This window comes from Mesorhizobium argentiipisi (SeqCode) (genome assembly GCF_037179585.1).
GTDB classification, from domain to species: Bacteria; Pseudomonadota; Alphaproteobacteria; order Rhizobiales; family Rhizobiaceae; genus Mesorhizobium; species Mesorhizobium argentiipisi.
In genome coordinates this window covers 54642-165492 of the sequence record NZ_JAPYKO010000007.1, presented here as the reverse complement: position 1 = coordinate 165492, position 110851 = coordinate 54642, and the positions used below count along the sequence as shown (strand labels likewise).

General features: G+C 63.6%; 108 protein-coding genes, 1 tRNA gene and 2 pseudogenes (2 of these 111 only partly in view). 39 read left to right on the top strand and 72 right to left on the bottom strand.

The genetic code is table 11. The features are described 5' to 3' along the window. The 4 genes from O7A05_RS13145 to O7A05_RS13130 form a co-directional block, all read left to right on the top strand. Positions 1-367, top strand: partial view of a RidA family protein gene (locus tag O7A05_RS13145; protein ID WP_337093519.1) — the 3' portion only. The gene continues 98 nt to the left of window position 1, outside the view; 367 of the gene's 465 nt are visible here — the last part of the coding sequence; its start codon lies beyond the left edge, outside the window; the stop codon is at positions 365-367. Between the two features lie 8 nt (positions 368-375). After that, positions 376-1104, top strand: coding sequence for a glycerophosphodiester phosphodiesterase (locus O7A05_RS13140; RefSeq protein ID WP_337093518.1), 729 nt, complete (start codon positions 376-378; stop codon positions 1102-1104). A 53-nt stretch (positions 1105-1157) separates the two neighbouring features. Next, complete coding sequence (locus tag O7A05_RS13135) at positions 1158-2372, top strand: GNAT family N-acetyltransferase (protein WP_337093517.1); 1215 nt, start codon at positions 1158-1160, stop codon at positions 2370-2372. Positions 2373-2701: 329 nt separating this feature from the next. After that, positions 2702-3130: an HIT family protein gene (locus tag O7A05_RS13130; protein ID WP_337093516.1), complete on the top strand. Its 429-nt coding sequence runs from the start codon at positions 2702-2704 to the stop codon at positions 3128-3130. A 90-nt stretch (positions 3131-3220) separates the two neighbouring features. Here O7A05_RS13130 and clpA read toward each other — a convergent pair whose 3' ends face one another. From clpA to O7A05_RS13115, 3 genes are all read right to left on the bottom strand, one after another. Next, a complete protein-coding gene (clpA, locus tag O7A05_RS13125; protein WP_095765347.1) occupies positions 3221-5686 on the bottom strand; it encodes an ATP-dependent Clp protease ATP-binding subunit ClpA in 2466 nt (821 codons plus the stop codon). Positions 5687-5692: 6 nt separating this feature from the next. Then, on the bottom strand, positions 5693-6019 hold the full coding sequence (gene clpS, locus O7A05_RS13120) for an ATP-dependent Clp protease adapter ClpS (protein WP_036258315.1): 327 nt from the start codon (positions 6017-6019) through the stop codon (positions 5693-5695). Positions 6020-6296: 277 nt separating this feature from the next. Further along, positions 6297-6626 (bottom strand): phasin family protein, encoded by a 330-nt coding sequence (locus O7A05_RS13115; protein ID WP_337093515.1) that lies wholly within the window; start codon positions 6624-6626, stop codon positions 6297-6299. Positions 6627-6914: 288 nt separating this feature from the next. Between O7A05_RS13115 and O7A05_RS13110 the strand changes: the two genes are divergently transcribed. After that, on the top strand, positions 6915-8336 hold the full coding sequence (locus tag O7A05_RS13110; protein ID WP_337093514.1) for a D-alanyl-D-alanine carboxypeptidase family protein: 1422 nt from the start codon (positions 6915-6917) through the stop codon (positions 8334-8336). 43 nt (positions 8337-8379) lie between these two features. Here O7A05_RS13110 and O7A05_RS13105 read toward each other — a convergent pair whose 3' ends face one another. From O7A05_RS13105 to O7A05_RS13095, 3 genes are all read right to left on the bottom strand, one after another. Next, positions 8380-9078 (bottom strand): J domain-containing protein, encoded by a 699-nt coding sequence (locus tag O7A05_RS13105; RefSeq protein ID WP_337093513.1) that lies wholly within the window; start codon positions 9076-9078, stop codon positions 8380-8382. Between the two features lie 122 nt (positions 9079-9200). Next, positions 9201-9638: a DUF1489 family protein gene (locus O7A05_RS13100; protein WP_337093512.1), complete on the bottom strand. Its 438-nt coding sequence runs from the start codon at positions 9636-9638 to the stop codon at positions 9201-9203. 84 nt (positions 9639-9722) lie between these two features. Further along, complete coding sequence (locus O7A05_RS13095; protein ID WP_337093511.1) at positions 9723-11126, bottom strand: L-serine ammonia-lyase; 1404 nt, start codon at positions 11124-11126, stop codon at positions 9723-9725. Between the two features lie 180 nt (positions 11127-11306). Between O7A05_RS13095 and O7A05_RS13090 the strand changes: the two are divergent. Beyond that, positions 11307-12021, top strand: a pseudogene (locus tag O7A05_RS13090) (DUF599 domain-containing protein). On the opposite strand, the gene O7A05_RS13085 reads toward O7A05_RS13090, so the two are convergent. From O7A05_RS13085 to O7A05_RS13065, 5 genes are all read right to left on the bottom strand, one after another. Beyond that, complete coding sequence (locus O7A05_RS13085) at positions 11994-12785, bottom strand: YdcF family protein (protein WP_337093510.1); 792 nt, start codon at positions 12783-12785, stop codon at positions 11994-11996. The pseudogene O7A05_RS13090 and the gene O7A05_RS13085 sit on opposite strands and share 28 nt — an antisense overlap. 43 nt (positions 12786-12828) lie before the next feature. Further along, positions 12829-14394 (bottom strand): amidase, encoded by a 1566-nt coding sequence (locus O7A05_RS13080; RefSeq protein ID WP_337093509.1) that lies wholly within the window; start codon positions 14392-14394, stop codon positions 12829-12831. Then, positions 14394-14852 carry a GNAT family N-acetyltransferase gene (locus O7A05_RS13075; protein ID WP_337093508.1) on the bottom strand — a complete coding sequence of 153 codons (459 nt, stop codon included), beginning with the start codon at positions 14850-14852 and terminating at the stop codon, positions 14394-14396. The genes O7A05_RS13080 and O7A05_RS13075 overlap by 1 nt, the downstream gene beginning before the upstream one ends. A gap of 3 nt (positions 14853-14855) precedes the next feature. Beyond that, positions 14856-15143 (bottom strand): Asp-tRNA(Asn)/Glu-tRNA(Gln) amidotransferase subunit GatC, encoded by a 288-nt coding sequence (gatC, locus tag O7A05_RS13070; protein ID WP_127880038.1) that lies wholly within the window; start codon positions 15141-15143, stop codon positions 14856-14858. A gap of 212 nt (positions 15144-15355) precedes the next feature. Continuing rightward, positions 15356-16063 (bottom strand): metal-dependent hydrolase, encoded by a 708-nt coding sequence (locus O7A05_RS13065; protein ID WP_337093507.1) that lies wholly within the window; start codon positions 16061-16063, stop codon positions 15356-15358. Positions 16064-16178: 115 nt separating this feature from the next. Here O7A05_RS13065 and ruvX point away from each other — a divergent pair, with 115 nt between their 5' ends. Beyond that, positions 16179-16661, top strand: coding sequence for a Holliday junction resolvase RuvX (ruvX, locus tag O7A05_RS13060; RefSeq protein WP_337093506.1), 483 nt, complete (start codon positions 16179-16181; stop codon positions 16659-16661). Here ruvX and O7A05_RS13055 read toward each other — a convergent pair. From O7A05_RS13055 to O7A05_RS13045, 3 genes are all read right to left on the bottom strand, one after another. After that, on the bottom strand, positions 16603-16944 hold the full coding sequence (locus O7A05_RS13055; RefSeq protein WP_337093505.1) for a DUF6105 family protein: 342 nt from the start codon (positions 16942-16944) through the stop codon (positions 16603-16605). The two genes, ruvX and O7A05_RS13055, sit on opposite strands and share 59 nt — an antisense overlap. Continuing rightward, positions 16944-17501, bottom strand: coding sequence for a hypothetical protein (locus tag O7A05_RS13050; protein WP_337093504.1), 558 nt, complete (start codon positions 17499-17501; stop codon positions 16944-16946). Before O7A05_RS13050 ends, O7A05_RS13055 begins: the two co-directional genes overlap by 1 nt. A gap of 211 nt (positions 17502-17712) precedes the next feature. Continuing rightward, positions 17713-19341, bottom strand: coding sequence for a DNA alkylation response protein (locus O7A05_RS13045; protein ID WP_337093503.1), 1629 nt, complete (start codon positions 19339-19341; stop codon positions 17713-17715). 200 nt (positions 19342-19541) lie between these two features. Between O7A05_RS13045 and O7A05_RS13040 the strand changes: the two genes are divergently transcribed. From O7A05_RS13040 to dprA, 4 genes are all read left to right on the top strand, one after another. After that, on the top strand, positions 19542-20507 hold the full coding sequence (locus O7A05_RS13040; protein ID WP_337093502.1) for an aspartate carbamoyltransferase catalytic subunit: 966 nt from the start codon (positions 19542-19544) through the stop codon (positions 20505-20507). Then, positions 20504-21790, top strand: a complete 1287-nt coding sequence (locus O7A05_RS13035) for a dihydroorotase (protein ID WP_337093501.1) — start codon at positions 20504-20506, stop codon at positions 21788-21790. Before O7A05_RS13040 ends, O7A05_RS13035 begins: the two co-directional genes overlap by 4 nt. Before the next feature lie 183 nt (positions 21791-21973). Next, the gene (gene plsY, locus O7A05_RS13030; protein WP_337093500.1) at positions 21974-22555 is read left to right on the top strand and encodes a glycerol-3-phosphate 1-O-acyltransferase PlsY; all 582 of its coding nucleotides are present in this window, start codon (positions 21974-21976) and stop codon (positions 22553-22555) included. Further along, positions 22552-23679 (top strand): DNA-processing protein DprA, encoded by a 1128-nt coding sequence (gene dprA, locus O7A05_RS13025; protein ID WP_337093499.1) that lies wholly within the window; start codon positions 22552-22554, stop codon positions 23677-23679. Before plsY ends, dprA begins: the two co-directional genes overlap by 4 nt. Positions 23680-23710: 31 nt before the next feature. Here the strand turns inward: dprA and O7A05_RS13020 are convergent, their stop codons facing one another. After that, entirely contained in the window at positions 23711-24853 is a 1143-nt protein-coding gene (locus tag O7A05_RS13020) for a hypothetical protein (protein WP_337093498.1), read from the bottom strand. 464 nt (positions 24854-25317) lie between these two features. Continuing rightward, positions 25318-25393 (bottom strand) — tRNA-Lys (locus O7A05_RS13015). Between the two features lie 316 nt (positions 25394-25709). Here O7A05_RS13015 and O7A05_RS13010 point away from each other — a divergent pair. Then, entirely contained in the window at positions 25710-26165 is a 456-nt protein-coding gene (locus tag O7A05_RS13010) for a BA14K family protein (protein ID WP_337093497.1), read from the top strand. Between the two features lie 103 nt (positions 26166-26268). Here the strand turns inward: O7A05_RS13010 and O7A05_RS13005 are convergent. The 16 genes and pseudogenes from O7A05_RS13005 to O7A05_RS12930 all read right to left on the bottom strand — a co-directional run bounded on the left by O7A05_RS13005 (position 26269) and on the right by O7A05_RS12930 (position 42955). After that, positions 26269-26732 (bottom strand): annotated as a pseudogene (locus O7A05_RS13005) (DUF6882 domain-containing protein). A gap of 25 nt (positions 26733-26757) precedes the next feature. Continuing rightward, on the bottom strand, positions 26758-28251 hold the full coding sequence (glpK, locus tag O7A05_RS13000; protein ID WP_337093496.1) for a glycerol kinase GlpK: 1494 nt from the start codon (positions 28249-28251) through the stop codon (positions 26758-26760). Positions 28252-28340: 89 nt separating this feature from the next. Beyond that, positions 28341-30068 carry an ABC transporter substrate-binding protein gene (locus O7A05_RS12995; protein WP_337093495.1) on the bottom strand — a complete coding sequence of 576 codons (1728 nt, stop codon included), beginning with the start codon at positions 30066-30068 and terminating at the stop codon, positions 28341-28343. A 75-nt stretch (positions 30069-30143) separates the two neighbouring features. Beyond that, positions 30144-30431, bottom strand: a complete 288-nt coding sequence (locus tag O7A05_RS12990) for a DUF2160 domain-containing protein (protein WP_337093494.1) — start codon at positions 30429-30431, stop codon at positions 30144-30146. Between the two features lie 3 nt (positions 30432-30434). Then, entirely contained in the window at positions 30435-31343 is a 909-nt protein-coding gene (locus tag O7A05_RS12985) for a carbohydrate ABC transporter permease (RefSeq protein WP_337093493.1), read from the bottom strand. 3 nt (positions 31344-31346) lie between these two features. Next, positions 31347-32213 (bottom strand): carbohydrate ABC transporter permease, encoded by an 867-nt coding sequence (locus tag O7A05_RS12980; protein ID WP_337093492.1) that lies wholly within the window; start codon positions 32211-32213, stop codon positions 31347-31349. Further along, positions 32214-33281 carry an ABC transporter ATP-binding protein gene (locus tag O7A05_RS12975; RefSeq protein WP_337093491.1) on the bottom strand — a complete coding sequence of 356 codons (1068 nt, stop codon included), beginning with the start codon at positions 33279-33281 and terminating at the stop codon, positions 32214-32216. Between the two features lie 10 nt (positions 33282-33291). Continuing rightward, entirely contained in the window at positions 33292-34371 is a 1080-nt protein-coding gene (locus O7A05_RS12970) for an ABC transporter ATP-binding protein (protein ID WP_337093490.1), read from the bottom strand. 39 nt (positions 34372-34410) lie between these two features. Next, positions 34411-35937: a glycerol-3-phosphate dehydrogenase gene (gene glpD, locus O7A05_RS12965; RefSeq protein ID WP_337093489.1), complete on the bottom strand. Its 1527-nt coding sequence runs from the start codon at positions 35935-35937 to the stop codon at positions 34411-34413. A gap of 125 nt (positions 35938-36062) precedes the next feature. After that, on the bottom strand, positions 36063-36830 hold the full coding sequence (locus O7A05_RS12960; RefSeq protein ID WP_337093488.1) for a DeoR/GlpR family DNA-binding transcription regulator: 768 nt from the start codon (positions 36828-36830) through the stop codon (positions 36063-36065). 125 nt (positions 36831-36955) lie between these two features. Next, positions 36956-38368, bottom strand: a complete 1413-nt coding sequence (locus O7A05_RS12955) for a pyridoxal phosphate-dependent decarboxylase family protein (RefSeq protein ID WP_337093487.1) — start codon at positions 38366-38368, stop codon at positions 36956-36958. A 58-nt stretch (positions 38369-38426) separates the two neighbouring features. Further along, on the bottom strand, positions 38427-39158 hold the full coding sequence (locus O7A05_RS12950; protein WP_337093486.1) for a proteasome-type protease: 732 nt from the start codon (positions 39156-39158) through the stop codon (positions 38427-38429). A gap of 133 nt (positions 39159-39291) precedes the next feature. Continuing rightward, positions 39292-40086, bottom strand: coding sequence for a transglutaminase family protein (locus O7A05_RS12945; RefSeq protein ID WP_337093485.1), 795 nt, complete (start codon positions 40084-40086; stop codon positions 39292-39294). A gap of 20 nt (positions 40087-40106) precedes the next feature. Next, on the bottom strand, positions 40107-41048 hold the full coding sequence (locus O7A05_RS12940) for an alpha-E domain-containing protein (RefSeq protein ID WP_337093484.1): 942 nt from the start codon (positions 41046-41048) through the stop codon (positions 40107-40109). Between the two features lie 88 nt (positions 41049-41136). Further along, positions 41137-42549, bottom strand: a complete 1413-nt coding sequence (locus O7A05_RS12935; RefSeq protein WP_337093483.1) for a circularly permuted type 2 ATP-grasp protein — start codon at positions 42547-42549, stop codon at positions 41137-41139. 169 nt (positions 42550-42718) lie between these two features. Next, positions 42719-42955 (bottom strand): Lrp/AsnC ligand binding domain-containing protein, encoded by a 237-nt coding sequence (locus O7A05_RS12930; RefSeq protein ID WP_040995065.1) that lies wholly within the window; start codon positions 42953-42955, stop codon positions 42719-42721. A gap of 213 nt (positions 42956-43168) precedes the next feature. On the opposite strand from O7A05_RS12930, the gene O7A05_RS12925 reads away from it, so the two are divergent. After that, entirely contained in the window at positions 43169-43588 is a 420-nt protein-coding gene (locus tag O7A05_RS12925; RefSeq protein WP_337093482.1) for a DUF4864 domain-containing protein, read from the top strand. A 62-nt stretch (positions 43589-43650) separates the two neighbouring features. Here the strand turns inward: O7A05_RS12925 and tgt are convergent, their stop codons facing one another. Genes tgt through coaD form a run of 7 tightly spaced genes read right to left on the bottom strand, consistent with a single transcriptional unit; the run spans position 43651 to position 48236 of the window. Further along, a complete protein-coding gene (gene tgt, locus O7A05_RS12920; RefSeq protein ID WP_337093481.1) occupies positions 43651-44781 on the bottom strand; it encodes a tRNA guanosine(34) transglycosylase Tgt in 1131 nt (376 codons plus the stop codon). Beyond that, positions 44774-45043, bottom strand: a complete 270-nt coding sequence (locus O7A05_RS12915) for a hypothetical protein (RefSeq protein ID WP_337093480.1) — start codon at positions 45041-45043, stop codon at positions 44774-44776. Before O7A05_RS12915 ends, tgt begins: the two co-directional genes overlap by 8 nt. Continuing rightward, on the bottom strand, positions 45033-46121 hold the full coding sequence (gene queA, locus O7A05_RS12910; protein WP_337093479.1) for a tRNA preQ1(34) S-adenosylmethionine ribosyltransferase-isomerase QueA: 1089 nt from the start codon (positions 46119-46121) through the stop codon (positions 45033-45035). The genes O7A05_RS12915 and queA overlap by 11 nt, the downstream gene beginning before the upstream one ends. Continuing rightward, entirely contained in the window at positions 46121-46570 is a 450-nt protein-coding gene (locus tag O7A05_RS12905) for a DMT family transporter (protein ID WP_040987167.1), read from the bottom strand. Before O7A05_RS12905 ends, queA begins: the two co-directional genes overlap by 1 nt. A gap of 13 nt (positions 46571-46583) precedes the next feature. Beyond that, positions 46584-47096 carry a peptidylprolyl isomerase gene (locus O7A05_RS12900; RefSeq protein ID WP_095765300.1) on the bottom strand — a complete coding sequence of 171 codons (513 nt, stop codon included), beginning with the start codon at positions 47094-47096 and terminating at the stop codon, positions 46584-46586. 30 nt (positions 47097-47126) lie between these two features. Continuing rightward, a complete protein-coding gene (locus tag O7A05_RS12895) occupies positions 47127-47717 on the bottom strand; it encodes a peptidylprolyl isomerase (protein ID WP_415927002.1) in 591 nt (196 codons plus the stop codon). An 18-nt stretch (positions 47718-47735) separates the two neighbouring features. Beyond that, positions 47736-48236 (bottom strand): pantetheine-phosphate adenylyltransferase, encoded by a 501-nt coding sequence (gene coaD / locus O7A05_RS12890; protein WP_337093478.1) that lies wholly within the window; start codon positions 48234-48236, stop codon positions 47736-47738. 290 nt (positions 48237-48526) lie between these two features. Here coaD and O7A05_RS12885 point away from each other — a divergent pair, with 290 nt between their 5' ends. Then, positions 48527-48679 carry a hypothetical protein gene (locus O7A05_RS12885; protein WP_337093477.1) on the top strand — a complete coding sequence of 51 codons (153 nt, stop codon included), beginning with the start codon at positions 48527-48529 and terminating at the stop codon, positions 48677-48679. Positions 48680-48730: 51 nt separating this feature from the next. Here the strand turns inward: O7A05_RS12885 and gyrA are convergent, their stop codons facing one another. After that, positions 48731-51517 carry a DNA gyrase subunit A gene (gene gyrA / locus O7A05_RS12880; RefSeq protein WP_337093476.1) on the bottom strand — a complete coding sequence of 929 codons (2787 nt, stop codon included), beginning with the start codon at positions 51515-51517 and terminating at the stop codon, positions 48731-48733. A gap of 163 nt (positions 51518-51680) precedes the next feature. Continuing rightward, the gene (locus O7A05_RS12875) at positions 51681-52511 is read right to left on the bottom strand and encodes a helix-turn-helix transcriptional regulator (RefSeq protein ID WP_337093475.1); all 831 of its coding nucleotides are present in this window, start codon (positions 52509-52511) and stop codon (positions 51681-51683) included. Between the two features lie 85 nt (positions 52512-52596). On the opposite strand from O7A05_RS12875, the gene O7A05_RS12870 reads away from it, so the two are divergent. The 3 genes from O7A05_RS12870 to O7A05_RS12860 all read left to right on the top strand — a co-directional run bounded on the left by O7A05_RS12870 (position 52597) and on the right by O7A05_RS12860 (position 54259). Continuing rightward, positions 52597-53127 (top strand): hypothetical protein, encoded by a 531-nt coding sequence (locus O7A05_RS12870; RefSeq protein WP_337093474.1) that lies wholly within the window; start codon positions 52597-52599, stop codon positions 53125-53127. A gap of 32 nt (positions 53128-53159) precedes the next feature. Further along, a complete protein-coding gene (locus O7A05_RS12865) occupies positions 53160-53537 on the top strand; it encodes a VOC family protein (RefSeq protein ID WP_337093473.1) in 378 nt (125 codons plus the stop codon). Between the two features lie 92 nt (positions 53538-53629). After that, the gene (locus O7A05_RS12860) at positions 53630-54259 is read left to right on the top strand and encodes a MarC family protein (RefSeq protein WP_337093472.1); all 630 of its coding nucleotides are present in this window, start codon (positions 53630-53632) and stop codon (positions 54257-54259) included. Between the two features lie 20 nt (positions 54260-54279). On the opposite strand, the gene O7A05_RS12855 is transcribed toward O7A05_RS12860, so the two are convergent. The 3 genes from O7A05_RS12855 to O7A05_RS12845 form a co-directional block, all read right to left on the bottom strand. Continuing rightward, a complete protein-coding gene (locus O7A05_RS12855) occupies positions 54280-54711 on the bottom strand; it encodes an OsmC family protein (RefSeq protein WP_337093471.1) in 432 nt (143 codons plus the stop codon). Between the two features lie 29 nt (positions 54712-54740). Continuing rightward, on the bottom strand, positions 54741-54974 hold the full coding sequence (locus tag O7A05_RS12850) for a DUF2306 domain-containing protein (protein ID WP_337093470.1): 234 nt from the start codon (positions 54972-54974) through the stop codon (positions 54741-54743). Between the two features lie 181 nt (positions 54975-55155). After that, positions 55156-55674 (bottom strand): single-stranded DNA-binding protein, encoded by a 519-nt coding sequence (locus O7A05_RS12845; RefSeq protein WP_337093469.1) that lies wholly within the window; start codon positions 55672-55674, stop codon positions 55156-55158. Between the two features lie 226 nt (positions 55675-55900). Between O7A05_RS12845 and O7A05_RS12840 the strand changes: the two genes are divergently transcribed. From O7A05_RS12840 to O7A05_RS12800, 9 genes are all read left to right on the top strand, one after another. Further along, positions 55901-56215 (top strand): ArsR/SmtB family transcription factor, encoded by a 315-nt coding sequence (locus tag O7A05_RS12840; RefSeq protein WP_320245034.1) that lies wholly within the window; start codon positions 55901-55903, stop codon positions 56213-56215. Then, entirely contained in the window at positions 56212-56688 is a 477-nt protein-coding gene (locus O7A05_RS12835; RefSeq protein ID WP_337093468.1) for an SRPBCC family protein, read from the top strand. The genes O7A05_RS12840 and O7A05_RS12835 overlap by 4 nt, the downstream gene beginning before the upstream one ends. 26 nt (positions 56689-56714) lie before the next feature. Continuing rightward, the gene (locus tag O7A05_RS12830; protein ID WP_415927001.1) at positions 56715-57317 is read left to right on the top strand and encodes an ATP-dependent Clp protease proteolytic subunit; all 603 of its coding nucleotides are present in this window, start codon (positions 56715-56717) and stop codon (positions 57315-57317) included. Positions 57318-57393: 76 nt separating this feature from the next. Then, the gene (locus tag O7A05_RS12825) at positions 57394-57675 is read left to right on the top strand and encodes a hypothetical protein (RefSeq protein WP_337093467.1); all 282 of its coding nucleotides are present in this window, start codon (positions 57394-57396) and stop codon (positions 57673-57675) included. A gap of 816 nt (positions 57676-58491) precedes the next feature. Then, positions 58492-61413, top strand: coding sequence for an excinuclease ABC subunit UvrA (gene uvrA / locus O7A05_RS12820; protein ID WP_337093466.1), 2922 nt, complete (start codon positions 58492-58494; stop codon positions 61411-61413). 34 nt (positions 61414-61447) lie between these two features. After that, on the top strand, positions 61448-61912 hold the full coding sequence (locus O7A05_RS12815; RefSeq protein ID WP_337093465.1) for a GNAT family N-acetyltransferase: 465 nt from the start codon (positions 61448-61450) through the stop codon (positions 61910-61912). Positions 61913-61938: 26 nt separating this feature from the next. Beyond that, positions 61939-62742 carry a DUF72 domain-containing protein gene (locus O7A05_RS12810; protein WP_337093464.1) on the top strand — a complete coding sequence of 268 codons (804 nt, stop codon included), beginning with the start codon at positions 61939-61941 and terminating at the stop codon, positions 62740-62742. Between the two features lie 141 nt (positions 62743-62883). After that, a complete protein-coding gene (locus O7A05_RS12805) occupies positions 62884-63141 on the top strand; it encodes a hypothetical protein (RefSeq protein WP_337093463.1) in 258 nt (85 codons plus the stop codon). Positions 63142-63254: 113 nt separating this feature from the next. Beyond that, the gene (locus tag O7A05_RS12800) at positions 63255-64400 is read left to right on the top strand and encodes a GGDEF domain-containing protein (RefSeq protein WP_337093462.1); all 1146 of its coding nucleotides are present in this window, start codon (positions 63255-63257) and stop codon (positions 64398-64400) included. Between the two features lie 17 nt (positions 64401-64417). Here the strand turns inward: O7A05_RS12800 and O7A05_RS12795 are convergent, their stop codons facing one another. From O7A05_RS12795 to urtA, 6 genes are all read right to left on the bottom strand, one after another. Next, positions 64418-64594 carry a hypothetical protein gene (locus O7A05_RS12795; protein WP_224511986.1) on the bottom strand — a complete coding sequence of 59 codons (177 nt, stop codon included), beginning with the start codon at positions 64592-64594 and terminating at the stop codon, positions 64418-64420. 265 nt (positions 64595-64859) lie between these two features. Then, positions 64860-65555 carry an urea ABC transporter ATP-binding subunit UrtE gene (gene urtE, locus O7A05_RS12790; protein WP_140841175.1) on the bottom strand — a complete coding sequence of 232 codons (696 nt, stop codon included), beginning with the start codon at positions 65553-65555 and terminating at the stop codon, positions 64860-64862. 70 nt (positions 65556-65625) lie between these two features. Then, positions 65626-66372 carry an urea ABC transporter ATP-binding protein UrtD gene (gene urtD / locus O7A05_RS12785; protein ID WP_337093461.1) on the bottom strand — a complete coding sequence of 249 codons (747 nt, stop codon included), beginning with the start codon at positions 66370-66372 and terminating at the stop codon, positions 65626-65628. A 6-nt stretch (positions 66373-66378) separates the two neighbouring features. After that, positions 66379-67605 carry an urea ABC transporter permease subunit UrtC gene (gene urtC, locus O7A05_RS12780; protein ID WP_337093460.1) on the bottom strand — a complete coding sequence of 409 codons (1227 nt, stop codon included), beginning with the start codon at positions 67603-67605 and terminating at the stop codon, positions 66379-66381. Then, the gene (urtB, locus tag O7A05_RS12775; protein WP_337093459.1) at positions 67602-69218 is read right to left on the bottom strand and encodes an urea ABC transporter permease subunit UrtB; all 1617 of its coding nucleotides are present in this window, start codon (positions 69216-69218) and stop codon (positions 67602-67604) included. Before urtB ends, urtC begins: the two co-directional genes overlap by 4 nt. A 139-nt stretch (positions 69219-69357) precedes the next feature. Continuing rightward, entirely contained in the window at positions 69358-70668 is a 1311-nt protein-coding gene (gene urtA, locus O7A05_RS12770; protein ID WP_337093458.1) for an urea ABC transporter substrate-binding protein, read from the bottom strand. Positions 70669-70974: 306 nt separating this feature from the next. Here urtA and O7A05_RS12765 point away from each other — a divergent pair, with 306 nt between their 5' ends. Further along, complete coding sequence (locus tag O7A05_RS12765) at positions 70975-71364, top strand: hypothetical protein (RefSeq protein WP_337093457.1); 390 nt, start codon at positions 70975-70977, stop codon at positions 71362-71364. 62 nt (positions 71365-71426) lie between these two features. On the opposite strand, the gene O7A05_RS12760 is transcribed toward O7A05_RS12765, so the two are convergent. The 3 genes from O7A05_RS12760 to O7A05_RS12750 form a co-directional block, all read right to left on the bottom strand. Then, positions 71427-72998: a GMC family oxidoreductase gene (locus tag O7A05_RS12760; protein WP_337093456.1), complete on the bottom strand. Its 1572-nt coding sequence runs from the start codon at positions 72996-72998 to the stop codon at positions 71427-71429. A gap of 48 nt (positions 72999-73046) precedes the next feature. After that, on the bottom strand, positions 73047-73595 hold the full coding sequence (locus O7A05_RS12755; RefSeq protein WP_337093455.1) for a gluconate 2-dehydrogenase subunit 3 family protein: 549 nt from the start codon (positions 73593-73595) through the stop codon (positions 73047-73049). Positions 73596-73670: 75 nt separating this feature from the next. Beyond that, positions 73671-74066, bottom strand: coding sequence for a VOC family protein (locus O7A05_RS12750; RefSeq protein WP_337093454.1), 396 nt, complete (start codon positions 74064-74066; stop codon positions 73671-73673). Positions 74067-74305: 239 nt separating this feature from the next. On the opposite strand from O7A05_RS12750, the gene O7A05_RS12745 reads away from it, so the two are divergent. Continuing rightward, complete coding sequence (locus O7A05_RS12745; protein WP_337093453.1) at positions 74306-74611, top strand: ribbon-helix-helix domain-containing protein; 306 nt, start codon at positions 74306-74308, stop codon at positions 74609-74611. Here O7A05_RS12745 and O7A05_RS12740 read toward each other — a convergent pair. Together O7A05_RS12740 and cckA are read right to left on the bottom strand one after the other, a co-directional pair. Beyond that, positions 74608-75318 (bottom strand): purine-nucleoside phosphorylase, encoded by a 711-nt coding sequence (locus O7A05_RS12740; RefSeq protein WP_337093452.1) that lies wholly within the window; start codon positions 75316-75318, stop codon positions 74608-74610. The two genes, O7A05_RS12745 and O7A05_RS12740, sit on opposite strands and share 4 nt — an antisense overlap. 104 nt (positions 75319-75422) lie before the next feature. Continuing rightward, entirely contained in the window at positions 75423-78008 is a 2586-nt protein-coding gene (gene cckA / locus O7A05_RS12735; protein WP_337093451.1) for a cell cycle histidine kinase CckA, read from the bottom strand. A gap of 208 nt (positions 78009-78216) precedes the next feature. On the opposite strand from cckA, the gene O7A05_RS12730 reads away from it, so the two are divergent. Beyond that, a complete protein-coding gene (locus tag O7A05_RS12730) occupies positions 78217-78939 on the top strand; it encodes a hypothetical protein (protein ID WP_337093450.1) in 723 nt (240 codons plus the stop codon). Between the two features lie 101 nt (positions 78940-79040). Here O7A05_RS12730 and dksA read toward each other — a convergent pair whose 3' ends face one another. Beyond that, positions 79041-79457, bottom strand: coding sequence for an RNA polymerase-binding protein DksA (dksA, locus tag O7A05_RS12725; protein ID WP_224512009.1), 417 nt, complete (start codon positions 79455-79457; stop codon positions 79041-79043). Between the two features lie 248 nt (positions 79458-79705). Here dksA and O7A05_RS12720 point away from each other — a divergent pair, with 248 nt between their 5' ends. From O7A05_RS12720 to O7A05_RS12705, 4 genes are all read left to right on the top strand, one after another. Further along, on the top strand, positions 79706-80209 hold the full coding sequence (locus O7A05_RS12720) for a SixA phosphatase family protein (RefSeq protein ID WP_337093449.1): 504 nt from the start codon (positions 79706-79708) through the stop codon (positions 80207-80209). 62 nt (positions 80210-80271) lie between these two features. Further along, the gene (locus O7A05_RS12715) at positions 80272-81744 is read left to right on the top strand and encodes a YcjX family GTP-binding protein (RefSeq protein WP_337093448.1); all 1473 of its coding nucleotides are present in this window, start codon (positions 80272-80274) and stop codon (positions 81742-81744) included. Further along, positions 81741-82823 (top strand): YcjF family protein, encoded by a 1083-nt coding sequence (locus tag O7A05_RS12710; protein ID WP_337093447.1) that lies wholly within the window; start codon positions 81741-81743, stop codon positions 82821-82823. The genes O7A05_RS12715 and O7A05_RS12710 overlap by 4 nt, the downstream gene beginning before the upstream one ends. A gap of 112 nt (positions 82824-82935) precedes the next feature. Further along, a complete protein-coding gene (locus O7A05_RS12705) occupies positions 82936-83490 on the top strand; it encodes a hypothetical protein (RefSeq protein ID WP_224587622.1) in 555 nt (184 codons plus the stop codon). A gap of 48 nt (positions 83491-83538) precedes the next feature. Here the strand turns inward: O7A05_RS12705 and O7A05_RS12700 are convergent, their stop codons facing one another. The 7 genes from O7A05_RS12700 to O7A05_RS12670 are packed head-to-tail and all read right to left on the bottom strand — an operon-like array spanning position 83539 to position 91641. Beyond that, the gene (locus O7A05_RS12700; RefSeq protein ID WP_337093446.1) at positions 83539-84528 is read right to left on the bottom strand and encodes an ABC transporter ATP-binding protein; all 990 of its coding nucleotides are present in this window, start codon (positions 84526-84528) and stop codon (positions 83539-83541) included. An 8-nt stretch (positions 84529-84536) separates the two neighbouring features. Beyond that, on the bottom strand, positions 84537-85496 hold the full coding sequence (locus O7A05_RS12695; RefSeq protein WP_337093445.1) for an ABC transporter ATP-binding protein: 960 nt from the start codon (positions 85494-85496) through the stop codon (positions 84537-84539). After that, a complete protein-coding gene (locus O7A05_RS12690; RefSeq protein WP_095765266.1) occupies positions 85493-86464 on the bottom strand; it encodes an ABC transporter permease in 972 nt (323 codons plus the stop codon). Before O7A05_RS12690 ends, O7A05_RS12695 begins: the two co-directional genes overlap by 4 nt. Next, the gene (locus O7A05_RS12685) at positions 86464-87459 is read right to left on the bottom strand and encodes an ABC transporter permease (protein ID WP_415927003.1); all 996 of its coding nucleotides are present in this window, start codon (positions 87457-87459) and stop codon (positions 86464-86466) included. The genes O7A05_RS12690 and O7A05_RS12685 overlap by 1 nt, the downstream gene beginning before the upstream one ends. A 42-nt stretch (positions 87460-87501) precedes the next feature. After that, positions 87502-89163, bottom strand: a complete 1662-nt coding sequence (locus O7A05_RS12680) for an ABC transporter substrate-binding protein (protein ID WP_337093443.1) — start codon at positions 89161-89163, stop codon at positions 87502-87504. A gap of 16 nt (positions 89164-89179) precedes the next feature. Further along, complete coding sequence (locus O7A05_RS12675) at positions 89180-90088, bottom strand: proline iminopeptidase-family hydrolase (RefSeq protein WP_337093563.1); 909 nt, start codon at positions 90086-90088, stop codon at positions 89180-89182. Positions 90089-90126: 38 nt separating this feature from the next. After that, complete coding sequence (locus O7A05_RS12670; RefSeq protein WP_337093442.1) at positions 90127-91641, bottom strand: leucyl aminopeptidase; 1515 nt, start codon at positions 91639-91641, stop codon at positions 90127-90129. Between the two features lie 260 nt (positions 91642-91901). On the opposite strand from O7A05_RS12670, the gene O7A05_RS12665 reads away from it, so the two are divergent. Further along, complete coding sequence (locus O7A05_RS12665; RefSeq protein WP_337093441.1) at positions 91902-92798, top strand: LysR substrate-binding domain-containing protein; 897 nt, start codon at positions 91902-91904, stop codon at positions 92796-92798. 92 nt (positions 92799-92890) lie between these two features. On the opposite strand, the gene O7A05_RS12660 is transcribed toward O7A05_RS12665, so the two are convergent. The 3 genes from O7A05_RS12660 to O7A05_RS12650 form a co-directional block, all read right to left on the bottom strand. Beyond that, on the bottom strand, positions 92891-93157 hold the full coding sequence (locus O7A05_RS12660; protein ID WP_337093440.1) for a hypothetical protein: 267 nt from the start codon (positions 93155-93157) through the stop codon (positions 92891-92893). A 279-nt stretch (positions 93158-93436) separates the two neighbouring features. Further along, positions 93437-94645: an MFS transporter gene (locus O7A05_RS12655; protein WP_337093439.1), complete on the bottom strand. Its 1209-nt coding sequence runs from the start codon at positions 94643-94645 to the stop codon at positions 93437-93439. Positions 94646-94705: 60 nt separating this feature from the next. After that, positions 94706-95689, bottom strand: a complete 984-nt coding sequence (locus O7A05_RS12650; RefSeq protein WP_337093438.1) for an AraC family transcriptional regulator — start codon at positions 95687-95689, stop codon at positions 94706-94708. Between the two features lie 139 nt (positions 95690-95828). Between O7A05_RS12650 and O7A05_RS12645 the strand changes: the two genes are divergently transcribed. After that, positions 95829-97664, top strand: coding sequence for a monovalent cation:proton antiporter-2 (CPA2) family protein (locus O7A05_RS12645; RefSeq protein ID WP_337093437.1), 1836 nt, complete (start codon positions 95829-95831; stop codon positions 97662-97664). Between the two features lie 10 nt (positions 97665-97674). Beyond that, positions 97675-98223 (top strand): DUF924 family protein, encoded by a 549-nt coding sequence (locus O7A05_RS12640; protein WP_337093436.1) that lies wholly within the window; start codon positions 97675-97677, stop codon positions 98221-98223. A gap of 70 nt (positions 98224-98293) precedes the next feature. Here O7A05_RS12640 and folK read toward each other — a convergent pair whose 3' ends face one another. Genes folK through folP form a run of 3 tightly spaced genes read right to left on the bottom strand, consistent with a single transcriptional unit; the run spans position 98294 to position 100006 of the window. Next, complete coding sequence (folK, locus tag O7A05_RS12635) at positions 98294-98806, bottom strand: 2-amino-4-hydroxy-6-hydroxymethyldihydropteridine diphosphokinase (RefSeq protein WP_337093435.1); 513 nt, start codon at positions 98804-98806, stop codon at positions 98294-98296. Beyond that, positions 98790-99149, bottom strand: coding sequence for a dihydroneopterin aldolase (folB, locus tag O7A05_RS12630; protein ID WP_337093434.1), 360 nt, complete (start codon positions 99147-99149; stop codon positions 98790-98792). Before folB ends, folK begins: the two co-directional genes overlap by 17 nt. A gap of 2 nt (positions 99150-99151) precedes the next feature. Beyond that, positions 99152-100006, bottom strand: coding sequence for a dihydropteroate synthase (gene folP / locus O7A05_RS12625; protein WP_337093433.1), 855 nt, complete (start codon positions 100004-100006; stop codon positions 99152-99154). Between the two features lie 84 nt (positions 100007-100090). On the opposite strand from folP, the gene O7A05_RS12620 reads away from it, so the two are divergent. Together O7A05_RS12620 and O7A05_RS12615 are read left to right on the top strand one after the other, a co-directional pair. Continuing rightward, positions 100091-100711 carry a DUF922 domain-containing Zn-dependent protease gene (locus O7A05_RS12620; RefSeq protein ID WP_337093432.1) on the top strand — a complete coding sequence of 207 codons (621 nt, stop codon included), beginning with the start codon at positions 100091-100093 and terminating at the stop codon, positions 100709-100711. Between the two features lie 275 nt (positions 100712-100986). Next, complete coding sequence (locus O7A05_RS12615) at positions 100987-102396, top strand: MDR family MFS transporter (protein ID WP_337093562.1); 1410 nt, start codon at positions 100987-100989, stop codon at positions 102394-102396. 213 nt (positions 102397-102609) lie between these two features. On the opposite strand, the gene O7A05_RS12610 is transcribed toward O7A05_RS12615, so the two are convergent. The 3 genes from O7A05_RS12610 to O7A05_RS12600 form a co-directional block, all read right to left on the bottom strand. Then, the gene (locus tag O7A05_RS12610) at positions 102610-103641 is read right to left on the bottom strand and encodes an NAD(P)/FAD-dependent oxidoreductase (protein ID WP_337093561.1); all 1032 of its coding nucleotides are present in this window, start codon (positions 103639-103641) and stop codon (positions 102610-102612) included. Between the two features lie 91 nt (positions 103642-103732). Continuing rightward, complete coding sequence (locus O7A05_RS12605; protein ID WP_337093431.1) at positions 103733-104053, bottom strand: 2Fe-2S iron-sulfur cluster-binding protein; 321 nt, start codon at positions 104051-104053, stop codon at positions 103733-103735. A gap of 98 nt (positions 104054-104151) precedes the next feature. Next, positions 104152-104520 (bottom strand): Hpt domain-containing protein, encoded by a 369-nt coding sequence (locus O7A05_RS12600; RefSeq protein WP_337093430.1) that lies wholly within the window; start codon positions 104518-104520, stop codon positions 104152-104154. Between the two features lie 301 nt (positions 104521-104821). Between O7A05_RS12600 and O7A05_RS12595 the strand changes: the two genes are divergently transcribed. After that, positions 104822-110851 carry the 5' portion of a kinesin gene (locus O7A05_RS12595; RefSeq protein WP_337093429.1) on the top strand. 171 nt of this gene lie beyond the right edge of the window, so only the first 6030 of its 6201 coding nucleotides appear in the window; it begins with the start codon at positions 104822-104824; the stop codon falls past the right edge of the window.

Here is a 110851-nt window from a genome sequence, read left to right as displayed (position 1 = left end):
CAACACGATCTTCACGGCCGGCCAGCTGCCGCTGAAGGACGGCAAGCTGCAGGCAAGCGGGCTGCTCGGCCGCGACATCGACACCGCCGCTGGCAAGGAAGGCGCGAAATTCTGCGCCATCAACATTCTGGCGCAGGCCAAGGCGGCGCTCGGCGATCTCGAAAAGATCCGCCGCCTGGTCAAGATCACCGTCTTCGTCGCCTCCGCGCCTGATTTCGTCGAGCAGCATCTGGTTGCCAACGGCGCCTCCGACTTCCTGGTCGCGGTACTCGGCGAGCGCGGCAAGCACGCCCGCTCCGCCGTTGGCACCGCCTCGCTGCCGCTCAACGCAGCGGTCGAGATCGAAGCGATCTTCGAAGTCGAGTGAGGCTTAACATGACCGATCTGTCCTGGCTGATCGCGCGACCTGTCGCGCATCGCGGCTTCCACGACATGAACAAGACCCGCTGGGAGAACACGCTGTCGGCCTTCGCCGCGGCGGCCGAGCGCGGCTACGCCATCGAATGCGACGTCCATATCTCGTCCGACGGCGTCCCGGTCATCATACATGACGGCGACCTGAAACGCCTCACCGGCCAGGACGGGTTCGTCTGGCAACGCACCGCGGCCGAGCTGGCGACGCTCAGGATCGGCGGCACCAAAGACCACGTCCCGACGCTCAAGGAAGCGCTCGACCTGATCGACGGCCGCGTGCCGCTGGTGGTCGAGCTGAAAGGCGTTCCCGGTCACGACGCGGGGCTGGTGGCAAGCGTCGGCCGGCTGCTCACGCACTACAAGGGCAAGGTGGCGATCATGTCGTTCGACCACTGGCTGATCCGCGACTTCGCCAAGGATGCGCCGGGCATCCCCGGCGGGCTGACCGCCTATGGCCGGGACAACCAGCTGATCGAAGCGCATTTCGCTATGCTCGCGCACGACCTCGCCTTCACCTCCTACGCCGCCGGCGACCTGCCGAACCGCTTCGTCAGCTTCGTGCGCGAAAAGCTCAAAATGCCCGTCATCACCTGGACGGTGCACGACCAGCCGGCGGTCGACCTCACCTTCAAATATGCCGATCAGATGACCTTCGAGGGCTTTGAGCCTGATCTGGTCAAGGTCGCCTGAGGAATGCCTGAAACGTGACTTGTAGACGCCTGGGTGACGCTTAAATAAGCCCCATGGATCAAGGCGACGACGACGATGGACGAGCAGCGAACGCGGACTATGCGATCCGCGTCGCGGCGGGTATCGGCGCGTTCACCTGCGAGGAATGGAATGGCTTTGCCGGCACCACGCGTAGCGACCAAGGAAACGGCTATAACCCGCTTGTTTCATTCGCTTTTCTAAGTGCTTTGGAAGACTCCGGCTGCGCTGTCCGGCGCACCGGCTGGCAGGGTCATCACCTGCGGCTGGAAACGGCGCAGGGCAGGCTTCTCGGCGCCGTCCCTTGTTATCTCAAGTCACACAGCCAGGGCGAATATGTCTTCGACCATGGCTGGTCGGACGCCTTCAAGCGCGCCGGCGGGCGCTACTATCCCAAACTTCAATGCTCGGTGCCCTTCACGCCGGTCACCGGCCCTCGCCTGCTGGTCAGCAAAGGCGAGAATGAAGGCGCCGTGAAGGGCGGATTGGCGGAGGGCCTGAAGCTCGTGACCGACAAGCTCGGCGTCTCTTCCGCGCATGTCACCTTCGCCACCGAATCCGATGTCGCGACGCTGGAGGCGGCCGGCTTCCTGCATCGCACCGACCAGCAGTTCCACTTCTTCAACGACGGCTTTTCGACCTATGACGATTTCCTCGCCACGCTCGCCTCGCGCAAGCGCAAGGCGATGAAGAAGGAGCGCCGCGAAGCGCTTGCCGACGGCATCTCAATCGACTGGCTGACCGGCAAGGACATCACCGAAAGCGCCTGGGACGATTTCTTCGCCTTCTACATGGATACCGGCGGCAAGAAATGGGGGCGGCCCTATCTCAACCGACAGTTCTTCTCGCTGATCGGCGATCGCATGGCCGACGACATTCTCCTGGTGATGGCGAAGCGGAGCGGCCGCTACATTGCCGGTGCCATCAACTTCATCGGTTCCGACGCGCTCTACGGACGCAACTGGGGCTGCATCGAGGATCACCCCTTCCTGCATTTCGAGGTCTGCTACCATCAGGCGATCGATTTCGCCATCGAGCGCAAGCTCAAGGTGGTGGAGGCAGGCGCGCAGGGCGAGCACAAGCTGGCGCGCGGCTACAGGCCGGTGACCATGCATTCGGCGCACTACTTCTCGCATCCCGGCTTGCGCAACGCCGTCGCCGACTATCTCAGGCGCGAGCGCCGCGAGGTCGAGCGCATGGGCGAATATCTCGAAGAGCACACGCCCTTCCGCAAGGATCTTGGGGAATAGCCGGCCTCACCGCGCGCCATGCCGCTGCGATGAAAAACAGCGCCGACACGTTTGCCGCATCAGACGACAAATGTCGGCGTTCATGCAATAGCAGGGCATGCCGTCAAGAACAGCCGATAGCCTTGGCGAAGCGAATGACGCCGGCTTGATGCATGCCGTCCAAACTGCGCAGCGGTTTTGCGAGAACGACATGCATGAAAACAGAGACTTAAGGCGCGTCGCCTGAATCCATTCCGCACGACGCGCCTTAGCGATCTCGCCTGAGCGCCTTGCCGCCCGTCGGCGGCTTCGCTACACCGGACGGTGAACGCAATTGGGAGTGTCACCCCATGGCCGAAGCCTATGATCCCGGCAATATCTTTGCGAAAATCCTGCGCGGCGAGATTCCGTCGCACCGCGTCTACGAGGACGATGCGGTCGTCGCCTTCATGGATGTGATGCCGCAAGGCATAGGCCACACGCTGGTGATGCCCAAGGCGCCGTCCCGCAACATGCTCGACGCCGATCCGGCAACGCTCGGTCCGCTGTTCGCGGTCGTCCAGAAGGTGGCCGTGGCAGTGAAAAAGGCCTTCGACGCCGACGGCGTCACCATCATGCAGTTCAACGAACCGGCCTCCGGGCAGACCGTCTATCATCTCCATGTCCACGTCGTGCCACGCTTCGAAGGCGTGCCGTTGAAGCCGCATTCCGGTCAGATGGAGAAGCCGGAGGTGCTGGCCGAGCACGCCGGCAAGATCCGGGCGGCGCTGGGAAGCTGACCTAGCCTTCGACCCGGTGATTGCGCGCTGACCGCTCAAAAGAAAAGAGCCCCATTGCCGGGGCTCTTTTGCATTTCAAATGAAGGCCGATCAGCCCTTGCGCGGCAGTTGCGGCACAAGGCTGCGTTTGTTGCCGTCCTTGCCCTTCGGCTCCGGCTTCTGTGCCACGGCCTTCTTGGGCGCCGGCTTCTTGGCCACCGCCTTCTTCGGCTTCGGCGAGTCTTCCGGCTCTTCCTTCTTCGGCTGCACGGGCGACTCGTCGGCGAGCGATTCGAGCTTCAGGCCGGACTCGCCGGTTTCCTTCTTCTCGACGGTGACGCGCACCGTGCCGCCCTTCTTGAGCTTGCCAAACAGCACCTCGTCGGCCAGGGGCTTCTTAATGTGCTCCTGGATGACGCGGCCGAGCGGACGCGCGCCCATGCGCTCGTCATAGCCCTTGTCGGCCAGCCAGGCGATCGCATCCGGCGACAGGTCGAAGGTGACGCCACGCTCGGAGAGCTGGGCTTCGAGCTGCATGACGAACTTCTGCACCACCTGATGGATGACAGGCACCGGCAGCGAGCCGAACGGGATGATCGCGTCCAGACGGTTGCGGAACTCCGGCGTGAACAGCCGGTTGATCGCCTCGACATCGTCGCCCTCGCGCTTGGTCGAGCCGAAGCCGATCGCCGCGCGCTGCGCGTCCGAGGCGCCCGCATTGGTGGTCATGATCAGGATCACATTGCGGAAGTCGATCTGCTTGCCGTTGTGGTCGGTCAGCTTGCCGTGGTCCATCACCTGCAACAGGATGTTGAACAGGTCCGGATGCGCCTTCTCGACCTCATCGAGCAGCAGCACGCAATGCGGATGCTGGTCGACGCCGTCGGTCAGCAGACCGCCCTGGTCGAAGCCGACATAGCCGGGAGGCGCGCCGATCAGCCGCGAGACCGTGTGGCGTTCCATATATTCCGACATGTCGAAGCGGATCAGTTCGACGCCGAGCGAGGCGGCAAGCTGCTTGGCGACTTCCGTCTTGCCGACGCCGGTCGGGCCTGAGAACAGGTAGGAGCCGATAGGCTTCTCCGGTTCGCGCAGGCCGGCGCGCGCCAGCTTAATCGCCGAGGTCAGCGCGGTGATGGCCGTATCCTGGCCGTAGACTACGCGCTTCAGCTCGATATCGAGCCCCTGCAGCACCTTCTCGTCATCGGCCGAAACCGTCTTCGGCGGGATGCGCGCCATGGTGGCGATCGTCGCCTCGATCTCCTTGATGCCGATCGTCTTCTTGCGCTTGGCCTCCGGCACCAGCATCTGCGAGGCGCCGGTCTCGTCGATCACGTCGATCGCCTTGTCCGGCAGCTTGCGGTCGTTGATGTAACGGGCCGACAGCTCGACCGAGGCCTTGATCGCCTCGCTGGTGTAGCGGACCTTGTGGAACTCCTCGAAATAGGGCTTCAGGCCCTTCATGATCTCGATGGCGTCCTCGATGGTCGGCTCGTTCACGTCGATCTTCTGGAAGCGCCGCACCAGCGCGCGGTCCTTCTCGAAGAACTGGCGGAACTCCTTGTAGGTGGTCGAGCCGATGCAGCGGATGGCGCCGGACGACAGCGCAGGCTTCAGAAGGTTCGATGCATCCATGGCGCCGCCCGAAGTGGCGCCCGCCCCGATCACGGTGTGGATCTCGTCGATGAACAGCACCGCGCCCGGATAGTCCTCGAGCTCCTTCACGACCTGCTTCAGCCGCTCCTCGAAGTCGCCGCGATAGCGGGTGCCGGCCAACAGCGTGCCCATGTCGAGCGCGAAGATGGTGGCGTCCTGCAGCACTTCCGGCACGTCGCCCTCGACGATGCGCTTGGCCAGTCCCTCGGCGATCGCCGTCTTGCCGACGCCGGGGTCGCCGACATAGAGCGGGTTGTTCTTGGAACGGCGGCACAGCACCTGGATGGTGCGGTTGATCTCGCTGTCGCGGCCGATCAGCGGATCGATCTTGCCGGCCCGCGCCTTGTTGTTGAGGTTGACGCAGTAGGCCGTCAGCGCGTCCTGCTGCTTCTTCTTGCCGCCCTCTTCCTGCGGCTCGGCGCCGTTCTGGCCGCCCTGCTCGTCCTCGGCGCCGCGCGGCGTGCGCGATTCCGAAGCGCCCGGGCGCTTGGCGATGCCATGCGAGATGTAGTTGACCGCGTCGTAGCGGGTCATCTGCTGTTCCTGCAGGAAATAGGCGGCGTGGCTCTCGCGCTCGGCGAAGATGGCGACGAGCACATTGGCGCCGGACACTTCCTCGCGGCCGGACGACTGCACATGGATTACGGCGCGCTGGATGACGCGCTGGAAGCCTGCGGTCGGCTTCGAATCCTCGTCATAACCGGTGACAAGGTTGTCGAGCTCGGTGTCGATATAGGTGAGAACGGTATGCTTGAGCTCGTCGAGATCGACGTTGCAGGCGCGCATGACGGCGGCCGCCTCGGTGTCGTCGATCAACGCGAGCAGCAAATGTTCGAGCGTCGCATACTCATGATGCCGCTCGTTGGCGAATGTCAGCGCCTGATGTAGCGCCTTTTCCAGGCCTTGGGAGAAAGCCGGCATGTTACCTCACTTCTTCTCCATCACGCATTGCAGCGGATGCTGATTTTGTCGGGCGAAATCCATGACCTGGGACACTTTGGTCTCGGCCACCTCGAATGTGTAGATGCCGCACTCGCCCACTCCATGATTGTGAACATGAAGCATGATGCGTGTGGCGGCTTCGCGGTCCTTTTGGAAAAACCGTTCCAGGACGTGAACGACGAACTCCATCGGGGTGTAGTCGTCGTTCAGGATGAGGACCCGGTAGAGACTGGGCTTCTTGGTCTTGGTTTTGGTGCGCGTAATGACAGCGGTGCCGCGACCGGGATCGTTGCGGTCACCGTCACTTTGCATTCGCACCACGTCTGCCGTGGCAGTCAAACCGATCGTCACGTAGTCCAGCCTTTTCGATTCCCCATGCGAGTTCAACATGTAGGTTCTCGATGAACGATTTTAAGCCCTTCTGTTTAGCTGACAATATGGCTAGGTCGGCAAACCTCAGCGAATTTCTCAATCGTGAATGCAGCAAGGCGCATCGGGTTGCGATTGCGCATGAAAAAACCCGGCCGCGTTTCCGCGACCGGGTCCTTTTCGCAGGCCGGCTGGCCGTATCGGCTACGATCGGTCGAAATTACTTCGCCTTGGCGACCACCGATTCGAACGGCTTGTAGGCTTCCTTGGCGAGCTCGGCATAGAGATTGCCGATCTTGCTGGCCTCGGCCACGAAGCTCTCATAGCTCTGCTTGGCGTAATCGGTCTGGATCTCGACGGCCTTTTCGATCGACTTGGCCGAGAACAGCTTCTCGAAGGCGGCGCTGCCGGCCTCGATGCTCTTCTTGGTGTATTCGCCGGCTTCGGTGGCGATCGCCTGCGCGCCCTTGGTGAGCGAGGCAAAGCTCTTCAGCCCGGTGTCGGCAAACTCCTTGCCGTATTTCGTGAAGTCCTCATAGGTCTGGGTCATTTCACGCTTCCCTTGGTTGAAACGCCCTTTTGGCCCCGGGCGCCCTTGTGCAATGCACCTCAATATATTGTGCGATGCACAAAAGTCAAGAATCCCCTTGGTATGCAGGGGCTTCAGCGCCGGCGGCTGGTAAAATTCGATTAAAGAGAAGCTCGATTTGCCGAAAAATGGTGAACGCGGCGGTTACCATAAACGGATTGGTAACGCTGGGCGCGATAGCTTGGCCGGCAGTGAGGCAGGCACTCCCTTTGCCGCCTCCGGGGCAACGAAAATTCAGGGTAAGTAACGGTGCGTCAGGCGTTGTCGGGGCTGGTCTCCAAATCTTTCTCCCTCAAGGCAATCATGATCGCTGCGCTCGCGATGACGGTTGTCGTCGCCGATGTGGCGTCGTCAATGGCAGCAAGATCCTCGGCCATCGTCGTGGACGCCAAGACCGGCAAGGTGCTCTACTCCGCTGACGCCAATGGCCGGCGCTATCCCGCCTCGCTTACCAAGATGATGACGCTCTACCTTACCTTCGAAGCGCTGGCGAAGGGTAGGATCAGCAAGAACACCCCGGTTCCGTTTTCCGCGCATGCCTCCGCCGAGGCGCCGACCAAGCTCGGCGTGCGCGCCGGCGGCTCGGTTCCGGTCGAGACCGCGATTCTGTCGATCGTGACGAAATCTGCCAACGACTCGGCGACCGCGCTTGGCGAGATGCTCGGCGGCAGCGAGGAGAATTTCGCCCGCATGATGACGGCCAAGGCGCGCCAGCTCGGCATGAACGGCACCGTCTTCCGCAACGCCAACGGCCTGCCCGACCCCGGCCAGTTCACCACAGCGCACGACATGGCGATGCTTGGCATCGCTCTCCGCGAGCACTACCCGCAATATTATGGCTATTTCTCTCAGCGCTCGTTCCTGTATGGCCGCCAGCGCATCAACGGCCACAATCGGCTGCTTGGCCGCATCAAGGGCGTCGACGGCATCAAGACCGGCTATACCCGCGCCTCGGGCTACAACCTCGTCTCCTCCGTCGCCGACGGCGACCGCCGCCTCGTCGCCGTGGTGATGGGCGGCGCTTCCGGCCGCAGCCGCGACAACCAGATGGCCGCGCTGATCAACACCTATCTGCCGCGCGCCTCGACGCGCGGCGGCGGCGATCTCATCGCCAAGGGCAATGACAATCCGACCAAGACGTTGGCCAAGGTTTTGTTGCCCAAGCGTGACGCGCCGACGCCGGACGCCAAGCCGGCAGCGGACGACACCGTCGTTGCCTCGGCCGATGATGTCCAGGATGACACGCAACAGGTCGCCGAAGAGACGAAGCCCGTCATCAGGGTCAAGAAGGTGAAGACGGTTGCCGTCGCCGCCATGGTGCCGGCTCCCAAGTCACAGGACACCTCGTCCCAGGTCGTCACCGCCTATGCCGAGCCGGCACCTGCGGCGCCCGCGATCGATCCCGTCAAGACGTCGTCAGTGCCCTCCGGCTGGGTGGTTCAGGTTGCGTCATCGCCGACGAAAACGGGAGCCCAGGCGCTGCTCGACCAGACCGCCAAGCAGGCGCCGAAGATCCTGGCTGACGCTTCGGGCTTCACTGTCGCCTTCGACAAGGATGGCACCACCTACTACCGCGCCCGCTTCGGCGGCTTCGGCTCGAAGGACGCCGCGTGGAAGGCCTGCGATGCGCTGAAGCGCAAGAAAATCTCGTGCTACGCCGTCGAGCAGTAGGCGGCCGTTGAAATCTCCCGGAAGGTACCGGCGTCGAAGGAGACTAATCGTGATTGGAGAGCAAGACGTCCTTGGCTTCATTGATTCGCGCCGCCAGGACAGACGTGCCGCCGACATCGGCGTTCAGGCGCTGCATCAGGCGGCGGTGCGCCTTGCGGATATCCGCCGCGGCAGCCCCCGCTTCAAGACCAAGGATCTTGTAGGCCTCCTCCTTAGTCATGGCGCCCGCACCTGGCGCAACACCCAGCCCTTCGCCACCGTGCGGCTGCGCGTCCTTGCGCCAGACGGGAAAACGGCCGTCAAGATACGTCTCTAGGAGCTGGCGGCTCTCCAGATCGGGGCTGAGCTCGCCATAAAGCTGGCGCAGGTCCGTCAGCCCCATGGCCCCAAGCATCTTGCCTTCATAACGCCCGGCCAGGACAAGCCCTTCGAGCCTGCCGCTGTCATGATCGAGGTCCATTTCGAGCGCGGCGGTGCGCACCGTCGAGTGTTTGGACGCCGCGGCGCGCGCCGGAGGCCGCCTCGTGCGTATCCAGCCGACCCAGGCCAACGCTGCGAGCAGAAGCAGCCCGCCGATAAGGCTGCGGCCGAAGATCAGCATGGGCGCGCCGACCAGTCCCAGGAAGGCGGGTCCAAGCGATCTCAGGCTGTCGGCCATCCTTGCCGCATCCGCGCGCACAAAGAGCAAAGCGGCGCCGAAAAGCACCACGAGCACTGCTGCCAAAGCAAGGATCACGCCCATCGACTAGCACCGCTGTACGGATGACCGAGCATAGAAATAGGATGGGACGAAGGTCCCGCGCTTGCAAGTCCCACGTCGGACGAGCCGAAGGGCCAGCGCCGGGGACGATCCGCAAAGCCGCGCTAGAGCAGACCCAGTTCGGCGAGTTCCAGCCTGAGCTTCGGCGGCATCTCGGCGAGTGCCGCCCTACCCTTGCCGAGATCGGCCGGCGCATCGGCGGGCTTGAGGTAACGCCAGCCCTGGAAGGCGCGGCGCGGCTGCCAGTCGGTGCGCACCACCTCAGGATCGAGCACCAGATGGCAGCGACCGATCCCTTCATCGTCGATGAAGGGCCTGATCTCGGTGATCAGCTGCCGGCACTGCACGCTGCCCTTGATCACCCAATAGAGTGAGCCGCCATCGGTGATCTCGTCGCCGCGCGTCGGCACCATGCGGGTGGTGTGCCAGTGCTCGGCCGGCTCGCCCGCGCGGCGCCGCTCATCGAGACGGAAGGCAATCCACTCTTCGAGATCCTCGACGCTGTCGCAGCCGACGCACAGTTTGATGAGGTTGAGTGACATGCCCCAAGATTTAGCCGCAAGGGTTGACGCGTCAACGCCTTGAGCGACTTCTCCACAGGGCCAGTCTGGGGTCTCGGTAAGACCTCAGCACTCCACCACATTGACCGCCAGGCCGCCGAGGCTGGTTTCCTTGTATTTCTCGTTCATGTCGAGGCCGGTCTGGCGCATGGTCTCGATCGCGGCGTCAAGCGGCACGAAATGCGTGCCGTCGCCCTTGATGGCCAAGGAAGCGGCCGTCACAGCCTTCACCGCGCCAAGCGCATTGCGCTCGATGCATGGCACCTGCACCAGGCCGCCGACCGGATCGCAAGTCATGCCGAGATGATGCTCGAGCGCGATCTCGGCAGCGTTCTCGACCTGCTCGGGCGTGCCGCCCATTACCGCGCAAAGGCCGGCAGCAGCCATCGCCGAAGCGGAACCCACCTCGCCCTGGCAACCGACTTCGGCACCCGAGATCGAGGCGTTGGACTTGATAATGCCGCCGACGGCGGCAGCCGTCAGCAGGAAGTCGCGGATGCTCGACTGATCCGCTTCGGGATGGAAATGCAGCCAATAGCGCAGCACAGCCGGCAACGTGCCGGCTGCGCCATTGGTCGGCGCCGTTACCACGCGACCGCCGGCGGCATTCTCCTCATTGACCGCCATGGCGTAGATCGACAGCCAGTCATTGGCGAGCAAGGGATTGGGCCGGTTCTGCTGCCACTGTTCCTGCAGCTTGTCATGCAGTTGCCGCGCACGGCGGCGCACCTTCAGCCCGCCGGGCATGATGCCGTCCTGCGACAGACCGCGATCGATGCAGCCCTTCATCGCGCCCCAGATCGCGTCGAGGCCTGCGTCGAGCTCCTCGCGCGACATATGCTTCTCCTCGTTGGCGCGCTTCATCTCGGCAATCGAAAGCCCGCTCTTTGCCGCCATCGCCAGCATCTCGACCGCATTCTTGAACGGGTACGGCACCGTCTTGCCCTCGGTCGTCACCGAGCCCTTGGCCTTCATGCGCTGCAGCTCTTCCTCGGAAACGACGAAACCGCCGCCGATCGAATAATAGATGCGCTTGAGCAGCAGCCGGTCGGATGCGTCATAGGCATAGAAGGCCATGCCGTTGGCATGGCCGGTCAACGGCGTCTTGCGGTCGAGCACGAGGTCCTTGGCGGGATCGAAACGGTATGTCGGGTGCCCTGGCGGGGAAATCCGCTTCTCCGCGCCGATGCGGGCGACGATGCCCTCGGCCTCATCCGGATCGACCGTTTGCGGCGTCTGGCCGGCCAGGCCGAGGATGACGGCGCGGTCCGAGCCGTGGCCGATGCCGGTATAGGCAAGCGAGCCATGCAGGCTGACGCCAATACGATCGACTTTCACGCCCGCCGGCCGCGGCCAGTCGCCGGTGAGGATCTCATCGAGGAAACGGCGCGCGGCCGTCATCGGCCCCATCGTGTGCGAACTCGACGGGCCGATGCCGATCTTGAACAGGTCGAAAACCGAAAGGAACACGGGGCCGTTGTCTCCTGGAGGCCGATCAAGACTTACATATAGGAATTCCCGGGATGTTTCCGCTGTTTTGCATGGCGCGGCGCGGCGGCTGCCGACCTTGTTTGCTCCGCCAGCGACATCGTCCTCCCACGAGCTCTCGCGCCCGTCGAAGCGACGGCTCGGCCCGTGTTACAACAAGTCATGGGCGACTCACTCCACCTTTCGATGGCAGATCTGGCGGCGTTGACCTTCTTCCTGGTCGTCTGGGTGCTGCACACGCTCGCTTCCGACGGCCGGCTGATCAGCCGCGTCTCGCTGACGACCGCCATGAACGCGCAGCGTGAGGCCTGGATGCGCAACATGGCCGAGCGCGAGATCCGCATCGTCGACACCGCCATCATGGGCGGCCTGCAGCAAGGCACCGCCTTTTTTGCCTCGTCTTCCCTGATCGCGCTCGGCGGCTGCTTTGCTCGGCGCCTCCGATCGCGTGCTTCAGGTTCTGGCCGACCTGCCCTTCGGCGCGGCTTCGTCGCGCGAAGCCTTCCAGACCAAGGTGTTCGGCCTGGTGCTGATTCTCGCCTTCGCCTTCTTCAAATTCGGCTGGGCCTACCGGCTGTTCAACTATTGCTCGATCCTGATCGGCGCGGTGCCCACCCCGCATGGCCCGGCGTCGCGCAATCCGGTCAGCGAAACTGCGGTGTGGCGGGCGACGCGCATGAACGTGCTCGCCGGCAAGCACTTCAACTCCGGCCTGCGCGCCGTCTTCTTCTCGATCGGCTATCTCGGCTGGTTCGTCGATCCGGTCGTCTTCGTCATGTCGACCCTGGTGCTTCTGGCGGTGCTGGTGCGCCGCCAGTTCTTCTCGGCGGCGCGGCAGGCGGTGCTCGGTCAACCGCCCGGTCCGGGAAAAGGCTGATCGATGCGGCCGGCGATCCAATAAGCGATGAGCCCGGTCCATTCACGCAGCGCCTTGGTGGTGATTTCCAGATTGTCACCGGGGCTTGTGCGGTACAGGCGTTCCCTTCCCGTGGTCCAGTAGTCAACGGGCCAGGGTACTGTGGGAAAGCCGGCCCTGTCGAACAGCGCCTTGGCGCGCGGCATATGAAAAGCCGACGTGACGAGCAGCCAGGTCTCGCCCGGTTTCGGCATCACCAGCCTCTTTGTGAATATGACATTCTCGTACGTGGTGCGCGATTTGTTCTCAAGGACCAGGCGATCGGCGCTTACCCCGAGCGCTGTAAGCAGGCGCGGCGCGGCGTCCGCATCGCCCTCGCCTTCGCCGATCATTTCGAGCGGACCGCCGGTAACGACGACCTTTGCCGTCGGGAACCGCCGGGCCAGGACCGCCGCCTCGACGATGCGGTCGCCGCTGGCATTCAATTCATAGCCGCCGCGCACGATATTGATCGCCCCGTCCATGGCGCCGCCCAGCACGACGATACCGTCTACCTTTGCCGGCAGCGGCGGTTTCGGAAAGCGCTCTTCCAGTGGGTTGAGCATCATGACGCCAATCGACGACCATGTCGAAAGCACAAGGATGAGAAAGGCAAGGGCGCTGCCGGCGGTTGCCAAACGCCGACGTCCCAACATGCCGGCAACCAAGCCTGCCAGCAGCAGGAAGATCGCCAGGTTGAGCGGCCTGGCGACAAACCAAAAGAGCTTCGACAGGATGAAGAACATCACTCACCCCGCTGGGTCGGCACTGACCCCGACGGGATTGAGCCTACCACCATTTTTCCGGCTGGAACCTGCCCGCCGCCTGCTCGATGACGTTGGCCGTCTGGAACAGCGTTTCCTCGTCGAACGGGCGGCCGATCAGCTGCAGGCCGAGGGGCAGGCCCTTGCCGTCGAGGCCGGCCGGCACGGAAATGCCGGGAAGGCCGGCCATGTTCACCGTCACGGTGAAGATGTCGTTGAGATACATCTTGACCGGATCGGAGGCCATGTCCTCGTCGGCGATGCCGAAGGCGGCCGATGGGGTCGCGGGCGTCAGGATGATGTCGACGCCGGCGGCAAAGACGTTCTCGAAGTCGCGCTTGATCAGGGTGCGCACCTTCTGCGCCTGCAGATAGTAGGCGTCGTAATAGCCGGCCGACAGCACATAAGTGCCGATCATGATGCGCCGCTTGACCTCGCGGCCGAAACCGGCGGCGCGCGTCTTCTCATACATGTCGACGATGTCCTTGCCGAGCACGCGCAGGCCATAGCGCACGCCGTCATAACGGGCGAGGTTCGACGAAGCCTCGGCGGGCGCCACGATATAGTAAGCCGGCAAGGCATATTTGGTGTGCGGCAGCGAGATGTCGACGATCTCGGCGCCGGCGTCCTTCAGCCAGGCAATGCCTTTCTGCCAGAGCGCCTCGATGTCTTCCGGCATGCCGTCGACGCGGTACTCCTTCGGAATGCCCACCTTCATGCCCTTGATCGGCTTGCCGATCGCCGCTTCATAGTTCGGCACCGGGCGGTCGACCGAGGTCGTGTCCTTCGGATCGACGGAGGCCATCGACTTCAGCAGGATCGCGGCATCGCGCACGTCGCGCGCGATCGGTCCGGCCTGGTCGAGCGAGGAAGCAAAGGCAACGATGCCCCAGCGCGAGCAGCGCCCATAGGTCGGCTTGATGCCGACCGTGCCGGTCAAAGCGGCGGGCTGGCGGATCGAGCCGCCCGTGTCGGTCGCTGTTGCACCGGCGCAGAGAAACGCGGCCACCGACGATGCCGACCCGCCGGACGAGCCGCCCGGCACCAACTGGGCGTTGTCCAAGGTCCGCGCCGTCTTGGTGCCGCCGGCGGAAACAAAGCCGCCATCGCCCTGATGCGTCGTCGGCATGACGACCGTATCGACACGCGAGCGCCGCCATGGATTGATCACCGGGCCGTAATAGGAGGTCTCGTTCGACGAACCCATGGCGAACTCGTCCATGTTGAGCTTGCCGAGCATCACCGCGCCGTCGGCCCAAAGATTGCTGGTTACGGTCGACTCGTAGCGGGGCTTGAATCCGTCGAGCACGTGGCTGCAGGCCTGGGTGTGGATGCCTTCCGTGGCGAACAGGTCCTTGATGCCGAGCGGAATGCCTTCCAGCGCGCCGCCCTCGCCCTTGGCGAGCCTGGTATCGGAAGTCTTGGCCATGTAGCGCGCCTTCTCGGCGGTGACTGCCACATAGGCATTGAGCACCGGATTGGCGCGATCGATCGCGGTGAGATAGGCCTCGGTGATCTCGGCCGCGGTGATCTCCTTGCCGCGCAGCTTGGCGCGTGCCTCGGAAATGGTGAGATGGGTGAGATCGCTCATCAGGCAAGGCTCTTTTCGTAAAACACCGACCGCTCAGAGTCGGGATAATCCAGCACCGGTCCGCAACGCGAGAATCCGGCACGCTCATAGACGGTCCAAGCGGCGGGGTGGCGATCGCCGGTTTCGAGAACCAAGCGGGTCAGCCCTTCCTGCCGGGCGAGCGCTTCAATCCTCCCGACGATCTCGGCGCCGATCTTGCGGCCGCGATGCGAAGGCCGCGTATACATGCGCTTGACCTCGCCGGTGGCATTGTCATGGCGCTTGAGCGCGCCGCAACTGACGGCAAGGCCGTTGTCGCGGGCGATGAACACCGTCGTATCCTTGTCCGCCATCTGCTCGACGGTCAGGTGATAGCAGTGCTCGGGCGGCGTCAGTTCGAGCAGCGCGGCATTGAGTTCGGCGACCAACGCGCGGACATCGTCCTGCAAAGGCGTCTCGACGGCGATCTCGACAGCCACGGCCTACTCCACCACCTTCGGAACGAGGAAGAAATTCTCTTCCGTTGCCGGTGCGTTGGCGACGATGTCGGTAGGCTTGTTGCCGTCGGTGACGACATCCTGGCGTTTCTTCATTTCCATCGGCGTGACCGAGGTCATCGGCTCGACGCCCGAGACATCGACCTCATTCAATTGCTCGACGAAGCCGAGGATGGCGTTCAATTCGCCGGTCATGCGCTCGGCGTCCTCCTCGCTCACCGCGATACGGGCAAGGTGCGCGACGCGCTTCACGGTCTGAAGATCAACGGACATGTTCTATCGCCTCGGGAAAACCAGTGCGGGCTATAGCGGCGCGGCGCTCAGCACGCAACATGGATCATGTGGGCTGCGGACAGCCCAGCGTCGCCTCAAGCATGTCTCCCGAAGTGCGGACCGCTTTCGAGACAAAGACATGCGCAATGTCTAAAACCTGAGGCGCATGGAGCGGATCCGAACGATCGCAACGCGCTTTCGGAGAGCGCGGCTCAAATCGTGATCGCCTTGCCGATTTCCGGCAGCGCCACGTTTACGCCCGAGCCTTCCATGCCGGCGACGAACTTATCGGCGGTCCGGTCGATCATCGAGAAGGTGCCGAAATGGCAGGGAACGACCGTATCGAAGCCGAAGAAGCGGCGGCAGGCAAGGGCCGCCACCGCGCCGCCCATGGTGAAGCGGTCGCCGATCGGCACGATGCCGATCTTCGGTTCATGCAATTCGTTGATCAGGCCCATATCGGAGAAGATGTCGGTGTCGCCCATGTGGTAGAGCGTCTTTTCCTCGGGGAAATGCAGGACCAGCCCGCCCGGATTGCCGAGATAGGTGTTCGTGCCGCCTTCGCCGCCGAAAGAGGACGAATGCAGCGCCTGGACGAAGGTCGTGGTGAAAGGGCCGCAATCGACGGTGCCGCCAATATTGCCCGGATTGATCTTGTCGCCGCTGACGCCCTGGCCGACGAGATACATGCAGATCTCGAAATTGGCGACCAGCATGGCGCCGCTTTTCTTCAGCACTTCGACCGCGCCGCTGACATGATCGCTATGGCCGTGGGTCAGAAGAACGTGGGTCACGCCTTCGGCCGGTCCTTCCCAGCCGCCCGTCCATGACGGGTTGCCGACCAGATAGGGGTCGATGAGAATCGTGGCGTCCTTGGTTTCGACGCGGAATGCCGAATGTCCGTACCAGGTCAGTTTCATGAATGCTTCCTCGATTTTTCCGTTGCCGGAAGATAGAACGCTGGCGGCAAATTGAAAGTGGCGCCCCACTCCTAAACGTCAAAAGGATGTGACGCCTGGATCTCAGAGAAAGCCGTTGAGCATTATTTCAATCGAGGAACTGCCGGCGCGGCTTGCCGACGGCAAGACGCTCGCCGGGCTCGATCTCGGCGACAAGACGATCGGCGTGGCGGTCTCCGATCGCGGGCTGTCCTTCGCTCATCCGCGCCCGGTGATCCAGCGCAAGAAGTTCTCCCTCGATGCTGCCCAACTGCTCGCTCAGCTTGAGAAGGACAATGTCGGCGCCGTCGTGCTCGGCCTTCCCGTCAACATGGACGGCTCGGAAGGGCCTCGTGCGCAAAAATCCCGCGCCTTCGCCCGCAACATGGCGCCGCTTTCCGACCTGCCCTTCGTGCTGTGGGACGAGCGGCTGTCGACGGTTGCGGCCGAGCGGACACTGATCGAGATGGATTTCTCGCGCAAGAAGCGCGCCGGCAAGATCGATTCGGCGGCCGCCGCCTTTATTCTGCAGGGAGCGTTGGACCGGCTTCAGTCGCTGGGCCGAGCCGATCGGGGCTGATATCGCCCCGCCGGCGCTGCCTTATCCATTCGGCGATGTTGCGACGGCGGCGGAAGGCCCACAGCCCCATGAGCAGGAAAAAGTCGAAAACGCAGGTTCGCGCCACCATGCCCGGGATGATAGCCGGATCGACGCCGAGCATCTGGCCGTAGAGCTGGAAAGCGAAATCGTGCACCTGTCGGCTCAGCATCGCGTAGCCGAAATTCATGTCGTTGGCCGACAGGAAGAACCATCCCCAGAAGATGACCATCGGAGCAGCCCATAATGTGAATATCGTGCGCATCAGCGGCTGCCACCAGGCTTGTTTTCCGGGCGGCCGGATATGCGGGAAAGGAGCGAACTGTGCGCGGCGCCCACCGCCATGCGCGAGGCGGCGCGAACATCGCCCTCGGGCAAATTCATTGCGGCGAAGGTGGAGCGGCGTTCGGCCAGCACGGCGATGTAGGAAGCAAGCAGCGCCGTCATCTGGATGGCGACGATCATGAACAGGCCATTTATGCCCTGCGCCACGCCGCCGATGAGGATCAGCGAAAGCAGAAACGATGCCGAGATGAAGGCTATCCGCGCCACGCTCTCGCCCGCGTCCGGCCTTGCCGCCGCGTTCAGCAGCGTTTCGACGAAGGCCCAGCAGAACAACACCGCGACGGTCAGGAGCGCGATCGACAGCGGCGCCAGCACGGCAACATTTTCAAGCTCGGGAAGCCGGTGGGCCTGGACCGAGAGGCCAAGCACGCCAAACGCCGCCGCCATGCCGCGGCTGCCGTCCATGCAGATGTAGGCAAGCAGGGCGAAAACCACCGCCCAATGCAAGGCCAGAACTGAGCTCAACACGTGCCGCATACGTTTCCCGCTGGCGGAGCTCGGAGAGATCATGGTTAACCGTCCCCTACTCCAGCATGCGGAGATTGGGCTTTGCATCGGCTCGCCGCAACGGAAACCATTTGTTAAGGTTAACGGCTATCCACAGATCGGCAATCCGCCTCGGAGCATGACGCCGAAAAGTGTGAAGCGGTTTTCGGATGATATCCTGTCTCCTTGATACGGAGCAGGATCAGGTCACCGGTGGATAGAGCGTGTCGATGATCATGCGCGCGTCGTGGCGCGAATCGAGCATGCCGTAGGTGGTGCGCCACTGGCCGCCGAGCCGCGTTTCGACGAAAGCGTCGGCAATCCGCCCTGCCCCCAGCCGGCGCAGCTCCGCCGCCGCGGCCGAAAGCGCCAGCTGTTCGGTGAGCAGGCGCGCCGAGCCCTGGTCGGTCGCGGCGACCTGCATGGCCGCCTTCAGCACGCCGATGGTGCCGCGCCCGCCGGTGCCGAGATCGCGGTCGATGCCGGTCAGCACCTCCTCGAACAGGCCCGGCGCACGGCCGAGCACGCGCAACACGTCGAGCGCCATGACATTGCCCGAGCCCTCCCAGATCGCGTTGACCGGCGCCTCGCGATAATAGCGGGCAAGCGGCGCTTCCTCGACATAGCCGTTGCCGCCAAGGGATTCCATCGCCTCGTAAAGCAGCGCCGGCGCGATCTTGCAGACCCAGTATTTGACCACAGGCGTCATGGCGCGGGCAAAGGCCGCCTCGCCACGGTCGCTTGCCGCCTCGTCGAAAGAACGCGCCAGCCGGAACGACAGCGCGGTGGCCGCAGCGACATCGAGCGCCATATCGGCCAGAACCCGCTGCATCAGCGGCTGGTCGATCAGGTTTGAGCCGAACACCTGGCGATGGCGCGTGTGATGGATGGCCTCGGCGAGCCCCGCCCTCATCAACGCCGACGAAGCGACCGCACAGTCGAGCCGGGTCAGCGTCACCATGTCCATGATTGTCTTTACGCCGGCGCCCGGGTCGCCGACCATCTCGCCGATCGCATTGACGAACTCCACCTCCGACGAGGCATTCGAGCGGTTGCCGAGCTTGTCCTTCAGCCGCTGGAAGCGGAAGCCGTTGCCGGAACCGTCGCCCAGGATACGCGGAACGAGAAAGCAGGACAGTCCTTCGGATGCCTGGGCGAGCACCAGGAAGGCATCCGACATCGGCGCCGACATGAACCATTTGTGGCCGGTCAACCGGTAGAAGCCGCTTCCGGTGCGCTCCGCCCTGGTGGTGTTGGCGCGCACATCGGTGCCGCCCTGCTTCTCGGTCATGCCCATGCCGAGCGTCAGCCCGGTCTTCTGCACCGGAGGCTTCTGCGTCTGGTCGTATTTGCGCGTCGTCACGCGCGGCGCCCATTCGCGGAAAAGTTTCGGGCTCGCCATCAGCGCCGCCAGCGAGGCGCTGGTCATGGTGATGGGGCACAGATGCCCAGTCTCGAGCTCGGCGGTCAGATAGAAGCGTGCCGCCCTCACCTGATGGCGGCGGCCGATCTCGGCATCGCCGTTTTCCCACACGGAGGAATGCAGGCCGCCGGCGATCGAGCGGCGCATCAAGGCGTGATAGGCTGGATGGTATTCGACAAGGTCGAGGCGACGGCCCTGGCGGTCATGGGTCCGCAACTTCGGCGTGTCAGTGTTGGCGAGGCGGGCAAGCTCCTGCGCCTCCTGCGTCATCACGAACCGGCCAAGCCCGTCGAGATCCTTGCGCACGGGATCGGAAAAACGCTCGGCAAGCTGGATGAGCAACGGATCGCCACGCCACGCATTGCCACCCGTCAACGGCGGCGGCTGGTTGATCACCTCGTCGGTCACGCCCAATCCTTCAGTTGCCCAATCCTTCAGTTGGCCGAGAGGTTCTTACCATTTCCAAGCCCGCGGTCGCGAATCCGAACCCACTGGGCCTTATAGCCCAAGCCACGGAAGCCGCGCGACGAAAATACCAGGGAGAACGCCCGCAATCCAAAGCTGGCGCTTGCGACAGGCCGGGCCGCACCCTATAGCAGCGCCTTGAGATGACCGACGCTTCGTCCCTGCCGCTCTTCCCCCACCGCCACCTTCTGGGCATCCGCGACCTTTCCCCGGCTGATATCGAGCTGTTGCTCGATCGCGCCGACCGGGCCGTGACGATCTCACGACAATCGGAAAAGAAGACCTCGACGCTGCGCGGCCGCACCCAGATCAACCTGTTCTACGAGGCATCGACCCGCACGCAGTCGTCCTTCGAGCTCGCCGGCAAGCGTCTCGGCGCCGACGTCATGAACATGTCGGTGGCAAGCTCCTCGGTGAAGAAGGGCGAGACGCTGATCGATACGGCGATGACCCTCAACGCCATGCGGCCCGACATCCTGATCATCCGCCACCAATCGGCGGGCGCAGCTGCCCTGCTCGCCCAGAAGGTTGGCTGCTCGGTGGTCAATGCCGGCGACGGCGCGCATGAGCATCCGACGCAGGCGCTGCTTGACGCGCTGACCATCCGCCGCGCCAAGGGGCCGCTGTCGAAGCTGATCGTGGCGATCTGCGGCGACATCCTGCATTCGCGCGTCGCCCGCTCCAACATTATGCTTCTGAACGCGCTTGGCGCGCAGGTGCGCGTCGTCGCTCCCTCGACGCTGTTGCCCTCCGGCATCGACAGGATGGGGGTGATCGTGTCGCGCTCGATGGCCGAAGGCCTCAAGGACGCCGACGTGGTGATGATGCTGCGCCTGCAGCGCGAGCGCATGGAAGGCGCCTTCGTGCCGTCGATCCGCGAATATTTCCACTATTTCGGCCTGGATGCCGAAAAGCTGAAAGCCGCCAAGGACGATGCGCTGGTCATGCATCCCGGCCCGATGAACCGCGGCGTCGAGATCGCCTCCGAAATCGCCGACGGGCCACAGAGCGTCATCCAGGAACAGGTGGAGATGGGTGTCGCCGTGCGCATGGCGGTAATGGAAGCGCTGCTTGACCCGCGCCGCAACCATGAGGGGCGCGGCGCATGAGCGTGACCGTCTTCAGCAAGGCGCACATCGTTGACCCCTCGCGCGGCGTCGACGAGATCGGCAGCGTCATCGTCGACGGCCGCAAGATCGTCGCAGCCGGAAAAGCGGCATTGAACCAGGGCGTGCCGGAAGGCGCCACCGTCGTCGACTGCGCCGGCAAGACGATCATTCCAGGCCTTGTCGACGCGCGCGTCTTCATCGGCGAGCCCGGCGGCGAGCATCGCGAGACCATCGCCTCGGCAAGCGTGGCGGCCGCCGCCGGCGGCGTCACCTCCATCGTCATGATGCCGGACACCGATCCGGTGATCGACAATGTGGCGCTGGTTGAGTTCGTGCTGCGCACGGCACGCGACACCGCAAGCGTCAACATCTTCCCGGCGGCCGCGATCACCAAGGGCCTCGAGGGCCGCGAGATGACCGAATTCGGCCTGCTGCGCGAGGCCGGCGCCGTCGCCTACACTGATGGCCGCCACACGATCGCCAATGCACTAGTGATGCGCCGCGCGCTGACCTACGCCCGCGATTTCGGCGGCGTGATCGCGCATGAAACCCAAGATGCCGACCTCGCCTCGTCCGGCGTGATGAACGAAGGGCTCTATGCGAGCTGGCTCGGCCTGTCGGGCATTCCGCGCGAGGCGGAGCTGATCCCGCTCGAACGCGACCTGGCATTGGCACGGCTGACCGGCGGAGCCTATCACGCGGCAAAAATCTCGTCGGCGATGGCGGCCGGCGCGGTGAACCGGGCAAAGACGGATGGCGCCAATGTCACGGCCGGAGTCGCCATTCACAATCTGTCGCTCAACGAGAACGACGTCGGCGAGTACCGCACCTTCTTCCGGCTGACCCCGCCCTTGCGCGCCGAAGACGACCGGCTGGCGATGATCGAGGCGATCAAGGACGGCACGATCGACATCATCGTCTCCTCGCACGACCCGCAGGACGTCGACACCAAGCGCCTGCCCTTCGCCGATGCCGCCGCCGGCGCTATCGGGCTGGAGACGCTGCTTGGCGCTGCACTTCGGCTCTACCACAATGGCGACGTGCCGCTGTTGAGGCTGATCGAGACGCTGTCCACCGCGCCGGCAAGATTGTTCGGCCTGCCGGGCGGCACGTTGCAGCCCGGCGCGCCGGCCGATCTCGCGGTCCTCGATCTCGACGAGCCGTGGATCGTCAGCGAAAGCGGCCTTCGCTCGCGTTCGAAGAACACCTGCTTCGAAGGCGCGCGCCTGCAGGGCAAGGTCGTGCAAACGGTGGTGGCGGGCCTCACGGTGTTTACTGCATAGACCACCCGTCGCCTTGAACTCTGCCGAGCCTGCCTCACAGAGTTGCTTGGCGAACCCTTCCGACTCTACCATTATGACTAACTGATCCTCGAGCAGGCCATATCTTGCCGACTGTGGTTGCATAGCGCACATTAAATCAACCTTAGGCTGAGCACCCGGAGACAAAGGAATATGGGGGAGACAATGGGTTACGCGATCGCGCTCGTCTTCGGCTATCTGCTCGGCTCGATCCCGTTCGGGCTCTTGATCACCCGCGCCGCCGGCCTCGGAGATGTCCGCAAGATCGGCTCCGGCAATATCGGCGCGACCAATGTTCTGAGGACAGGCAATAAGGGCCTCGCTGCCGCAACGCTGCTGCTCGACGCGCTGAAGGGCACGGCCGCGGCGCTGATCGCTGGGCATTTTTCGCCGGACTTCGGACTGTTGGCCGGCTTCGGCGCCTTCCTCGGCCATCTCTTCCCGGTGTGGCTTGGCTTCAAGGGCGGCAAGGGTGTCGCAACCTATCTCGGCGTGTTGATCGGCCTTGCCTGGCAGGGCATGCTCGTCTTTGCCGTCGTCTGGCTCGCTATGGCGTTCCTGTTCCGCTACTCCTCGCTGGCGGCATTGGCGGCCGCGGTGGTCGTGCCGATCGCGCTCTATTTCATAAGCACGCCGCAGATCGCCGGCTTGTTCGCGGTGATGAGCCTGATCGTCATCATCAAGCATCGCGCGAACATCTCGCGGCTGCTGGCCGGCACCGAGGGCAAGATCGGGGCGAAGGGATGAGCGCCCTGGCCGCCGGCCCGCGTCTCAGTGACCGGCAGCGGCTTGCCTGGCTTCGCCTGATCCGCACGCCCAATGTCGGTCCGGCCTCGTTTCGCGAGCTGATCAACCGCTTCGGCTCGGCCGAAGCCGCGCTTGAAATGCTGCCGGAGCTGATGATCTCCGGCGGTGCCAATCGCATGGTCCGCGTCCCCTCAGTCGCCGAAGCCGAAGCCGAACTGGAAGCCGCCCGGCGCGCCGGCGCCCGCTTCGTCGGCATCGGCGAGGCCGATTATCCGCCCTTGCTGAAGACCCTCGACAACCCGCCGCCGCTGCTGGCGGTGAAAGGCGAAGGCGCGGTCTTCCGCTTGCCGGCGGTGGCGATTGTCGGCGCCCGCAATGCCTCGCTGGCCGGCATCAAGATGGCGCGCATGCTGGCAGCCGATCTCGGCCGCGAAGGCTACGCCATCGTTTCCGGCCTGGCGCGCGGCATCGATACCGCCGCGCATAAGGGCAGCGTCTCGACCGGCACAGTCGGTGTTCTGGCCGGCGGGCTCGATGTTCCCTACCCGCCCGAGAATGCCGGCCTGTGCGACGAGATCGCCGATCGCGGCGGCGCCGTCGTGTCGGAAATGCCGTTCGGCTGGCAGCCGCGCGCGCAGGACTTCCCACGCCGCAATCGCCTGGTCGCCGGAATGGTGCTTGGGCTGGTGGTGGTCGAGGCGGCGCAGCGCTCCGGTTCGCTGATCAGCGCCCGCTTGGCCAACGAAATGGGCCGGCTGGTCTTCGCCGTGCCGGGCTCGCCGCTCGATCCGCGCGCCACCGGCTGCAACGCGCTGCTCAAGGACGGCGTCACACTCGTCACCGAAGCCGCCGACGTGCTCGGCGCGCTGGCGCCGCTTGCCGGCATCCGGCTCCCAAGAAACGCCCCACTTGCCGAGGCGCCCGACATGTCGGCCATGCCGCCGCCCCGCGAAAGCGAACGCGCCGATGTGCTGGAAGCGCTCGGGCCAACGCCGACCGCAGTGGATGATATCATCCGCCACACCGGACTGAGCGCCGCGCAGATTGCGATGGTGCTTCTGGAACTCGACTTCGCCGGGCGGATCGAGCGCCACGCCGGCGGGAATGTGTCGCTGATCGCATGACTTGGCGCGTGCGCCCGCAACGCCGATTTCTTCACCGGAACAAATATTTGGACACTTCCGGATTGCCGCGGCGCCACATCACATTGTCGAGGAAATAATGGTGCACATTGATGAAGATCAGCACGATGAAGAAGAACAGCGACGAACCGAGTACCTGCTTGTCGTAGGGGACCAGGGCGGTCAGCGCGAACGGGATCAGCCAGAAGCCGAGATAGCCGAGTGCGCCACCCCCGATAATGAATCCCAGCATCCGCAGCCTGTAGCGAGGCCCGAGCACGGATAATATCTTCGGCTCCGGATCCCGGGCGGCATCCAAGACGTCACGCTCGACATTGGTTTGATAGCGCCACACCACCGCCAGATATTGCAGCGAGTGCAGCGCCGGTACCACCAGCAGCCAGAGCGGGTTTATTCTGGCAATCAGGATCCAGAGATAGAGGGACGCGACATAGGCAACGATACCGTTATACGGCAGGCCGCCGTTCTTTCGCCAACGGTTGGCCAGCATCAGGAGCGTAGCCGCTGTCGATGCGACGGCAGCCGCCAAGGCAATATCGGTGATCCATGAAGGCGCGGCGAAGGTGTAATACTGAAGCCCGTAATACTGTCCCGCGGTCACCGCCGTGTTGGTCTGCAGCCAGGCCAGGATCCACACCGCGTAGCTGTTGACGAGCAGCACCTTCTTGTCGCGGTCATCGAAGAATTTGCGTTTCAAGACGGCGTCGACCATCAGCATGCCGTAGCCTTGCTTGACGTAATGCCACCCGACGAAGAAGAACATCGCGTTGGCCGCGAAGCCGAGCAACCGCGTGTTCGACGTCGCCGCGCCATAAGCGAAGAACAGGACCATGATCACCGGAACGACGACACCGGCGAAAATGTAGCGGAGCTGCAGGCTTCTGTCGTAGCCGTCGCCACGCGCCTTCCGGCCGAAATTGCGATAGAAAATCTGGTAGGAATGCGCGAAATGCGGATAGTTCACCAGATAGGCCACGACGACCATCGTCGCGGCTAACGGACCTTCGTACTCACGCGGAATAAAGAACAGCACGGGCAGGATCAGAAACGCGCTGCCGCCGAGCATGAGGAAATCGGCGACCGGGCCGAAGAGATATTTGCCGGGCGGCGTCGCCGCTTTACGGGCGGTGGTCTCTACCGAAAGGTCAAGTGCCATCCTGGAGCCTCCCTCGGGAGGCCGAGTTTAACCATGACCCTGCCCATGGGACAAGTTTGCCGCGGGCCGACTCTCATTGGTCTTGGGGAAAGTCACGCCGTTAGGGTAAGGCAGCCCGAGCGATCTTCATCAGCCGCTTTCTGGCTTCTGCCACGCGCTTCTGTTCCAACCTTATGCGGTCGCACAGCGCAAGGTTGATCCCTACGCCGCAGTCCTCGTCCAGCATTTCCTTTGCGTGATTGAGAGAAGTCTCTGCGCGCTTTACGTTTTGCCTGGCCCTGGCCAGTTCCAAGTTCAGTACGTCCACTGTCTCCGCATCCCAGATTGCGGTCCCTTCAACAGGGAAACAGCCGCGCGCAAGTTTTTGTTCCGATTGCCGGGGACGCAGACGACAGGTCCTGCTTCGATCGCCCGTATGGAAGCGTCGGCAGGTTTGCTCTGGCATCTATTTGGTGTTGAAAATTTGGTGAGCGCGATGGGATTCGAACCCATGACCTACTGATTAAAAGTCAGTTGCTCTACCGGCTGAGCTACGCGCTCCCGCGGGCTCGAAACGCCGCCCTCGAAATTGCGCGGAACATAGGGAGAGTGCCGCGGCCGGTCAACCGGAAAAAGACGGGCTTCCAAGGCGGATTTTTTGAACGGATTCGAAGGGGCGCCGAGGGTGTTTGCGAACGGCTTTCGATGCCTGCGCCAATGGCCCGGCTCCGGGCTCCTTCAGAAAATCCCCACAATAACAAATCCCTACAATAACAATGGGCTGAAACAATGGGCTGATGGTGGAATGAGGAACCATTGCAACCGAGGCCCGTTTCGCAAAACAGGGACGTCCCATCAACCATCGAGGAGAAGATCAATGAACAAGATCGCATCGGGCCTGTTGGCAACCGCTCTCTCGGCGTCGTTCGTCGCGGCGGAGATGGTGCCGGTCAACGCTCAGCCAGCTTATGTGCCACAACCCCAGGGCCTGTCGTCAGATATCCAGACCGTACAGTATGAGGATTGGAGAAGGCACCGTACCTTCAACCGGGATTTCTCGCGTCGTGGTGACGCCGTCTACTGGAACGGCCATCGCGGCTATCGTGAATATCGCCACGGCTATCGTCGGCATGGCGACTATTGGTTCCCGCTGGCAGCCTTCGCCACCGGTGCGCTGATCACCGGCGCGATCGTCAACAGCGAGAACAACCGCGTCTATCGCGGCAATTCCCATGTCCAATGGTGCTATGACCGCTACCGCTCCTATCGCGCCTCGGACAACACCTTCCAGCCTAACAGCGGTCCGCGTCGGCAGTGCGTGTCGCCCTATTGACGACTCCAGTCAGTACCCAGGGCCTGACCGAGCCCGCACCGCAAGGCGCGGGCTCTCTCGTTTTGATTTGCTTTTGCAACAAAGGACTTGGTCAGTTCGCCCATCATATAGTCTTGAAAACCAAATATAGAGCGCCGCCTTCACCGCTCGGGGAGCGGTAAGCTCCAAGCGCATTGCAAACCCGAACCATCGCTGCCGTCAGTTCCCAGCCGAGTGCTTCCAGGTCACCGCCCGTGTCGTCCACATAGGCTCGGGCCAGGTCGTCCACGCCCTTTTCTTCGCCGAAGGACCGCACCAGTTTCGCGTCGCCGAGAAGTTCGCCAGGCAAGTTCGAATTGGCCCACGCCCAGAGCCAATTGCCGGCCTTGGCGCTGGTGGAGCCCGCAATCTGGATTTCCGAAACGACTTGACGCCACTCTGGTCGGAAAACACCAGCTTCCCTGCCGTCAAGTCGTAGTTATAACGTGACCAGCTGCCGAGGCGGAAATCCTTCGCCAGGCGCGCATTCTTGGCCGTGAGCTGTTGGAGGGCCTCATCGCGCCAAGCAGGATACCAATCCGGCTGCATTCCCCTCGCCCAATCCCGTATATCGCTATCGCACGCTTAGCGTCCTGCGCACCGCATCGCGCCATCCGGCCAGTTTCGCCCCGCGCATTGCGGCGTCCATCTCCGGCTTGAAGCGCCACTCCAAAGCCCAGCTCTTCGCGAATTCCTTCGCTTTCGGCCACACGCCGGCCTTCGAGCCGGCAAGCCACGCCGCGCCCAGCGCCGTCGTCTCCAGGATCGTCGGACGGTCGACCGGTGCGTCGAGAATGTCGGCGAGCCGCTGCATGGTCCAATCGGATGCCACCATGCCGCCGTCGACGCGAAGCACTGTCTTGGCTGACGCGCCTTTCCAGTCCTTGCGCATCGCGTCGAGCAGGTCTCGCGTCTGGAAGGCGACCGATTCAAGTGCCGCGCGCGCGAACTCGGCCGGGCCCGAATTGCGCGTCAGGCCGAAGATCGCGCCGCGCGCATCCGCGTCCCAATGCGGCGCGCCCAGGCCGACAAAGGCCGGCACCAGGTAAACCTGCTGCGCCGGATCGGCGCTCGCCGCGAGCACACCACTTTGCTCCGCCTTGCCGATCACCTTAATGCCGTCGCGCAGCCACTGCACGGCGGCGCCCGCGATGAAGATCGAACCTTCCAGCGCATAAGTGGTCTTGCCGTTCAATCGGTAGGCGATCGTGGTCAGAAGCCGGTTCCTCGAGCGCACCAGGTCAGCACCGGTGTTGAGCATCGCGAAACAGCCGGTGCCGTAGGTCGACTTCATCATGCCGGGTTCGAAACAGGCCTGGCCGATGGTCGCTGCGTGCTGGTCGCCGGCGACGCCGAGGATTCGCATCTCGGCCCCGAAAAGGCTTTTCTCGGTGACGCCGAAGTCATCGGCGCAATCCTTTATCTCCGGAAGGATCGCGGCCGGTATGTTCAGGATCGAGAGCAGCTCTTCGTCCCAAGCATTCTTCTCGATGTTGTAGACCAGCGTGCGCGAAGCATTGGTCGCGTCGGTGGCGTGCACTTGGCCGCCGGTCAGCCGCCAGATCAGGAAACTGTCGATAGTGCCGGCAAGCAGTTCGCCCTTCTCGGCGCGCTTCCTGGCACCCTTCACCTTGTCCAGCATCCAGGCGATCTTGGTGCCGGAGAAATAGGGATCGAGCAGCAGACCGGTCTTCTTCGTGAATTTTTTCTCCAGCCCCTGCTTCTTCAGCTTATGGCAGAGCGGCGCGGTACGCCTGTCCTGCCAGACGATCGCATTATGGATCGGCTTCCCGGTCGCCTTGTCCCAGATGACGACCGTCTCGCGCTGGTTGGTGATGCCGATCGCGGCGACATCCGATGCCGCGCGCCCGGCCGCCTTCAGCGCCAATTTCACCGTGGCGAGAACGCTGGCCCAGATGTCTTCCGGGTCATGTTCGACCCAGCCGGAAGCCGGATAATGCTGCGTGAATTCCTGCTGGCCGGTGCCGGCAACCTTCATCTTGTCGTCGAACAGGATCGCCCGGGTCGAGGTCGTTCCCTGGTCGATCGCCAGCACAAAACCGCTCATTCATCCCTCCACTTCTCATGCAACAGGGGAGACGGCCAAGCCGCCTCCCCTGCACTTCCTACGTGGGCAAGCACGCCCGCGTCATGCAGTTACTGCTGCTGCCAGCTCTTCACCAGTTCGTCGTAGTTGATGGTGATCGGCTTTTCCTTTTCGTTCTCGATCTTCAGCTGAGGAGCGAGATTGCCTTTCTTGACCGCGTCGGCGTTCCAGTAGGCAAGATCGTGCTCTTCGGCCATCTTCGGGCCGATGTCGCCCTGGACGCCCGACTTCTCGATGCGGCTCATGACCTTTTCCTGCTCGGCGCAGAGCGAGTCCATCGCTTCCTGGGCCGACTTGGCGCCGGACGAGGCATCGCCGATCGCTTGCCACCAGAGCTGCGCCAGCTTCGGATAGTCAGGCACGTTGGTGCCGGTCGGCGACCACTGGACGCGGGCCGGCGAGCGATAGAACTCGATCAGGCCGCCGAGCTTCGGAGCGCGCTCGGTGAAGCTCTTGTCGTGGATCGTGCTCTCGCGGATGAAGGTCAAGCCGACATGGCTCTTTTTCACGTCGACCGTCTTCGAGGTGACGAACTGCGCGTAGAGCCAGGCGGCCTTGGCGCGATCGTCAGGCGTCGACTTCATCAGCGTCCAGGAACCCACGTCCTGATAGCCGAGCTTCATGCCGTCCTTCCAATAGACGCCGTGCGGCGACGGCGCCATGCGCCATTTCGGCGTGCCGTCGTCGTTCAGCACCGCCTTGGCGCTTGCGTCGACCATCGAAGCGGTGAAGGCGGTGTACCAGAAGATCTGCTGGGCGATGTTGCCCTGCGCCGGGACCGGGCCGGATTCGGAGAAGGTCATGCCCTGCGCTTCGGCAGGAGCATAGGCCTTCAGCCAGTCGAGATATTTCTGGATCGAGTAGACCGCGGCCGGGCCGTTGGTGTCGCCGCCGCGTGCAACGCAGGAGCCCACGGGTCGCGACTTCTCGTCGACCTTGATGCCCCATTCGTCGACCGGCAGGCCGTTCGGGATGCCCTTGTCGCCATTGCCGGCCATGGAAAGCCAGGCATCGGTGAACCGCCAGCCGAGCGACGGGTCCTTCTTGCCGTAGTCCATGTGGCCGTAGACTTTCTTGCCGTCGATCTCGCGGCCGGTGAAGAACTGGGCGATGTCCTCATAAGCCGACCAGTTGACGGGGACGCCGAGATCGTAGCCGTACTTGGCTTTGAAGTCGGCCTTGTTCTTCTCGTCGTTGAACCAGTCGTAGCGGAACCAGTAGAGGTTGGCGAACTGCTGGTCGGGGAGCTGATAGAGCTTCTTGTCGGGCGCCGTCGTGAACGAGGTGCCGATGAAGTCCTTCAGGTCGAGGTTCGGATTGGTGACGTCCTTGCCTTCATTCGCCATCCAGTCGGTCAGGTTGCGCACCTGCTGGTAGCGCCAGTGCGTGCCGATCAGGTCGGAGTCGTTGACCCAGCCGTCATAGAGGTTCTGGCCGGTCTGCATCTGGGTCTGGATCTTTTCGACGACGTCGCCTTCCTGGATGACGTCATGTGTGACCTTGATGCCGGTGATGGCGGAGAAGGCCGGTGCCAGCACCTGTGACTCGTATTGGTGCGTGGCGATGGTTTCCGAAACGACCTTGATGTCCATGCCGGCGAACGGCTTGGCTGCGTCGATGAACCACTGCATTTCCTTTTCCTGATCGGCGCGTGAAAGCGTCGATAGGTCGCCTATCTCCTTGTCGAGAAAGGCTTTTGCTTCATCCATTCCGGCATAGGCATGGCCTGCCCCCAGCAATAGGACAAGGGCTGTCGATGTTAGAAATTGCCGTCGCATGTGTCTCCTCCAGTCTTAAGTTGCAAGTGCGATCCGGGCGGCCGCCAGCACGCGGCCGCTCCGGCTATTCCCCCTCTATACGTATCGGAACACGCCAACGGCGTAGACCACGGAGAGAGCGAGAGCCCACCACAGGTTGGGTCCAACCAGACCCAGCCAAGCGAGATGGATGAATGCGCTGCCAAGCAGCGACAGGAACAAACGATCGCCGCGCGTCGTCTCGAAGCGCAGCACGCCGACGCGCGGATTGCCGCCGGGCGAGGCATATTCCCAGACGCCCATGCCAAAGAGCATCAGTGCGATGACGATGAAGAAGGCGGCCGTCGGCCACGTCCACGCCATCCAGGAGAAGTCGAGGTTCATGGCTTAGACCCTCCCCAGCGCAAAGCCCTTGGCAATATAGTTTCGCACGAACCAGATGACCAAGGCGCCGGGGATCAGCGTCAGCACGCCGGCGGCGGCGAGCAGGCCCCAATCCATGCCGGCGGCAGAGACCGTGCGGGTCATGGTGGCGGCGATCGGCTTGGCGTCCGTCGTGGTCAGCGTGCGGGCGATCAAGAGCTCCACCCACGAGAACATGAAGCAGAAGAAGCAGGCGACGCCGATGCCGCTCGCGATCAGCGGCATGAAAATCTTCAGAAAGAAGCGCGGGAAGGAATAGCCGTCGATATAGGCGGTCTCGTCGATCTCCTTCGGAACGCCGGACATGAAGCCTTCGAGTATCCACACCGCCAGCGGCACGTTGAACAGGCAGTGCGCCAGCGCCACGGCGATATGGGTGTCGATCAGGCCGAACGCCGAATAGAGCTGGAAGAACGGCAGCGCGAACACCGCCGGCGGCGCCATGCGGTTGGTCAAAAGCCAGAAGAACAAATGCTTGTCGCCGAGGAAGCGGTAACGCGAGAAGGCGTAGGCCGCCGGCAGCGCCACCGCCACCGATATCACCATGTTCATCACCACATAGGTGATTGAATTGATGTAGCCCGAATACCAGGACGGGTCGGTGAAGATGGTGCGATAGTTCGCCAGTGTCGGATTATGCGGGAACAGCGTCAGCGACGACACGATCTCCGCATTGGTCTTGAAGCTCATGTTGATGAGCCAGTAGATCGGCAGCAGGATAACGATGATGTAGACCGTCGGCACGATCCACCACCAGCGCGACTCCTCGCCGCGGCGGCGCATCAGCTTCGCCACCTGGTCCTGCGATAGCGTGCTGCCCACTTCGGTGACCGCCGTCTCGCTCACGCGTGTCGTCTCGTTGGCGCCCGCCATCTGTCAGCGCTCCGCGTCGTAGTTGGTCATCACGGTGTAGAACACCCACGACAACAACAGGATGATCAGGAAGTAGACCAGCGACATTGCCGCCGCCGGACCGAGGTCGAACTGGCCGAGCGCCGTCTTGACGAGGTCGATCGACAGGAAGGTGGTCGAATTGCCAGGGCCGCCGCCGGTAACGACGAAGGGCTCGGTATAGATCATGAAACTGTCCATGAAGCGCAACAGCACGGCGATCAGCAACACGCGCTGCATCTTGGGCAGTTGGATATAGCGGAACACCGCCCAGCGCGAGGCGCCGTCGATCTTGGCCGCCTGGTAGAAGGCATCGGGAATCGAGACCAGCCCAGCATAGCAAAGCAGCACGACCAGGCTGGTCCAGTGCCAGACATCCATGATGATCACGGTGACCCAGGCGTCGATCGGATCCTGGACGTAGTTGTAGTCGATGCCGAGCGCATTGACGTAATAGCCGAGCAGGCCGATGTCGTTGCGGCCGAAGACCTGCCAGATCGTGCCGACGACATTCCAGGGAATGAGCAGCGGCAGCGCCATCAGCACCAGGCAGACCGGCACGCCCCAGCCCTTCTTCGGCATATTGAGCGCGATGAAGATGCCGAGCGGCACCTCGATCGCCAGGATGATGAAAGAGAAGATCAGGTTGCGCACCATCGCTTCCCAGAAGCGGTCGGAATGCAGCAATTCCTCGAACCATTCGGTGCCGGCCCAGAAGAAGACGTTGTTGCCGAACGTGTCCTGCACCGAATAGTTGACGACCGTCATCAGCGGGATGACGGCCGAGAACGCCACCAGCGCCAGCATCGGCAGGACAAGGAACCAGGCCTTGTTGTTCCAGGTCTTGTCCATCTATGCCCCCATCTCGACGCGCCAGGAATCGGCATAGATGTTGATGCCAGCCGGATCGAAGCGGACTCTTGGTTCGGCCGGCACCTCGTCGTCCTCGCCGATTACAGCGGCAATCTCCCTGCCCTCGAGGTTGGCGCGAACGACCTTATGGCGGCCGACATCCTCGACCTTGCTGACCTGCACCGCCATGCCCTCGCGGCCGAGCCGCACATATTCGGGGCGAATGCCGAGCTCGACGGCGCCGGCCTCAGCCTTCGGCACGCCCGGAAGCTCGATGCGCTGCGCACCGAGCTTCGCCGTCCTGCCTTCCAGCGCAACCGGCAGCACGTTCATGCCCGGCGAGCCGATGAAATAGCCGACGAAAGTGTGGCGCGGGCGCTCGAAGAGTTCGGCCGGCGTGCCGATCTGGACGATCTCGCCGTCATACATGACCACAACGCGGTCGGCGAAAGTCAGCGCTTCGGTCTGGTCATGCGTGACATAGACCATGGTGTAGCCGAAGCGCCGATGCAGCTGCTTCAACTGCGAGCGCAGCACCCATTTCATATGCGGGTCGATCACGGTGAGCGGTTCGTCGAACAGGATGGCGTTGACGTCGGAACGCACCAGGCCGCGTCCAAGCGAGATCTTCTGCTTCTGGTCTGCAGTGAGCCGCCGCGCCTTCCTGTTCGCCATCGAAGCGAGATCGATCATGTCGAGCGTCTCGCGCACCTTGCGATCGACATCGGCTTCGGGCACGCGCCGGTTGCGCAGCGGGAAGGCCAAGTTGTCGTAGACGGTCATGGTGTCGTAGATGACCGGGAACTGGAACACCTGCGCGATGTTGCGCTCCTGCGTCGACAGATTGGTCACGTCGCGGCCGTTGAACAGCAACCGGCCATGCGAGGGGTGCAGCAGTCCCGAAATGATGTTGAGCAAGGTGGTCTTGCCGCAGCCCGACGGCCCAAGCAGCGCGTAGGCGCCGCCATCCTCGAAGGTGTGATGCACTTCCTTCAGCGCGAAATCCGAATCCTTCTGTGGGTTGGGCAGGTAGGAATGGCGAATGTGGTTGACCTCGATGCGGGCCATCGTTTTCTCCTCAGGCCGCCAGCTTTGCCGCCGTCACGGCGCGGCCGTTCTGGTCGAACACCATGATGTGGCGGGGATCGATGAACACCTCGACCTCGTCGTCCGTCTCGAAATCGAGAATGCCATGCGCCAGCATCACCCAGCGCGCATCGGCGAAATCGAGATGGACGAAGCTCTCCGAGCCGGTGATCTCGGTGATGGTGACCTTGGCCCGCACCGGCACGGCGCCGGCGTTCGGCCGCTCCAGCGACAAATGATGCGGCTGGAAGCCGATCGTGTAGCTTGCGTCCGAGATGCCGTTGAGCTCCGGCGGCACCGGCAATTTGACACCGCCTTCGAGCAGGAAGTCCGATCCCTTCTTGGAGAGCACGATGGTGTTGAGCGGCGGATCGGCGAAGGTCCTTGCCGTTACCAGGTCGGCCGGCTTGCGGAAGACTTCGACGGTTGGACCGAATTGCGTGACGCGGCCTTCCGAAAGCGTGGCCGTATTGCCGCCGAGAAGCAGCGCTTCGTGCGGCTCGGTCGTCGCATAGACGAAGATGGTGCCGGCGGCGGCGAAGATCTTCGGCAATTCGGCGCGCAACTCCTCGCGCAGCTTGTAATCGAGATTGGCCAAAGGCTCGTCGAGCAGCACCAGGCTGGCATTCTTGACGATGGCGCGAGCAAGCGCGGTGCGCTGCTGCTGGCCCCCGGACAGGCTGAGCGGCGTGCGGTCGAGATAGGGCGTGAGCTTCAAGAGCGCCGCCGCGTGGCGCACCTCCTTGTCGATTTTCGCCTGCTCGACGCCGGCCACCCGCAGCGGCGAGGCGATGTTCTCGTAGACGGTCATCGCCGGGTAGTTGATGAACTGCTGGTAGACCATGGCGACGTTGCGCTTCTGCACCTTCTGTCCGGTGACGTCCTTGCCGTCGAACCAGACCGAGCCGGAAGTCGGCGCGTCGAGGCCCGCCATCAGCCGCATCAGGCTGGTCTTGCCGGAAAGCGTCGGGCCAAGCAGGACATTCAGCGAGCCGTGCTGAAGCGTCAGCGACACGTCGCGGATATGCTCCTGCGCGCCGACCGTCTTCGTCACGTTCCTCAGTTCCAGCATCACGCCTCCTCCCAGGCCTTACGCATCAACGGACGATCCTCATTCCGCCGCCGCGACGTGGCGGCTGCTCAATCCGCGCATGAATTCTTCCAATGCCGCCGTCTGCTCGCGGCTGAAATGCAGGCCGCGTTTGGTGCGGCGCCACAGCACGTCCTCGGCGGTGACCGCCCATTCGTTTTCGGCCAGATAGCGAACCTCCGCCTCGAAAAGGTCGGCGCCGAAATTGCGGCCGAGATCGGCATTCGACTTGGCGAGCCCAAGCAGCTTCTCAGCGCGCGTGCCGTAAAGCCGGGTGAAGCGGCGCGCCAGCCGCTGGTCGAGGAACGGATAGATGCTCTTCAGCCTGGCGACCTGGGCATCGAAGCCGGTCGCGGGAAAATCGCCGCCGGGCAGCGGCGCGTCATGCGTCCACGGCTTGCCGCGCTTGCCGAGAAACCCTTCGATCTTCTCCAGCATCGATTCCGCCAGCCGGCGGAAGGTCGTGATCTTGCCGCCGAAAGCGTTGAGCAAGGGGGCTGCGCCCTCCGCGCCATCGGCCTTCAGCACATAGTCGCGCGTCGCTTCCTGCGCCTTCGAGGCGCCGTCGTCATAGAGCGGGCGCACCGCCGAATAGGTCCAGACGATGTCGGCGCGCTTCACCGGTTGCGCGAAATACTCGCTCGCCGCGGCGCACAGATAGTCGATCTCGGCGTCGGAGATCTTCACGTCATGCGGATCGCCCGGATAATCTCGGTCGGTGGTCCCAATCAGCGTGAATTCTTCCTCATAGGGAATGGCGAAGATGATGCGGCCATCCTTGTTCTGGAAGAAATAGGCGCGCGGATCGTCGAACTTCTTGCCGACCACGATATGGCTGCCCTGTACGAGGCGGACATTGTGGACCTCGTTCTGACCGACGGCGGCCGAGAGCACGTGATCGACCCACGGACCGGCGGCGTTGACCAGAAGCCGCGCGCGCACCTCCTCGGCTTCACCGGTAAGCACGTTCTGCACCTTGACGGTCCAGGTCGCACCGTCGCGCCGCGCGCTGACAACTTTGGTGCGGGTACGAATAATGGCGCCCCGGTCGGCGGCGTCACGTGCATTCAGCGCCACCAGGCGCGCGTCATTGACCCAACCATCCGAATATTCGAACGCCTTGCGGAACAATGGCTTGAGCGGCTTGCCGGCCGGATCGCTCGCCATGTCCAGCGTCTTCGTCGCCGGCAAGAGCTTGCGCCCGCCCATATGATCGTAAAGAAACAGCCCGAGCCGGATCAGCCAGGCGGGCCTGAGGCCCTTGGCGTAGGGCAGCACGAAGCGCATCGGCCAGATGATGTGCGGCGCGTTCTTCCATAGAACCTCGCGCTCCATCAGCGCTTCGCGCACCAGCCGAAACTCGTAGAATTCAAGATAGCGAAGGCCGCCATGGATGAGCTTGGTCGAGCCGGAGGAAGTCCCGCTCGCCAGATCGTTCATTTCGGCGAGGTAAACTGAAAATCCGCGGCCAACGGCGTCGCGGGCGATACCGCAGCCATTGATGCCGCCGCCAATGACGAAAATGTCATGGATCGGGAACGCGTCCAAAGGGTCCTCCAACGATTTCGCATTGCACCATTTTTGTGTTTTACGAAACCGTGGCGGGATTATTTCGAACTCAAACCGAATGTCAAACGAAATATAACAGCCGCGTGAGGAACGGCGATGGGCGCCTACTCAAGCGCCGTCTCGATCAGCCGGACCTCGGTCTCCTCGCAAATCCGGCGGATCGAGGGAATGTCGCAGCGGTCGGTGATGAAGGTGTTCACCTGCGAAAGATGGCCGATCCGAACCGGCGCCGTGCGCTCGAATTTGGTCCGGTCGGAGACCAGGATGACGTGGCGGGCATTGGCGATGATGGCCTGCGCCACCTTCACCTCGCGAAAATCGAAGTCGAGCAGCGCGCCGTCATGGTCGATCGCCGAGGCGCCGATAACGGCGTAATCGACCTTGAACTGACGGATGAAATCGACGGCCGCTTCGCCGACAACGCCGCCGTCGGAACCGCGCACCACGCCGCCGGCGATCACCACCTCGATCGTAGGATAGATGCGCATCCTATTGGCAACATTGATGTTATTGGTGATGACCATAAGCCCGTTATGGTCGAGCAACGCCTTGCTGACGGCCTCAGTAGTGGTGCCGATATTGATGAACAGCGAGGCATTGTCCGGGATCAGCCGCGCCGCCGCGCTGCCGATCGCCTCCTTCTCGTCAGCGGCGATCTTGCGGCGCGCCTCGTATTCCATGTTCTCGATGCCGGACGGGAACAGCGCGCCGCCATGGATGCGGGTGAGCAGGCGCTGATCGCAGAGGTCGTTGAGATCCTTGCGGATGGTTTGCGGCGTCACGTTGAAATGTGTCGCTAGGTCATCGACCAGCACCCGGCCATGGTCTTTCGCCATCTGGATGATTTCGGCATGGCGTGGCGAAAGAAACATCGCGCGTCCTCCATTTTCGTTTTTTCCGTCTATATCGGAAAACGAAAGCGAAGAAAAGGCATAAGCCGGCTAACGAAAATCATCTGATTGCAAAAGGCAAACCAGTGCGGAACACGTCTGCTGCCTCAGGATGAGCGCCGCGCAATCTCGGTTATGACGTCGAAAGCCGCGTCGACATCGGCCGCCGTCGAGTCGAACTGCCCCGCCTGAAAGCGGATCGCCACGCGTCCATCGACCCGTGTTTGCGTCAGGTAAATGCGGCCATCGGTGTTGATGGCGTCGACCAAGCGCAGATTGTGCTCGTCCGGATCGGCACCTGAAGGCGCTTGGTGCCGGAACGAGAACAGCGAAAGCATGGGTTCCGAGGTGAGCTCGAAATCCAGTTCCTTGGCGAGCCGCGCGGCAAGCCCTGCGCTCCAGGTGACGTGGTTGCGGATCATGGTGCGCAGGCCCTCAAGACCATGGGCACGCAGTAGAAACCAAAGTTTCAGGGCGCGGAAGCGGCGGCCGAGCGGCACCGACCATTCCGAATAGTTGATGATGCCGTCATGTCCCAGCGTCTTCAGAAACTCCGGCTTGATGGCCAGCGTGCGCACGAGGTCTTCCGGTTGGCGGACGAACTGGATCGAGCAATCGAACTGCGCGCCGAGCCATTTGTGCGGATTGAAGACGATGGAATCGGCGCCTTCGACGCCGGCCCAGAAATGCCGGTATTCCGGGCAGATCATCGCCGACCCGGCCCAGGCCGCGTCGACATGCAGATAAAGCCCGTGCCGCTTCGCGACCGCGGACACTGCCGCGATGTCATCGGTTCCGCCCGTGCTGGTGCCGCCGACGCAGGCGATGACGCCGGCCGGCAGCAGACCGGCTTCGCGATCGGCGACGGTCGCGGCCTCGAGTGCGTGCGTATCCATCGCACGAAAACGTCCGGAGACCGGGATGCGGACAAGGTTATCCTCGCCGATGCCGGAGGCCCAGATGGCGCGGTCGATCGAGGTATGGACCTGGTCGGAGGAATAGACGCGTAGCTTCGCCTGCCCGGCCAGCCCCTTTTTGTTGCCCTGCCAGTCGAGCGCCCGCTCGCGCATGGTGAGCACCGCCGCAAGCGTCGCCGACGAGGCCGAATCCTGGATGACGCCCGAAAAGCCCTCGGGCAGGCCGAGCGCTTGGCGCATCCAGTCGACGATGCGCGTCTCAAGCTCGGTCGCCGCCGGCGAGGTCTGCCACAGCATGCATTGCGCGGCCATCGCCGAGACCAGATACTCCGCCACGACCGAAACCGGCGCCGCATTGGCCGGGAAATAGGCGAAGAAGCGCGGATGCTGCCAATGCGTCATGCCCGGCACGATCTTCGCTTCGAAATCGGCGAAGATCTTTTCTATCGGCTCGGGCAATTCGGGTGGCGAGGTCTCGATGCTCCTGAAAATCTCGCCCGGCGCGATTGCCGGCCGCACCGGGCGGTCGCGCAAGCCGGCACGGTAATCGACGCCCCAATCGGCCGCCCGCCTCGACCAATCACGGAATTCCTCATTGTCCATATTTTCCCTCCCAGCGGCCGGCGAAGATAGCTGGCCGACCAAACCGCTTCGGAAAGTCCTACCCCGGAAAATCCGGCAGATTTGAAAAAGCGATTTTCAGCGCCTTGGACCAGCCGTCGGAAATGGTGCGGTAGTAAGGATCATCATGGCCGATCCGTCGGTTCAGCCCCACCCTGAGCGCATCCTGTTCCAGGAAAAGCAGGTCGAGCGGCAGCCCGACCGAGAGGTTGGATTTCAGCGTCGAGTCGAACGACACCAGAAGCAGCTTCACCGTTTCGGCCAGGCTCATTGTCCGGTCATAGGCGCGGATGATGATCGGCTTGCCGTATTTCGTCTCGCCGATCTGGAAGAAAGGCGTGTCGTCGGTCGACTCGATGAAATTGCCTTCCGGATAGATCATGAACAGCCTGGGCGGGCTGCCCATGATCTGGCCGCCGAGGATGAAGGAGGCGTTGAAGTAGGAATCCGCCTTGTCGCCGTTCGGCGAGGCATGCTCTATCACTTCCTTCACCGTATCGCCGACCAGCCGCACCGTCTGGTACATGGACGGGGTTTCGAGCAATTTCGGATGACGGTCGCTAGCGGCCTTGTTGCGTTCGTCGAGAAGGCTGACTACCGCTTGCGTCGTGGCAAGATTGCCCGCTGACATCAGCACGATGACGCGCTCACCGGGCTGTTCCCACACATGCATCTTCTTGAAGGTCGAGATCGAATCCATGCCGGCATTGGTGCGCGTGTCGGACATGAACACGAGCCCGCGATCGATCTTGAGGCCGACGCAATAGGTCATGGTCGCTCTTCTGCTAAAGCAATTCCAGGAAAGTGCGCAGCGGTTTTCCGCCCTGAATTGCGTGAAAACAAAGAGATAGAGCGTTTCGGGGATTCTATCAAACGCTGAACCGCTCCAGCGATTTCGGCGCAGATTACTGCTCTACCGTGACGCTGACGGCAAGCTTCTCTTGCGCCTGCCCGAGCAGTATCCCCGACACCGGCGAGGCATCGCGATAGTCGCGCCCCGTCGCCACCCGCACATAGCGTTCGTCGGGAGAGATACCGTTCGCCGGGTCGAAGGCAACCCATCCGAGCCCCACGACATAGGCCTCGGCCCAGGCATGGCTTGCCGCCTGCTCGATGGCCGCATCCATCATCAGGTAGCCGCTGACATAGCGGGCGGGAAAGCCGAGGGCGACCGCCGCGGCGATGAAGATGTGGCTGTGGTCCTGGCAGACGCCGGACTTCAACGCGAGCGCCTCCTCCGCCGGCGTCACGACGCTGGTCGTGCCCGGCCTGTAGGCGACGCGTTCGCCGATAGCGCCCATCAGCCGGTGCAGTCGCTCGATCTCGGTGCCCTGGCCCAGCGTGCCGGCCAGTTCGCGTATGCCCTCGCCGGCAGCGGTGAGCTGCGTCTGCTGTGCGAACAGCCAGAGCGGCGCAAAGCCCTGATGCGGACCCGTCACGCCCGCCGTGTCATGCGTGGTCACGTCTCCGGCTGCCTCGACGGTGATCGAATTCTTGCCGCTCTCGGCGCTCACCAGCCGCGTCTCGTTGCCGAAATGATCGGTGAAGCGCACCTCCTCGCGCGCGCCTTCGACCTTGATCGCCCAGGAGCCGATGGTCTGCGTGCGTCCGCTGGAAGGCAGCAGACGCAGCCGCTGCAGCAGATATTGCACCGGCTGATCGTAGCAGTACTCGGTGCGATGGGTGATCTTGAGCCGCATAACGCTCGCCTCGGCTGTGCTCAATAGAACCGGTAGTCCTGGGCGATCTCGTCGCCCAGCCTGGTGTTGTCGCGAATGAACTCTGCCAGGAACTCGTGCAGGCCGTGATCGAATATGTCCTTGATCGAGCCCTTCCTGAGCATCGCCTGGATCTTCTCGGCCGTAGCATGGCAGGCATGGCGCTCGCCGTAATCGTCGGCGAGGAATTTCAAATGCTCGCCGAGGAAGCGGTAGCAGAAGGTCAGCGAGCGCGGCATGCGCACATTGAGGATCAGATAATCGGCGATATTGGTCGGCTTGTAGTCGGCTTCATAAACCCAGCGGTAGGAGCGGTGCGCCGACACCGAGCGCAGGATGGACTCCCACTGGTAGTTGTCGAGCGTCGAGCCGACCCAGGACAGCGAAGGTAAGAGCACATAATATTTCACGTCGAGGATGCGCGCCGTGTTGTCGGCGCGTTCGACATAGGTGCCGAGCTGCGAGAAATCGAAAATCTCATTGCGCAGCATGGTGCCGTAGAAGGAACCGCGGATCAGCGCCGTCTCGCGCTTGATGGCATCGAGCACCGTCGGCAGGTCGCGTTCGTCGATCGGCCTTGCCAGCATGCGCTTCAGTGACATCCAGGCTTCGTTGATGCTTTCCCAGGTCTCGCGCGTCAGTGCCGTGCGCACCATTCGGGCATTGTTGCGCGCCGTCTCGATCGACGACATCGTGCTCGACGGGTTCGAGGTGTCGCGCAGCAGGAAGTCCGAGACGTTGGCGGCGGTATAGTCCTGGTACTTCTGGCTGAAGGCGATGTCCGAGCCGGCGCTGAGCAGGACCGAGTTCCATTCCTCCGAAGCGCTCTGTGTGCGCGTCAACGCCATGCGCAGGCCGGCATCGACCAGGCGCGCCATGTTTTCGGCCCGCTCGATATAGCGGTTCATCCAGTAGAGACCGTTGGCGGTGCGGCCAAGAAGCATGTCAGGCCCCTAGGGCTAGCGAATAGGGAGTAGCGAATAGCGAATAGGGAAGAATGCGTTTCATGATTGTTGCGTCCCCCTGCTCGCCTCAGTCATCCAACACCCAGGTGTCTTTCGTCCCGCCGCCTTGTGAGGAATTGACTACCAGGGACCCCTCCTTGAGCGCGACGCGTGTCAAACCGCCCGGCACAATCTGGATACGATCCGAAACCAGCACATAAGGCCGAAGGTCGACATGGCGCGGCGACAGGCCCTTTTCGGTCAGGATCGGGCAGGTCGACAGCGCCAGCGTCGGCTGGGCGATATAGTTCGAGGGCTTCGCCTGCAGCTTCTTGGCGAACGCCTCACATTCCTTCCTGGTCGCCGCCGGGCCGACCAGCATCCCGTAGCCGCCCGAGCCATGCACTTCCTTGATCACCAGCTCGCCGATGTGATCGAGCACATATTTGAGACTGTCCGGCTCCGAGCAGCGCCAGGTCGGGATGTTGCCGAGGATCGCCTTGCGACCGGTGTAGAACTCGACGATCTCCGGCATGTAGGAATAGATCGCCTTGTCGTCGGCGATGCCGGTGCCAGGCGCATTGGCGATCGTGATGTTGCCGGCGCGGTAGACATCCATGATGCCCGGCACGCCAAGTGCGGAATCCGGCCGGAAGGTCAGCGGATCGAGGAAGTTGTCGTCGACGCGCCGGTAGAGCACGTCGATCTGCTTGTAGCCTTCCGTGGTTCGCATTGCGACATGGCCGTCGACGACGCGCAGATCCTGCCCTTCGACGAGTTGCACGCCCATCTGGTCGGCAAGGAAGGCATGTTCGAAATAGGCCGAGTTGTAGGAACCCGGCGTCAACACCGCGATGGTCGGCATGCCCTTTGCGCTTTGCGGCCTAACCGCTGCCAGCGACTGGCGCAGGAGTTGCGGGTAGTTCTCAACCGGCCGAACCTTGATCTTCTGGAACAGCTCCGGAAAGAGCTGCATCATCGTCTCGCGGTTCTCCAGCATGTAGGAGACGCCCGACGGCGTGCGGGCATTGTCCTCCAACACATAGAACTCGTTCTCCGAGATGCGGACGATATCGACGCCGATAATGTGGGTGTAGACGCCGGCCGGCGGCCTGACCCCGATCATCTCGGGTAGGAAGGCCTCGTTCCTGGCGATCAGATCCTTGGGCACGCGTCCGGCGCGCAGGATCTCCTGGCGGTGGTAGATGTCATCGAGGAAGGCGTTCAGCGCCTGCACGCGCTGCTCGATGCCTTGCGTCAGCCGGCGCCATTCCTGGCCAGAGAGGATGCGCGGGACAATGTCGAAAGGGATCAGCCGCTCGGACGCTTCCTGCTCGCCATAGACGGCAAAGGTGATGCCGGTCTTGCGGAAGACGCGCTCGGCATCCTGCATCTTCTGGGTAAGCCTGGCCGGGTCCTGCTCCTTCAGCCAGCGATCGTAAGCCTCATATGGCCTTCTCAATCCGGAGACTTCCGGAAGCATTTCGTCGAACGCTGCCAATCGCGTACTCCCCTCTGAGGACATTTCACTGGCCCCGCCGGAGAAAATCAAGCGCAATCGGTGATTTAGCAAGCCGTGACGGCCACTCTATGCAAATTGCCTAAAATCAAGGCATGGATAGCAAGGCCGGGTCAGCTCCTGCTTGCCGGCGGGGCACAGACAGGCCCGGTCAGAACGCCCGGAAAGTCACGATGGTGAAGGTGTCCTTGATTCCAGGCAGAATCTGCACCCGCTCGTTGACGAAATGGCCGACGTCTTCCTCGTCGTCGATATAGAATTTGGCGAGCAGGTCGTAATTGCCCGCGGTCGAGTAGATCTCGGAGGCGATCTCGGCATCGGCGAGCGCGCTGGCGACCTCATAGGACTTGCCCAGGTCGCACTTGATCTGCACAAAAAATGCCTTCATTGCCCGGGTCCTGCCAGCCTGCTTCATGAATAAGCGGCCCTTGTGGCAGACTGCTGCCCGGCTTTCAAGCTTCACGCGCCGCGCACCTCGAAGAGTACCTGATCCCACCTCCCGACACTGAAATGGCGAAATCTTCGCAGCCCGGCGAAACCACGTCACGCCGCGGCGCGTATGTTAGACTCGTTCGCCAAGCGAATTCCTGGGAGGCAGGCCATGCGCCGCGCATTGTTCGCACTAGCTCTTGTTCCGCTGCTAATAGCCCCGCTTGCTTTCGCCGGCGACGCCGAGATCAAGGCCGCGCAGACAGTCATCGACAGCCAGTTGAAAGCCTTCATCGCCGATGACGGCGCCACCGCCTACAGTTTCGCCGCGCCGAACGTGAAGCAGATCTTTCCGACCGTCGATACCTTCATGAACATGGTGACGAACGGCTACGCACCGGTGCGCAAGCCCCGGTCCTACTCCTTCGGCAAGGTCGAGGAGACCGGACCCGGTTCGATCGTCCAGCAGGTGCTGATCGTCGGGCCTGACGGCAAGGACTATGAGGCGGTCTATACGCTGCAGCAGCAGGCGGACGGCAGTTTCAAGATCACCGGCTGCAGCCTGCGCGCCTCAACCGCGGTCAGCACCTGAGCAATATCAAGAAAGTGCGAAGCGATTTTCCGTCCGGAATTGCGTCAAAACAAATGGCGGCGTCAAAACGCCGGAATATCGCCCCGCACCCAGCCTTCGGTGATCTCGGCGGCGCGAGCTTCGAAGGCCTGCGCCTCGATAGCCGCCCGGATGTCCTGCATCAGCTTCTGATAGTAGGACAGATTGTTCCAGGTCAGCAGCATGGCGCCGAGCGCTTCCTGCGAGCGCACGAGGTGATGCAGGTAGGCGCGCGAATAATCGCGCGCGGCCGGGCAGTCGCTCTCCTCGTCGAGCGGCCGCGGATCGTCGGCATGACGGGCGTTCCTGAGATTGACCTTGCCGCGGCGCGTGTAGGCAAGGCCGTGGCGGCCGGCACGCGTCGGCATCACGCAGTCGAACATGTCGATGCCGCGCGCCACCGATTTCAATATATCGTCCGGCGTGCCGACACCCATCAGGTAGCGCGGTCTGTCGGACGGCAGTTCCGGGCAGGTGATATCGAGCATCTCCAGCATGACCGACTGTGGCTCGCCGACCGCCAGCCCACCGACGGCATAGCCCTTCAGATCCATCGCCTTCAGCGCCCGCGCCGAACGCACGCGCATCGGCGCGCTGTCGCCGCCCTGGACGATGCCGAACATCGCTTTGCCCGGCTGGTCCCCGAACGCCGTCTTGCAGCGCTCGGCCCAGCGCAGCGACAATTCCATGGCGCGCTCGATCTCCTTGGGCTTTGCCGGAAGTGCTGTGCATTCGTCGAGCTGCATCTGGATATCGGAATCGAGCAGTCCCTGGATCTCGATCGACCGTTCCGGCGACATTTCGTAAGCCGCGCCGTCGATATGCGAGCGGAAGGTGACGCCCTGTTCGGTCAGCTTCCTGAGCTTCGACAGCGACATGACCTGGAAGCCGCCGCTGTCGGTCAGGATCGGATATGGCCAGCGCGCGAACTCATGCAGGCCGCCGAGCCTGGCCACGCGCTCGGCGCCCGGCCGCAGCATCAGATGGTAAGTGTTGCCAAGGATGATGTCGGCGCCGACGCCGCGCACCTGATCCATATACATGGTCTTGACGGTGCCGCCGGTACCGACCGGCATGAAGGCCGGCGTGCGGATCTCGCCGCGTGGCATCGAGACGAGGCCACGCCGCGCCTTACCGTCGGTGGCAAGCACGTGGAAGGAAAAAGTCTCAGCCATTGAATTCCTTGTCGTGCACCGGCGCCCCGGGCGCCTGCTCATCCAGCGACTGCCGGTAGCGGATGCAGCCGCGCATGAATTTCGGCCATGGCGGCACGGCGATCGACGGCTCGGTCTTTTCCGGCAAAAGGTCCCAGAGATCGGGGTGATGCCAGCACAGATCATGCCCGGTCGTGTCGCGATGCGCGCGGATGCCGGCGCGCAGCTTCTTCACCTCCGCGATCAGCACATCGCGGTCCATGCTGTCTAGATCATCGTCCATCGCTCGTCTCCGCCCGGTAAAGCAGGCTGGCGTCGCCATAGGAATAGAACCTGTAGCGGTTCTCGATGGCATGCGCATAGGCCGAACGCATCGTCTCGAGCCCGCTGAAGGCCGAGACCAGCATGAACAGCGTCGAGCGCGGCAGGTGGAAATTGGTCATCAGCATATCGGCCGTGCGAAAGCGATAGCCGGGCGTGATGAAGATATCGGTCGGCCCGGACCAGGGCTCGATCCTGCCATCCGCGCGCACCGCACTCTCGAGCAGGCGCAGCGACGTCGTGCCGACGCAGATGATCCGCCCTCCCCGCGCCTTCGCCGCGTTGAGCGCCGCCGCCGTTTCCGGACTCACCGAACCGGTCTCGGCATGCATCTTATGATCGGCCGTGTCGTCCGCTTTCACCGGCAGGAAGGTGCCGGCGCCGACATGCAGCGTGACGAAGCGGCGCTCGATGCCGTTGGCGTCGAGCGCCGCAAACAGCTCCGGCGTGAAATGCAGGCCGGCGGTGGGGGCAGCGACCGCGCCCTCTTCCCTGGCATAGATGGTCTGGTAATCGGCGCGATCACGCTCGTCGTCATCGCGCTTCGAGGCGATATAGGGAGGCAGCGGAATATGGCCGACGGCGTGTAGCGCCTCGTCGAGGAACGGCCCGGAAAGGTCGAAGCCGAGCAGCGCCTCGCCCGCCTCGCCCTTTTCGAGCACCGTGGCGTCGAGCTGACCGAGGAAGCAGGAATTCTGATCATGGCCGAAATGGATGCGATCGCCGGCGGCGATGCGTTTTCCCGGCCGCATGAAGGCCTGCCAGCGGTCCGGCGCCACGCGCATATGCAGCGTCGCCTCGACCTGCGCCACCGCCTCGCCGCGCTTCCGCATGCCCTTCAGTTGCGCCGGAATGACCTTGGTGTCGTTGAACACCAGCACGTCGCCTTCGCGCAGCAGCGACGGCAGATCGGAGACGATGCGATCCTGTAGCGTTTCGCCCGGTTTGACGACCAGCAGCCTGGCGCTGTCGCGCGGCTCTGCCGGGCGAAGCGCGATGCGCTCTTCCGGTAGGTCGAAGTCGAACAGGTCGACGCGCATCAGTAGAGCCGGATAAGCAGCGCCCCGGCAAGCAAGAGCACGGCGCCGGCGACGCGGCCAAGCGAGATTTCGCGCACCGCCACGCCAAGGAAGCCGGCGCGGTCGATCAGCATGCCGGCGATCAGCTGGCCGGCGACCAGGAAGGCCATGAGCGCCGCCGCGCCGATGCGCGGTGTCAGGATCGTCGACAGCGTCACATAGAAGCCGCCGAGCATACCGCCGGCAATGAACAGCCAGGGCGCCGGCGCCTTCCAGTCGAGCGAGATGCCCTGCAGCTTCACCACCGAGACGGCGATGATGCCGAGCACGATGGCGCCGGACAGGAAGGAGAACGCGGCGGCCGCGACCGGAAGGCCGAGGCCCTTTGCCAATTGCGAATTGATCGGCGCCTGGATGGCGATGAAGGCGCCGGACAGGATTCCGAGCAGGGACCAGACAGCGCCCATCATCGTTGTTCCGCCCTTACTTGACGTCGGCCGCGACCTTCAGCGACACGATCTTGTCGGGATCCTGCACCGGCTCGCCGCGCTTGATCTTGTCGACATTCTCCATGCCTTCGATGACCTGGCCCCACACCGTGTACTGGCGGTTGAGGAAGGCGGCGTCGTCGAAGCAGATGAAGAACTGCGAGTTCGCCGAGTTCGGGTTCTGGGCTCTAGCCATCGAGCAGGCGCCGCGGCCGTGATTGGCATTGGAGAACTCGGCCTTGAGGTCCGGCTTGTCGGAGCCGCCCATGCCAGCGCGTGACGGCGCATAGGTGGGCTTCGAGGAATTGCCGAACTTGACGTCGCCGGTCTGCGCCATGAAGCCGTCGATGACGCGATGGAACACCACGCCGTCATAGGCGCCTTCACGCGCTAGTTCCTTGATGCGGGCGACGTGCCCGGGCGCCAATTCAGGGTACATCTCGATGACGACCGGGCCCTTGGTCGTTTCCATGATGAGCGCGTTCTCGCGGTCCTTGATCTCAGCCATGTCGGAAAATCCTTTTGAAAATTGAGGGAGTTACTTGCTGTCGGCGGCGATGCGGACCTTGATCATGCGGTCGGGGTCGGTGACGGTGCCGTTGTCGGCCTCGTCGCCCTTCTTGATCTTGTCGACGAGATCCATGCCGCCGACCACTTTGCCGACGATGGTGTACTGCCCGTCGAGGTTCGGCGCCGGCGCGAACATGATGAAGAATTGCGAGTTCGCCGAATTCGGGTCTTGCGAGCGGGCCATGCCGACCACGCCGCGCGTGAACTGCTCGCTCTGCGAGAACTCGGCCGGCAGGTCGGGAAGATCGGAACCGCCGGTGCCGACGGCTTGGGGGTTAAAACCCTTCTTCATGTTGCCGAACTTGACGTCGCCGGTCTGCGCCATGAAACCGTCGATGACGCGGTGGAACGCGACATTGTCATAGGCGCCGTCACGCACCAGCTTCTTGATCTGCGCGACATGCTTGGGCGCCAGATCGGGGCGCAGCGCGATGGTCACGTCGCCGTCCTTCAGCGTGATGATCATGGTGTTTTCCTTGTCGGCGGCCACGGCCGGCACGGATGCCGCGAAAAGGCCGGCAAGCACGACAAGGAACGAAGCGAGCTTCTTCAGCTGCATAGGGATCTCCGGGAAAGCCTATCTGGTGAACTTGGCGTTGAGCGCGCCGGCGACGGCCGCTGGCACGAATGGGCGGATGTCGCCGCCCATCGACGCAATCTGGCGCACGAGTGTGGCAGTAATGGTGCGCACCGAGGGGCTCGCCGGCAGAAAAACCGTCTGCAATTCCGGCGCCATCGTCTCGTTCATGCCGGCCATCTGCATTTCATAGTCGAGGTCGGTGCCGTCGCGCAGACCCCGGATCATGATCGAGGCGCCGTGCTTGCGGGCCGCATCGATGACCAGCCCATCGAAGGAAACGACTTTGATGCGACCACCGTCGCGGCCGAACTCGTTCTTGGTTGCCGCCTCGATCAGCTCCACGCGTTCCTCGAAGGAAAACAACGGCTTCTTGCCCGGATGGATGCCGATGGCGGCATAGACGGTGTCGGCCACCGCCAGCGAGGCTTTCAGCACGTCGAGATGGCCGTTGGTCAGCGGGTCGAAGGAGCCGGCGTAAAGGGCGGTGCGTTCGGTCATGCCAGGCTTCTAGAGCAATTCCGGGAAAAGTGTGAGCGGTTTTCCGTCCGGATTGCGCAAAACGAAAACATGGAGCGGTTCGCCGTTTCCTTGAAACCGTGAAACGCTTTAACGAGCCTCTCCAACAAAGGCAAATCCCATCGATTGCGCGACCGTGAACCTTCTCGCGCCGATGAACGACAGATGAACCCGGCAATCACGAACGTTTCACTCAGCGTTCACTAGGTTGCCGCTTCAAGCGATGAAACCAAATCCCCATGTCATCGTTGTAAGCCCAGGAGAAAACGCAAATGCTGATCTACATGCTTGCCACTGCAATGACCATCGTGATGCTGATCGCGACTGCATTCGGGTTGCATCAGGAAGCAGCGCGAGTGCGCATCAAGGCCAATACCAAGCGGCTCGATGGGTTCGCTCATCGCAACGTCTACCGTCGCCATTAATCCCCGCTATCTTCGCACCGGCTTTGATGGCCGGTGAAGCCTGGACGGAACCTACTCGCCTTCGCCCACCTCGTCGGTGCCAGTCTCGTTCGAAGCCACGTCTTCGACCTCCTCATCCGACTGCGGCTCCGAAATCCGCTCCACCGACACAACCTTCTCGCCTTCGGCCGTGTTGAAGATCGTCACGCCCTTGGTGGCCCGGCTGGCGAAGCGTATGCCGTTGACCGGCACCCGGATGACCGTGCCGCCGTCCGAAACGAGCATGATCTGATCGTCATTGCCGACCGGAAAGGTCGCGACCAGGCGGCCGATCTCGGCCGTTTTCGACACGTCGGTGGCGCGGATGCCCTTGCCGCCGCGCCCCGTCAGGCGGAAATCGTAGGACGACGAGCGCTTGCCGTAGCCATATTCGGTCACCGTCAGCACAAGCCTTTCATGCGCCTTGAGGAACTCGTAGCGCTCCTCGGAAAGCTCGGCCTCCTCGCCGACCTCCTCGTTGGTGAGCGCAATCTCCTCTTCCTCGCCGGCTCCGCCGGCCGCAACCCTGCGCTCCGCCGCGGCACGCTTCAGGTAGGCTGCGCGCTCGGCGGGCGATGCATCGACATTCTCGATGATCGACATCGAGATGATGCGGTCTGTCTCGGCCATGGTTATGCCGCGCACGCCGACGGAATTGCGGCTCTGGAAGACGCGCACGTCGGAGACCCGAAAGCGGATGCACTGGCCGGAATTCGCCGTCAGGAGCACGTCGTCATTGTCGGTGCAGGTCTCGACGCCGAGGATCTCGTCGCCCTCTTCCTCCAGCTTCATGGCGATCTTGCCGTTGCGGTTGACCTGGACGAAGTCGGATAGCTTGTTGCGGCGAACCGTGCCGCGCGTCGTCGCGAACATCACGTCGAGCTCGCCCCAGCTGGTCTCGTCCTCGGGCAGCGGCATGATGGTGGTGATGCGCTCGCCCTGCTCGAGCGGCAGCATGTTGATCAACGCCTTGCCGCGCGATTGCGGGTTGCCGATCGGCAGCCGCCAGACCTTCTCCTTGTAGACGATGCCGCGCGAGGAGAAGAACAGCACCGGCGTGTGCGTGTTGGCCACGAACAGCCGGGTGACGAAATCCTCTTCCTTGGTCGACATGCCGGAGCGGCCCTTGCCGCCGCGGCGCTGCGCCCGGTAGAGCGAGAGCGGCACGCGCTTGATGTAGCCGGAATGGCTGACGGTGACGACCATGTCCTCCCGCTGGATCAGGTCCTCGTCTTCCATGTCCGCCCCGCCGTCTGAGAGCTCGGTGCGGCGCGGCGTGCCGAATTCGTCGCGGACCGCGATCAGCTCGTCCTTGACGATCTGCTGGATCCGCGCACGCGACGACAAAATATCAAGGAAATCAACGATCTCGGCGCCGATCTTGTTCAACTCGTCGGCGATCTCGTCGCGGCCGAGCGCGGTCAGGCGCTGCAGGCGCAGGTCGAGGATGGCACGGGCCTGTTCCTCGGAGAGATTGTAGGTGCCGTCCTCGTTGATGCGGTGGCGCGGATCGTCGATCAACTTGATCAGCGGCGCGACGTCGTGTGACGGCCAGCGCCGCTCCATCAACTGCTCGCGCGCCGTCTGCGGATCGGGCGCGGTGCGGATCAGCTTGATCACCTCGTCGATGTTGGCGACCGCAATCGCAAGGCCGACAAGGACATGGGCCCGCTCGCGCGCCTTGCGCAGCAGGTATTTCGTGCGGCGGCTGATGACCTCCTCGCGAAAACCGACGAAGGCTTTCAGCATGTCGATCAGCGTCATCACTTCCGGCTTGCCGCCGTTGAGCGCCACCATGTTGGCGCCGAACGAGGTCTGCAGCGGCGTGAAGCGGTAAAGCTGGTTGAGGATGACGTCGGCGACGGCCTCGCGCTTTAGTTCGATGACGACGCGATAGCCCTGACGGTCGCTCTCGTCGCGGATGTCGGAAATGCCCTCGATGCGCTTTTCGCGCACCAGTTCGGCCATCTTCTCGATCATCGCCGCCTTGTTCACCTGATAGGGTATTTCGGTGACGACGATGGATTCACGGTCGTTTCCGCGCTTTTCGATCTCGACGCGACCGCGCATGACGATCGAGCCGCGGCCGGTAGAATAAGCGCTGTATATGCCGGACCGGCCAAGGACGATGCCGCCCGTCGGGAAATCCGGGCCGGGCACGATCTCCATCAGCGCCGGCAGGTCGATGGCTGGATTGTCGATGATCGCCATCGCTCCGTTGCACACTTCGGCCAGGTTGTGCGGCGGGATGTTGGTGGCCATGCCGACGGCGATGCCACCCGAACCGTTGACTAGAAGGTTCGGGAATCGCGCAGGCAGTACCTTGGGCTCTTGTTCAGCGCCGTCATAATTGTCCTGAAAATCGACCGTTTCCTTGTCGATATCCCCCAGAAGCTCGTGCGCGACCTTGGTGAGCCGCGACTCGGTGTAGCGCATGGCCGCGGGCGGGTCGGCGTCGATCGAGCCGAAATTGCCCTGCCCGTCGATCAGCGGCACGCGCAGCGACCAGTCCTGCGCCATGCGAACCAGTGCGTCATAGATCGAGGCGTCACCGTGCGGATGGTATTTACCCATCACGTCGCCGACGATGCGCGACGATTTCACATGCTTGCGGTTCCAGTGGTAACCGCCTTCCTGCATGGCATAGAGGATGCGCCGATGCACCGGCTTCAGGCCGTCACGCACGTCGGGCAGCGCGCGGCTGACGATCACGCTCATGGCGTAATCGAGATAGGAGCGCTGCATCTCCTCGATGATCGAAATCGGCTCGATGCCGGTGGGGCCGCCGTCCGGCCCGCGCGGTGTCTTCTGGTCGGTCAAATCAGGTCACAGTCCAGTCGGGAATCACTCACCGCTTATATAGGATGCCAGATTGAAACTCCAATGGAGGAGGCACTTTTCCAAAGACGATTTCGGCGGCAATTTCAAATGGATATCGCTGATTGCGACGATATGGCCAAGGGCGATTTCGCTTCGGCCGGCCTCAGCGCCCTCTGGTCCGTCTGACGCGATACGCACCGGGAGCCTCCCCCATCTCGCGCCGGAACCGGCGGTTGAAAGCCGACAGGTCGTTGAAGCCGGCATCGAAGGCGATCGTCGAGATCGTCGCGTCCGAGCTGCGCAGGCGCACCGCGGCGCGGTGCAGCCTGGTCCTGAGCAGAAATTGATAGGGCGTCATGCCGGCCACGTGCCGGAAAATACGCAGGAAATGAAACGGGCTGGTCGCCGTGCTATCGGCAAGCTCGTTCAGCGAAAGTGGCCGTTCGGCATTGAGCTCGATCAGCCGCACCGCTTCGGCAACCCGTTTTTGGTCGCGGCGGCTGGGCGTTCGGGTCGCGGCGACAGATCCGGCCGCAGCCGCGGTGACCGCGCCGGCGATGCGCAGGCCGAGTTCCTCGAACGCGTCGCTGTCGCCTGTCTCCCGCGCCGCCTCCGCCTCGGCGAGCAAAGGCGTCAGCGCCGGCAAGGGCGGCAGGCGCGGATCGGCAAAGCCGAGCCGTTTCGCGTCCGGCACATCGGCCACGACCCGCTCCATATAGGCCGGGGTAAAATGAAACGAGAGGCAGCGGTCGCCGGCGCCATGCTCATGCCCGCATTCATAGCAGGCGCCGGGATTGCCGAGCAGGACGGCGCCCGGCGCCAGCATCGCCGTGCCTTGGCGCGTGCGATAGCGGAACGTGCCCCTGGTCACTGCGGCAACGCAAAAGCTGCGATGCTCTTCCTCGAATGGCTTGTCGCCGGCGACGGCCGTGCACACTACGTCAGACACCTGCCAGTCATGCCCGGAAGCTAGAGTTTTCTGCGCTGTCGTCATGCCCGAAAAATAGCAATTTTTCCCAAGCGACGAACCCTGCCATGCCCTTATTGCTTGTCCTCTCCTGACAAACGAGGCAGCAACAATGACCGATCCCTTTGCCAAAGCCCTGCACAGCGACGGCCCAAAACCGGACCTTGCCGAAAAGCTGAAACTCTATGGCCGCTTCATCGGCGCCTGGACATTCGACGCCACGCGCATTCTCGAGGATGGGACCAGGCTCACAGGTCGCGGCGAGGTGCATTTCGGCTGGGTTTTGGAAGGCAGGGCCGTACAGGACGTCTGGATCTTGCCCGCCCGCGACGCAGGTCCCTCCCCGTCGCTCGGGCAATGGACCTTCTACGGCACGACATTGCGCGTTTACGATCCCGGTGCCGACGCCTGGCACATCTTCTGGAACGACCCGCGCAACCAGTATTACAGCCGGCAACTCGGCCGCGCCGAGGATGACACCATCGTCCAGGTCGGCGCCGACGGCACCGGCGCGTCTGTACGCTGGAGCTTCTCGCAGATCACCGAAAACTCGTTCCGCTGGCTCGGCGAGCGCTCGCATGACGGCGGCGCGACCTGGCGCATGGAGGTCGAGTTTCTGGCTCGCCGCGTGACTCCAGCCTGAGCAACCAACCAATTGCAATCATGGAGGAAACAATGCTCGATCATGTCTCGATCGGCGTCCGCGACGCCAGCGTTTCGAAACGCTTCTTCGACGCAGCGCTGAAGCCGCTCGGCTATTCCTGTCTCAGCCAGTCGCCCGGCTCACTCGGTTACGGTGGCGAGGCAGTCCAGCTTTGGGTGAACGATGCCGGGCGGCCGGTACCGGCTGACATGGACTCCGGCCTGCACTTCTGCTTCTCGGCGCCGACGCGCGCCAGCGTCGACGCCTTCCATGCGGCCGCATTGCGTGAGGGCGGCACGGACAACGGCCAACCCGGACTGCGCGCGGCCTATGGCGACAATTACTATGCCGCCTTCGTTGTCGATCCGGACGGCTACCGGCTGGAAGCCTATTGCAGCCATGCCGAATAGCCGGCTGATTTACCTCCCGCCTGTTCCCACCGTCCGGGCTTTGCTCTACCAATTGCGGGGCCTGGGCCTCGCCCGGCGGGAGGGGACCAGCGATGCCGAGTTTCGACAGCCTGTTCAACGCCTTCGTCACCATCCTGGTGACCATCGACCCGCCGGGACTGGCGCCGCTGTTCCTTGCCGTGACGCGCGGCATGAACCGTGACGAGCGCCAGCAGGTTTCGATCCGCGCCTCGGTGATCGGCTTCCTGGTCATGGCGCTGTTTGCCGTCGCCGGCGCCGCGATCCTGTCGGTGTTCGGCATCACGCTGCCGGCCTTTCGGGTGGCCGGCGGCTTCCTACTCTTCTTCATCGCCTTCGAAATGGTGTTCGAGCGCCGCCAGGACCGCAAGGAGAAGATCGGCGACGTCGCCATCACCAAGGACATGATCCACAACATCGCCGCCTTCCCGCTGGCGATCCCGCTGATCGCCGGTCCCGGCGCGATTTCGGCGACTGTGCTCTTATCGGGACATTTTGAAGGCTTTGCCGCACAGGCAGCGCTGGTCGGCATCATCTTTCTCTGCCTCGTCATCACCTATCTGGTGTTCGTGCTGTCGGAACGCATCGACCGCATCCTCGGCCAGACCGGCCGCTCGATCCTGACCAGGCTGCTGGGCGTGATCCTCGCGGCGTTAGCGGTGCAGTTCGTGGCTGATGGCGTCAAGGCGTTGATGGCAGCCTGACCGGCTGCAAGGCAGCCCACCTACCGCCCTACTGCCGCCGTCTCGACCACCTCAAAATCATGCGTGATCGTCGCGGTCTTCGCCATCATCGCGCTTGCCGAGCAATATTTCTCGATCGACAGATCGATCGCCCTTTTCACCTTGTCGTGCGACAGCGCGCGGCCCTTGACGATGAAATGCATGTGGATGCGGGTAAAAACTTTCGGGTCGGTCCCGGCCCGGTCGGCGTCGAGCTCGACCACGCAATCCTCGACCGCCTCCCGGCCCTTCTCGAGGATGTGCACGACGTCATAGGCCGAGCAGCCGCCGGTGCCGATCAGCACCAGTTCCATCGGGCTCGGTCCAGGCGTCTTGCCGTCCGGCCTGTGCGCCGTGCCCAGCACGACCTTGTGGCCGCTGCCGGACTCGCCGACGAAGGTGCGTTCCTCAACCCATTTGATGCGTGCTTTCACGTTGATTTTCCTTACGAGGTTTCCGTCGCCTACTGATCGAACACGACCGCATGCATGATCTGGTAGATGCCGGCGCCGACCAGCGCGAACAGATAGAGCTTGACCATGGCGCCGCGATGCGCAGCGACCTTATGCGTATGCCCATACCATGTCGCCAGCGGCACGGTGACCAGTACGAGGATCGACAAAAGATGGATCGGGCTGAACGGACCAATGAGGCGGATCTGCTGGACCCAGAAGCTCGATATGGCGATGACCAGCATCAGCGCCGCCCAGGCATAACCTAGCGCTGTGACGCGCGGTACCTTTCGGCAACGACAGCTGGGCGCCGCCGATAGCGAGGGCGGCGAAGGCCGCGAAGGCATGCCATGGAATGGGAGGCGGCGCCCACAGAAGCGGTCCGAGCGACATTGCGCCTTCCCTCAAACGTCCGCTTCGAAACGCTTAGAACGGGATCTCGTCGTCCAGCTCGCGCGACGAGCCGCCACCGCCGCCGCTCCTGGGGCCGCCGCCACCACCGCGGCTGAGACCTTCATTCGGACCGGATTGGCCGAAATCCGAACCGCGGCTGCCGCCGCCGGAATAATTGCCGACCTGGCCGCCGCCCTCGCCGCGTGCGTCGAGCATCTGCAATTCGCCACGGAATTTCTGCAGGACGATTTCGGTCGTATAGCGGTCGTTGCCGGTCTGGTCCTGCCATTTGCGGGTCTGCAACTGGCCCTCGACATAGACCTTCATGCCCTTCTTCAGATACTGCTCGGCCACCTTGGCGAGCTGATCGTTGAAGATGACGACATTGTGCCACTCGGTCTTGTCCTTGCGCTCGCCGGTGTTCTTGTCGCGCCAGCTTTCCGACGTGGCGATGCGGATGTTGACGACCGGATCGCCGGAATTCAGGCGGCGGATTTCAGGGTCCGCCCCGAGATTGCCCACCAGAATGACCTTGTTGACGCTACCCGCCATCTTACTTCTCCGCGCTCATCCGAAACAAATTTCAAGTCGCTCACCTTACAGCCTGCGGGCCGCCGCCGCCCGCAAAGGCTGGCTTTTCCCACAAGGTTTTTCGTTCTCTTTTCGTTCTATTCTTCACCACCCTTTCTGTCAAGGAATGTCAGCAAAGGCAGGGTTTGAACGTGCACCTCCATATGGAGACTTGCCAAATCAATAAGTATCGACTTATGCTTCAACCATGATCGAAGCAGAGATTTTTCGTGCGCTTGCCGACCCTACTCGTCGCGCCGTCTACGAGCGCCTGACCGCCAGCGAGATGAGCGTGACCGAGCTGCGCGCCGGTATGAGCGTGTCGCAGCCGGCGGTCTCGCAGCATCTCGCCGTGCTGCGTAGCGCCGGCCTGGTGGTCGAGCGGCGCGCCGGCCGCAATGCCTATTACCGGGCCGATCCGCAGGGGCTCGACCCGCTGCTCGGCTGGATCGAACGCTACCGCGCCTTCTGGCCGGAACGCATCGAGAAGTTGAAAACGGTTCTGAAAGGAATGGACCAATGAGGGCAACCGAAAACCGGGCGTTCAACGAAGCGCCGCTCAGCTTCGAATGCGACCTTCCAGATCCGCCGGAAAAAGTCTGGCGGGCGCTGACCGAGCCGGAGTTGCTCGCCGCCTGGATGATGCCGAACGACATCGAGGCGCAAGCCGGCGCGCGCTTCGCCTTTGCCGGACCGGATGCGCCGATCGAATGCGAGGTGCTCGAGGCAGAGCCTGGCAGGCTGCTGCGCTATTCCTGGCGCGAGCGGCCCGGCGCGAAGGATGCGGACCAGCTTCCCGCCTTTGACAGCATCGTCACTTTCACGCTTGCCGGCACAGCCTCGGGCGGCACGCATCTGCGCATCGTCCATGACGGCTTCGTGCCGGCCGCGCAGCCTCTCGTCGCTGTTTCCGGCGCCGGTTGCGGGCTTTCGCTCGACGCGCGCAGGAACCCGACCGCCGCCAACGCGCCCTGCATGATGCTGCGCGCAGCCTGATCAAAAGAGGACCGAGGAAAACCATCATGAGCATTGCCAATCTGGTGCCTATGGTCATCGAGCAGTCGAGCCGCGGCGAACGCGCTTTCGACATCTTTTCGCGGCTGCTGCGCGAGCGTATCGTCTTCATCAATGGCGAGATCAACGACAGCGTCTCGGCGCTGGTGTGCGCACAGCTCCTGTCGCTGGAATCGGACAATCCGGACAAGGAGATCTCGCTCTACATCAACTCGCCGGGCGGCATGGTGACCAGCGGCTTCGCCATCTACGACACGATGCAATACATCTCCTGTCCGGTGTCGACGGTCTGCATGGGCTTTGCCGCCTCGATGGGCTCCTTCCTGTTGATGGCCGGGGAACCGGGACGTCGCATCGCCCTGCCCAACACCAGGATCGTGCTGCACCAGCCGCTCGGCGGCTTCCAGGGCCAGGCCTCCGACATCCAGCGCCACGCCGAGGATATTGTGCGCACCAAGCAGCACATGACAGAGCTCTACGCGAAGCATTGCGGCCGGACCTATGAGGAAGTCGAGCGCACGCTCGACCGCGACTATTTCATGAGCGCCGCGGAAGCCAAGACCTGGGGCCTCGTCGACCACGTCTACGACACGCGCAAAAAAGCGGCCTGACATCTCGAGCCAGACGCGCGGCAATTTGATCGCCGCGCGTCTGGCATCGCTCCAGTTGCATCCCTATAGTCCGCGCATGATCAGGTCCGTTCAGCCCAGACATCTATGCGCCGCCCTCACCGCGCTTGCCGGCATGCTGATGGCCGGCGCCGCGCTTGCCGACGACAGCTCGTCGCAGAAATTGCCTGGGGTCAGCGGCGACTATCGGATCGCCAAGCCGGCGCCGCAGCCGGAACCGGACGACGCGCTGCCGGCCGGCAGCGACGGTTCCTTCAAGATCGGCAACACCGATGTCAGGATCGGCGGCAGCATAACGATCGACATGGCAACGGGCGGCGCTCGGATCCCGAACCACTGATCGCGAGCGGGTCACACGCGAACACCACAAAATGTAAGCCCCATCCCTGCTGTGCAGACGGATGGGGCTTCATGGATCTGAAATCCAATTTTAGCCGGGAGTGGACTGCCGGCGTTCTGTTTCGGATGCGACGCGGCGTTCAGCCGACGATCCGACTATCGTCTCTGATTGTAGGGAATCGGCGAGTCACGGTTTGTCGGGCTGGCGTTTCAAGTCTGCCCTGGCACTTATGCCCGCCGCGGCTCCATCTCGGTGTGGAGCCTCAAGGGACTGTCCGGTGGCGTCATGCTCCGCTCCTTATGCCCATTGCGACAATGTCGTTCGAAGCACTAATCGCTACGCCTGCGGCGTCTCGCAGGCCGCCTGTTGGGCGGCGAGGCCATCGAAAGACGGCCGGCTTCGTTGACGCTTTTGAGACTGCTCCCGTGAGTCACTGGCGTCAACCGTTGAATAGCCGGTTACCGAAAAATGTGATCGCCTGGAGGTTACGTGCGGGTAAGTCGGGTGGCTCTGCGGAACGAGGCGGCATCGGCGGCACGTATCTCCACAAAGTTTCGGGCGACCGTTTCCACAACGCTAAACGCGCTTGTTTCCACAACGCTTGTGCGACTGTTTCCACAGCGCTTTGTCAGGAGCGTGTTCGGCCTTTGTTCTTTCCGCTTGCCGGCTCGCGCGAAAGGCGGTTAAACCCATGATCGGCTTCTTCCGTCGAGACTGTGGCGTCTCTCGACGTGGCGGCGAAAATACCTACATAGGGGATGGCCGGGAAGAACCCGCCCAATCCAGTAAATTCCAGATCTGAGGCGGCGACCGGCGATGGCCGACCAAAAATACCTTTCCATTCGCGGGGCGCGCGAACACAATCTCAAGAACGTGGATCTCGACCTGCCGCGCGACAGCCTGATCGTCATGACTGGACTGTCGGGCTCCGGCAAATCGTCGCTTGCCTTCGACACCATCTATGCCGAGGGCCAGCGCCGCTACGTCGAAAGCCTGTCGGCCTATGCCCGCCAGTTCCTGGAGATGATGCAGAAGCCGGACGTCGACCAGATCGACGGCCTGTCGCCCGCCATCTCGATCGAGCAGAAGACCACCTCGCGCAACCCGCGCTCGACGGTCGGCACCGTCACCGAGATCTACGATTATATGCGCCTTCTGTTCGCGCGTGTCGGCATCCCCTATTCGCCGGCCACCGGCCTGCCGATCGAGAGCCAGACGGTCAGCCAGATGGTCGATCGCGTGCTGGCGCTGGAAGAAGGCACGCGCCTGTTCCTGCTGGCGCCGATCGTGCGCGGCCGCAAGGGTGAGTACCGCAAGGAACTCCTGGAGCTGCAGAAGAAGGGATTCCAGCGCGTCAAGGTCGACGGCGTCTTCTACGAGATCGCCGATGTCCCAGCGCTGGACAAGAAGTACAAGCACGACATAGACGTGGTCGTCGACCGCATCGTCGTGCGCAGCGATCTGGCGACCCGGCTGGCGGATTCGATGGAGACCGCGCTGAAGCTCGCCGAAGGCCTGGCTGTGGCCGAGTTCGCCGACAAGCCGCTCGATGCCAGCCTGACCGGCGAGGACTCGGTCAACAAGTCGAAGAACGAGACGCATGAGCGCATCCTGTTCTCGGAGAAATTCGCCTGCCCGGTGTCCGGCTTCACCATTCCCGAGATCGAGCCCAGGCTGTTCTCCTTCAACAATCCGTTCGGCGCCTGCCCGACCTGCGATGGCCTCGGCAGCCAGCGCGCCATCGATCCCAACCTCGTCGTGCCAGACGAGAACGTCTCGCTGCGCGACGGCGCCATCAGCCCGTGGGCGAAGTCGACCTCGCCTTATTACGCGCAGACGTTGGAAGCGCTCGGCAAGGCCTATGGCTTCAAGCTCGGCGACAAGTTCAAGGATCTGAGCGCCGAGGCGCAGAAAGCTGTGCTGCACGGCACCGGCGAGCGCGAGATCACCTTCCAGTATGATGACGGCCTGCGCTCCTATAAGACCACCAAAACCTTCGAGGGCGTCATCCCCAATCTCGACCGGCGCTGGAAGGAAACGGAATCGGCCTGGATGCGCGAGGAGATCGAGCGCTTCATGTCGGCCACTCCCTGCCCCGCCTGCAACGGCTACAGGCTGAAGCCGGAAGCGCTGGCAGTGAAGATCGCTGGCAAGCATATCGGCGAAGTCACCCAGATGTCGATCCGCAAGGCCGACCAATGGTTCACCGACCTGCCGGGAGAGCTCAACGAGAAGCAGAACGAGATTGCGGTGCGCGTGCTCAAGGAAATCCGCGAGCGGCTGCGTTTCCTCAACGATGTCGGCCTCGACTATCTGACGCTGTCGCGCAACTCCGGCACGCTGTCGGGCGGCGAGAGCCAGCGCATCCGGCTCGCTTCGCAGATCGGCTCGGGTCTCACCGGCGTGCTCTATGTGCTCGACGAGCCGTCGATCGGCCTGCACCAGCGCGACAATGCGCGCCTGCTCGATACGCTCAAGCACCTGCGCGACATCGGCAACACGGTGATCGTCGTCGAGCATGACGAGGACGCCATCCTGCATGCCGACTATGTCGTGGACATCGGCCCCGCCGCCGGCATCCATGGCGGCCAGATTATCGCGCAGGGCACGCCGCAGCAGATCATGGCCACACCCGCCTCGATCACCGGCAAATATTTGTCGGGCGAACTCGAAGTGGCGACGCCCGCGGTGCGCCGCGAGGCGAAGAAGAACCGGCGCATCAAGGTGGTCGGCGCGCGCGGCAACAACCTGAAGAACGTGACGGCCGAAATCCCGCTCGGCACGTTCACGGCTGTCACCGGCGTGTCCGGCGGCGGCAAGTCGACCTTCCTGATCGAGACGCTGTTCAAGGCCGCCTCGCGCCGCATCATGGGCTCGCGCGAGCATCCGGCCGAGCATGACCGCATCGAGGGGCTGGAATTCCTCGACAAGGTCATCGACATCGACCAGTCGCCGATCGGCCGCACGCCGCGCTCGAACCCGGCGACCTACACGGGCGCCTTCACGCCGATCCGCGACTGGTTCGCGGGGCTCCCCGAGGCCAAAGCGCGCGGCTACCAGCCGGGCCGCTTTTCCTTCAACGTCAAGGGCGGCCGCTGCGAGGCCTGCCAGGGCGATGGCGTGATCAAGATCGAGATGCACTTCCTGCCCGACGTCTACGTCACCTGCGACGTCTGCCACGGCAAGCGCTACAACCGCGAGACGCTCGACGTGCAGTTCAAGGGCAAGTCGATCGCCGACGTGCTCGACATGACGGTCGAGGAAGGCGTCGAGTTCTTCTCGGCGGTGCCGGGCGTGCGCGACAAGCTGGAGACGCTGAAGCAGGTCGGCTTGGGTTACATCCATATCGGCCAGCAGGCGACGACACTCTCCGGCGGCGAGGCGCAGCGGATAAAACTCGCCAAGGAACTGTCGCGCAAAGCGACCGGCAAGACGCTCTACATCCTCGACGAGCCGACCACCGGCCTGCACTTCCATGACGTCGCCAAGCTGCTCGAAGTGCTGCACGAGTTGGTCGACCAGGGCAACACGGTGGTGGTGATCGAGCACAATCTCGAGGTGATCAAAACTGCCGACTGGGTACTGGACCTCGGCCCCGAAGGCGGCGACGGCGGCGGCGAGTTGGTGGCGTCGGGCACGCCGGAAGCGATCGTGCGCGAGAGGCGCAGCTACACCGGCCAGTTCCTGAAGGAGCTCCTGGAACGGCGCCCCGGAGGCAAACGCGAAGCGGCTGAGTGAGCGCGCCTGTCGTCGGTGTCTGGAGGGCGTTTGAATGACAATTAGAAGCGCGCTTTCCGGTGATCTCCCTGCCGTTGTCGCGCTAACCACGGCCGCCTATGCGCCCTACACTACTCTGTTCGGCGCCCCGCCGATCCCGGTGACGGAAGACTACGCGCCGCGCATCGAGCGCGGCGAAATCTGGCTGCTGGAGAGCGGCGGCGAACTGGCCGGGCTGATCGTCCTCGAGCGTCATCCCGACCACGCCATGATTTTCAGCGTCGCCGTCGCGCCGGCCTTTCAGGGTAAAAAACTCGGCATCAAACTGCTCAACTTCGCCGACCAGCAGGCGCGGTCGTGGGGCGTGCCGGAGGTGCGGCTTTACACCAATTCGCGGATGGAGCGGAACATCGCGCTCTATTCCGCCTACGGCTATCGCGAAACGGGTCGCCGCGCCAACCGACACCGGCCAGGATGGACCCTGGTCGGCATGGTGAAGCCGGTCGACCGAGCCGCCTGATCACAGTTGAACGGAGGAGGACGACAATGAGCCAAGGAAAAATCCGCTCCGGCATGGGCGGCTGGACTTTCGAGCCCTGGGACACCTCCTTCTATCCGGAGAAGCTCGCCAAGGCCAAGCAACTCCACTATGCCAGCCGGCAGGTGCCAACCATCGAGGTCAACGGCACCTATTATTCCAGCTTCAAGGAACCGACTTTCGCCAAATGGGCCAACGAAGCGCCGGAGGGTTTCGTCTTCTCGCTCAAAGGCAACCGCTTCGTCACCAACCGGAGGGTGCTCGGCGAAGCCGGCGAATCGATGATGCGCTTCCTCGGCTCCGGCGTCGCCGCGCTCGGCGAGAAGCTCGGCCCGATCCTGTGGCAGTTCGCGCCGACCAAGAAGTTCGACGCCGACGATTTCGAAGCTTTCCTGAAACTTCTGCCCGAGAAGCAGGACGGCGTGGCTCTGCGCCACGCGCTGGAAGTGCGGCATGACAGCTTCATCGTGCCGGAGTTCCCGGCGCTCGCCCGAAAATACAACGCGGCGATCGTCTATGCCGACCACGCAAAATATCCGGCGATCGCCGATGTAACCGGCGACTTCGTCTATGCGCGGCTGCAGACCGGCAGCGACGACAACCCCGACTGCTACACCCCGAAAGGCCTCGACGAATGGGCGGGACGCGTGAGGACATGGGCGGAGGGCAAGCAACCCGCCGACCTGCCGCGCGCCGATCCCAAGACCGATGCGCCGGACAAGCCGCGCGACGTGTTCGCCTACTTCATCACCGAAGGCAAGGTGCGCGCACCTTTCGGCGCGATGGCGCTGATGAAGCGAGTGACTGATTGAAGGGGCGAGCTCCGTCGGAACTTACGAGGCATCTTGACCGTTTTGCCTTTCTCGCCGGGAGCCGGTTTTCACAGCGGTGAGCTTTCGCGGAACAATGGCCCAGGCTCCGGCATCGGAGGAGCCCGAAGAAAGCGAGGTGATATGGCTGTCATCCTCATCGGGGCATTGCTCATTGTCGCCGGCATTGTGTACATGGCGGGTGCGGTCCTCAGGCGCGGGAAACTTAGCGATCCGGCACCTGCCGCCTCGGATCGCCCGATACCAAACCTCACAACGCCTGGCCCGACGCTCGAGCCACGCCGGCGCGGCCTCGGTTTCCTCGGCCTTTCGCAGAACTGGCCGGGTCTGCTGATGATGGGGGTCGGTATCATCCTGTTATTGTTGGTGGCGGTCCTCTGACGCCGCGGAATTAATGGCATCTTCACCGCTATCGTAACGCAATCGATACTTCCTTGCCGCACTAATGCACGCACGACAGGTTGCAGAGACCCGGCGGCGGCAAGGGCGAGTGCATGCTTCTCGACTACAATTCATTGCTGCTGGCCGTCGGTTTCTCCGCAGCCTGCCTCAGCCTCACCCTGTTCGGAACCTGGCTGACCGCCCGTTCCGACAGGTTCCTGCTGACATGGGCGACCAGCGTGCTGGTGGTAGTGGCGGAGGTTTTTGTCTATAACGCCTATATCGATGCGCCTGGAACAGCCCTCGGCATCCTGGCGCTGGCGCTGCTGCTGTTCGGCTTCTCGGTGATGTTGGGCGCCGCCCACCAGTTCCGGACCGGCCGCTCGCCGCTGCCGCGCATCACGCTTGGCACTGCCATCTCCTTTGCGCTGGCGTTACCGCCAATGGCGCTCGGCTATGACGGTCTCGGCTTCATGATTGAGAATTTCCTTGCCGCGCTGCTCCTATTCGGCACCGCGCATGAATATTGGAAGGGTCGCGAGGAGGCACCGGCGCAACTCGTGGGCGTGGCGTTGCTATATTCGTTGACCGCTGTTTCCTTCGTGCTTTGCGCGGCCGTGCTGGCTTGGGACCGGAAACTCATCCTCGGCCACGCGCCGAGCAACTGGGCGGAAGATCTGAGCTTGGTCATCGTCATCGCCTCGATGACCGGCATCGGCGCGCTGTCGCTGGCGCTCAACCAGGGGCGGCTCGCGCGCCATCACAAGCATGAGGCCGAGACCGACGTGCTGACCGGACTGCTCAACCGCCGCGCGTTGTTCGACCTGCACGGCAAGACGCCGGTCAGCGCTTTCACGGCGGTGGTGGTGTTCGACCTCGACGGCTTCAAGGCGATCAACGACCAGTTCGGCCATGCCGCCGGCGACGAGGTGCTGAAGGTTTTTGCCCAAGTGCTCTCCGCCGACCTGCGTCCGAGCGACTCAGTCGCCCGCATGGGTGGCGAGGAATTCGCGATGGTGTTGAGGCGCACCTTGCCAGAGACGGCCGAGGCGACGGCCGAACGTGTCAGGGCCGCGTTCGCCGCGCGCATTGTTGAGACGGAAACCGGGCCGTTGCGCTGCACGGTCAGCGCCGGCTTCGCCTTCGGCAACAGCGATGGCATGAGCTTCGACAAGGTGCTCAGCGCCGCCGACAAGGCGCTCTATGCCGCCAAGCGCGGCGGCCGCAACCGCGTCCTGGATTTTCGCCGCGCCGGTTGAGGCTTGGGGCATCGCCCTCAGTGGTGGGCGATCACTTCGTTGAATGCGTCGAGGTCGACGTAGAAGACCTTGGTCATTTCACCCAGCAGATCATCCTCCTCATAGCCCTGCGACATCAGGATGTTAATCGCAGTCATGATATCGACGCGATCGGTAAGCCGCCGCTTCTGATAGTCCTCGACAAAACGTTCCATCGCCGTCCCCTGGCACGAATCTTTTTGGACGCGTTGACCGACAATCACTGGGGAGAAAACTAGGCAGGCTTGCTTGCGTGGAACTTGCGCGCGGCGTCCACGCGCCTTCCCCTCATTCGCAACTGATACGGAAAGCGGCCGACTCACCAAGGCCAAGAAAAGACTAGCATGCGGTATTCAACGCACCAGAGCTGGGCTGGGCCAGCGGAGAGAAATACTGGGCTTGCTGCCGCCTGCTATGTCAAGCGAAGTCGAGAAAACGATTTTAGACTGTCAGAAACTTCCGCACATCCGCCCGGTCGAGGTCTTCGGCGGGGCCGGTATGCACGATCTGGCCGCGATCCATGATGTTGACCTCGTCGGCAAGTTCCCGGCAGAAGTCGAGATATTGCTCGACCAGAAGCACGGCGATCCCCGCCTGGTCGCGGAGATACCGGATGGCGCGGCCGATATCCTTGATGATGGACGGCTGGATACCTTCGGTCGGCTCGTCGAGCACCAGGAGCTTGGGTCGCATCACCAGCGCTCGGCCGATGGCAAGTTGCTGCTGCTGGCCGCCGGAGAGATCGCCGCCGCGGCGGCCGAGCATCTGCTTCAAGACCGGAAACAGCTCGAAGACATAGGCCGGAATGTTGCGGTCGGCGCGCCTCAACGGTGCGAAGCCGGACTCCAGGTTTTCGCGCACCGTGAGCAGCGGAAAGACTTCCCTGCCCTGCGGCACGAATGCGATGCCCGACCGGGCGCGATCATACGCCGCGCTCCGGTCGAGCGCCTTCCCCTCGAAGGCAACGCTTCCGCTCGTCAGCCTGTGATGGCCGACGATCGATCTCATCAAACTGGTTTTGCCGACGCCGTTTCGGCCGAGCACGCAAGTGATCTTGCCGGCACCCGCCTTCAGCGAAACGCCGCGCAGCGCCTGGGCGGCGCCGTAATGCAGCGTGGCATTGGAGACTTCAAGCATGGTCAGCCCCTTCTCCAGCGCTTCAGGAAAGCGAGATCGAAACGGCAAAATGGAACCCGCCAGACCATGCTCACCGCCCCAGATAGACTTCGACGACACGCTCGTCCGCCGAGACGAAATCGAGCGTGCCTTCCGACAGCACAGAGCCCTCGTGCAGGCAGGTGACCTTGACGCCGAGCTCGCGCACGAAATGCATGTCGTGCTCGACGACCACCACCGAATGGTCGCGGGCGATGTCCTTGAGCAGCCGCGCGGTCTCCTCCGTCTCCGCATCGGTCATGCCGGCGACCGGCTCGTCGACGAGCAAAAGTTTTGGGTCCTGCGCCAAGAGCATGCCGATCTCCAGCCATTGCTTCTGGCCGTGGCTGAGGTTGGCGGCCAGCTCGCTGCGCTTGTCGCCGAGACGGATGATGCCGAGGATGTCGTTGATGCGCCGCGTCTCGGCCGCCGAGCGGCGATGGAAAAGCGCCGGGAAGATCGAACGCGGCCCCTTCAGCGCCAGCATCAGATTGTCCTCGACGCTGTGGCTCTCGAAGACCGTCGGCTTCTGGAACTTGCGGCCGATGCCCATCATGGCGATTTCGGCCTCGTCATGCCGGCTGAGATCGACCTCGCCGTCGAAGAACACCTCGCCCTCGTCCGGCCGCGTCTTCCCGGTGACGATATCCATCATCGTCGTCTTGCCGGCGCCGTTGGGGCCGATGATGGCGCGCATCTCGCCCTTGTCGAGCACCAGCGACAGGTTGTTGATGGCACGAAAGCCGTCAAAGGAAACCGAGACGCCGTCGAGATAAAGGATGGTGTTCGACTTGCTCATGATCGCTCACTCCGCCGGCTGCGGTTCGGCGCCGGAAGCCGACCAGGCGCCCGGCGTCCGCGCAGCCGAGCGCACGATCTTCGGCTCCGGCGGCTCCTCGAGATCGGCGCCGGCTTCCGCCGCAAGTGAAGCTGAGCGCAGCGCCTTGGCCTGGCTGCGCCAGGCATCCCACATGCCGACGATGCCCTTTGGCAAAAGCAGCGTGACGGCGACGAACAGGCCGCCCAGCGCGAACAGCCAGAATTCCGGCAGCACGCCGGTGAACCAGGATTTGCCGGCGTTGACGAGCAACGCGCCGAGGATCGGGCCGACAAGGGTGCCGCGCCCGCCGACCGCGGTCCAGATCACCACCTCGATCGAGTTGGCCGGGTCGAATTCGCCGGGATTGATGATGCCGACTTGCGGCACGTAAAGCGCGCCGGCAATGCCGGCCATGATTGCGGAAACGACGAAGGCGAACAGCTTGACGTTCTCGGCCCGCCAGCCGAGGAAGCGGGTACGGCTTTCGGCGTCGCGCACCGCCATCAGGAGCTTGCCGTATTTGGAGCGCACGATCGCCGCGGTAACGAAGACAGCGAGCGCCAGCATAACGGCGCTGGCCGCAAACAGCGCCGAACGCGTCGCGTCCGCCTGCACGTTGAAGCCCAGAATATCCTTGAAATCGGTCAGGCCGTTGTTGCCGCCGAATCCCATGTCGTTGCGGAAGAAGGCGAGCAGCAGCGCATAGGTCATCGCCTGGGTGATGATCGACAGATAGACGCCGGTGACGCGGCTGCGGAAGGCGAACCAGCCGAAGACGAAGGCGAGCAGGCCGGGCACGGCCAGCACCATCAGCGCCGCAAACCAGAAATGATCGAAGCCGTGCCAGAACCAGGGCAGTTCCTTGTAGTTCAGGAACACCATGAAGTCCGGCAGGATCGGATTGCCGTAAACGCCGCGCGAGCCGATCTGCCGCATCAGATACATGCCCATCGCATAGCCGCCGAGCGCGAAAAAGGCGCCATGGCCGAGCGAAAGGATGCCGCAATAGCCCCAGACGAGATCGAGCGCGAGCGCCAGCAGCGCGTAGCAGAGATATTTGCCGACCAGCGCCACGATGTAAGGCGGGATGTAGAAGGCGCTTTGCGGCGAGACCGCCAGGTTGAGCAGCGGCACGGTAATGGCCGCCGCGAGCAGCGCGAGGATCGTGGCGGCGATCCGACGGTCGGCGCCGAAGAAGCGTTGCGTGATCATGCTTCCACCGCCCTGCCCTTCAGCGCGAACAGGCCGCGCGGACGCTTCTGGATGAAGAGGATGATCAGCACCAGAACGACGATCTTGCCGAGCACCGCGCCGGCATAGGGTTCGAGGAATTTGTTGACGATGCCGAGCGAAAAGGCGCCGACCAGCGTCCCCCACAGATTGCCGACGCCGCCGAAGACCACGACCATGAAACTGTCGATGATGTAGCCGCGGCCGAGATTGGGCGAGACATTGTCGATCTGGCTGAGCGCCACGCCCGCGATCCCGGCGATGCCCGAGCCCAACGCAAAGGTCAGCGCGTCGACCCATGGCGTCCTGATGCCCATCGAGGCGGCCATGCGGCGGTTGGCGGTGACGGCACGCATCTGCAGCCCCCAGGGCGTGCGCTTCATGACGTAGAGCAGCACACCGAACACGGCGAGCGCGAACGCCAGGATCCACAGCCGGTTCCAGGTGATGGCCAGCTGGCCGACATCGAACGAACCCGACATCCAGGACGGATTGCCGACCTCCTGGTTGGTCGGCCCGAAGATGGTGCGCACCGCCTGCTGCAGGACCAGCGAGACGCCCCAGGTGGCCAGAAGCGTTTCCAGCGGGCGGCCATAGAGGAAGCGGATGATGCCGCGTTCGATTGCAAGGCCGACCAGCCCCGCGACAAGGAAGGCGAGCGGCAGCGCGATCACCAGCGACCAGTCGAACAGGCCCGGAAACGAGGTACGGATGACTTGCTGGACGATAAAGGTGGTATAGGCGCCGAGCATCACCATCTCGCCATGCGCCATGTTGATGACGCCCATGACGCCGAAGGTGATGGCAAGCCCGATCGCCGCAAGCAGCAGCACCGATCCCAGCGAAATGCCGTACCAGATGTTCTGACCGGCGTCCCACACGGCCAGCGTCGCGTCGATCTTGCCGATCGCCGCGGTCGCCGCCTCCTTGACCGCGCCCTGGGCATTCGCCTCAACTGAGGTGAGCAGCGAGAGCGCGTCGCGATCACCACGCGCGGCGACGACCGAGATCGCCGCGAGCTTGTCGCCTTCGGGCTTGTCGGAAACCAGAACCGACGCCGCGCGCGCCTGCTCGAACAGGGTTTTGACGCCCGGTTCGGTCTCGGCCGCTAAGGCGGCATCGAGCGGCTCGATGTTCGCCGCATCGGGCGTCTTGAACATGGTCGCCGCGGCGGCGAGGCGCACGCTGGCGTCCTTGGCGCGCAAGGTCAGCGTGCCCAGGGCATCGCGGATAACGCGGCGGAGCCCATTGTTGACCTTGATCTTGGTGAGGTCGGCCTTGGCGGCGTCGGCAGTCTTTTCGCCGCTCAATGGATCGAGCAACTCGATGCCGTCTCCCGCTTCCTTGCCAACGAAGGCCTGGGAGTCGCTCTTGCGAATGTAGAGATTGCCGTCGGCCAGCGCCGAGAGAGGCCGCTCGACGGCCGGATCGCCGCTCGCGGCCAGCTCGCGCACGACGGCCTCGGTGGTCGAGAAGCCGGTTGCAGCCGCGAATTTGGCGATCGTCGCGCGAAGGTCGGCCTCGGCTGCCTTCGACGGCAGCAGTCCAGCCATCGTCAGCAGCAACATCAGACCAATTGCGCGCAGCAGCAGCATTGTCGTCTTCAAGCAGCTTTCTTGGTTTCGGGATCTTGCCCGGGCGGTCAGGAACCTGCCCGGGCTGCGGTCTCGGATCGTGGGGCCACTCCGCGATCCGCCAGACCTGGGAGAACACGGACCTGGATCCGGACCGGGGTCAGTTGGTGCCCTTGCCGCCGCACTTGCCGGTGGCGACGTTGAAGTTGCCGCAGGACAGAGGCGCGCGCCAATCCGAGATCAGGTCTTTGGAATCCGGCAGGTAGTCGGACCATTCGTCGCCCATGACGAGGCCGGGCGTCTGTGAGACGGTCTCGAACTGGCCGTCGGCCTGGATCTCGCCGATCAGTACCGGCTTGGTGATGTGGTGGTTTGGCATCATCGTCGAATAGCCGCCGGTCAGGTTCGGCACCGAAACGCCGACCATGGCGTCGATGACCTTGTCCGGATCGGTGGTGCCGGCCTTCTCGACAGCCTTCACCCACATGTTGAAGCCGATATAATGGGCTTCCATCGGGTCGTTGGTGGTGCGCTTGTCGTTCTTGATGAACTTGTGCCAGTTGTCGATGAACTTCTTGTTCTCCGGCGTGTCGACGCTTTCAAAGTAGTTCCAGGCGGCGAGGTGGCCGACCAGAGGTCCGGTATCGAGGCCGGCCAGCTCTTCCTCGCCGACCGAGAAGGCCATGACCGGAATGTCTTCGGCCTTGACGCCCTGGTTGCCGAGTTCCTTGTAGAACGGCACGTTGGCATCGCCGTTGACGGTCGAGACCACGGCCGTCTTCTTGCCGGCCGAGCCGAATTTCTTGATCGCCGAAACCTCGGTCTGCCAGTCCGAGAAGCCGAACGGCGTGTAGTTGACCATGATGTCCTCCGCCGGCACGCCCTTCGACTTGAGATAGGCTTCGAGGATCTTGTTGGTGGTGCGCGGATAGACATAGTCGGTGCCTTCGAGGACCCAGCGCTTCACCGAGCCGCCATCGGCGCTCATCAGGTAATCAACCGCCGGAATAGCCTGCTGGTTCGGCGCCGCACCGGTGTAGAAGACGTTGCGCTCGCTCTCCTCGCCCTCATACTGGACGGGATAGAACAGGATGTTGTCGAGTTCCGAGAACACCGGCAGCACCGATTTGCGCGACACTGAGGTCCAGCAGCCGAACACGGCCGCGACCTTGTCCTTGGAAATCAGCTCGCGCGCTTTTTCGGCGAAGAGCGGCCAGTTGGACGCCGGGTCGACGACCACGGCTTCCAGTTTCTTGCCGAGCAGGCCGCCCTTGGCGTTTTGCTCGTCGATAAGCATCAGCATGACGTCTTTCAGCGTCGTCTCCGAAATCGCCATGGTCCCCGACAGCGAATGGAGGATACCGACCTTGATCGTATCTTCAGCCGCCTTGGCGGAAGCTGAAGCCAGCAGACCGGCCGCGACGACGCCGGCGGACAGGATTTTTGTTATTCTCGCGAAGTTACCCCTCATATGACACACTCCCAAGCTGGTTGTTTTGCATCGCAATATTAGCGGTGCAAGCGACGTGCCAGATAGGAATGCGCTGAACTGATTTCGCTATAACGCAGTGATTACAGCTGGTTATATGATAGCCGCCCAACTGTCGCCTCTGCTGCGATGCGGCAGGATTGAGAAAAGTTTACGCACCGCTGCCTAGATTTTGTACAAATAGTAAAAATGCCTATGATTTCACCATATCGACAAGGATAGCTTTGTCGGCCCTGTTGCGGGCTCATGGCGAAATGGGGCAAGGTCGCCGTGCAAACGAGCGACGTCATGGCCCTGCGAACAATCCTGACTTTCCTGCTTCTTATGTCCGCCTCCGGCGGCGCCCTCGCCGATTTTGCCGACGGCAAGCTCCCCGACGGCGTCTATCATTGCGAGGTCTACCTGCTCGGCCTGTTCCTCAACCTCGGCGACATCACCATCAAGGGCAGCCTCTACAGCGGCCCGGTGTCCTTCGGCGCCGCGCCGCCGCCTTACAATTACCAGATGAACCCCAATGGCGAGATCACCTGGCTCGGTCCGCTCGGTGGCTACACCGCCGGCGGCAATTCGATCTCGATGACCCAAGCGACGCTGGACGACCCAAGCGCTCCCTCCTTCGACATCATCATGAAGCAGCAGGACGGCGCCTTCACAGCTTCGACCTGCACCAGAAGATAGCCCCGGATAAAAAAAGGCGCGGAACCCGTTTTTGGGTCCCGCGCCAGCAGGCAGTCGGGAGGTCAGATCGTTTTCGCCGACATCTGGGCGGCGATGTAGTCGGCCTGGCGGATCGCCAGCGTCACGATGGTCAGCGTCGGGTTCTCCGCGGCACCCGTGGTGAACTGGCTGCCGTCTGAGACGAACAGGTTCTTGATATCGTGCGACTGGCCGTGCTTGTTGACGACACCGTCCTCCGGCTTTTCGCTCATCCGGTTGGTGCCGAGATTGTGGGTCGAAGGATAAGGCGGCGTCGGGAAGGTCCTGGTCGCGCCGACTGCGGCATAGAGCGCCTGACCCTGGCTGTAGGCATGGTTGCGCATGGCCTCGTCGTTTGGATGATCGTCGAAATGGACGTCAGCGATCGGCATGCCGTGCTCGTCCTTCTCGTCCTTGTGCAGCGTGATGCGGTTCTCTTCGCGCGGCATGTCCTCGCCGACGATCCACAGGCCCGCCATATGGTCGTAATGGTCGAGCGCCGTGGTGAAGGAGCGGCCCCAGCCGCCGGGATTGAGGAAGGCCGCCATGAATGGCAGGCCGAGCGACAGGGTCTCCATCTCATAGCCGCCGACGAAGCCGCGCGATGGATCGTGGCGTGCCTCGTCGCGGATGATGCCGGCCATGGTGGTGCCGCGATACATGTGCACCGGCTTGTCGAAGAGGGCATAGACCGAGCCGGTGGTGTGGCGCATGTAGTTCTTGCCCACCTGTCCCGACGAGTTGGCGAGCCCGCGCGGGAATTTCGATGATTCCGAGTTGAGCAGCAGGCGCGGGCTCTCGATCGAATTGCCGGCGACGGCGACGATGCGGGCTTTCTGCTCCTGCAGCTTGCCGTCCTTGTCGGCATAGACGACGCCGGTCACCTTGCCTGAAGCGTCATGATTGATCTTGATCGCCATCGAGTTCGGCCGCACCTCCAGATGCCCGGTCGCCTCGCCCTTCGGGATCTCGGTGTAGAGCGTCGACCATTTGGCGCCCCATTTGCAGCCCTGGAAGCAGAAGCCGGTCTGCTGGCAGGAATTGCGGTCGTCGCGCTCCACCGAATTGATGGCCATGTTGCCGGTATGACATTCCTTGTAGCCGAGCTTGTCGGCGCCGGCCTTGAGCACCTTGAAATTGTTGTTGCCCGGCAGCCGCGGCCAATTGTTGGTGCCGGTGACACCCATCTTGGCTTCGGCCTTGGCGTAATACTGCTCCATCTCGGCCAGCGTCACGGGCCAGTCGAGGAGGTTGGCGCCCTTGACCTTGCCGTAGGTCGTGGCCGCCTTGAACTCATGCTCCTGAAAGCGCAGCGAAGCGCCGGCCCAGTGCGTGGTCGAGCCCCCGACCGACTTGACAATCCAGGCCGGCAAGTTCGGGAAATCCTTGGCCACGCGCCAGTCGCCTGAAGTGGTGCGCTTGTCCTTCCAGGCGAGTTGGGCAAAGGACTCCCACTCGTCGTTGATGAAGTCCTCATATTCGTGGCGGGCGCCTGCCTCGAGGATGACGACGTCGATGCCTTTCTGGGCGAGTTCGTTGCCGAGCGTGCCGCCGCCCGCGCCGGAGCCGATGATGACGACAACGCCGTCGTTGTTTAGATCAAATTGCGCTGCCATGGTTTCCTCCCATGAAATCTGTCGAAAAGCGGTTCGTGGCAGAGCGGCTCAGAGCCACTCGATGTCGTTGAAGCCGCGCGCGATGTAGCCGCCCTTGGAGTAGGACTCGCCCTCGTAGCCGAAGATCGGCCACACCTCCTTCTGGTTGTAGAGGCTGACGACAAGGCCGCCGCGCACCGCCTGGAAGAACGGCGTCTTCTCGATACCGGTGAGCAGCGCCACCCTCTGCTCTTCCCAGCCAAGCCCGCGATAGCCGCCCTTGCCGGCCTTCTTGTCGAGTTCGGCGATACCCTTCTCGATCAGCTCCTTGTGGGCCGGGTCCTTGGCTGCCGTCTCGTCATGACCCTTGACGGCAATGGCGTAATATTTGTCCGGCACCTGGTCATGCGGATAGATGTCGCGCGCCACCTGGATCAGCGTTGCCATCGTCTCGGGCTTCAGCGCCGAGGGTTCGAGACCCCAGGCGTGTTCGGGGCTGATGACGGCGCTGCCGGAGATGATGAGCAGCGCGCCGGCGCCTCCGCGCTTCAGAAGCTCGCGCCGTGAAAGCCCGGCTTTCTTCTCGTAGCCCGGCTTCTTCTCATAGACTGTAACCATGATTTCCTCCCTGCTTGCTGTTCGCACCCTTGAGAGTGCCGTTGCTGGCGCCGCGCCTCTCCGCGGCGATATCTCCTATTTGAAACGCCCTCCCCGCTGCAGGACCTCGATCTTGTAGCCGTCAGGGTCCTCGATGAAGAAAAAGCGGGCGATCTGCACCCCGTCGCGGTTGAACTCGACGATCTTCTTCGGGTTGAGACCGAGCGCGCCGATCCGGTCGTGCTCGCTGTCGAGATCGGCGACCGAGACGGCAAGATGGCCGTAGCCGTCGCCAAGCGCGTAGGGCTCGGTGCGTCCCTTGTTCACGGTCAGCTCCACCTCGAAAGGCGAACTCTCATTGCTGAGATAGATCAGCGTGAAGGTCTCGAAATCGAGCCGCTGGGCGACCTCGAGGCCGAAGGCCTTGTTGTAGAAGTCGACGGAGCGCGCTTCGTCGAGAACCCTGATCATGGAATGGATCGTCTTCGCCAAATCGGACTCCGTGAGCTCTCATGCTTTCGAAGCCGATTATGCGCGCCGGCGAAAAATGGTGGTGGCAGCCGATTACCACGCGAGGAGCTGGAAAACGGCTAGTGTTGCTCCAATCCCAAGGACGAAAGTCTGATTGCCATCGGCGGCTATCGGATCGAAAATGACCAACGCAGGCAGTGTTCAAGAAGGCGCCAGCCAACCCAATCGGCGCCCAAGACAAACAACAACGGGAGGTACCGATGTGCAGAGTCTTCGCCGGGCAGGACCCGGAAGGCTACCGGCAGATCAACAGGTCGATCCGCATCGACGGCCATTCGACCAGCATCCAGCTCGAATCGACATTCTGGGGTCTGCTTGACGAGATCGCCGACAGCCAGGGACTGACGACGCCGAAATTCATCTCGAAGCTCTATGACGAGGCGATCGAGATCAACGGCGAGATCCCGAACTTCGCTTCCATGCTGCGCACGACCTGCGCGCTCTATTTGCGCGGCCATCGGCCCAGCGCCGAAGACCAGGCCGCATTGAAGCAGGAAGCCGCCTAACTGCTCTCGACTGCGACTTCGAGCGCCAGCCGGGTCATGTCGGTGAAAAGCGCCTGGCGCTCCGAATCGTCGATCAGCTCGCCGGTGGCGACATGGTCGACGACGGTCAGCAGCGACAGCGCTCGAGCGCCGAACTGTGCCGCAATGCGATAGAGGGCGCTGGTTTCCATATCGACGGCCAACGCCCCCAGCGCCATCGGCTCGTCAAACCGAGCGCGGCCATCGGGATGGTGGAAGACGTCGCTGCAGATCGTCAGTCCGGCGCTGCAGGCGATACCGAGATCGGCGGCGCATTGCAGCGCCCGCGCATGCAGCGCCGGGTCCGGCCCCGCCGGCTGGTAAAGCCCGAACACTTGCCCGCTGATTGCACTCTCGGCCCGGACCTCGCTGGAGACGACGACGCCGCGCAAAGGCACGTCTTCCGACAAGCCGCCGCATGTGCCGGTGCGGATCAGCGTTTTGACGCCGTAATACTCCATCAGCTCAAAGGCATAAATCAGGAAAGACGGCGCCCCTATCCCAGTCGCCTGGATGCTGACCGGCTTGCCGCGGAACCGGCCGGTGAAGCCCAGCGCGCCCCTTCGGCGGTTCACGCAGCGCGGCGCCTCGAGAAACATCTCCGCCATCCATTGCGCGCGCTCGGGATCGCCCGGCAACAGCACCGTTTCGGCATAGTCCCCCCGGCCCGCCTCGATATGCGGCGTCACGCGCTACCACCCCTGATAGACCCATCCGGCGACCATCATGGCAGGACTGCCGCAATGCGCAAGCTCTGGCTTATTTAGAGCAATCCAAGGAAGCGCTGAACGCCCTAGGATTCCAGCACGTCCTTGACGATCGTCGCCAGTTGCTTGAGCGAGAACGGCTTCGGCAGGAAGCCGAAATGCGCGTCGGCCGGCAGGTTCTTGGCGAAGGCGTCCTCGGCATAGCCCGAGACGAACACGAACTTGATGTCCGGCTGACGCTTGCGCAACTCGCCGAGCAATGTCGGCCCGTCCATCTCCGGCATCACCACGTCGGACACGATGATATCGACCTTGCCGCCAAGCGCCTCGAACACTTCCAGCGCCTCGACGCCGGACGATGCCTCGTGGACGGTATAGCCGCGCGAGGTGAGCGCCCTGACGCCGCCCATGCGCACGGCGTCTTCGTCCTCGACCAGAAGCACGGTGGCCGAACCGGAGAGGTCTTTCGCGGCATCGGCCGGCTTGGCCGGGGCCGCCGCCGCGATCGCCGGCACTTCGCCGGGTTCGGCCTGCTTCTTCACCTCGGCGATGTGGCGCGGCAGGAAGATGCGGAACACCGTGCCCTTGCCGACTTCGGAATCGCAGAAGATGAAACCGCCGGTCTGCTTGATGATGCCATAGACCATGGAAAGGCCGAGGCCGGTGCCCTTGCCCACTTCCTTGGTCGTGAAGAACGGCTCGAAGATCTTCTTCAGCACGTCGGGCGCGATGCCGCTGCCGGTGTCCTCCACGTCGACGAGCACATAGTCGGCCGGCGCCAATTCGCGATAGGCGAAGGATTTGCACTCGTCTGCGGTGACGTTGCGGGTGCGCACGGTGAGGTCGCCGCCGCTCGGCATGGCGTCGCGCGCATTGACGGCGAGGTTGACCACCACCTGCTCGAACTGGCCGATATCGACCTTGACCGGCCACAGGTCTCGGCCATGGTCGATCTTAAGCTTGATGTCGTTGCCGACGAGGCGCGCGAGCAGCATCCTGAGATCGGCCAGAACATCGGTCAGGTTGAGCACCTCCGGCCGCAGCGTCTGCTTGCGCGAGAAAGCCAGCAATTGCCGCACGAGCGAGGCCGCCCGGTTGGCGTTCTGCTTGATGTTCATGATGTCGGGGAAGGACGGGTCCGACGGCCTGTGGTTGGTCAACAGAAGATCGGACGCCATGATGATGGCGGTCAGCACGTTGTTGAAGTCGTGCGCGATACCGCCGGCAAGCTGGCCGACCGCCTGCATCTTCTGGCTCTGCGCCATCTGGCCCTCGAGCGCCTTCTGCTCGGTGGTCTCGACCGCATAGACGATCGCCGCCTCCTCGGCGCCTTCGCTGCCCGCGCTGTCGGCGACGGCATTGACGTAGAAGCGGATATGGCGCTCCTCATTGCCGGGCAGCACGGAGTCGATCGGCTCGATATTGGCCTGCCGCTGCCTGGCCTTCTCGAAGGCCGCGGCGAAAGCCGGCCGGTCGCGCTCATGGACGATGGTCTCGAACCGCACCCGCCGGTCTACGGCGTCGCGGTCGACCACGGACGAAAACAGCTGCAGGAACGGCGCATTGGTGCGCAGGATGCGCCCGTTCGCATCGACGCCGGCAATGGCCATCGGCGTCGAATTGAAGAAGCGGGTGAAGCGAACCTCGGAGGCCCTGAGCTCCGCGGAAGCGTCCTCGCCCTGGGTGCGGTTGAGCACGATCGTGCGGGTCGGGCCGTTGACGCCTTCGCGGCTGGCCGAAACCCGGTGCATGAAGCGCACCGGCAGCGCCTGGCCGCTCATGGTGGTGAGATCGAGGTCGATGACGGCGTTGCGGGTGGTGCCTGGATCGGCCTTGACGGAACGGACTAGCGCCATGCCGTCGCCAGCGATGATTTCCGGCAGCGTGATGGCGCCCGGCGTGAAGGAGGCAAGGTCGATGCCAAGCCACTCGGCCAGCGTGGCGTTGATATAGGTGACGCGGCCTTCCTGATCGGCCGAGAAGAACCCGGCAGGCGCATGGTCGAGATGGTCGATGGCCTTTTGCAGGTCCAGGAAGAAACGTTCCTGCTCCGCCCGTTCCTGCGAAATGTCGGCGAGCTGCCAGGCCAGCATCGGCAGCCTTTGCCCGGGCATGCTGAAGGCGCGGGCGCGGGTGCGGTACCAGCGCGCGCCGGGCTCGGCGCCGGGCTTGATCGACTGCGCCAGCCGGAACTCGCCGTCGCCCGCCTGGCCGTCGCGCAGGCCGGACGCCAGCCGGTAGATCGTCATCGAGGCTTCGGGAACATCCGACAACAGCCCCTCGACCGTCTTGAGATCGGCGGCCGAGGCGGCACCCGTCATGTCGGCATAGGCGCGGTTGGCGTAGACGACGCGGCCCTTGGTGTCGGTGACCAGCAGGCCCTGCGACATCGAGTCGACGAAGGCTTTCGACAATTCGTCGCCGGTCGACCGCGGCGCGATCTGCACGAAACCGATCGCGGTCGCGAACAGGAAGCCGACGCCGATCATGGCGAGCACGCCGAGCATGCCGAGCAGGAAAGGATCGCCGAGGCGCTCGCGGAAAAGTCCGAAGACGATCGCGGCGCCGGTCAGCACGACGATGAAGACGATGAGCCTGGTGACGGCGCCCGGACGCGTGTTCTGGTCGACGATCGGTACCGGATAGAAATCGCCGCGCGCTTCCTTGGCCATGTTCCCCCTGCTCGTGATTCCGGTGTCCGATGGGCGCGGACGGTCGGTTGAATCACATTCTCCTGTAACGGAAAAGGCCCCGGCCGCAAATGTCCGATAAAATCAACGATTCATGTTTCAAACTGTTCACGATGGGTGATGTGAACTTGCGGCGGGCCGCCGCGGCGGTCTAGTGTCGCCTCACTCGAAAAGGCGATTGGGTGCACCGATGCTGCAGTGGCTGGATAGCGTGGCGGGTCCGGGTTATGTCGCTGCAATCCTGTGGACGTTCGCGGCGCTCATTTTACTTGTCGTCGTCCTGCTCGTCATCAAGGTGGTTCGCAACCTGACCTTCGGCACCTTCGTGGCCGGCGGCAGGAACCGCAAGACGCGCCTTGCCGTGATGGACGCCACCGCCGTCGACAGCCATCGCAGGCTGGTGCTGGTGCGCCGTGACGACATCGAGCACCTGATCCTGATCGGCGGGCCGACCGATGTCGTGGTCGAGCGCGATATCCGGCTCGCAGCACCCCGCCGGCCGGCGCTGACCGGCGATAGCGGCCAGCAGCAGCCAACCGCTGCCGCGCGCCCGCGCGCGCCGCAGCCAGCACCTCCGCCCGCACCCGCGCCCGTCAGGCAACCGCCGCCTGCCGCCCAGCCGGCTACCGCGCGCACGCACGCCCCAGCGCCCGCTCCCGCGCCAAAACCGGCTGCGCCGAGCCAGCCGACGGCGAAGGTCATGCCGCTGCCGGGCTACGGGACGGCCAACGGCAGCACCAGATACGCGCCGCCGCCCTCAAACGATTCCATCGATGACACATTGATGCACGAACTCGAGACATCTCTCGACGAGACGCACGCGCAGCCGCCACCCAGCAAGCCCGCTGCCAAACCTTCGCTCGATGACGAGATGACCAAGCTGCTTGGCGAACTGGGCAGCCACAAGCGCTGACCTTCCCGGTACAAGCGGGCCTTTCCGCGCCTTGAGCACCGGAAACGAAAATGGCCGGAAAACCGGCCATTTTCTATGTTTTCTTGGCTATTCGATTCGCGTCAGTCGTCGCGATAGACCTTCTCGCGGCGTTCGTGACGCTCCTGCGCCTCGATCGACAACGTCGCGATCGGACGTGCGTCGAGCCGCTTCAACGCGATTGGCTCCCCGGTTTCCTCGCAATAGCCATAGGTGCCTTCGTCGAGGCGCTGGAGCGCGGAGTCGATTTTCGAGATGAGCTTGCGCTGGCGGTCGCGGGCGCGCAATTCGATGGCGCGGTCGGTTTCGGAGGAGGCGCGATCGGCCAGGTCGGGGTGGTTGGCGTTTTCCTGCTGCAGGATTTCTAGGGTTTCGCGCGCTTCGCGCAGAATGTCGTTTTTCCAAGTGATAAGCTTTTGGCGGAAGTACGATTTTTGCCGTTCGTTCATGAACGGCTCGTCTTCGGAGGGTACGTAATCGGCGGTAACGATGTCGTTCATTCGACTCACCCAACAACCCCAAAATTTGGCGCCTATATATTCGGGGACAAGAGCCTGCACAAGCGCTATCGACGAGAGTTTCACGCAATTGTTAGTCTCGCATCGGCAACTCCGGCGACGACGTTGTTTCAACGGCACAAAACGAACTCGCACATGATTCGTTGCAGTTGCCGGCCGACCATTGTGCATGACGTCGTTCTGGTGACTAATCGCGCTTTGCCACGAAGGCAGCGCCATGGAGGTTCCGGTTGAGCAGGCTTTATCTGTTGCGGCATGCCAAAGCCGGCTGGGCGCTGCCCGGCATGCGCGATTTCGACCGCCCGCTCGACGAATCGGGCATGGCCGATGCCGAAGCGATTGGAGAAGCCATGCGGGCCCGCAACTATGTGCCGGACGTCACCCTTTGCTCAAACGCCAAGCGGGCGAGGCAGACGCTTGAAGGGTTGGCGGGGCGCACCGACACCGGCCGGATCCTGTTCTTCGACACCCTCTACAGCGAGGATGCGGCCGGCTATCTCGACATCATCCGCAAGAATGGCGGCGCCAACTCGCTTCTGGTGATCGGCCACAATCCCATGACCGAAGATCTGGCCATTGCGGTGTCGGGCGACGGCGATGAGGCGGCGCGCGGCATGATGAATCACGGTTTTCCGACCTCCGGCCTTGCCGTGGTGCGCTTTCCCGGCAAGCTTGCCGAAGCGGCGCAGGGCAACGGCTATCTCGAAGCCTTTCTCACGCCGGCCGACCTCTGAGGCCATTTCAAACGCACGGTCCAAGGCCTATATCGGGCGCTGACGCGCAACCAGAGGCTGATTTGGCATCATCGCTGACCAATTTCACCGACGAGGCAAGGATTGCGCTCGACACGCTGTCTGGCCGCGCCGCCGGGCTCTTCTCTCCGTCATTGCGTCTTGGCGTCACCGGGCTCTCCCGCGCCGGCAAGACGGTGTTCATCTCCGCCCTCGTCCACAACCTCATCCATGGCGGACGCCTGCCCCTCTTCGAGGCGCAGAAATCCGGCCGCATCGCCCGCGCCTTCCTCGAGGAGCAGCCTGACGACGCCGTTCCGCGTTTCCAGTATGAGGACCATGTCGCGGTTCTGGTGAACGACCGCGCATGGCCGGACTCGACCCGCGCCATCTCCGAGCTTCGGCTCACCATCGAATATGAGTCGGCTTCGGGCTGGAACCGCTTGTTTTCAGCCGGAAAACTTTCCGTCGACATTGTCGATTATCCCGGCGAGTGGCTGCTCGACCTGCCGCTGCTGGGCAAGTCCTTCGCCGACTTTTCACGCGAGGCAGTCGAACTGGCCGCCCTGCCCGTCCGGTGCGACCTGTCGCAGGCCTGGCGCGAGCTGGCTTCCACGGTCAGCCCCGATGCCGACGCAGACGAGATGACGGCGCGCCGATTGGCCGAAAGCTTTGGCGCCTATCTCAAGGCCTGCAAGCTCGACGACCGCGCGCTGTCGACGCTGCCGCCCGGCCGTTTCCTGATGCCGGGCGATCTCGAAGGGTCTCCGGCGCTCACCTTCGCGCCGCTGATGACGCTGGCGCAGGGCCGGCCGCGCTCCGGATCGCTGCAGGCGATGATGGAGCGCCGCTTCGAGGCCTATAAGACGCATGTCGTCAAACCATTCTTTCGCGAGCACATCACCCGCCTCGATCGGCAGATCGTGCTGATCGATGCCATGCAGGCGCTCAATGCCGGCCCGGCCGCCATGGCAGATCTGGAGCGCGCGGTGACCGAGATCCTGTCCTGCTTCCGGCCCGGACGCGGCAATTTCCTCACGGACTTCTTCTCGCGCCGCATCGACCGCATCCTGGTCGCGGCGACCAAGGCGGACCATCTGCACCACGAAAGCCATGACCGGCTGCAGGCGATCGTACGCAGGCTGACCGACCGGGCCGTGGCGCGAGCGAATTTCAGCGGTGCCGCCGTCGATGTCGTCGCCATGGCCGCCGTTCGCTCGACCCGCGAGGGCACGGTAAAGCAGGACCGCGAGACGCTCCCGGTCATCATCGGCACACCGCTCAAGGACGAGAAGATCAACGGCGAGACATTCGACGGCAAGACCGAAACCGCCATATTCCCGGGCGATTTGCCGGAAAAGGTGGATGCCGTGTTCGACGTTTCCGGATCACCGCCCGACAGCAGCGAATCGCCGATCCGGTTCGTGCGTTTCCGCCCGCCGAAACTCGAACGCACCGCCGAAGGCGTCACGCTGTCCTTGCCGCATATCCGGCTCGACCGCGCGCTGCAGTTCCTGATCGGAGATCATCTGGCATGACCGCGCCCCGCAAACCGGCGGCCTTCCGCATCGAACCTGAGGCCGAGGCGCCGCCGCAACCACCGCGAAATCGCCCCGCCGAGGAGCAGCCGGCGCGCCGGCCACGTGCCGCGAGGGCCGACGTAGCGGTCGTGATCCCCTCGGAAGTCGACGTCTTCGACGAGCCGGATATCGAGGCCGCGGTTCCGCCGCCGGCGACAGCGCCGAGAAAGCGTTCGCTGTTTTCCCGGCTGTTCTTCGGCGCTTTCGGCATCCTTGTCTCGCTGGCGGTCGGCCTGTGGGCCGACCAGTTGATCCGCGACCTGTTTGCGCGCGCCGAATGGCTCGGCTGGCTGGCGGCCGGCATGGCGGCGATCGCGCTGCTTTCGCTGTTCGTCATCCTGATCCGTGAATTCCTTGCCGTAGCCCGCCTTGCCGAAGTCGAAAAGATGCAGAAACGGGCGCTGGATGCCGTGGCGCGTGACGACCCCAAGGCGGCGCGCGCCTTGGTCGACGAACTCTCGGCCTTCGTCGCGGCGAAACCCGAGACCGCCGCAGGGCGCCGTTCGCTCGCCGAATTGCGTGGCGAAATCATCGACGGTGCCAATCTGGTGCGGCTGGCCGAGACCGAAATCCTGTCCCCTCTCGATGCGCGCGCCAAAATCCTGATTTTGGAGGCGGCGAAGCGCGTGTCGCTCATAACGGCGGTTAGCCCCCGCGCGCTGGTCGACATCGCTTATGTCGTGTTCGAGGCCGGGCGGCTGATCCGGCGGCTCTCCGAGCTTTACGGCGGCCGCCCAGGCACGCTCGGCTTCTTCCGGCTGGCGCGCGGGGTGCTCGCGCATCTGGCGGTGACCGGCTCGATCGCGGTGGGCGACAGTTTCGTGCAGCAGATCGTCGGCCACGGGCTTGCCGCGAAACTCTCGGCAAAACTCGGCGAAGGCGTCGTCAACGGCATGATGACGGCGCGCATCGGCATCGCGGCGATGGAAACCGCCCGCCCCTTGCCGTTCATCGCCGTGAAGCGCCCGGGCCTCGGCGATTTCCTCTCGGCGCTGACCTCGTTCGCGGCACGAAAGAACAGCCAGGACGACCGATAAGATAACCGATAAAGGTAAACGCGCGATCCAGCGCGGGTGACGAAGCATTAACCAATCTTCTGCATGGTCGGCCTGGTCCCAAGAATAGACTCTTTCGTCCCGGGTGTCGTCGATGAGAAGCGTTATCCTGTCCTGCGTCCTGCCTGCCGCCATTGCGATTGCCGCGCCGCTCGGCCTCGTCGAAAAGGCCCTTGGCGCAGAGCCGGACAAGCAGTTTTTCCGCTCCGTCGAAGGCAGATGGGTCGGCCCTGGCGAAATCATCGCCGGCAAGTACAAAGGCACCAAATTCACCTGCGATTTCAATGGCTCGACGCCCGCCAGCAAGCTCGGCATGACGCTTGACGGCGGCTGCAGGGTCGGCGTGTTCACGCAAAAGATGTCGGCCAGCGTCGAGCGCAAGGGCCGCGACGGTTACAGGGGCACCTTCATGGGCGGCTCGACTGAAAGCGGCATGGACATTGTCGGCGGCAATGTCGTCGACGCCCAGAAGGTCGTTTTCACCATCAACCGCAAGCAGTTGAATGGCGTCATGCAGGCGCGTGTCCCCGACGGCAATTCGATGACCGTGACGGTGGCCGTGCGCGTCAACAATCAGCTGGTGCCGGTGATCGGCATGAGCCTGAAGCGGGTCGACTCGGTCGAAGTCGGCGCCATCGCCAAGAACTGATCCGGCGCGGTTTCGGCAGCCCGCGTCCGCCACTCCCAAGAAGACGGTTCAGATTAAAGTCGGGAAGTGGCAAGCCACGTTGCGACCTGGACTATATTCCGTCAGTTCCGGCCGCTCAGAACGGCAGCGATCCGCCGCGATCGGGCATCGCGGATGGAAGCGGCATCCGGACGGAGGCTTCAGCGGGCTCGGCACGTCGCCGGTGAGGATGATGCGCTTGCGCGCGCCCGCAGGCGTCGTCTCGACGACCGGAACCGCCGAGATCAGCGCCTGGCTGTAGGGATGGGCGGGTGCCGCGAACACCTCTTCGGCCGGCCCTTCCTCGACGATCGAGCCCAGATACATGACCGCGATGCGTGTCGAGACCTGGCGGACCACGGAGAGATCGTGGGCGATGAAAATATAGGTGAGCTTCAGCTTCTCCTGCAGGTCGGCGAGCAGGTTGACGATCTGGGCCTGCACCGATACGTCGAGCGCGGAGACGGGCTCGTCCAGCACGACAAGGTCGGGGTTCAATGCGATCGCCCGCGCGATGCCGACGCGCTGGCGCTGGCCGCCGGAGAATTCGTGCGGATAGCGCATCATATGATCCGGCAACAGCCCGACCAGCTCGAACAGCTCCGCCACCCGCGCGGTGATCTCTTTGGCCGAAACCTTGCCGTGGATACGCAGCGGCTCGGCGACGAGATCGCCGACGCGCCGGCGCGGATTGAGCGAGGCCGAGGGATCCTGGAAGACCATTTGCAAGCGCCGCCGCAGCGGCCTGAGCTCGGACAGCGATTTCGAGGTGATGTCGTCGCCTTCGAACAGAAGCTTGCCGTCGGTGATGTCGTAGAGCCGAACCAGGCAGCGCGCCAGCGTGGACTTGCCGCATCCGGATTCGCCGACAAGGCCGACAGTCTCGCCGCGCCGCACGCTCAGCGAGACGTTGTCCACCGCGTGGACGGTCCGCCTGCCTTCGGCGGAAAAGCGGGTGCCGATCGAAAAGCGTTTTGCCAGCGAACGCGTCTCGAGGACCGGGCGATCTTTGTCTGTCATCGGCTCGCTCATGCCTGCGCCACCCGAAAGCAGGCGGCGGCATGTGCGCTCGCGCCGAGACCCGGCTTGCCGGCCTCGCAAGGCTCGTAGCGGATCGGGCAGCGCGGGCCGAAGGCGCAGCCTTGCGGCAGCCGCAGCAAGGAAGGCGGCGACCCTGGGATCGCCGGCAGACGGCGCGGTTTCTGGCCGGTCAGCGGCGGGATCGACCCGAGCAGCGCGCGCGTATAAGGGTGTCGCGGATCGGAGAACAGCTCCGCGCGGGTGCCGCGCTCCACCACGCGGCCGGCATACATGACCATGACCCGGTCGGCGAGCTCGGAGACGACACCCATGTCATGCGTGATGAACACCACGGCCGATTTATGTTTGGCGCGCAGCTTGCGCACAAGATCGAGGATGCCGGCCTGCACGGTGACGTCGAGCGCGGTGGTCGGTTCGTCGGCCACCAGCAGCGCCGGATCGCAGGACAAGGCCATCGCGATCACCGCGCGTTGCCGCATGCCGCCGGAAAGCTGGTGCGGATAGCGCGACATCGCCTCGTGCGGGTTGGGGAAATTCACCTCCGCCAGCAGCTGCTCGACTCGCTCCATCGCCTTGGCTTTGCTCAATCTCCGATGCGCCCGGATCTGCTCCGCGATCTGCCAGCCGATCGTGTAGACCGGCGTCAGCGCCGTCATCGGGTCCTGGAAGATCATCGCGATCTCGTTGCCGCGCAGACGACGAAGCTCGCGCGGCGGCAGGCCCACCAATTCGCGGCCTTTGTAGCGGATCGAGCCTTCGATGGTGGCATTCGGGTCGGTGATAAGCCCCATCACGGCAAGCAGCGACACCGTCTTGCCGGAGCCGGATTCGCCGACGACGCCGAGGATCTCGCTTTCCTCGAGATCGAACGAAACGCCGTCGATGGCCCGTACCGGCCCGTCATGCGTGCGGAAGGACACTTTGAGATCGCGCACCGACAATATCATGATGCCCTCAGGCGCGGATCGAGAAGGATGTAGACGAAATCGACGACCGCGTTGGCGATCACCACGAACATGGACGCATACATGACCGTCGCCATGATCATCGGCAGATCGAGATTCTGCAGCGCGTCATAGGTGAGCTTGCCGATGCCGTGCAGGCCGAACACGACCTCGGTCAGCAGGGCCGAGCCGCCCACCAGCGCGCCGAAGTCGAGGCCGAACAGGGTGACGAAGGCGATGAGCGAGGTGCGCAGCGCATGGCGAAACAGGATGCGGGTCTCCGACAGGCCCTTGGCGCGGGCCGTGCGGATATAATCTTCCTGCATGGATTCGATGATGGCCGCGCGCAGCACGCGCCCGTAAATGCCGATATAGAGGATGGCCAGTGTGATCCATGGGATGACCAGCGTCAGGAACCAGCCCTTGGGATCGTCGGAAAAGTTCTTGTAGCCGAGCGGCGGCACCCAGGAGAACGCCCAGCTGTCGTGATAGCGGCTCTGGGTCATCAGGTTCATCACCTCGCCCAGCCAGTAGACCGGCATGGAAATGCCGAGCAGACCCAGCGCCATCAGAAGCTTGTCCAGCCAGCTGTCGCGGGTGGCCGCGGCGACGATGCCGATGATGATGGAGACGACCACCCACAGGACCGCGGCGCCGAACACCAGCGAGAGCGTGACGGGGATGGAATCCATGACGGCCGGCACCACCTTCCAGCCGCGGTTGACAAAGGAGGTCAGATCGCCGGTGACGAAGATCTTCTCCATCATGCGCGTGTATTGCACGTAGAGCGGCTGGTCGAAGCCGAAGCTGTGGCGCACCGCCGCCAGCACTTCCGGAGAAGCGTTGCGGCCGGCGATGCGTGCGGCGGGATCGGCGCCGGGCGTGGCGAAGAAGATCAGGAAGACGATGACCGAGATGCCGAACATCACGAACAGCATCTGGCCGAAACGGCGAAGGATCGCATAAAACATCAGTCGCGCCCCAGCCGGACCTTGGAACGCGGGTCGAGCGCATCGCGCAGGCCGTCGCCGAAGACGTTGAGCGCCATGACGGAAACGGCGATCGCCAGCCCGGGCACCAGCGCCACCATCGGTCTTGTATAGAGCAGCGCCTGCCCGTCCTGGATGATGGTGCCCCAGCTCGCGGCCGGCGGCTGCACGCCGATCGACAGGAACGAAAGCGCCGATTCCGTCAGCATGTTCAGCGCCATCATCAGCGGCACGAACACGATGAGGGTGGTGGTGATGTTGGGCAGGATGTCGCGCCACAGGATGCGCCAGCCCGGCACGCCCAGATTGATCGCGGCGAACACGAACTCGCTGTGGCGCAGCGCCAGGACTTGCCCGCGGATCGGGCGCGCGACATAGGGTATATAGACAATTCCTATGATGATGACCGGCAACCATAGGCTGCCCGATTGGATCTCGATCGGTCCGATCGCGATGCCTTGCGCGATGGTGACGATGGAAAGCGAGATCGCCAGCAGGTAGATCGGAAACGCCCAGAGCACGTCGAGCAAGCGCGACAGCACCGTGTCGGTGATACCGCCGAAATAACCCGCGATCAGGCCCGCCATTGTGCCGACGATCAGCGTGAAGATGGTGGCCGCGCCGGAGATCAGCAGCGAGTTGAGCCCGCCATAGAGCAACCTCGCCATGACGTCCCGCCCCTGGCTGTCGGCGCCGAGGAAATAATTGCCGAGCCGCCAGGTCGGGCCGATCGGCGTGTAGCCAAGCCCCAGTCCCTCGGTCGACTGTTCCATCACCGGAACGTCGGCCCCGTCGATCTGGATGACGGCGTCGAGCGTCGAGGCGAACGGATCCGTGCCCGCCCATTTTGCGTAAAGCGGCGCGCTGAAACAGGCGAGAACGATGATGAGGAACACGGCCAGAGACGCCATGGCGGCCCTGTCCGTTGCCAGCTTCGCAAACGCGACGGCCCAGGGGCCTCGCGTCTTGCGCGGCATGGCGGCGACTTGGCTGGACACGATATGTGATTCCGCGGTTCGTTACTGGACCCAGGATTGGGTGATAATCCAGTTGAACTGCGGGTTGAACTTGAAATTGCCGATGCGCTTGCTGACGAAATCAAGCCGCTTCGGCGTGAACAGCCCGACCGCCGGTGCCTTGTCCGTGACCTGCTTGTCGATTGCCGCCCACAATTTGTCGGCCGCCTTCTGGTCGGTCACGCCGAGGTCCAGCGCCTTCTGCATCTGGGCGTCGATATCCTTGTCGCAGAAGCCGGAAATGTTGATCGAGGCGTCCGAGCCTTCGCGATAGGAGGCGCAGCTGAACAGGATGTTCAGGAAGTCCGACGCTGCCGGATAATCCTTGTACCACTGGGTGACGGACATCTGCACTTTGTTGTTGGTGTTCTGGATATAGGTGAACTGCAGGTTGGATGAGATCGGCTTGACGTCGGCGACGTAGCCGATGTTGGTCAGCACGCTCTGCAGATAGACGCCGATCGACCGCGAGATGGCGGTATCCTCGACGATGATGGTCACCTTCTGGCCCTTGGTGCCCGATTGCTCGACGAGCTGCTTGGCCTTCTCGACATCCGGAGCCGACCATTTGGCGCCCGGGTTCTTGGTGAAGGGGCAATAGTCCTCGTGCCCGGGAAAATCCGGCGGCAGGACCTGGCAGACCGGCGAAGCCAGCACCTTGCCGCCGAACAGTTTGACCAGCGTGTTGCGGTCGACCGCATAGGCGACGGCCTGGCGCGCCTTTTCATTGTCGAACGGAGCCATGCGCGTGTTCAGCGGCGCGTACCACCAGGCCGAAAGCGGCGAAATGTGCAGCTGGTCCATGGACTTGCTGCCGAGTTCGCCGAGGCGGTCGCTGGGCAGCGCGTCGAACATCCAGTCCGCTTCGCCGTTCTGGATCGCCGTCACGGCGGCCTCTTCCGAGAGGCCGAAATCATACTGCACGACATCCGGATAGCCGTCCGGCTGGGCTTCCTCGCTCCACTGCTTGAAATTGGGGTTGCGGGAAACCGTCATGCCCTTGTTGGGATCGAAGGCCGAGATCATGTAGGGGCCGGTGCTGGGGATCGGCTTGGAGCCCATGTCCTCCGCCGGCGTGTCCGCCGGCAGGATCACGGCATGCGGCAAGGCGAGCTTGTAGAGCAGCTCGGCGTCCGGCTTGGTGAGATTGAGGGTGATCGTCCCGGCCGCCTCGTCGGCGACGACGCCGCCTTCCAGCGTGCAGCTCTTGGTGTCGGCCAGGCATTTGTCGGCGCCGACAATGCCGGCATAGAAGGTGCCCGACGTCGGCCCGGAAATCTTGAAGATGCGCTGGAAGGAGGCGACGACGTCCTTCACGCCGAGATCCTGGCCGTTGGAGAACTTGATGCCCTTGCGCAGCTTGAAGGTGAAGGTCTTGCCGTCATCGCTGACAGTGGGCAGCGCCTCGGCCAGGTCGGGAACGATGGAAAAGCCGTCGACGCCCTCAGCTTTGCGGAAGGCGACCAAGCCGTCATAGATCGGCTGGTACATCTGCCAGCCCTGGTCCGTGTAGTTGATATGCGGATCGAGGGTTCCTGCCGCCGATCGGGCGAGAAGGCGAATGGTGCCGCCGCGGTGCTCCTTGAGATATTCGGCATGCGCCGGAGCGAGCCACGAGCCGGCCAATAACGCCGCGGCCGACGCCGCCAAAAGCAGTTTCTTCATGTCGTCATTCCCCTTTTCAGTTGTCGTTGTCGTCCAGGAAGTCTCCCACCACCCGCATGCAGAGATCCTGCTCCTCGACATGCGGCATGTGGCTGGAATGCTCGAATATCTCCCAGCGCGATCCCTTGATGCCGTCCTTGAAGGGCTGCACGGTCGCGGGCGTGGCTTCGTCGTAACGGCCGGAGATGAGGAGTGTCGGAACTTCGATGGCCGGCAGGCGGTCGATGACGCTCCAGCTCTTCAGCGTTCCGATGACGTGGAATTCGTTCGGGCCGTTCATCACATTGTAGACGGTCGGATTGCGCACGATCTGGGCGAAAGTCTCCGTCACCTCGGGCGGGAACGGCACGACGCGGCAGACATGCCGTTCGTAGAACCGCACCGTCGCTTCCTGGTAGGCCGGATCGTCCGTCGTGCCGGCCTGTTCGTGCTTCGTCAGCGTCTCCTGCACGTCCCTAGGCAGATCGGCGCGTAACCGGTTGGCCTCCTCGACCCAAAGCTTCATGGAAGCAGGCGAGTTGGCGATGGTCAGCGACTTCAAGCCCTTCGGCCGGGTCACGCCATATTCGGCGCCCAGCATGCCGCCCCAGCTCTGCCCCAGCACATGGAAGCCGCCGCGGATGCCGAGATGATCCACGAGGTTCTCAAGCTCATCGATGAAGAGTTGGGGAGTCCAGAAATCGGCGCCCTTTTCCGGCAGCAAAGTGGAATTGCCGCAGCCCAACTGGTCGTAGTGGATGACGGCGCGGCCGCCGCGGGCAAGAAGCTTGTAGGCGTCGACGTAATTATGCGCGGCGCCCGGGCCGCCATGCAGGATCACGACCGGAGCCTTGCCGGCATCGAACTCGCCGCTGATCCGATACCAGGTTTCATAGGCGCCGAAGCCGGCCCGCCCTTCCTTGCTGACGATCATCTCGGACGACATCCCGGTTCCCTTAGTGGTTGAAGACATCTCGCCGTCGCCTAGTTCGCCGTCCGGCCGGACTGCACCCATTCTTCCAGCATCTGCACACCGAAAGCCGTGGCGCCTTCCCGGCCCAGCGGCCGGTCCCTGTCGGCCAGTTCCTTGCCGGCAATGTCGAGATGCACCCAGGGGCGGTCTTCGGTGAAATTGCGCAGGAAGGCCGCGGCATAGGGCGCGTCGCCGTCTTCCATGTCCTTGGCGTGATGGCGGATATCGGCGAAGGGCGATTGCAGCCCATCGTCATAGGCCCGGTCGAGCGGCAGCTGCCAGAACCGCTCGCCGACCTTTTCCCCGGCCGCGATCATGCGCGAGGCGATGGTGTCGTCGGTGCTGAAAAGGCCGGCGAAGACCGAGCCGAGGCCCCGCATCACCGAATAGGTCAGCGTCGCCAAATCAACGATCACCGAGGGGTTGAAGCGCGAGGCGGCATAATAGAGGCAGTCAGCCAGGATCAGTCGGCCTTCCGCATCCGTGTCGAACACTTCCACGGTCTGCCCCGACGCCGTCGCAACGATATCGCGCGGCTTGAGCGCGGTGCCGGACGGCATGTTCTCGGCAATGCCGAGTACGCCGACGGCATGCACCGGGCTGGCTTGCCGGGCGAGCGCAATCAACAGGCCGACCACCGCGGCCGCGCCGCCCATGTCGGCCTTCATGTCGAACATCTGCTCGCCGCGCTTGATGCACAGGCCGCCGGAATCGAAGCAGACGCCCTTGCCGACGAAAGCCAGTGGCTGCGCAGGAGCGCCCTTGCCGCGATAGCGCAGGACGGCGACACGCGGCGGTCGCGCCGAGCCGGAACCGACAGCCAGGATCGCATTCATGCCGAGCTCCTTCAGCCGCGCCGCATCGAGGATCTCGACATCGATGCCGGCCTCGCGCAGCGGCTCCAGATGGTCATGGAAATTGTCGGGGTGGAGATGGCTCGGCGGCAGGTTGACCAGCGTGCGCGCATATTCGACGCCATCCGCGATGGCATTGACCCGCGCCAGCGCCGCCTTTAGCTCCGGGCCGGCGGCGCCGATCAATTGTACTCGCAGGGTGCGGTCGGCGCCTGCCCCCTGACGCCGGTTGCGTATGTCGAAACGATAGCGTCGCAGCCGCATGCCGAGCGCGACCCGCGCCAGCACTTCCGCTGCGGGCAGGTCGACACCGTCGAGCGGGTCCAACACGAGGGTGGCCGCGCATTCGCCCTTGCCTTCCAGATGCGCTGCAAGCAAACCGCCGGCGCGCGCCAGGGAAAGCGGGGTTACGGCCTCGCCGCTGCCCAAAGCCAGCACCACCACGCGGCGGGCGGATACCGCCTTGGGAGCAATGACGTCAACACAGGTGCCGGATTGCGAGAGGGCGGCCGGGTCGGAGCAAGCGCGGGACAAGATCCCATTCATTTCAGCATCGAGCGCCGCTGCCCGGGGGCCAAAACCGGTTTGGGCGGTTTGCAGGATCACGACTACCGAGGCTTCCGCGGACATCTCGTCCGCCGCTTCAAAGACCGGCACCGGCGACTGAGGCATAAAAGCTCGTTCTCCCATTTGCGGAGGCGGCTCCGGCCAAGTCGGCTGCGTCACACGCAAAACCTCTCCTGCCACCGGTGGAAACCGGTCAGGCCGGTTCGCGCCGTTGGGGAATGGTATCGGAGTACCCAAATAATTGTTTTCTGACGGCGACTTAGTCGCTCTTGCCTTTTGGGTATCCCCGAACCGGCCAGGCGATCAAACGCCAATTTTGCCCAAGTCGATTGACAAAAACTCAACTGACATTTCATGATTGGCCAATGGCCCTGCCCTCACTCAATGGCATGCGCGCTTTCGAGGCCGCCGCGCGTCTCGGCAGCATCAAGGATGCGGCGGAAGAGCTGCATTTGACGCCCTCAGCCGTCAGCCGCCACATCCGCGCGCTCGAGAAGAACCTTGGCCAGGATCTGTTCGAGCGCGGCTTTCGCCAGATCACACCGACCATCAGGGGCTCATATTATGCGCGCAGCCTCTCCGAAGCATTCGAGGCCATCTGGCGCGCCACCGACGATGTCAGCTTCGTCCATGGTCACGGCAGGACCCAGCGGGTCAGGGTTCTCTGCGTGCCGGTGGTCCTGAACCTTTGGCTGGCGGACCGGCTGCCGAACTTCCGCAAGCTGCACCCTTCCGTGGATCTGGAGATCTCGACGTCGGGCAAGCGGGCCAACTTCGATTTGGCCATTATCGACGAGTTCGTCTACAAGGCCGGCCCGGCGCTGACGCTGCTGATCCCGCTGGTCCTGACACCGGTCTGCGCGCCGTCGCTGCTTGAGGGACCGGTGCCGCTCAGAACGCCCGCCGATCTGGTCAATCATCACCTGATCCACGAATGCGAGAGCATGCGCTGGCGGCGCTGGCTGGAGCAGGAGGGCGTTCTGGACACCACGCCGAAATCCAGCACGACGCTCGATGACTGCACCTTGATCATGCGCGAGGTGATAAACGGCGCAGGGATCGCTCTGGCCGATACCATGATGGCGCAGGACCTTCTGCAGCAAGGCAGGCTTGTCGCTCCGTTCAACACCCGCCACACTTATCCCGCCGGCATCTATCTACATCAGCGCCGCAGCATCGGGAACAAGCCCGGAACCGGTCTGTTCCAGGATTGGCTGCTCGCCGAGATCGCCGACCATAAGCGCGCGATGGGTATCGCTTAGCGTACCCCGGAAAGCGGTGCCGATCGAAGCGCTGCGCAAGAAAAAGGCGGCGGCCAAATGGCCGCCGCCCTCGCATTCGCCGACGGTTTGGCTCAACCCTTGATGGTAGCGGTCAGCTCGTCATAGGCCTTGCAGGCTTCGTCGAGCGTCGTCGCGCCCTGATACTTCGTCGTCACGGCCTGCACCTTGGCGGTCAGATCGGCCGCCTTGCCCGGATCCTTGGTGATCGCTTCCTCGAGGGCGGCAGCCATGTCCTGCGCCTTCTTGGCAGCGATTTCCTGCGTGCATTCCGGCCCCTTGGAGCAAGCCGAACCGGCCAACGCCGCAACACCCACGGCAACGAGCAAAAACTTCTTCATGTCAATCATCTCCTCAAAAAAGGCAGCCGCCCATCGCCGCTGCCTCCCAATGGCCGAAGCCCAATAGCCAAAGCCCAATGGCCAAAGCCGGCTGTGCCTTAACCTCTGATTGTGGCGGCACGCAACGACCGGGCCGCATAAACTTGTGTAAACAGGCTGCAATACCGCGGCGGCCCGGATTCAGCCCAAAATTGCGCAGCGGTGGGCGACATGCATTAGAGCAACAACCTAAAGTGCGTCGCATGAGGCCGTTCGGACGCGACGCGCTTGGAGCAAAGTTCACCCGCGAGACTGTAGCAGAGCCAGCATGACTGTCGACGCGGCAAGAACCACGGTAAGGGTTAAGGGCCCCGAGGCACCATAGGTGTCCACGACATAGCCGCCGACAACCGCGCCGATGGTGATGGCAACCTGGAAGGAGACGACCATCAGGCTACCCGCTGCTTCCAGCGCATCAGGCGCCGCGCGGGACAGATTGGTCGGCAGCACGACCGGCGCCATGCCGAAGGCCAAGCCCCAAAGCGTGACGAATCCGAAGGCGACGGCGATGTGCACGCCCCAAAGCACCAATGCCAGCGCCGCAAACGCCATCAATGCGGCGTTGCCTGCGAGCGCCATGCGGATATTGGCATCGGCCATGCGGCCGCCGGCAATATTGCCGATCACGGCGGCGATGCCAAATCCGAGCAAGGCCAGGGCAATTGGCGCGGTCGCCAGGAGCGTCACATGTTCGAGGAAGGGGCGTACATAGACCGAGCCGGCAAAATGCCCTGTCATCAGCAAAAGAATGGCCAGCATGCCGAGTTGAATGCCACGCCGCCGTGTCAGCCGAAATACATCCGCAAGACTATTGCTCGCCGTGGCAGGCAGGGTCGGCAGGCTAACCAACTGCAGCAGCATGGCAATCACGGCCAGCCCCGCTGTCAAGGCCATGGCGCTGCGCCATCCCAGCCAGTCGCTGATCAACGCACCGACCGATGGCGCGGCAATGGTGGCGAGCGAGACGCCGAGGGTGACGATAGCCATGCCCCGACCTGTCGCATTGGCGCCAACCAGCCTGGCCACGACGGCAACCGAGAGTGCCCAGAATGCGCTGAGAGCGATTCCGAGCCCGGCCCGGCCCAGCAGCAACAGCCAGAAATTGGGCGCCACCGCGGCAAGGAGGTTAGAACCGACCGCCAAGGCGCTGAGGCCAACCAGCACCGTCTTGCGGTTCAATCGGCCGATGAGAACATTGCTCAACATGGCCGTCACGGCGCCGACTGAAGCCGTGGCGGTGACGACCTGTCCGGCGGTCCCTTCGCTGATGCCGAGGTCCCGCGCCATCGGCGTCAGCAGGCCTGCCGGCAAGAATTCGGCTGACACCAGGGCAAAGCTGGTGGCCGCCAATGAAATGATCGCAAACCAGGTGGCTGCGTTCCACCGGGCTGGCGCGGCCTCATCGAGGTCTATCGCCGCGTCTTCAAGCTGTAATGTTGTGTCTGTCACTGAAAGATCTCCAAGGTCTGGAGGTCTTCAATAGACGAGTCCCCTCGGATGAGATGTATCCTAAAATCCGAAATTCATGTCCGTTCGTCCGGGAATTGTGCGGCGCACAACGCCTGGCGAGACATTGGTGATGCGTTTGAACGCGCGCGCGAAGGATGCTTCGCTATCATAGCCCAAACGGGTAGCGACCTCGGCAACCGATAGGCCGTTTTGCCCGAGCAACTCGCGGGCAAGCTGCATCCGCAGACGGGCGAGATAGTGGGCAGCGCCCTCCCCTAACACAGCGCTGAAGCGCTCGGCGAAAATCGAGCGCGATTGGCCTGCCAGGCCGGCAAGGCTTTCCAGGGTCCAGTTATGGCCGGGGTCTCGGTGCATGGCTGCCAGAGCGCGGCCGATATGAGGGTCGCGGATAGCGGCGAGCCAACCGGTGGTCGAGGCGCCGGTGCAATTGACCCAGCAGCGGATGAGCCGGGCCGTCAGCAAGTCGGCCATACGCGACAGAATCGTGGCGCTGCCCATCTGCGGTTGCGCGGCCTCGGCCGTCATAGCCGCCAGCAAAGGACCGACGATCGGATCGTTGCCGGCCACGTCGCATCCTTTGATGATCGGCGGCATCAATGTGATCAATGGGTTAAGCGCACAAACGCCCAAGGCCATGGAGCCGCAGAAAAGGGTGCTCGCCGCGCCCGTTCCTTCCCGTACCACCTCACAAACATTGCTCCCCAACTTGGTGACCTGGCAACTCTCGAGCGAGTCGCCTGCAACGTCCGGCGCGCTGGCCAGCCGGTGGGCGATGCCTTGCGGCAACAGCACCAGATCGCCATCGCGCAACTCCTGCCAGCCTTCCGCTTCGGTATAAATCCAGCATGGACCCTGGCCGACAAAGTGAAAGCGAAGCAGCTTCTGTTGCGGAAAGGCGATGCTCCATGGATGCCGGAGCTCGCAGCGGCCATAGTTGACCCCACTCAAGCGAAAGTCCTGTAGGACTTCGCTGAGCGCATCCATCGGGATATGCAGAGGCGGGCGGGACGAATAGTCAGCCATTCCGCTACTGTATATGCCGAACGTCCGGCAGGCAAGCGGAGGCCGCTTCAACGGCACCCTACCCTTCAAGTCAGTCCGCCCGCCCTTGCCTCTCCCTCGCTGTGCATGCAAGGAGTGCTTGAGCAACTGGATGACAGGCATGGCAGCTGAAGCGTCGAACAGCGATCTGGTGCAAGTGGTGGCGCTGCTCGCCGCGGGCGTCGTCGCCGTGCCGATCTTCAAGCGCATGGGGCTTGGGTCGATCCTCGGCTATCTCGCCGCCGGCGTGGTCATCGGCCCGTTCGGCCTGCGCATCTTTTCCGAACCGGAAGCGATCCTCCATGTCGCCGAGCTCGGCGTGGTCATGTTCCTGTTCATCATCGGCCTGGAGATGCAGCCGTCGCGACTCTGGGGGCTGCGCCGCGAGATCTTTGGACTTGGCGCGCTGCAGGTCGGCGTCTGCGCGGTGCTTTTGACCCTCGTCGGATTGGCCGGAGGCTTTCCGATCGCGCAGTCCTTCGTCGCCGGCGCCGGCTTCGTCCTGACCTCGACGGCGATCGTCATGCAGCTGTTGGAGGAGCGCGGCGAGATCGCCACGTCGAAAGGCCAGCGCATCGTCTCCATCCTGCTGCTCGAAGACCTGATGATCGTGCCGCTGCTCGCGCTGGTGGCGTTCCTTGCGCCCGGCGGCGCCGAGACCAGTTTTTCGGAGCGGCTGACCGAAGTCGGCATCGGCATCGCTGCGATCGTCGGGCTGGTCGTGGCCGGCCGTTACCTGCTCAATCCGCTCTTCCGCATCCTGGCCGACGCCCGCGCCCGCGAAGTCATGACCGCCGCGGCACTGTTGGTGGTGCTGGGTTCGGCCCTGGCCATGCAGCTCTCCGGCCTGTCGATGGCGATGGGCGCCTTCCTCGCCGGCGTGCTGTTGTCGGAATCGACCTTCCGCCACCAGCTCGAAGCCGACATCGAGCCGTTCCGCGGCATCCTGCTCGGCCTGTTCTTCCTCGCCGTCGGCATGTCGCTCGACCTTGGCGTCGTCGCCCACAACTGGCGGCTCATCGCCATCTATGTCGTCGCCTACATGGTCATGAAGGCATTCGGCATCTACATTGTCGCGCGCATTCTGAAGAGTGGCCATCGAGAGGCGCTGGAACGCGCCGTCTTCATGGCGCAGGGCGGCGAGTTCGCCTTCGTGCTCTACTCGTCCGCCGCCGCGGTCGGCATCATCGACGGCCAGGCCAACGCCACGCTGACCGCCATCGTCATCATCTCGATGGTGCTGACGCCGCTCGCAATCGTGGCGCTGCGTTACCTCACCCCGCGCGACGAGCAGTCGCTCGACGGCGTCGACATCGCCGACGGCCTCACCGGCAGCGTGCTGATCATCGGCTTCGGCCGCTTCGGCCAGATCGCCAGCCAGCCGCTGCTGCTGCGCGGGATGGACGTGTCGATCATCGACAACGAGGTGGAGATGATCCAGGCGGCGGCCGATTTCGGTTTCAAGGTCTATTACGGCGACGGCACGAGGCTGGACATCCTGCATGCGGCCGGCGCCGGGCGCGCCCGCGCGGTGCTGATCTGCGTCGATAAGCCGGACGCCGCGGTGCGCATCGCGCAACTGATCAAGGCCGAATTCCCGCTGGTCACCATCCTGGCGCGCGCCTTCGACCGCGGCACCGCGCTGCAACTCGTGCGCGCCGGCGTCGACTATCAGCTGCGCGAGACCTTCGAATCGGCGCTCGTCTTCGGCGGCTCCGCGCTGGAAGCGCTGGGCGTCGATCCCGAGGAGGTCGCCGAAGTCATGGAGGATGTACGGCGCCGCGACGAAGCGCGCTTCGAGACGCAACTTGCCGAGGGCGTGCGCGCCGGCCAGCGTTTCCTCAAGGGCAATATCGGCACGCCGATTCCGACGCCGCTGACGCAACCGCGCCGCGCCGGCCGGGCACTGAACCAGGAAACCGCCGTCGTGCTGAACCAGGCAGAGACGAAGAACTGAGGGGCAAGACATGGCAGAGCTCGATCCGCGAGCGCTTTCGGTCACCACATTCTGGCGCCATGCCGGCGAGGATGCCTGGTTCGAGAAGAACGACCCGTTCGACACGGATTTCCGCAACCGCTTCCTGGAGTTGCATTACGCGGCGGCGCGGCGCGAATGCGATGACTGGAGCGCGCATGCCGAAGGATCGCTGGCGTTGATGATCCTGCTCGACCAGTTCCCGCGCAACTGCTTCCGCGGCACCGGCCACATGTACGCGACCGATCCGCTCGCCAGATACTTCGCCGACAGGGCAATCGCCGCCGGTCAGGACCTCGAGCTGGAAGAACTGTTTCGCGTCTTCCTTTATCTGCCCTTCGAGCATTCCGAAGTGCTGGCGGACCAGGAACGGTCAGTGGAACTCACCGCCGCGCGAGCGCCGGAATACCTCAAATACGCCAATGAGCATCTGGAGATCATCCAGCGCTTCGGTCGCTTTCCGCACCGAAACCGGATGCTCGGCCGCGCGACGACAGCCGAGGAGCAGGCATTCTTGGACGGCGGCGGTTTTTCCGGCTGACCGGCCGGCTTTGGAGCAATTCCAGGAAAAGTGTGAGCGGTTTTCCGTCCGGAATTGCGACAATTCAAAATCAGGCCAGCCACCATTCGCGGCCCGACGGCAGCCGCTCGATGCCGGACGTGTCGACGGCTTTGAGCCGTTCCGACACGCTCCTGCCGCTGACGACAAGGTCGGGCGCGATTTCGGCCAGGGGCGCCAGCACGAAGGCGCGCTCCAGCATGCGCGGATGCGGCACTTCGAGCCCGGTCTCGTGGATCACCCGGTCGCCGAACACCAGGATGTCGATGTCGATAAGGCGTGGCCCCCAGCGCTCCTCGCGCACGCGCTTCAACCGCCTCTCGACATCGAGGCAAAGCTCGAGCAGCGCGCGTGGCGACAGCGCCGTCTCGATCGCGGCGGCGGCGTTGAGGAAATCGGGCTGGTCAAGCTTGCCCCAGGGCGGCGTGCGGTAGAGCGAGGAGACGGCGGTGACGCGCGTTTGATCATCGCCGTCCAGCATGCGCAACGCCGCGCCCATGGACTTCGCCGGATCGCCGAGATTGCCGCCGAGACTGAGGTAGACGGCGCTATTCTGGCCAGACAACGGTCACCTCGACATGATCGAGCACGCCCGGCACCGGGGCGTTCGGTTTGCGCACGGTGATCGCGGCTTTCCTGATCTGGGAGAACCGCGTCGTCAGCGCCTTCGCCACCTCCAGCGCCAGCGCCTCGATCAGGAAGCGGCGATGTCCGGTCACGATCTTCTCGATGACCGAGAAGGCGACGCCGTAATTGACAGTGTCCTCGATGGAATCCTCGGTCAGCGGCCGGCTGGGCTCGACCGTCAGCTCGGCATCGACATAGAAACGCTGGCCAAGCGTCTCCTCCTCGTCCAGCACGCCGTGGCGGGCGAAGAAGGCGCAGTTCTTCATGCGGATGACGTACATGATCAGTGTCCGGGAGGAAGCTCGGTTTCGCGTTGAAGCATAGCATCGGTCACCGCCAGCGCATCCACGTTGATTGCGACATCGTGGACGCGAAACAGGTCGGCTCCTTTCAAGCGCAGGATCACGCTGGTGGCCGCCGTGCCGGCTGCCCGCTCGCCCGGCTCGCGCCCGGTGACGGTACCGATGAAGCGCTTGCGCGAGGTCCCCGCCATCAGCGGATAGCCGAGCGCCTGAAGCTCGGAAAACCGCGCCATCAGGTCGAGATTTTCCTCCGCCGTCTCCTTGGCGAAGCCGAAGCCGGCATCGAGCACGATCTGGCTGTCGGCGACCTTGCCGGCGCGCGCGATCTCCAGCGATTTGCGCAGGAACAGGAACTGGTCCTCGATCACGTCGGCCAGCTTCTGCCGTTCGCGTCCGGTATGCATGATGATGAGCCCGGCGCCGGTCTCGGCGGCGACGCGCGCGATGCCCGGCTCACGCTGCAGCCCCCAGACGTCGTTGACGATATGGGCGCCGGCGGCGACCGCCCGCCGCGCCGTATCCTCGCGATAGGTGTCGACCGAAATCAGCGCCTCGCCGGAAGCGGCGAGCGCCGCGATGACCGGCAGCACGCGCCCCTGCTCCTCTTCGACGGTAATCGGGGCAAAACCCGGCCGGGTCGATTCCCCGCCGACATCGATGATCGCCGCGCCCTCCTTCACCATGCGGCGCGCCTGCTCCAGCGCCTTCTCGGGCGCGATGAACAGGCCGCCGTCCGAAAAGCTGTCGGGCGTCACGTTGAGGATGCCGGCGACGACCGCCTTCGGGCCGAGGTCGAGATAGCGTCCATGCGCCAACTGCCATCGCCTTGTCGTCATTGTCCATCAACCATGCGTGATCCGCGCGAAATCAATTCCGTTGCGCTGGCGACGGCCCTAAAGCAAGGTGCGTGAAGAGGCAATATGATGAACCGTTCCCTGCTCTGCGCCCTGATGCTCTCGATCACCGCCCTGCCGGCGGGCGCGGCCAATCTGGTGAAGACCTACAGCTATTTCAGCGTCGGCGGCCGCACGCTCGACGACATCCAGAACCAGCTCTCGAAAAACGGGCCCGAAGTGAAGAGCACCGGCTCGCGGCACCCGGGCGCCACGCAGATGGCCTTCTCGACCCGCATCAGCTACGCGCAGAGCGCCGGGTCCTGCCGCATCGCCGACGCGGCCGTCACCGTGAAGGTCAAGGTGATCCTCCCCGAATGGCGGCGCCCGCGCAAATCCGATCCCGGCGTCAGGCTGGTCTGGGACACGCTCTCGGCCGACATCAAGCGGCATGAGGAGCGCCATGTCGAGATCGCCAAGAACCATGCGCGCCTGCTCGAGGATGCGCTGAAGGCACTCCCGCCGCAAAAGACCTGCGAGCAGGCGAAGCTCGAGGCCGCCGCGGTCCAGGCAGCCGAGCTCGCCAGGCACGATCAGGACCAGGTCCGCTTCGACCGCGTCGAGAGCGTCAATTTCGAAAGCCGTATCCTCCGACTGATGCGCTACCGGATGCAGCGCGTCGAAGCCGGGCAACTGCCGCCGCCTTGACCTGAGGCAAGCCTTATCCGAGGCCAATTTCGCCGAAGCATGGTGCCAGACCGGGAAAACTTTCGAAGGACGGTCGAAATCGGTCTATATCGCACGACATATAGCGGGTTCCAAACGCTCGAGCCGCTATCCACGATGAGAAATGACAGGCGCGACCGGCCAGAGCCGTTTGGCGCGCCAAGCATCAGCCTTTGAAAGAACGACGTATGGATCAGACCGTCGAGACGTTGGCACCGAAAGCCGCGCCGCTGATGAGCTAGAGCGAGAAGAATACCATCATCGGCGGCGTGCTGTTGTCGATGCTGCTGGCGGCTCTTGACCAGACCATCGTGGCCCCCGCCCTGCCGACGATCGCGGGCGCGCTCGGCCACGCCGAGTACCTGCCATGGATCGTCACCGGCTATCTTTTGACCGCAACCGCCGTGGCGCCGCTCTACGGCAAGATCTCCGATGTCTATGGACGCCGGCCGGTCATCCACGCCGGCATCCTCATTTTTCTGCTCGGCTCGCTGGTCAGCGCGCTCGCGCCCAACATGCTGGTGCTGATCATCGGCCGCGCCATCCAGGGCGCCGGCGGCGGCGGTCTCTTCGCGCTGGCCCAGACGGTCATCGGCGATCTCGTGCCGCCGCGCGAGCGCGCCCGCTACGCGGCCTGGATCTCCGGCACCTGGGCGGTGGCCAGTGTCGCCGGCCCGCTGCTCGGCGGTGTCTTTGCCGAACACCTGCACTGGTCGTTGATCTTCTGGATCAACCTGCCGATCGGCTTCCTGGCCATGGCCATCGTCAACAACCCGCTGAAGAAGCTGCCGATCGCAGCCAAACATCACAGCATCGACGGTTTGGGGGCGGTGCTCCTGGTCATCGCGACCACGCTGCTGCTCCTGGCGCTCAGCTGGGGCGGCAGCACCTATCCCTGGTTCTCACCGGAGATTCTCGGGCTCGTGGCCTGCTCTGCCGTGTTCTGGTTCTTCTTCGCGCTGAGGCTGCTGAGGGCGGCCGAGCCTTTGGTCTCGCTCGAAGTGTTGGGCAACCCGATCGTGCTCGCCGGCACGCTGTCGATGTTCCTGCTGCAGGCCGCCAACATCGGCGCGTCGGTCTACCTGCCGGTCTATTTGCAATCGGTCGTCGGGCTTTCCGTGAGCGAATCCGGCACGGCGATGCTTGGCCTCCTGCTCGGCACCGTTGCCGGCGCCACTTTCAGTGGCCGCATGATACCACGCTTCGTCCACTACAAGCGCATCGCCATGATCGGGATCTGCCTGGCAATCCTGTGCATAGGCTTGCTCAGTGCCATTGCGGGACACGCCTCGCTGCTCGAAGTCGAAATCCTTACCACGCTGATCGGCCTGGGCAGCGGCACGACCTTTCCCGTCAGCACCGTTTCGGTTCAGAACGCGGTCGACCGCGCGCATCTCGGTGTCGCGACGGGCGTCCTGACCTTCCTGCGCACGCTGGGCGGCGCGCTCGGCGTCGCCATGCTCGGCGCCGTCGCGCTCGGCTATGGCCTGCCACTGTCCTCAGAAGGCTCGCAGACGCATATCCAATCGGCATCGGCGTTGCCGTTCGTGATGATATTCGTCGCCGCCGGAGCAACGCTCGTTCTGGCGCTGATCACGCTGGCCCTGATGCCCGAAAAGGAACTGCGCGGCCACGACAAGCACGCCGCGCCAGTGCTTGCCGAGTAGATCGCTTGAAGGTGTGTTGAGATTCAGGTCAGGCCGAGTCGAGAAGGGCAGTTTCCGAGAACCGGCCTACGCCGGACGTAGCCTTCGTAGGACGGAACACTTAGGAGGGCTTTGGCCGGCGAAGGGCGGAGCGGAGCGTACCTGAAGTACGTGAGCACCGGAAGAGCAGGAAGCTGCCGTTCGCAGGCCAGCATCACCTGAATTCAATACGCCTTAGTCGTGGACGCCGAGCTTCTTCTGCAGGCTGGTCGATGACGTCGTGTACTGGAAGACGATACGCTCGCCCGGGCTGACGATGCGCTTGGCGGCCTGCGCCATCAACGCCACCTCGTGGAAGCCTGACAGGATCAGCTTGAGCTTGCCGGGATACCAGTTGATGTCGCCCACCGCAAAGATGCCCGGGACGGACGTCTGGAACTTCTCGGTATCCACCGGAATCAGGTTTTCGTGAAGGTTGAGGCCCCATTCGGCGATTGGCCCGAGCTTCATAGTGAGGCCGAAGAATGGCAGCATGCGAGTGCACGGCACCTCGACGTCGCCATCCGGGCCGCCCTTGATGGTCGCCGTCGATAGTTGGCCGTCCGCGCCGGCAAGGGCGCTGACCTGACCGACCAGGAACTCGAGCTGCTTCATCTCCTGCATGGCATACATCTTGTTGACGCTGTCGGGCGCGGCCCGGAATTCCGGGCGGCGATGGACCAGCGTCACGCTTTTGGCGATCGGCTGCAGGTTGAGCGTCCAGTCGAGCGCCGAATCGCCGCCGCCGACGATGACGAGATCGTGGCCGCGAAATTCCTCCATGCGCCGGACGGAATAGAAGACGCTCTTGCCTTCATACTCCTCGATGCCGGGAATAGGCGGGCGCTTGGGCTGGAACGAGCCGCCGCCGGCCGCGATCACCACCACCTTGGCCTCGAACAGCTCGCCTTCGTCGGTGGCGACGCGGAAACTGCCGTCCTCCAGCTTTTCAAGGCTCGAGACCATGCGGTTGAAGGTGAACTCCGGCTTGAACGGGTGGATCTGCTCTATCAGCTTGTCGACGAGACCCTGGGCCGAGATCTTGGGCCAGCCCGGAATGTCGTAGATCGGCTTTTCCGGATAGAGCTCCGCGCATTGCCCGCCGGGGCGATCGAGAATGTCGATGAGGTGGCATTTCATGTCGAGCAGCCCGAGCTCGAACACGGCGAACAGGCCGACCGGCCCTGCCCCGACAATGAGAACGTCCGTCTTGATGGTCTCGGTCATGCGCTGCGCCCCGTTGGCAAAAACGGTGCGAGACTGCATGAGCTATCGCCTGCTGCCAAGCAGCCAGCGCGAAGAAAACTGGAAGTCGGCTTTAGCCCTGTCGCTCGGGGACCCGAACGACCAGCCCGTCCAGCGCGTCGCGCACCTTGATCTGGCAGGAGAGGCGCGAATTCGGCCGGACTTCGTAAGCGAAGTCCAGCATATCCTCTTCCATCGCCTCCGGCTCGCCGACCTCGGCCGTCCAGGCCTCGTCGACATAGACATGACAGGTCGCGCAGGCGCAGGCGCCGCCGCATTCGGCTTCGATGCCGGGCACCGCGTTGCGGATCGCGTTTTCCATCACCGTCGAGCCGTTTTCGGCGTCCACGTCAAATTGGGTCCCGTCATGGGCGATGTAAGTCAGCTTGGTCATTAAGTCACCTGAGGAGTCGCAGCCGAGATAATCACTCCACCGGACAAGTCAACTGCGGCGCGAAAGCGCCACGAAATGACGTTTTCGAAAAGATAATGCTAGCGGCTGATGCCGGCGATGAAATCGCGCACTTCCTCGATCAGTGTGCCGAGCCGCTTGAGCGCCCGCACGTCCTCGGGCTGCATTTCGATGATCGCCGCGCACTCGGCGACCGCAAAGGCGCCGATGCCGCGCGCCGAGCCTTTCAAGCCGTGCGCCAGAAGCACCCTTTGCCCGGCGTCCGCATCCGCGATCTGATCGCGGACCGACAACGACTGGTGCACGAACAGGGCCAGCACCTCCCGTTCGAGGTCGCGGTCGCCCATTGTCTGACGTGCCAGATGGCCGAGGTCCACAGGCCGGGCTCCGGCCGTTCCGGAGACATCTCCCCCCGGCATGGAAAACGCAATACCAGTTTCGCCACGCATACGCACTGCAACTCCCTCAAGCGGGCAGACGGGCCCAGGAAAATAGCCGACTCCGGTCGCCAACGGGTTAACGATTGCAGGGGAAAAATGTTGTCACGGAGGCGGCCGGATCACGCTTCCGTTAACCTTATATTTAAAGTTTTACGTATCGCCCGGAATGCATGTTTTCTTTACCCCTGTGTGTCATTACGATACGAAGGTCCATTTTTCAGCCTCCTGCTCGGGATAGACAAGCCAGAATCGGGCCAGAATCAGGCCAAAATCATAAGTCCCGCGGCAGCTAGTACAGGGTAGCGAAGGCATGGCTAAGAAACCAACGACGACCAAGTCTCTCGAGAATGACGTAGCCGCGGAATTGGAAAAGGCGCTCGACCTTGACCTTGCCGGCGACGAAGGCGGGCTCGATATGGCGGCGTCGATGGAGGACCTCGAAGCGCAGATCTCGGCGGCAGCCGACGAGCTGGCGCGCGAGGGCCGCAGCCAGAGAGCGGAGCCGGCAAACAATCCCCTGCCCCCCAAGGCGCCCGCTGCCAAGCCGGCCGACCTGCGCCCCGTCGAGCCGCGCAACGGGCAGCCATCCGGCTTTACGCCTCCCGCCGGTTTCACACCCGCCAATGACGACCGCCAGAAGGATTACAAGACGCTGCTGCACAGCCTCAACCGGCGCGCGTCGAGCACCGTCTACTGGGTGATCGCCTTTATCTCGCTGGCCTGGATCGCCGGCGCCGGCGGCCTGGCCAATCTCCTGTTCGGCCCTGGCATCTGGAAGATCCGCACTTTCGACCAGTTCTTCGCCCGGCCCGAATTGATCGGACTGGCGGTTGCCGCGATCGTTCCGGTCATCCTGTTCTGGGCGTTCGCCGCCATGATTCGGCGCGCCCAGGAAATGCGCATCGCCGCGCAATCCATGACTGAGGTCGCCTTCCGCCTGGCGGAGCCGGAAAACCTAGCCCAGGACCGCGTCATGATGATCGGCCAGGCCGTTCGCCGCGAGGTCGCGGCCATGGGCGAAGGCATCGAGCGCACCCTGGCCCGCGCGGTCGAGCTCGAAACGCTTGTCCATGGCGAAGTCAGCCAGCTCGAACGCTCCTATTCCGAGAATGAGGCCCGCATTCGTTCGCTGGTTGACGGTCTAGGCAGCGAGCGCGAGGCGGTCGTCACCCATGCCGAGCGCGTGCGCGCCTCGATTGCCAGCGCTCACGAGACGCTGCGCGACGAGATCGGCTCGGCCAGCGACATCATCCGCGACTCGATCCTCAACGCCTCGACCAAGCTGTCGATGACGATCAACAATTCCGGCGACACGCTGATCGATCGTATCAATGAAAGCTCGACGTCGATCTTCGATTCCGTCGAATCGCGCCTGGACAGCATCACCGACCGTCTCTCGACCTCCGGCGAGGCTTTCGCCAGTCTTCTCGATACCCGTATCGCCAAGCTGACCGACACCACGGACGGCCTGACCCGCTCGCTGACCGACCTGCTCGACGACCGCACCAATGGCATGGTCTCGCTGCTCGGCGGCGCGGCGCGCACGCTGAATTCAGAATTCGAGGCGAGCCTCAGCGGCATCGAGCGGACGCTGGCCGAACGCGGCCAGGCGCTGATCAGCGAATTCCAGACCCGCGCCGAGGCGCTCGACACCGGCACGCAGAAGCTCAACGCCGCCCTCGAGGCGCGCGCCCGTCAGATCAACGAGACGATGGTGGAGCGCGCGAAGGAAATCGCCCACGCCTTCGCCGAGAGCAAGGACACGCTGTCGGCGATGATCGATCAGGGCAAGACCCAGATCGGCGCCGATATGGCCGACATCATCTCGTCGACCTCCTCAATGCTCGAAGCCCGGGCCACCGACTTCGCCGGCCGCATGGAAGCGGCCCGGCATGTGGTGTCGCGCTCCTTCGATTCCGACATCGAGCGGCTGGCCAATGCCCGTGTCGGCATCGAGGAAGCGGTCGAGAACCACAGCCGCGCCCTTTCCGAAAGCCGCGAACGCATGGCCGCCGCCATGCAGGAGGACCTGGCGAAATTCGCCGAAGGCCGCGCGGCGATCGATGCCGCCGTCACCAACCAGGTGCAGAAGCTTGCCGAAGGCCGCGGCCTGATCTCGCGCGCGCTGGAAGAAGATCTGCGTAAGGTCAACGAGTCGCGCGCCGCCATCGACGCTTCGCTGGGCAGCCATCTGGAGCAGCTCGAACAAGGCCGTAATCGCCTGTCTCAGGCCTTGAACGAAGACTCCGGCAGACTCGTCGAAGCCCGTACAATGATTGACGAAATGGTCGCCGGCCATGTCGGGAAACTGGCCGAGGGCCGCAACATCCTGGCGCGCGCCCTGGAAGCCGATCTCAACAAGCTGCAGGACAGCCGCGCCTCCATCGACGGCCTTGTCGCCGGTCAGGTCGAGAAGATCGCCGAGGGCCGCGCGGTGCTCGCCAAGGCGCTCGAAACCGACATCGTCGGCATCAGGAGCCTCATCGAGACCCATTCGACCAAGCTCGCCGAGGACCGCGGCGAGCTCAGCCGCGCCCTTGAAAGCGATCTGAGCGGCATCCGCGGCCTGATCGACAGCCACGCCGGCAAGCTCGCCGAGGACCGCAGCCTGCTGTCGCAGACGCTGGAAGCTGACCTCGCCAAGCTGGCCGAAAGCCGCGCCTCGATCGACGGCCTTGTCGCCGGCCAGGTCGAGAAGCTCGCCGAAGGCCGCGACATCCTCAAGCGTGCCCTGGAAGCCGACCTGAGCACCATCAAGGGTGCCATTGCGGGACACTCGGACAAGGTGCTGGAAGATCGCTCGCAGCTTTCGAAAGCGCTCGAAGCCGACCTGCAAGCCGTCAGCGGCGTCATCGCCGACCATCAAAACCGGCTCGTTCAGGACCGTTCCGTGCTGTCGAAGTCGCTGGAGGACGATCTCGCCAAGCTGGCGGAGAGCCGTTCCAGCATCGACGGGCTGGTCGCCGGCCAGGTCGAAAAGCTTGCCGAGGGCCGCGACATTCTCAAGCGCGCGCTGGAAGCCGACCTCAACACGATCCAGGGCGCGATCGTCGATCATTCGCAGAAGATCACCGACCACCGCGCCGAGCTTTCGCGCGCGCTGGAGGCCGAAATGGCCAACGCCAGTGGTCTCATGCAGACCCACGCCGACCAGCTGTCGCAGAACCGCGCGACGCTGTCCAAGGCGCTCGAGGACGATCTCGCCAAGCTCGCCGAGAGCCGCGCCGGCATTGACGGCCTGGTGTCCGGCCAGGTCGAGAAGCTCGCCGAAGGCCGAGATATCCTGAAACGCGCTCTGGAAGCCGATCTTGCCAAACTCGCTGAGAGCCGCGCCTCGATCGATGGTCTCGTCGCCGGCCAGGTGGAAAAGCTCGCCGAAGGCCGTGACATCCTCACGCGCGCCCTTGAAGCCGATCTCGCCAAGCTGGCCGAAAGCCGCTCCGGCATCGACGGGCTGGTCGCCGGCCAGGTCGAAAAGCTCGCCGAAGGCCGCGATATCCTCAAGCGCGCCCTCGAAGCCGACCTTCAGAAGCTGACTGAAAGCCGATCCGAGATCGACGACGTCATCGCCGGCCATGTCGGCAAGCTGTCCGAAGGCCGCGACATGCTGGCCCGTGCCCTGGAGAACGATCTCGCCAAGCTCGCCGATGCGCGCAAGGACGTTGATCGTTCGGTTTCCGGCCATATCGACCAGATCGCCGCCAGGAGCGGCGACATCTCGGCGGCGATTGCCGCCGACGTCGAGAAGATCGAGCAGGCCTTCAGCCGACAGACCGGTGTCATCGAGGAGCGCGCCGGCACCATGGAGCGTGCGCTGTCGACCGGTGTCGACAACGTCCGCGGCGTGCTGGAAAAGACCGCTGTGTTCGTGGCGGGAGCGCTGCGCGACAAGGTCATGGAGATCACCAGCACCCTGCATGAGCAGGCCGGTGCCGCTTTCAGCGACGCCGATCGCAAGATCGCCGAGCGCGCCGAGCAGACCTCCGCCGCGCTGCTTGCCAGGGCCGAGGACATCGCCCAGGCCTTCGAGGCGGCCGATCGCCGTCTGCACGAACGCGCTCAGGACACGTCCAACATGCTGATGGCGCGCGCTGACGACGCATCGAACGCGCTCATGGCCCGCGCCGAGGAAACCGCCGACAAGCTGGCCACGCGCGCAGGCGAGATCGCCAACACCTTCGACGCGGCCGACCAGAAGCTGGTTGCCCGTGCCGTCGAGACGGCGCAGTCGCTGGCCGCCCGCGCCGGAGACATTCTGCGCAACTTTGAGGGCGCCGACGAGCGGCTCTCGATGCGCATCAGCGAATCGGCCGAAGCGCTGGCCGCTCGCGCCACCGATCTCGGCCGCATCTTCGACAGCGCCGACCAGCAACTGATGGCGCGCATTGCCGAAGGTTCGGAAGCGCTTTCCGCCCGCGCGGGCGAAATCGGCCGCATCTTCGACGACGCCGACAACCGCCTGGTGTCGCGCATTGCTTCGACCAGCTCGACCATCGGTGAGCATGCCGACACGATCGTCGGCGCCTTCGCCGCCACCGAGCAGCGTGTCGCCGACCGCGCCCGCCAGACCGGCCAGGAACTTGCCGTGCATGCTCGCGAGATCGAGCAGGCGCTGGCCGGCGCCGACGAGCGGCTTGCCGCAAGTGCCGCGGCCGCCGCTTCCCGCGTCGAGGACCAGGTCGCGAGCGTGGAAAACCGCCTCGCCTATTCCGCCGAGACGATGGGCCAGAAGCTCAACGAGCAGGTCTCCAGTGCCGAGGCCCAGCTCATCTCCCGCGCCAACGTCATCGCCGAGACCTTCACGGCGGTCGGCCAGCATATCGGCCAGAGCACCAACGACGCCGCGCGCACGATCGGCGCCAACACCCGCGAGCTTAACACCATGCTCGCGGCGCGTTCGGCCGAGATGGCGAAAATCCTCGACGAGACGGCCAAGCCGCTGGTCGAGCGCTTCGCCCAAGGCGGCTCCGAACTGCAGCGCAGCATGGAAGAGGTCGCCGAACGCGCGGCCGAGAAGCTGCGCAGCGAGAACACGAACCTCGTCAATGCTCTCGCCAGCCGCACGGCCGAGACGCTGTCGGCCGTCGAAGGCGCTCGCTCGTCGCTTGCCGACAGCGTGGCCGATCTCATCGGCCGCATGACGACCTCCAGCGCCCAGCTCGGCCAGCTCATCGAGCAGGCGGCCGTCAACCTCGGCCAGGTCGAGGAGCGGCTCTCGGGCAGCACGCAGAGCTTCGCCGCGACCACGGAGAAGGCCGCCCAGACCTTCGCCAGCTCGGCGCGCCTCGTCGATTCCAACACGACGCGGCTCACCGACCTGTCCTCGGCGACGCTGCGCGAAGTGGCCTCGATCGCGACCAAGTTCGACGAGCACAGCCGTCTGCTCTCCAGCGCCTCCAATCTGCTCAGCTCCGCGCAGAGCAATCTCGAGCACACGCTGGAGCGTCAGTCCTCGCTGGAAGACCTTGCCGTCGGCCTGGTCAAGAAGTCGGAAGACCTCGAGAAGGTGATGCGTTCCTTCGAAAGCCTCGTCGGCCAGACGATGCAGACCGCGGAAGGCCGCACGATGGAATCGGCCGAAAAGATCCGCACCACCATCGCCGAAGTCGTCGATTCGGCGACGCGTCGCTTTGCCGACGCGACCGAGGAGATGCGTCGCACCGCGAGCTCGATCAAGAGCGAGCTCGACCTGACCCGCGCCGAGCTGAAGAAGGGCGTCATCGAGATGCCGGAAGAGGCCAAGGAATCCACCTCGGCCATTCGCCGCGCTGTCGCCGAGCAGATCAACGCGCTCAAGGAACTGTCGGATATCGTTGCGAAATCCGGCCGCAGCGGCAGCAGCGAACAGGGCGAGCCGCGGGGCCTGCGCCCTGCTTCGCAAGCGCCGGCCCGCGCCGCCGAGCCGCCGCTGCGTCGCCCGCCGGCTCCGCAATCTCAGCCGCAGCCGGTGTCTGGCGCCCCGCAGGCGCCGCTTGCCGAGACCACCCTGCGCGGCACGCTCGACCTGGAACGTCCCGCCGAGGCGCCGCGCCGCGAGAACGGCAAGACGACGCCGCAGGGCGGCTGGGTGCGCGACCTGCTGACCAATGCCTCGCGCGAGGAAGAACTGCGGCCGGCAGCGCCCGCGGAAGCGCCGCGCGCAACGCCTGCCCAGCGCTCGCCGCTGCATGTCATGGAGTCGCTCAACTCGCTCTCCGTCGACATCGCCCGCGCCATCGACCATGACGCCTCGATCGAGCTCTGGAACCGTTACCGTCGCGGCGAGCGCGACGTCTTCACGCGTCGCCTCTACACGCTGAAGGGCCAGCAGACCTTCGACGAGATCCGTCGCAAGTATCAG

What these genes read in the sequence shown, in the direction of transcription:
- O7A05_RS13035 (WP_337093501.1), top strand. Translation starts at nt 20,504, where the DNA reads ATGAGCGTGACCGTCTTCAGCAAGGCGCACATCGTTGACCCCTCGCGC.
- O7A05_RS12610 (WP_337093561.1), bottom strand. Translation starts at nt 103,641, where the DNA reads ATGACCGAGACCATCAAGACGGACGTTCTCATTGTCGGGGCAGGGCCG.
- O7A05_RS12940 (WP_337093484.1), bottom strand. Translation starts at nt 41,048, where the DNA reads ATGCTTCTTGGCCGCACCGCCAACGGTCTCTACTGGATGAACCGCTAT.
- folB (WP_337093434.1), bottom strand. Translation starts at nt 99,149, where the DNA reads ATGTACGTCATCCGCATGAAGAACTGCGCCTTCTTCGCCCGCCACGGC.
- O7A05_RS13055 (WP_337093505.1), bottom strand. Translation starts at nt 16,944, where the DNA reads ATGCGCACGATATTCACATTATGGGCTGCTCCGATGGTCATCTTCTGG.
- O7A05_RS13135 (WP_337093517.1), top strand. Translation starts at nt 1,158, where the DNA reads ATGGATCAAGGCGACGACGACGATGGACGAGCAGCGAACGCGGACTAT.
- O7A05_RS13020 (WP_337093498.1), bottom strand. Translation starts at nt 24,853, where the DNA reads ATGGCACTTGACCTTTCGGTAGAGACCACCGCCCGTAAAGCGGCGACG.
- O7A05_RS12895 (WP_415927002.1), bottom strand. Translation starts at nt 47,717, where the DNA reads ATGCAGCTGAAGAAGCTCGCTTCGTTCCTTGTCGTGCTTGCCGGCCTT.
- O7A05_RS13140 (WP_337093518.1), top strand. Translation starts at nt 376, where the DNA reads ATGACCGATCTGTCCTGGCTGATCGCGCGACCTGTCGCGCATCGCGGC.
- gatC (WP_127880038.1), bottom strand. Translation starts at nt 15,143, where the DNA reads ATGTCCGTTGATCTTCAGACCGTGAAGCGCGTCGCGCACCTTGCCCGT.
- O7A05_RS13105 (WP_337093513.1), bottom strand. Translation starts at nt 9,078, where the DNA reads ATGGGCGTGATCCTTGCTTTGGCAGCAGTGCTCGTGGTGCTTTTCGGC.
- tgt (WP_337093481.1), bottom strand. Translation starts at nt 44,781, where the DNA reads ATGGCTGAGACTTTTTCCTTCCACGTGCTTGCCACCGACGGTAAGGCG.
- O7A05_RS12980 (WP_337093492.1), bottom strand. Translation starts at nt 32,213, where the DNA reads ATGGACAAGACCTGGAACAACAAGGCCTGGTTCCTTGTCCTGCCGATG.
- O7A05_RS12805 (WP_337093463.1), top strand. Translation starts at nt 62,884, where the DNA reads ATGGCTGTCATCCTCATCGGGGCATTGCTCATTGTCGCCGGCATTGTG.
- O7A05_RS12620 (WP_337093432.1), top strand. Translation starts at nt 100,091, where the DNA reads ATGATGAACCGTTCCCTGCTCTGCGCCCTGATGCTCTCGATCACCGCC.
- O7A05_RS12680 (WP_337093443.1), bottom strand. Translation starts at nt 89,163, where the DNA reads ATGAAGAAACTGCTTTTGGCGGCGTCGGCCGCGGCGTTATTGGCCGGC.
- folP (WP_337093433.1), bottom strand. Translation starts at nt 100,006, where the DNA reads ATGACGACAAGGCGATGGCAGTTGGCGCATGGACGCTATCTCGACCTC.
- O7A05_RS12835 (WP_337093468.1), top strand. Translation starts at nt 56,212, where the DNA reads ATGAGGGCAACCGAAAACCGGGCGTTCAACGAAGCGCCGCTCAGCTTC.
- O7A05_RS12850 (WP_337093470.1), bottom strand. Translation starts at nt 54,974, where the DNA reads ATGCTGGTCATCGCCATATCGAGCTTCTGGGTCCAGCAGATCCGCCTC.
- O7A05_RS12860 (WP_337093472.1), top strand. Translation starts at nt 53,630, where the DNA reads ATGCCGAGTTTCGACAGCCTGTTCAACGCCTTCGTCACCATCCTGGTG.
- cckA (WP_337093451.1), bottom strand. Translation starts at nt 78,008, where the DNA reads ATGGCCAAGGAAGCGCGCGGCGATTTCTATCCGGTACCGATCGTCGAC.
- O7A05_RS12915 (WP_337093480.1), bottom strand. Translation starts at nt 45,043, where the DNA reads ATGGACGATGATCTAGACAGCATGGACCGCGATGTGCTGATCGCGGAG.
- O7A05_RS12870 (WP_337093474.1), top strand. Translation starts at nt 52,597, where the DNA reads ATGACCGATCCCTTTGCCAAAGCCCTGCACAGCGACGGCCCAAAACCG.
- O7A05_RS12760 (WP_337093456.1), bottom strand. Translation starts at nt 72,998, where the DNA reads ATGGCAGCGCAATTTGATCTAAACAACGACGGCGTTGTCGTCATCATC.
- O7A05_RS12640 (WP_337093436.1), top strand. Translation starts at nt 97,675, where the DNA reads ATGGCAGAGCTCGATCCGCGAGCGCTTTCGGTCACCACATTCTGGCGC.
- clpA (WP_095765347.1), bottom strand. Translation starts at nt 5,686, where the DNA reads ATGCCGGCTTTCTCCCAAGGCCTGGAAAAGGCGCTACATCAGGCGCTG.
- urtE (WP_140841175.1), bottom strand. Translation starts at nt 65,555, where the DNA reads ATGCTTGAAGTCTCCAATGCCACGCTGCATTACGGCGCCGCCCAGGCG.
- urtD (WP_337093461.1), bottom strand. Translation starts at nt 66,372, where the DNA reads ATGAGCAAGTCGAACACCATCCTTTATCTCGACGGCGTCTCGGTTTCC.
- O7A05_RS12975 (WP_337093491.1), bottom strand. Translation starts at nt 33,281, where the DNA reads ATGGCCCGCATCGAGGTCAACCACATTCGCCATTCCTACCTGCCCAAC.
- O7A05_RS12675 (WP_337093563.1), bottom strand. Translation starts at nt 90,088, where the DNA reads ATGTCGTCCGAGATGATCGTCAGCAAGGAAGGGCGGGCCGGCTTCGGC.
- O7A05_RS12985 (WP_337093493.1), bottom strand. Translation starts at nt 31,343, where the DNA reads ATGGCGGGCGCCAACGAGACGACACGCGTGAGCGAGACGGCGGTCACC.
- O7A05_RS12885 (WP_337093477.1), top strand. Translation starts at nt 48,527, where the DNA reads ATGCTGATCTACATGCTTGCCACTGCAATGACCATCGTGATGCTGATC.
- O7A05_RS12925 (WP_337093482.1), top strand. Translation starts at nt 43,169, where the DNA reads ATGCGCCGCGCATTGTTCGCACTAGCTCTTGTTCCGCTGCTAATAGCC.
- O7A05_RS12900 (WP_095765300.1), bottom strand. Translation starts at nt 47,096, where the DNA reads ATGGCTGAGATCAAGGACCGCGAGAACGCGCTCATCATGGAAACGACC.
- O7A05_RS12710 (WP_337093447.1), top strand. Translation starts at nt 81,741, where the DNA reads ATGACCGCGCCCCGCAAACCGGCGGCCTTCCGCATCGAACCTGAGGCC.
- O7A05_RS12755 (WP_337093455.1), bottom strand. Translation starts at nt 73,595, where the DNA reads ATGGTTACAGTCTATGAGAAGAAGCCGGGCTACGAGAAGAAAGCCGGG.
- O7A05_RS12810 (WP_337093464.1), top strand. Translation starts at nt 61,939, where the DNA reads ATGAGCCAAGGAAAAATCCGCTCCGGCATGGGCGGCTGGACTTTCGAG.
- O7A05_RS12945 (WP_337093485.1), bottom strand. Translation starts at nt 40,086, where the DNA reads ATGCGGCTCAAGATCACCCATCGCACCGAGTACTGCTACGATCAGCCG.
- O7A05_RS12840 (WP_320245034.1), top strand. Translation starts at nt 55,901, where the DNA reads ATGATCGAAGCAGAGATTTTTCGTGCGCTTGCCGACCCTACTCGTCGC.
- O7A05_RS12695 (WP_337093445.1), bottom strand. Translation starts at nt 85,496, where the DNA reads ATGATATTGTCGGTGCGCGATCTCAAAGTGTCCTTCCGCACGCATGAC.
- O7A05_RS12605 (WP_337093431.1), bottom strand. Translation starts at nt 104,053, where the DNA reads ATGACCAAGCTGACTTACATCGCCCATGACGGGACCCAATTTGACGTG.
- O7A05_RS13050 (WP_337093504.1), bottom strand. Translation starts at nt 17,501, where the DNA reads ATGCGGCACGTGTTGAGCTCAGTTCTGGCCTTGCATTGGGCGGTGGTT.
- O7A05_RS13100 (WP_337093512.1), bottom strand. Translation starts at nt 9,638, where the DNA reads ATGTCACTCAACCTCATCAAACTGTGCGTCGGCTGCGACAGCGTCGAG.
- queA (WP_337093479.1), bottom strand. Translation starts at nt 46,121, where the DNA reads ATGCGCGTCGACCTGTTCGACTTCGACCTACCGGAAGAGCGCATCGCG.
- O7A05_RS13130 (WP_337093516.1), top strand. Translation starts at nt 2,702, where the DNA reads ATGGCCGAAGCCTATGATCCCGGCAATATCTTTGCGAAAATCCTGCGC.
- dksA (WP_224512009.1), bottom strand. Translation starts at nt 79,457, where the DNA reads ATGAACGACATCGTTACCGCCGATTACGTACCCTCCGAAGACGAGCCG.
- O7A05_RS12875 (WP_337093475.1), bottom strand. Translation starts at nt 52,511, where the DNA reads ATGACGACAGCGCAGAAAACTCTAGCTTCCGGGCATGACTGGCAGGTG.
- O7A05_RS12865 (WP_337093473.1), top strand. Translation starts at nt 53,160, where the DNA reads ATGCTCGATCATGTCTCGATCGGCGTCCGCGACGCCAGCGTTTCGAAA.
- O7A05_RS12995 (WP_337093495.1), bottom strand. Translation starts at nt 30,068, where the DNA reads ATGCGACGGCAATTTCTAACATCGACAGCCCTTGTCCTATTGCTGGGG.
- O7A05_RS12700 (WP_337093446.1), bottom strand. Translation starts at nt 84,528, where the DNA reads ATGACAGACAAAGATCGCCCGGTCCTCGAGACGCGTTCGCTGGCAAAA.
- O7A05_RS12690 (WP_095765266.1), bottom strand. Translation starts at nt 86,464, where the DNA reads ATGTTTTATGCGATCCTTCGCCGTTTCGGCCAGATGCTGTTCGTGATG.
- O7A05_RS12955 (WP_337093487.1), bottom strand. Translation starts at nt 38,368, where the DNA reads ATGGACAATGAGGAATTCCGTGATTGGTCGAGGCGGGCGGCCGATTGG.
- O7A05_RS12685 (WP_415927003.1), bottom strand. Translation starts at nt 87,459, where the DNA reads ATGCCGCGCAAGACGCGAGGCCCCTGGGCCGTCGCGTTTGCGAAGCTG.
- O7A05_RS12990 (WP_337093494.1), bottom strand. Translation starts at nt 30,431, where the DNA reads ATGAACCTCGACTTCTCCTGGATGGCGTGGACGTGGCCGACGGCCGCC.
- O7A05_RS12670 (WP_337093442.1), bottom strand. Translation starts at nt 91,641, where the DNA reads ATGCCTCAGTCGCCGGTGCCGGTCTTTGAAGCGGCGGACGAGATGTCC.
- O7A05_RS12905 (WP_040987167.1), bottom strand. Translation starts at nt 46,570, where the DNA reads ATGATGGGCGCTGTCTGGTCCCTGCTCGGAATCCTGTCCGGCGCCTTC.
- O7A05_RS13080 (WP_337093509.1), bottom strand. Translation starts at nt 14,394, where the DNA reads ATGAGCGATCTCACCCATCTCACCATTTCCGAGGCACGCGCCAAGCTG.
- urtC (WP_337093460.1), bottom strand. Translation starts at nt 67,605, where the DNA reads ATGATCACGCAACGCTTCTTCGGCGCCGACCGTCGGATCGCCGCCACG.
- urtA (WP_337093458.1), bottom strand. Translation starts at nt 70,668, where the DNA reads ATGAGGGGTAACTTCGCGAGAATAACAAAAATCCTGTCCGCCGGCGTC.
- O7A05_RS12660 (WP_337093440.1), bottom strand. Translation starts at nt 93,157, where the DNA reads ATGAAGAAGTTTTTGCTCGTTGCCGTGGGTGTTGCGGCGTTGGCCGGT.
- coaD (WP_337093478.1), bottom strand. Translation starts at nt 48,236, where the DNA reads ATGACCGAACGCACCGCCCTTTACGCCGGCTCCTTCGACCCGCTGACC.
- O7A05_RS12815 (WP_337093465.1), top strand. Translation starts at nt 61,448, where the DNA reads ATGACAATTAGAAGCGCGCTTTCCGGTGATCTCCCTGCCGTTGTCGCG.
- O7A05_RS12800 (WP_337093462.1), top strand. Translation starts at nt 63,255, where the DNA reads ATGCTTCTCGACTACAATTCATTGCTGCTGGCCGTCGGTTTCTCCGCA.
- clpS (WP_036258315.1), bottom strand. Translation starts at nt 6,019, where the DNA reads ATGCAAAGTGACGGTGACCGCAACGATCCCGGTCGCGGCACCGCTGTC.
- O7A05_RS12730 (WP_337093450.1), top strand. Translation starts at nt 78,217, where the DNA reads ATGCTGCAGTGGCTGGATAGCGTGGCGGGTCCGGGTTATGTCGCTGCA.
- O7A05_RS12650 (WP_337093438.1), bottom strand. Translation starts at nt 95,689, where the DNA reads ATGGCTGACTATTCGTCCCGCCCGCCTCTGCATATCCCGATGGATGCG.
- uvrA (WP_337093466.1), top strand. Translation starts at nt 58,492, where the DNA reads ATGGCCGACCAAAAATACCTTTCCATTCGCGGGGCGCGCGAACACAAT.
- plsY (WP_337093500.1), top strand. Translation starts at nt 21,974, where the DNA reads ATGGGTTACGCGATCGCGCTCGTCTTCGGCTATCTGCTCGGCTCGATC.
- O7A05_RS13065 (WP_337093507.1), bottom strand. Translation starts at nt 16,063, where the DNA reads ATGAAACTGACCTGGTACGGACATTCGGCATTCCGCGTCGAAACCAAG.
- O7A05_RS12950 (WP_337093486.1), bottom strand. Translation starts at nt 39,158, where the DNA reads ATGACCTATTGCGTCGGCCTCAAGATCGATCGCGGGCTCGTGTTCATG.
- urtB (WP_337093459.1), bottom strand. Translation starts at nt 69,218, where the DNA reads ATGCTGCTGCTGCGCGCAATTGGTCTGATGTTGCTGCTGACGATGGCT.
- O7A05_RS13010 (WP_337093497.1), top strand. Translation starts at nt 25,710, where the DNA reads ATGAACAAGATCGCATCGGGCCTGTTGGCAACCGCTCTCTCGGCGTCG.
- O7A05_RS12845 (WP_337093469.1), bottom strand. Translation starts at nt 55,674, where the DNA reads ATGGCGGGTAGCGTCAACAAGGTCATTCTGGTGGGCAATCTCGGGGCG.
- O7A05_RS13085 (WP_337093510.1), bottom strand. Translation starts at nt 12,785, where the DNA reads ATGTTCTTCATCCTGTCGAAGCTCTTTTGGTTTGTCGCCAGGCCGCTC.
- O7A05_RS12960 (WP_337093488.1), bottom strand. Translation starts at nt 36,830, where the DNA reads ATGTTTCTTTCGCCACGCCATGCCGAAATCATCCAGATGGCGAAAGAC.
- O7A05_RS12600 (WP_337093430.1), bottom strand. Translation starts at nt 104,520, where the DNA reads ATGCGTGGCGAAACTGGTATTGCGTTTTCCATGCCGGGGGGAGATGTC.
- dprA (WP_337093499.1), top strand. Translation starts at nt 22,552, where the DNA reads ATGAGCGCCCTGGCCGCCGGCCCGCGTCTCAGTGACCGGCAGCGGCTT.
- O7A05_RS12825 (WP_337093467.1), top strand. Translation starts at nt 57,394, where the DNA reads ATGATCAGGTCCGTTCAGCCCAGACATCTATGCGCCGCCCTCACCGCG.
- O7A05_RS13115 (WP_337093515.1), bottom strand. Translation starts at nt 6,626, where the DNA reads ATGACCCAGACCTATGAGGACTTCACGAAATACGGCAAGGAGTTTGCC.
- O7A05_RS12795 (WP_224511986.1), bottom strand. Translation starts at nt 64,594, where the DNA reads ATGGAACGTTTTGTCGAGGACTATCAGAAGCGGCGGCTTACCGATCGC.
- O7A05_RS12665 (WP_337093441.1), top strand. Translation starts at nt 91,902, where the DNA reads ATGGCCCTGCCCTCACTCAATGGCATGCGCGCTTTCGAGGCCGCCGCG.
- O7A05_RS12970 (WP_337093490.1), bottom strand. Translation starts at nt 34,371, where the DNA reads ATGCTGGAACTGAGGAACGTGACGAAGACGGTCGGCGCGCAGGAGCAT.
- O7A05_RS12645 (WP_337093437.1), top strand. Translation starts at nt 95,829, where the DNA reads ATGGCAGCTGAAGCGTCGAACAGCGATCTGGTGCAAGTGGTGGCGCTG.
- O7A05_RS12705 (WP_224587622.1), top strand. Translation starts at nt 82,936, where the DNA reads ATGAGAAGCGTTATCCTGTCCTGCGTCCTGCCTGCCGCCATTGCGATT.
- O7A05_RS13040 (WP_337093502.1), top strand. Translation starts at nt 19,542, where the DNA reads ATGACCGACGCTTCGTCCCTGCCGCTCTTCCCCCACCGCCACCTTCTG.
- O7A05_RS12765 (WP_337093457.1), top strand. Translation starts at nt 70,975, where the DNA reads ATGGCCCTGCGAACAATCCTGACTTTCCTGCTTCTTATGTCCGCCTCC.
- O7A05_RS12745 (WP_337093453.1), top strand. Translation starts at nt 74,306, where the DNA reads ATGTGCAGAGTCTTCGCCGGGCAGGACCCGGAAGGCTACCGGCAGATC.
- glpK (WP_337093496.1), bottom strand. Translation starts at nt 28,251, where the DNA reads ATGAGCGGTTTTGTGCTGGCGATCGACCAGGGAACGACCTCGACCCGG.
- O7A05_RS12830 (WP_415927001.1), top strand. Translation starts at nt 56,715, where the DNA reads ATGAGCATTGCCAATCTGGTGCCTATGGTCATCGAGCAGTCGAGCCGC.
- O7A05_RS12930 (WP_040995065.1), bottom strand. Translation starts at nt 42,955, where the DNA reads ATGAAGGCATTTTTTGTGCAGATCAAGTGCGACCTGGGCAAGTCCTAT.